Annotated in this window: 82 protein-coding genes and 1 riboswitch; of the genes, 49 read left to right on the top strand and 33 right to left on the bottom strand. The window is 73.0% G+C overall.

Annotation, left to right across the window (positions count from 1 at the left end; translation table 11 throughout):
- Nucleotides 1–60: 60 nt before the first annotated feature.
- From ACN6LM_RS11695 to ACN6LM_RS11685, 3 genes are all read right to left on the bottom strand, one after another.
- A complete protein-coding gene (locus ACN6LM_RS11695; RefSeq protein ID WP_445065255.1) occupies nt 61–1074 on the bottom strand; it encodes a COX15/CtaA family protein in 1014 nt (337 codons plus the stop codon).
- Nucleotides 1075–1149: 75 nt separating this feature from the next.
- Entirely contained in the window at nt 1150–1917 is a 768-nt protein-coding gene (locus tag ACN6LM_RS11690; RefSeq protein ID WP_445065254.1) for an ABC transporter permease, read from the bottom strand.
- Nucleotides 1914–2846 carry an ABC transporter ATP-binding protein gene (locus ACN6LM_RS11685; protein WP_445065253.1) on the bottom strand — a complete coding sequence of 311 codons (933 nt, stop codon included), beginning with the start codon at nt 2844–2846 and terminating at the stop codon, nt 1914–1916. Before ACN6LM_RS11685 ends, ACN6LM_RS11690 begins: the two co-directional genes overlap by 4 nt.
- 136 nt (nt 2847–2982) lie before the next feature.
- Here ACN6LM_RS11685 and ACN6LM_RS11680 point away from each other — a divergent pair, with 136 nt between their 5' ends.
- The 9 genes from ACN6LM_RS11680 to ACN6LM_RS11640 all read left to right on the top strand — a co-directional run bounded on the left by ACN6LM_RS11680 (nt 2983) and on the right by ACN6LM_RS11640 (nt 10006).
- On the top strand, nt 2983–3723 hold the full coding sequence (locus ACN6LM_RS11680) for a helix-turn-helix transcriptional regulator (RefSeq protein WP_445065252.1): 741 nt from the start codon (nt 2983–2985) through the stop codon (nt 3721–3723).
- The gene (sufB, locus tag ACN6LM_RS11675) at nt 3720–5141 is read left to right on the top strand and encodes a Fe-S cluster assembly protein SufB (protein ID WP_018104622.1); all 1422 of its coding nucleotides are present in this window, start codon (nt 3720–3722) and stop codon (nt 5139–5141) included. Before ACN6LM_RS11680 ends, sufB begins: the two co-directional genes overlap by 4 nt.
- Before the next feature lie 59 nt (nt 5142–5200).
- Nucleotides 5201–6382, top strand: coding sequence for a Fe-S cluster assembly protein SufD (gene sufD / locus ACN6LM_RS11670; RefSeq protein WP_445065251.1), 1182 nt, complete (start codon nt 5201–5203; stop codon nt 6380–6382).
- Nucleotides 6382–6699 (top strand): bifunctional 3-phenylpropionate/cinnamic acid dioxygenase ferredoxin subunit, encoded by a 318-nt coding sequence (locus tag ACN6LM_RS11665; protein ID WP_018555702.1) that lies wholly within the window; start codon nt 6382–6384, stop codon nt 6697–6699. The genes sufD and ACN6LM_RS11665 overlap by 1 nt, the downstream gene beginning before the upstream one ends.
- A 7-nt stretch (nt 6700–6706) precedes the next feature.
- A complete protein-coding gene (gene sufC, locus ACN6LM_RS11660) occupies nt 6707–7471 on the top strand; it encodes a Fe-S cluster assembly ATPase SufC (protein ID WP_445065250.1) in 765 nt (254 codons plus the stop codon).
- Nucleotides 7468–8724 carry a cysteine desulfurase gene (locus ACN6LM_RS11655; protein ID WP_445065249.1) on the top strand — a complete coding sequence of 419 codons (1257 nt, stop codon included), beginning with the start codon at nt 7468–7470 and terminating at the stop codon, nt 8722–8724. Before sufC ends, ACN6LM_RS11655 begins: the two co-directional genes overlap by 4 nt.
- Before the next feature lie 20 nt (nt 8725–8744).
- Nucleotides 8745–9200 carry a Fe-S cluster assembly sulfur transfer protein SufU gene (gene sufU / locus ACN6LM_RS11650; RefSeq protein ID WP_445065248.1) on the top strand — a complete coding sequence of 152 codons (456 nt, stop codon included), beginning with the start codon at nt 8745–8747 and terminating at the stop codon, nt 9198–9200.
- Nucleotides 9197–9535: a metal-sulfur cluster assembly factor gene (locus ACN6LM_RS11645; protein WP_018104628.1), complete on the top strand. Its 339-nt coding sequence runs from the start codon at nt 9197–9199 to the stop codon at nt 9533–9535. The genes sufU and ACN6LM_RS11645 overlap by 4 nt, the downstream gene beginning before the upstream one ends.
- A 105-nt stretch (nt 9536–9640) precedes the next feature.
- Entirely contained in the window at nt 9641–10006 is a 366-nt protein-coding gene (locus ACN6LM_RS11640; RefSeq protein WP_383298251.1) for a VOC family protein, read from the top strand.
- A gap of 19 nt (nt 10007–10025) precedes the next feature.
- Here the strand turns inward: ACN6LM_RS11640 and ACN6LM_RS11635 are convergent, their stop codons facing one another.
- On the bottom strand, nt 10026–11045 hold the full coding sequence (locus tag ACN6LM_RS11635) for a hypothetical protein (RefSeq protein ID WP_445065258.1): 1020 nt from the start codon (nt 11043–11045) through the stop codon (nt 10026–10028).
- Between the two features lie 122 nt (nt 11046–11167).
- On the opposite strand from ACN6LM_RS11635, the gene ACN6LM_RS11630 reads away from it, so the two are divergent.
- Together ACN6LM_RS11630 and ACN6LM_RS11625 are read left to right on the top strand one after the other, a co-directional pair.
- Nucleotides 11168–11488 carry a DMT family transporter gene (locus ACN6LM_RS11630; protein WP_445065247.1) on the top strand — a complete coding sequence of 107 codons (321 nt, stop codon included), beginning with the start codon at nt 11168–11170 and terminating at the stop codon, nt 11486–11488.
- On the top strand, nt 11488–12024 hold the full coding sequence (locus ACN6LM_RS11625) for a TetR/AcrR family transcriptional regulator (RefSeq protein ID WP_445065246.1): 537 nt from the start codon (nt 11488–11490) through the stop codon (nt 12022–12024). Before ACN6LM_RS11630 ends, ACN6LM_RS11625 begins: the two co-directional genes overlap by 1 nt.
- 15 nt (nt 12025–12039) lie before the next feature.
- Here ACN6LM_RS11625 and ACN6LM_RS11620 read toward each other — a convergent pair whose 3' ends face one another.
- Nucleotides 12040–12921, bottom strand: coding sequence for a winged helix-turn-helix transcriptional regulator (locus ACN6LM_RS11620; protein ID WP_445065245.1), 882 nt, complete (start codon nt 12919–12921; stop codon nt 12040–12042).
- A 130-nt stretch (nt 12922–13051) separates the two neighbouring features.
- On the opposite strand from ACN6LM_RS11620, the gene ACN6LM_RS11615 reads away from it, so the two are divergent.
- Entirely contained in the window at nt 13052–14299 is a 1248-nt protein-coding gene (locus ACN6LM_RS11615; protein ID WP_445065244.1) for an MFS transporter, read from the top strand.
- A gap of 10 nt (nt 14300–14309) precedes the next feature.
- The gene (dapD, locus tag ACN6LM_RS11610) at nt 14310–15299 is read left to right on the top strand and encodes a 2,3,4,5-tetrahydropyridine-2,6-dicarboxylate N-succinyltransferase (protein ID WP_445065243.1); all 990 of its coding nucleotides are present in this window, start codon (nt 14310–14312) and stop codon (nt 15297–15299) included.
- Here the strand turns inward: dapD and dapA are convergent.
- Nucleotides 15296–16189: a 4-hydroxy-tetrahydrodipicolinate synthase gene (gene dapA / locus ACN6LM_RS11605; RefSeq protein WP_445065242.1), complete on the bottom strand. Its 894-nt coding sequence runs from the start codon at nt 16187–16189 to the stop codon at nt 15296–15298. The genes dapD and dapA overlap by 4 nt on opposite strands.
- 113 nt (nt 16190–16302) lie before the next feature.
- Entirely contained in the window at nt 16303–16746 is a 444-nt protein-coding gene (locus tag ACN6LM_RS11600) for a GNAT family N-acetyltransferase (protein ID WP_445065241.1), read from the bottom strand.
- Nucleotides 16747–16945: 199 nt separating this feature from the next.
- Here ACN6LM_RS11600 and ACN6LM_RS11595 point away from each other — a divergent pair, with 199 nt between their 5' ends.
- The 3 genes from ACN6LM_RS11595 to ACN6LM_RS11585 all read left to right on the top strand — a co-directional run bounded on the left by ACN6LM_RS11595 (nt 16946) and on the right by ACN6LM_RS11585 (nt 20363).
- Entirely contained in the window at nt 16946–18469 is a 1524-nt protein-coding gene (locus ACN6LM_RS11595) for a hypothetical protein (RefSeq protein ID WP_445065240.1), read from the top strand.
- Between the two features lie 144 nt (nt 18470–18613).
- Nucleotides 18614–20086, top strand: a complete 1473-nt coding sequence (locus tag ACN6LM_RS11590; RefSeq protein WP_445065239.1) for an alkaline phosphatase PhoX — start codon at nt 18614–18616, stop codon at nt 20084–20086.
- 46 nt (nt 20087–20132) lie between these two features.
- Nucleotides 20133–20363 carry a CarD family transcriptional regulator gene (locus ACN6LM_RS11585; protein ID WP_018104640.1) on the top strand — a complete coding sequence of 77 codons (231 nt, stop codon included), beginning with the start codon at nt 20133–20135 and terminating at the stop codon, nt 20361–20363.
- 68 nt (nt 20364–20431) lie between these two features.
- On the opposite strand, the gene ACN6LM_RS11580 is transcribed toward ACN6LM_RS11585, so the two are convergent.
- Together ACN6LM_RS11580 and ACN6LM_RS11575 are read right to left on the bottom strand one after the other, a co-directional pair.
- Nucleotides 20432–21622 (bottom strand): TerD family protein, encoded by a 1191-nt coding sequence (locus ACN6LM_RS11580; protein WP_445065238.1) that lies wholly within the window; start codon nt 21620–21622, stop codon nt 20432–20434.
- A gap of 88 nt (nt 21623–21710) precedes the next feature.
- Nucleotides 21711–22526 (bottom strand): NAD-dependent epimerase/dehydratase family protein, encoded by an 816-nt coding sequence (locus ACN6LM_RS11575; protein ID WP_445065237.1) that lies wholly within the window; start codon nt 22524–22526, stop codon nt 21711–21713.
- Between the two features lie 198 nt (nt 22527–22724).
- Here ACN6LM_RS11575 and ACN6LM_RS11570 point away from each other — a divergent pair, with 198 nt between their 5' ends.
- Both ACN6LM_RS11570 and ACN6LM_RS11565 read left to right on the top strand, forming a co-directional pair.
- Nucleotides 22725–23684, top strand: a complete 960-nt coding sequence (locus ACN6LM_RS11570) for a 5-dehydro-4-deoxyglucarate dehydratase (protein WP_445065236.1) — start codon at nt 22725–22727, stop codon at nt 23682–23684.
- A complete protein-coding gene (locus ACN6LM_RS11565) occupies nt 23681–24859 on the top strand; it encodes a hypothetical protein (RefSeq protein WP_445065235.1) in 1179 nt (392 codons plus the stop codon). The genes ACN6LM_RS11570 and ACN6LM_RS11565 overlap by 4 nt, the downstream gene beginning before the upstream one ends.
- Here the strand turns inward: ACN6LM_RS11565 and ACN6LM_RS11560 are convergent.
- Entirely contained in the window at nt 24845–26056 is a 1212-nt protein-coding gene (locus tag ACN6LM_RS11560) for an MFS transporter (RefSeq protein ID WP_445065257.1), read from the bottom strand. The genes ACN6LM_RS11565 and ACN6LM_RS11560 overlap by 15 nt on opposite strands.
- Nucleotides 26057–26321: 265 nt before the next feature.
- On the opposite strand from ACN6LM_RS11560, the gene ACN6LM_RS11555 reads away from it, so the two are divergent.
- The 12 genes from ACN6LM_RS11555 to ACN6LM_RS11500 all read left to right on the top strand — a co-directional run bounded on the left by ACN6LM_RS11555 (nt 26322) and on the right by ACN6LM_RS11500 (nt 40079).
- Entirely contained in the window at nt 26322–26978 is a 657-nt protein-coding gene (locus ACN6LM_RS11555) for a GntR family transcriptional regulator (protein ID WP_445065234.1), read from the top strand.
- A 29-nt stretch (nt 26979–27007) separates the two neighbouring features.
- Nucleotides 27008–27910 (top strand): dihydrodipicolinate synthase family protein, encoded by a 903-nt coding sequence (locus ACN6LM_RS11550; protein ID WP_445065233.1) that lies wholly within the window; start codon nt 27008–27010, stop codon nt 27908–27910.
- A complete protein-coding gene (araD, locus tag ACN6LM_RS11545) occupies nt 27907–29634 on the top strand; it encodes an L-arabinonate dehydratase (protein WP_445065232.1) in 1728 nt (575 codons plus the stop codon). Before ACN6LM_RS11550 ends, araD begins: the two co-directional genes overlap by 4 nt.
- 143 nt (nt 29635–29777) lie before the next feature.
- Nucleotides 29778–30707, top strand: a complete 930-nt coding sequence (locus ACN6LM_RS11540) for a carbohydrate ABC transporter permease (RefSeq protein ID WP_445065231.1) — start codon at nt 29778–29780, stop codon at nt 30705–30707.
- A complete protein-coding gene (locus ACN6LM_RS11535) occupies nt 30704–31621 on the top strand; it encodes a carbohydrate ABC transporter permease (protein WP_361030803.1) in 918 nt (305 codons plus the stop codon). Before ACN6LM_RS11540 ends, ACN6LM_RS11535 begins: the two co-directional genes overlap by 4 nt.
- 5 nt (nt 31622–31626) lie before the next feature.
- On the top strand, nt 31627–32805 hold the full coding sequence (locus ACN6LM_RS11530; RefSeq protein ID WP_445065230.1) for a Gfo/Idh/MocA family protein: 1179 nt from the start codon (nt 31627–31629) through the stop codon (nt 32803–32805).
- Nucleotides 32802–33629, top strand: coding sequence for a PmoA family protein (locus ACN6LM_RS11525; RefSeq protein ID WP_445065229.1), 828 nt, complete (start codon nt 32802–32804; stop codon nt 33627–33629). Before ACN6LM_RS11530 ends, ACN6LM_RS11525 begins: the two co-directional genes overlap by 4 nt.
- The gene (locus tag ACN6LM_RS11520; protein ID WP_445065228.1) at nt 33626–35167 is read left to right on the top strand and encodes a family 43 glycosylhydrolase; all 1542 of its coding nucleotides are present in this window, start codon (nt 33626–33628) and stop codon (nt 35165–35167) included. The genes ACN6LM_RS11525 and ACN6LM_RS11520 overlap by 4 nt, the downstream gene beginning before the upstream one ends.
- An 82-nt stretch (nt 35168–35249) precedes the next feature.
- On the top strand, nt 35250–36584 hold the full coding sequence (locus tag ACN6LM_RS11515) for an ABC transporter substrate-binding protein (protein WP_445065227.1): 1335 nt from the start codon (nt 35250–35252) through the stop codon (nt 36582–36584).
- Between the two features lie 110 nt (nt 36585–36694).
- On the top strand, nt 36695–37516 hold the full coding sequence (locus tag ACN6LM_RS11510) for a rhamnogalacturonan acetylesterase (protein ID WP_445065226.1): 822 nt from the start codon (nt 36695–36697) through the stop codon (nt 37514–37516).
- Between the two features lie 57 nt (nt 37517–37573).
- A complete protein-coding gene (locus ACN6LM_RS11505) occupies nt 37574–38920 on the top strand; it encodes a pectate lyase family protein (RefSeq protein ID WP_445065225.1) in 1347 nt (448 codons plus the stop codon).
- A 67-nt stretch (nt 38921–38987) separates the two neighbouring features.
- Nucleotides 38988–40079: a pectinesterase family protein gene (locus ACN6LM_RS11500; protein ID WP_445065224.1), complete on the top strand. Its 1092-nt coding sequence runs from the start codon at nt 38988–38990 to the stop codon at nt 40077–40079.
- Nucleotides 40080–40088: 9 nt separating this feature from the next.
- Here ACN6LM_RS11500 and ACN6LM_RS11495 read toward each other — a convergent pair whose 3' ends face one another.
- From ACN6LM_RS11495 to ACN6LM_RS11465, 7 genes are all read right to left on the bottom strand, one after another.
- Complete coding sequence (locus ACN6LM_RS11495) at nt 40089–40799, bottom strand: hypothetical protein (RefSeq protein ID WP_445065223.1); 711 nt, start codon at nt 40797–40799, stop codon at nt 40089–40091.
- On the bottom strand, nt 40796–41368 hold the full coding sequence (locus ACN6LM_RS11490; RefSeq protein ID WP_445065222.1) for a SigE family RNA polymerase sigma factor: 573 nt from the start codon (nt 41366–41368) through the stop codon (nt 40796–40798). Before ACN6LM_RS11490 ends, ACN6LM_RS11495 begins: the two co-directional genes overlap by 4 nt.
- A 96-nt stretch (nt 41369–41464) precedes the next feature.
- Nucleotides 41465–42910, bottom strand: a complete 1446-nt coding sequence (locus tag ACN6LM_RS11485; RefSeq protein ID WP_445065221.1) for a peptidoglycan D,D-transpeptidase FtsI family protein — start codon at nt 42908–42910, stop codon at nt 41465–41467.
- Nucleotides 42911–43010: 100 nt separating this feature from the next.
- Nucleotides 43011–43670: a response regulator gene (locus ACN6LM_RS11480; protein ID WP_445065220.1), complete on the bottom strand. Its 660-nt coding sequence runs from the start codon at nt 43668–43670 to the stop codon at nt 43011–43013.
- Nucleotides 43667–44932, bottom strand: a complete 1266-nt coding sequence (locus ACN6LM_RS11475) for a sensor histidine kinase (RefSeq protein WP_445065219.1) — start codon at nt 44930–44932, stop codon at nt 43667–43669. Before ACN6LM_RS11475 ends, ACN6LM_RS11480 begins: the two co-directional genes overlap by 4 nt.
- Nucleotides 44929–45897, bottom strand: coding sequence for a hypothetical protein (locus tag ACN6LM_RS11470; protein ID WP_445065218.1), 969 nt, complete (start codon nt 45895–45897; stop codon nt 44929–44931). Before ACN6LM_RS11470 ends, ACN6LM_RS11475 begins: the two co-directional genes overlap by 4 nt.
- 87 nt (nt 45898–45984) lie before the next feature.
- On the bottom strand, nt 45985–46755 hold the full coding sequence (locus ACN6LM_RS11465; protein WP_018104665.1) for an IclR family transcriptional regulator: 771 nt from the start codon (nt 46753–46755) through the stop codon (nt 45985–45987).
- Nucleotides 46756–46924: 169 nt separating this feature from the next.
- Between ACN6LM_RS11465 and ACN6LM_RS11460 the strand changes: the two genes are divergently transcribed.
- The 5 genes from ACN6LM_RS11460 (at nt 46925) to ACN6LM_RS11440 (ending at nt 51604) form a co-directional block, all read left to right on the top strand.
- Complete coding sequence (locus tag ACN6LM_RS11460) at nt 46925–48445, top strand: aldehyde dehydrogenase (NADP(+)) (protein WP_445065217.1); 1521 nt, start codon at nt 46925–46927, stop codon at nt 48443–48445.
- A complete protein-coding gene (locus ACN6LM_RS11455) occupies nt 48442–49047 on the top strand; it encodes a DUF1349 domain-containing protein (RefSeq protein ID WP_445065216.1) in 606 nt (201 codons plus the stop codon). The genes ACN6LM_RS11460 and ACN6LM_RS11455 overlap by 4 nt, the downstream gene beginning before the upstream one ends.
- On the top strand, nt 48944–49585 hold the full coding sequence (locus ACN6LM_RS11450; RefSeq protein ID WP_445065215.1) for a GNAT family N-acetyltransferase: 642 nt from the start codon (nt 48944–48946) through the stop codon (nt 49583–49585). The genes ACN6LM_RS11455 and ACN6LM_RS11450 overlap by 104 nt, the downstream gene beginning before the upstream one ends.
- A 115-nt stretch (nt 49586–49700) precedes the next feature.
- Complete coding sequence (locus ACN6LM_RS11445) at nt 49701–50420, top strand: DsbA family oxidoreductase (protein WP_445065214.1); 720 nt, start codon at nt 49701–49703, stop codon at nt 50418–50420.
- Nucleotides 50421–50542: 122 nt separating this feature from the next.
- Nucleotides 50543–51604, top strand: a complete 1062-nt coding sequence (locus ACN6LM_RS11440) for an aminotransferase class V-fold PLP-dependent enzyme (protein WP_445065213.1) — start codon at nt 50543–50545, stop codon at nt 51602–51604.
- A gap of 9 nt (nt 51605–51613) precedes the next feature.
- Here ACN6LM_RS11440 and ACN6LM_RS11435 read toward each other — a convergent pair whose 3' ends face one another.
- From ACN6LM_RS11435 to ACN6LM_RS11410, 6 genes are all read right to left on the bottom strand, one after another.
- Nucleotides 51614–52627, bottom strand: a complete 1014-nt coding sequence (locus tag ACN6LM_RS11435) for a VOC family protein (RefSeq protein ID WP_445065212.1) — start codon at nt 52625–52627, stop codon at nt 51614–51616.
- A gap of 100 nt (nt 52628–52727) precedes the next feature.
- Nucleotides 52728–53621: an ectoine hydroxylase gene (gene thpD, locus ACN6LM_RS11430; RefSeq protein WP_445065211.1), complete on the bottom strand. Its 894-nt coding sequence runs from the start codon at nt 53619–53621 to the stop codon at nt 52728–52730.
- A 4-nt stretch (nt 53622–53625) separates the two neighbouring features.
- Nucleotides 53626–54024, bottom strand: coding sequence for an ectoine synthase (locus ACN6LM_RS11425; RefSeq protein WP_164404377.1), 399 nt, complete (start codon nt 54022–54024; stop codon nt 53626–53628).
- A gap of 61 nt (nt 54025–54085) precedes the next feature.
- Entirely contained in the window at nt 54086–55348 is a 1263-nt protein-coding gene (ectB, locus tag ACN6LM_RS11420; RefSeq protein ID WP_445065210.1) for a diaminobutyrate--2-oxoglutarate transaminase, read from the bottom strand.
- A gap of 91 nt (nt 55349–55439) precedes the next feature.
- A complete protein-coding gene (gene ectA, locus ACN6LM_RS11415) occupies nt 55440–55904 on the bottom strand; it encodes a diaminobutyrate acetyltransferase (RefSeq protein ID WP_445065209.1) in 465 nt (154 codons plus the stop codon).
- 384 nt (nt 55905–56288) lie between these two features.
- A complete protein-coding gene (locus tag ACN6LM_RS11410; RefSeq protein WP_445065208.1) occupies nt 56289–57395 on the bottom strand; it encodes a pyridoxal-phosphate-dependent aminotransferase family protein in 1107 nt (368 codons plus the stop codon).
- Between the two features lie 133 nt (nt 57396–57528).
- On the opposite strand from ACN6LM_RS11410, the gene ACN6LM_RS11405 reads away from it, so the two are divergent.
- Nucleotides 57529–58629: an amidohydrolase family protein gene (locus ACN6LM_RS11405; protein WP_445065207.1), complete on the top strand. Its 1101-nt coding sequence runs from the start codon at nt 57529–57531 to the stop codon at nt 58627–58629.
- Nucleotides 58630–58951: 322 nt separating this feature from the next.
- Nucleotides 58952–60067, top strand: coding sequence for an SCO1860 family LAETG-anchored protein (locus tag ACN6LM_RS11400; protein ID WP_445065206.1), 1116 nt, complete (start codon nt 58952–58954; stop codon nt 60065–60067).
- Between the two features lie 459 nt (nt 60068–60526).
- On the opposite strand, the gene cobC is transcribed toward ACN6LM_RS11400, so the two are convergent.
- Entirely contained in the window at nt 60527–61621 is a 1095-nt protein-coding gene (cobC, locus tag ACN6LM_RS11395; protein ID WP_445065205.1) for an Rv2231c family pyridoxal phosphate-dependent protein CobC, read from the bottom strand.
- Nucleotides 61622–61729: 108 nt separating this feature from the next.
- Nucleotides 61730–62158, bottom strand: coding sequence for a cobalamin biosynthesis protein (locus ACN6LM_RS11390; protein WP_445065204.1), 429 nt, complete (start codon nt 62156–62158; stop codon nt 61730–61732).
- Between the two features lie 6 nt (nt 62159–62164).
- Here ACN6LM_RS11390 and ACN6LM_RS11385 point away from each other — a divergent pair, with 6 nt between their 5' ends.
- Nucleotides 62165–62887: a ZIP family metal transporter gene (locus ACN6LM_RS11385; RefSeq protein ID WP_445065203.1), complete on the top strand. Its 723-nt coding sequence runs from the start codon at nt 62165–62167 to the stop codon at nt 62885–62887.
- 14 nt (nt 62888–62901) lie between these two features.
- On the opposite strand, the gene ACN6LM_RS11380 is transcribed toward ACN6LM_RS11385, so the two are convergent.
- From ACN6LM_RS11380 to ACN6LM_RS11350, 7 genes are all read right to left on the bottom strand, one after another.
- Nucleotides 62902–64362, bottom strand: coding sequence for a cobyrinate a,c-diamide synthase (locus ACN6LM_RS11380; RefSeq protein ID WP_445065202.1), 1461 nt, complete (start codon nt 64360–64362; stop codon nt 62902–62904).
- Complete coding sequence (cobO, locus tag ACN6LM_RS11375; RefSeq protein WP_164404387.1) at nt 64356–64955, bottom strand: cob(I)yrinic acid a,c-diamide adenosyltransferase; 600 nt, start codon at nt 64953–64955, stop codon at nt 64356–64358. The genes ACN6LM_RS11380 and cobO overlap by 7 nt, the downstream gene beginning before the upstream one ends.
- On the bottom strand, nt 64955–66991 hold the full coding sequence (locus ACN6LM_RS11370; RefSeq protein WP_445065201.1) for a putative cobaltochelatase: 2037 nt from the start codon (nt 66989–66991) through the stop codon (nt 64955–64957). The genes cobO and ACN6LM_RS11370 overlap by 1 nt, the downstream gene beginning before the upstream one ends.
- The gene (locus tag ACN6LM_RS11365) at nt 66988–68541 is read right to left on the bottom strand and encodes a cobyric acid synthase (RefSeq protein ID WP_445065200.1); all 1554 of its coding nucleotides are present in this window, start codon (nt 68539–68541) and stop codon (nt 66988–66990) included. Before ACN6LM_RS11365 ends, ACN6LM_RS11370 begins: the two co-directional genes overlap by 4 nt.
- A complete protein-coding gene (locus ACN6LM_RS11360; RefSeq protein ID WP_445065199.1) occupies nt 68538–69542 on the bottom strand; it encodes a cobalamin biosynthesis protein in 1005 nt (334 codons plus the stop codon). Before ACN6LM_RS11360 ends, ACN6LM_RS11365 begins: the two co-directional genes overlap by 4 nt.
- A 123-nt stretch (nt 69543–69665) precedes the next feature.
- A riboswitch (cobalamin riboswitch) is annotated at nt 69666–69792 on the bottom strand.
- Nucleotides 69793–69939: 147 nt separating this feature from the next.
- Nucleotides 69940–70173, bottom strand: a complete 234-nt coding sequence (locus ACN6LM_RS11355) for a hypothetical protein (protein ID WP_445065198.1) — start codon at nt 70171–70173, stop codon at nt 69940–69942.
- A gap of 32 nt (nt 70174–70205) precedes the next feature.
- The gene (locus tag ACN6LM_RS11350; RefSeq protein ID WP_445065197.1) at nt 70206–71477 is read right to left on the bottom strand and encodes an inorganic phosphate transporter; all 1272 of its coding nucleotides are present in this window, start codon (nt 71475–71477) and stop codon (nt 70206–70208) included.
- A 143-nt stretch (nt 71478–71620) separates the two neighbouring features.
- Between ACN6LM_RS11350 and ACN6LM_RS11345 the strand changes: the two genes are divergently transcribed.
- From ACN6LM_RS11345 to ACN6LM_RS11320, 6 genes are all read left to right on the top strand, one after another.
- Nucleotides 71621–72298 (top strand): class II aldolase/adducin family protein, encoded by a 678-nt coding sequence (locus tag ACN6LM_RS11345; protein ID WP_445065196.1) that lies wholly within the window; start codon nt 71621–71623, stop codon nt 72296–72298.
- An 83-nt stretch (nt 72299–72381) separates the two neighbouring features.
- Nucleotides 72382–73509: an alpha/beta hydrolase gene (locus tag ACN6LM_RS11340; protein WP_445065195.1), complete on the top strand. Its 1128-nt coding sequence runs from the start codon at nt 72382–72384 to the stop codon at nt 73507–73509.
- Nucleotides 73510–73693: 184 nt separating this feature from the next.
- Nucleotides 73694–74998: a hypothetical protein gene (locus ACN6LM_RS11335; protein WP_445065256.1), complete on the top strand. Its 1305-nt coding sequence runs from the start codon at nt 73694–73696 to the stop codon at nt 74996–74998.
- A 171-nt stretch (nt 74999–75169) separates the two neighbouring features.
- Nucleotides 75170–76768, top strand: coding sequence for an ABC-F family ATP-binding cassette domain-containing protein (locus tag ACN6LM_RS11330; RefSeq protein ID WP_445065194.1), 1599 nt, complete (start codon nt 75170–75172; stop codon nt 76766–76768).
- Nucleotides 76769–77087: 319 nt separating this feature from the next.
- Complete coding sequence (locus ACN6LM_RS11325; protein ID WP_007263382.1) at nt 77088–77309, top strand: helix-turn-helix domain-containing protein; 222 nt, start codon at nt 77088–77090, stop codon at nt 77307–77309.
- 150 nt (nt 77310–77459) lie between these two features.
- Nucleotides 77460–78251 (top strand): enoyl-CoA hydratase/isomerase family protein, encoded by a 792-nt coding sequence (locus ACN6LM_RS11320; RefSeq protein ID WP_445065193.1) that lies wholly within the window; start codon nt 77460–77462, stop codon nt 78249–78251.
- A gap of 61 nt (nt 78252–78312) precedes the next feature.
- On the opposite strand, the gene ACN6LM_RS11315 is transcribed toward ACN6LM_RS11320, so the two are convergent.
- On the bottom strand, nt 78313–79023 hold the full coding sequence (locus ACN6LM_RS11315; protein ID WP_445065192.1) for a hypothetical protein: 711 nt from the start codon (nt 79021–79023) through the stop codon (nt 78313–78315).
- Between the two features lie 93 nt (nt 79024–79116).
- On the opposite strand from ACN6LM_RS11315, the gene ACN6LM_RS11310 reads away from it, so the two are divergent.
- The 5 genes from ACN6LM_RS11310 to amaP are packed head-to-tail and all read left to right on the top strand — an operon-like array spanning nt 79117 to nt 81450.
- On the top strand, nt 79117–79599 hold the full coding sequence (locus ACN6LM_RS11310; RefSeq protein ID WP_073968401.1) for an Asp23/Gls24 family envelope stress response protein: 483 nt from the start codon (nt 79117–79119) through the stop codon (nt 79597–79599).
- Nucleotides 79600–79632: 33 nt separating this feature from the next.
- On the top strand, nt 79633–79824 hold the full coding sequence (locus ACN6LM_RS11305; protein ID WP_143624117.1) for a hypothetical protein: 192 nt from the start codon (nt 79633–79635) through the stop codon (nt 79822–79824).
- Nucleotides 79821–80183, top strand: coding sequence for an Asp23/Gls24 family envelope stress response protein (locus ACN6LM_RS11300; RefSeq protein WP_164401183.1), 363 nt, complete (start codon nt 79821–79823; stop codon nt 80181–80183). Before ACN6LM_RS11305 ends, ACN6LM_RS11300 begins: the two co-directional genes overlap by 4 nt.
- Complete coding sequence (locus tag ACN6LM_RS11295) at nt 80180–80866, top strand: DUF6286 domain-containing protein (RefSeq protein WP_445065190.1); 687 nt, start codon at nt 80180–80182, stop codon at nt 80864–80866. Before ACN6LM_RS11300 ends, ACN6LM_RS11295 begins: the two co-directional genes overlap by 4 nt.
- Nucleotides 80863–81450 carry an alkaline shock response membrane anchor protein AmaP gene (amaP, locus tag ACN6LM_RS11290; protein WP_445065189.1) on the top strand — a complete coding sequence of 196 codons (588 nt, stop codon included), beginning with the start codon at nt 80863–80865 and terminating at the stop codon, nt 81448–81450. The genes ACN6LM_RS11295 and amaP overlap by 4 nt, the downstream gene beginning before the upstream one ends.
- Nucleotides 81451–81483: the final 33 nt, after the last annotated feature.

Raw genomic sequence — 81483 nt, 5'->3', positions numbered from 1 at the left:
ACTCCGACGGCGTACAGCCGTGGAGCGGGAGCCCCGGTCCGTTTCCGTGTGCGCCCCGCCTCAGCCGGCCGCGGCGGGCTCCACCTGCTCGGCCGCCGGCTCCGGCACCGGCGCGACGGCCACCGGCCGCTCCCGCAGCGACAGCAGTACGCGGACGACCCCGATCCACACCAGGCACGAGCCGAACATGTGCAGCCCGACCAGGATCTCCGGGGTGTCGGTGAAGTACTGCACATAGCCGATGACGCCCTGGCCCAGCAGGATCAGGAACAGCTCACGCGTCCGGTGCATCGGCCCGACCGGCGCGTCCACGGCCTTCAGGACGAACCAGAGCGCGACGGTCAGCGCCACCACGACCCAGGCCAGGTCCGCGTGCAGCTGGGCGACCATCTTCCAGTCGACCGGGATGCGGTGCACGTCGCTGGAGTCACCCGCGTGCCGCCCGGCGCCCGTGACCACCGTGCCCACGGCGACCAGGAGCCCCGCCGCGACCGCCAGCAGCCAGGCCAGCTGTGCGACCGCCTTGCCGACCAGCGGGCGCGGCGCCTCGTCGCCCTCCCGGATCCGCTGCCAGGTCATGAGGGCGACCGTGAGCAGCGCGGTGGACAGCAGGAAGTGCGCCGCCACGGTGTACGGGTTGAGGCCGACGAGCACGACGATGCCGCCGAGCACCGCGTTGCCCATCACGATCCAGAACTGGACCCAGCCGAGCCGGGTGACGCCGCGCCGCCAGGGCTTCGCGGAGCGGGCGGCGATGATCGCCCAGCCGACGGCCGCGCACAGCACGTACGTGAGCATGCGGTTGCCGAACTCGATGGCGCCGTGGAAGCCCATCGCGCTCGTCGCCGTCAGGCTCTCGTCGGTGCACTTCGGCCAGGTCGGGCAGCCGAGGCCGGAGCCGGTGAGCCGGACGGCGCCGCCGGTCACGACGATGAGGACGGCCATCACGATGGCGGACATGGCCGCGCGGCGCACCGTCCTGGGCTCGGGCGTCCAGCGCTCGGCGATGTACAGCAGCGGGTTGCGCAGGGCTTGAGCGACTTCGGCTCGGGTCAGCTTGGGCACGCGCACCATGGTAGGACGCCGCTTGTGCAAGCTTTCACGAGGGGGACGAGTTACGCGTAACGGCGACGGAACGCGTCCGCGGGCTCACTCCCAGCGGAAGAACCGGGCCGCCGCTCCGAGCCCCAGCACCGTCCAGACCGCCAGGATGCCCAGGTCGCCCCACGGCATCCCGGCGCCGTGCTGGAGGACGTCCCGCAGCCCGTCCGAGAGGGCCGCGATCGGCAGCAGGCCCAGCACCGACTGCGCCGCGTCCGGGAACTTCTCCAGCGGCACGATCACCCCGCCGCCCACCAGGAGGAGCAGGAAGACCAGGTTGGCCGCGGCGAGCGTCGCCTCCGCCTTCAGCGTCCCGGCCATCAGCAGCCCGAGCCCCGAGAAGGCGGCGGTCCCGAGCACCAGGAGCAGCAGCACCGCGAGCGGGTTGCCGTGCGGCGACCAGCCGAGCGCGAAGGCGATCACCGTCAGCAGGACCACCTGAAGGACTTCGGTGACCAGCACGGACAGGGTCTTCGCGGTCATCAGCCCCCAGCGGGGCAGCGGTGAGGCGCCGAGCCGCTTGAGCACCCCGTAGCGCCGCTCGAAGCCGGTGGCGATGGCCTGGCCGGTGAAGGCGGTCGACATCACGGCCAGTGCCAGCACGCCGGGCGTCAGGAAGTCGACCGGCTCGCCCGCGCCGGTGTCCACGATGTCCACGGAGCTGAAGAGCACCAGCAGCAGCGTCGGGATGACCACGGTCAGCAGCAGCTGCTCGCCGTTGCGCAGCAGCATCCGGGTCTCCAGCGCGGTCTGCGCGGCGATCATGCGCGGCAGCGGGGCGGCGCCCGGCCGGGGGGTGTACGTACCGGCGCTCATGCGCGCAGCTCCTTGCCGGTCAGTTCGAGGAAGACGTCCTCCAGGGTGTGGCGCTCGACGGAGATGCCGGAGGGCATCACGCCGTGCTGCGCGCACCAGGAGGTGACGGTGGCCAGCAGCTGGGGGTCGATGTCGCCGGTGATGCGGTACGCGCCGGAGCTCAGCTCGTCCGCCTGCGTGCCGTCGGGCAGCGCCTTGAGCAGCGAGCCGAGGTCGAGCCCGGGGCGGCCGGTGAAGCGCAGGGTGTTCTCGGCGCCGCCCCGGCACAGGGCCTCGGGGGAGCCGTGGGCGACGATCCGGCCGGCGTCGATGACGGCGACCTCGTCGGCCAGCTCCTCCGCCTCGTCCATGAAGTGGGTGGTGAGCACCAGGCTCACCCCGTCGGCGCGCAGCTCCCGGACCAGGTCCCAGGTGGAGCGGCGGGCCTGCGGGTCGAGCCCCGCGGTCGGCTCGTCCAGGAAGACCAGCTCGGGCCGGCCGACGACCGCCATGGCCAGCGCGAGCCGCTGCTGCTGGCCGCCGGAGAGCCTGCGGTAGGAGGTCCGTCCGCAGGAGCCGAGGCCGAGCCGTTCGATCAGGGCGTCGACGTCGAGCGGATGGGCGTGCAGCTTGGCCATGTGGCGGAGCATCTCGTCGGCGCGGGCCCCGGAGTAGATGCCGCCCGACTGGAGCATCACGCCGATCCGGGGGCGCAGCCGCGCGGCGTCGGCGACGGGGTCGAGGCCGAGGACCCGGACGGTCCCGCCGTCGGGGCGGCGGTAGCCCTCGCAGGTCTCGATGGTGGTGGTCTTGCCGGCGCCGTTGGGGCCGAGCACGGCGGTGACCGCGCCGGCCGGGATCTCCAGATCGAGGCCGTCCACCGCGGTCTTGTCGCCGTACCGCTTCACCAGGCCGCTGATCCGGACGGCCGGGCGGGGCTCGCTGTTCATGGCGAATGAGTCTAGGCAGCTGTCCGCCGGTCCCCGGCCCCGGGGCTCGATTAGGTGACCCTAAGTGATGGAGAGCACCGTTGATCGTTTCGGACCGTGGTTGTCACGGCCGGAGGAATTACGCAACAATGGCGTTGTGAAATACGCGGGCGAGGCTCCTCAGGAGGAACTCGCGACCGGTGAGCGCTCGACGCGCAACCGTGTCGCGCGGTCCATCCTGGACCACGGCCCGTCCACCGTCGCGGAGCTGGCGAAGCGCCTGGGGCTCACCCAGGCCGCCGTCCGCCGCCATCTCGACGCGCTCGCCTGCGACGGCGTGGTCGAGGCCCGCGAGAAGCGGGTGTACGGGGCGCGGACCCGGGGCCGTCCGGCCAAGGTCTTCGCTCTCACCGACTGCGGCCGGGACGCCTTCGACCAGTCCTACGACACGCTCGCCGCGGACGCCCTGCGCTGGATCGCCGAGACCGCGGGCGACGAAGCGGTCATGGCGTTCGCCCGGGCCAGGACCGCCGAGCAGTCGGCGGTCTACCGCGCGGCGATCGAGGCCGCGGACCCCGAGGCCCGTACGGAGGCGCTGGCCAAGGCGCTGTCCGCCGACGGGTACGCTGCTACGGCGCGCAGCGCGCCGGGCCCGCAGCAGGGTGAGCAGCTGTGCCAGCACCACTGCCCGGTCGCGCACGTCGCCGAGCAGTACCCGCAGCTGTGCGAGGCGGAGACGGAGATCTTCTCCAGCCTCCTGGGGACCCATGTGCAGCGTCTGGCCACCATCGCCCACGGCGACGGGGTGTGCACGACGTACATTCCGCGCAGCGGACACCCCACCCCACAGACCACCGATTCAGCATCTGCAAGCACGGCCGGGAGGAACCCCGCATGACGCTCCCCACGGAGACTGCCCACCCTGAGCTCGAGGGCCTGGGCACGTACGAATTCGGCTGGGCCGACTCCGACGCGGCAGGCGCGGCGGCCAAGCGCGGCCTCTCCGAGGCTGTCGTCCGCGACATCTCGGAGAAGAAGAACGAGCCCGAGTGGATGCTGAAGCTGCGGCTCAAGGGCCTCAAGCTGTTCGGCAAGAAGCCGATGCCGAACTGGGGCTCGGACCTGTCGGGCATCGACTTCGACAACATCAAGTACTTCGTCCGCTCGACGGAGAAGCAGGCGGCCTCCTGGGACGACCTGCCCGAGGACATCAAGAACACGTACGACAAGCTCGGCATCCCGGAGGCGGAGAAGCAGCGCCTCGTCGCCGGTGTCGCCGCGCAGTACGAGTCCGAGGTCGTCTACCACCAGATCCGTGAGGACCTGGAGGAGCAGGGTGTCATCTTCGTCGACACCGACACCGCGCTGAAGGAGCACGAGGAGCTCTTCAAGGAGTACTTCGGCACCGTCATCCCGGTCGGCGACAACAAGTTCGCCTCGCTGAACACGGCCGTCTGGTCCGGCGGCTCGTTCATCTACGTGCCCAAGGGTGTCCACGTGGACATCCCGCTCCAGGCGTACTTCCGTATCAACACGGAGAACATGGGCCAGTTCGAGCGGACGCTGATCATCGTCGACGAGGACGCCTACGTCCACTACGTCGAGGGCTGCACGGCCCCGATCTACTCCTCCGACTCGCTGCACTCCGCGGTGGTCGAGATCATCGTGAAGAAGGGCGGCCGCTGCCGCTACACGACGATCCAGAACTGGTCGAACAACGTCTACAACCTGGTCACCAAGCGCGCCGTGGCCTACGAGGGCGCGACCATGGAGTGGGTCGACGGCAACATCGGCTCCAAGGTCACCATGAAGTACCCGGCCGTCTACCTGATGGGCGAGCACGCCAAGGGCGAGACCCTGTCCATCGCCTTCGCGGGCGAGGGCCAGCACCAGGACGCCGGCGCCAAGATGGTCCACATGGCCCCGAACACCTCGTCCAACATCGTCTCCAAGTCGGTGGCGCGAGGCGGCGGCCGCACCTCCTACCGCGGTCTGATCGAGATCGGCGAGGGCGCGCCGGGCGCGAAGTCCAACGTGCTGTGCGACGCGCTGCTCGTGGACACGATCTCCCGGTCCGACACCTACCCGTACGTGGACGTCCGCGAGGACGACGTGTCGATGGGCCACGAGGCGACCGTCTCCAAGGTCTCCGAGGACCAGCTCTTCTACCTGATGAGCCGCGGCATGACGGAGTTCGAGGCCATGGCGATGATCGTGCGCGGCTTCGTCGAGCCGATCGCGAAGGAGCTCCCGATGGAGTACGCCCTGGAGCTCAACCGGCTGATCGAGCTGCAGATGGAGGGTTCGGTCGGCTGATACGCCGCCGAACGCGTCCTGAAGAGTTCTTGACTGAGAAAGCGAGCACTACGACAGCCATGGCTGAGGCTCAGAACATCCCCGCGGGGTCCACCACCGCCGGTTCCATCGCGGTGGCCGCGGAGTCGACCGTCGCCACGCGCATGAGCGCGCCCCCGTCCTTCGACGTCGCGGACTTCCCCGTCCCGCACGGCCGCGAGGAGGAGTGGCGGTTCACCCCGCTGGAGCGGCTGCGCGGTCTGCACGACGGCACCGCCGCCGCCACCGGCAGCGGTGTGAAGGTCGCCATCGAGGCCCCCGCGGGCGTCGTGGTCGAGACCGTCGGCCGCGACGACGCCCGGCTGGGCCGGGCCGGCAAGCCGGTCGACCGGGTGGCCGCCCAGGCGTACACGTCCTTCGAGCAGGCCCACGTCGTCACGGTGCCCAAGGAGGCCGTGCTGACCGAGCCGATCCGGATCGCCGTGCACGGCGAGGGCGGTGTCGCCTACGGCCACCAGGTCGTCGAGCTGGGCGCCTTCGCCGAGGCCGTCGTCGTCATCGACCACACCGGTGACGCGGTGCTCGCCGCCAACGTCGACTACGTCCTGGGCGACGGCGCCAAGCTGACCGTCGTCTCCGTGCAGGACTGGGACGAGCGCGCGGTCCACGTCGGCCAGCACAACGCGCTGGTCGGCCGGGACGCCTCGTTCAAGTCGGTCGTCGTCACCTTCGGCGGCGACGTGGTCCGGCTGCACCCCCGGGTCGCGTACGCGGGCACCGGTGGCGAGGCCGAGCTGTTCGGCCTGTACTTCACCGACAAGGGCCAGCACCAGGAGCACCGCCTCCTGGTCGACCACAACACCCCGCACTGCAAGTCGAACGTGGCCTACAAGGGCGCGCTCCAGGGCGACGAGGCGCACGCGGTGTGGATCGGCGACGTGCTCATCCAGGCCGCAGCCGAGGGCACCGACACCTACGAGATGAACCGCAACCTGGTCCTCACGGACGGCGCGCGGGTCGACTCGGTGCCGAACCTGGAGATCGAGACCGGCGAGATCGTCGGCGCCGGCCACGCCTCCGCGACCGGCCGCTTCGACGACGAGCAGCTGTTCTACCTCCAGTCCCGCGGCATCCCGGCCGAGGAGGCGCGCCGCCTCGTCGTGCGCGGCTTCTTCGCCGAGCTGGTCCAGCAGATCGGCCTTCCGGACGTCGAGGCCCGGCTGCTCGACAAGATCGAGGCCGAGCTGGAGGCGTCGGTCTGATGGCCTTCGTCAAAGCCTGTGCGCTGAGCGAGCTGGAGGACGACACCCCCAAACGGGTGGAGCTCGACGGCACGCCGGTCTCCGTCGTCCGCACCGAGGGCGAGGTGTTCGCGATCAACGACATCTGCTCGCACGCGAACGTCTCGCTGTCCGAGGGCGAGGTCGAGGACTGCTCGATCGAGTGCTGGCTGCACGGATCGAGCTTCGACCTGCGCACCGGCAAGCCGTCCGGCCTTCCCGCGACGCGCCCCGTCCCCGTATACCCCGTCAAGATCGAAGGGGACGATGTGCTCGTCTCCGTCACCCAGGAGTCCTGAGTCACCCATGGCAACGCTTGAAATCCGCGACCTGCACGTCTCCGTCGAGGCCGACAACGCCACGAAGGAGATCCTCAAGGGCGTCGACCTGACCGTGAAGCAGGGCGAGACCCACGCCATCATGGGCCCCAACGGGTCCGGCAAGTCCACCCTCGCGTACTCCCTCGCAGGCCACCCCAAGTACACGATCACCAGCGGCACGGTGACCCTGGACGGCGAGGACGTCCTGGAGATGTCCGTGGACGAGCGGGCCCGCGCCGGCCTGTTCCTCGCCATGCAGTACCCGGTCGAGATCCCCGGTGTCTCGGTCTCCAACTTCCTGCGTACCTCCGCCACCGCCGTCCGCGGCGAGGCCCCCAAGCTGCGTACCTGGGTGAAGGAGGTCAAGGAGACGATGGCCCGGCTCCAGATGGACCCGGCCTTCGCCGAGCGCAACGTCAACGAGGGCTTCTCCGGCGGTGAGAAGAAGCGCCACGAGATCCTCCAGCTGGAGCTCCTCCAGCCGAAGGTCGCCATCCTGGACGAGACCGACTCCGGTCTGGACGTCGACGCCCTGCGCATCGTCTCCGAGGGCGTCAACCGCGTCCGCGAGACCGGCGAGGTCGGCACCCTGCTGATCACGCACTACACCCGGATTCTCCGGTACATCAAGCCCGACTTCGTGCACGTGTTCGCCAACGGCCGGATCGCCGAGTCCGGCGGTGCCGAGCTGGCCGACAAGCTGGAGAACGAGGGCTACGAGGCATACGTGAAGGGTGGCGCTGCCGCGTGACACATCTGCCGGGCCTCCTCGACACCGAGGCGATCCGCAAGGACTTCCCCCTCCTGGACCGCACGGTCCACGACGGCAAGAAGATCGTGTACCTGGACAGCGCGGCGACCTCGCAGAAGCCGCGCCAGGTCCTCGACGCCCTCAACGAGTACTACGAGCGCCACAACGCCAATGTGCACCGGGGCGTGTACACGATCGCGGAGGAGGCCACGGCGCTGTACGAGGGCGCCCGTGACAAGGTCGCCGCCTTCATCAACGCGCCCAGCCGCGACGAGGTCATCTTCACGAAGAACGCCTCGGAGTCGCTGAACCTCGTGGCCAACATGCTCGGCTGGGCCGACGAGCCCTACCGGGTCGACCACGAGACCGAGATCGTCACCACGGAGATGGAGCACCACTCCAACATCGTTCCCTGGCAGCTGCTCTCGCAGCGCACGGGCGCGAAGCTGAAGTGGTTCGGCATCACCGACGACGGCCGGCTCGACCTGTCCAACATCGACGAGATCATCACCGAGAAGACGAAGATCGTCTCCTTCACGCTGGTCTCGAACATCATGGGCACGCACAACCCGGTCGAGCAGATCGTCCGCCGCGCCCAGGAGGTCGGTGCGCTCGTCTGCGTCGACGCCTCCCAGGCGGCCCCGCACATGGTGCTCGACGTGCAGGCGCTCCAGGCCGACTTCGTGGCCTTCACCGGTCACAAGATGGTCGGCCCGACCGGCATCGGCGTGCTCTGGGGACGGCAGGAACTCCTGGAGGACCTGCCGCCGTTCCTGGGCGGCGGCGAGATGATCGAGACCGTGTCGATGCACTCCTCGACCTACGCCCCCGCGCCGCACAAGTTCGAGGCCGGTACGCCCCCGATCGCGCAGGCCGTCGGTCTCGGCGCGGCCGTGGACTACCTCTCGGCGATCGGCATGGAGAACATCCACCGCCACGAGCAGGCCATCACCGCCTACGCGGTGAAGCGGCTCCTGGAGGTGCCGGACCTGCGGATCATCGGTCCGGCCACCGCGGAGGACCGCGGCGCGACGATCTCCTTCACGCTCGGCGACATCCACCCGCACGACGTGGGGCAGGTGCTGGACGAACTGGGCATCGCGGTCCGGGTCGGCCACCACTGCGCCCGCCCGGTCTGCCTGCGGTACGGAATTCCTGCGACGACGCGAGCGTCGTTCTATCTGTACTCCACGCCCGCCGAGGTCGACGCCCTGGTGGACGGCCTGGAACACGTCCGGAATTTTTTCGCCTAGACGCGGCTGGGGATTGACTCGTGAAGCTGGATTCCATGTACCAGGAAGTGATCCTGGACCACTACAAGCACCCTCACGGGCGCGGTCTGCGGGACGGCGACGCCGAGGTGCACCACGTCAATCCGACGTGTGGTGACGAGATCACGCTGCGGGTGCGGTACGTCGGCGAGACCATCGCCGACGTGAGTTACGAGGGCCAGGGCTGCTCCATCAGCCAGGCCAGCGCGTCCGTGCTGAACGAGCTGCTGGTCGGCAAGGAACTGGGCGAGGCGCAGAAGATCCAGGCCGCGTTCCTGGAACTGATGCAGTCGAAGGGGCAGCTGGAGCCCGACGACGCGATGGAAGAGGTGCTGGAGGACGCGGTCGCGTTCGCCGGCGTCTCCAAGTACCCGGCCCGGGTGAAATGCGCGCTGCTGAGCTGGATGGCGTGGAAGGACGCGACGGCGCAGGCGCTGTCCGAAGGGAAGACCGCATGAGCGACAACGAGACCGTGACGACCAAGCCGGCCTCCGAGGAGGAGGTCCGCGAAGCGCTGTACGACGTGGTCGACCCCGAGCTGGGCATCGACGTCGTCAACCTGGGGCTGATCTACGGCATCCATATCGACGACGCCAACATCGCCACCCTCGACATGACCCTGACGTCCGCGGCCTGTCCGCTGACCGATGTCATCGAGGACCAGGCGAAGTCCGCGACGGACGGCATCGTCAACGAGCTCCGGATCAACTGGGTCTGGATGCCGCCGTGGGGTCCGGACAAGATCACGGACGACGGCCGCGAGCAGCTGCGCGCGCTGGGCTTCAACGTCTGAGCCTCCCCGTACGGCGCGCACGACCCGTACGACCGAAACGGCCCCGGCATCCGCCGGGGCCGTTTCGGTGTTGTCCTCGTGGGGTGCGCCGGGCAGACTCCGTCCATGGCTCTTCGCTTCCATCAGCTCGCCGTCGATGCCCACGATCTCCCCGCCCAGGCGCGTTTCTGGTGTGCCGCCCTGGACTGGCGGGTGCTCTACGAGGACGCGGACGAGATCGTCATCGGGGCCGACGAGGCCGCCCTGCCCGGCATCTGCTTCCTGCCCGTGCCCGAGGACAAGGCGGTCAAGAACCGGCTGCACATCGACCTCTCGCCGGACGACCAGGCCGCCGAGGTCGAACGGCTGATCGGGCTCGGCGCCCGGCGCGTCGAGGTCGGCCAGCCGTCGGACGTGACGTGGGTGGTGCTGGCCGACCCGGAGGGCAACGAGTTCTGCGTACTGCGCCCGAAGAAGACGCTCACCGACTGAGGCCGGGGCGCCGGGGCCGCTACGCCGGGTACGGCGGCGGGACGGCGGCGGCCTCGGCGAGGACCGGCGCCAGGTTCTCGGTGCGGATGCGCCGGTCCACGTACAGCAGCCCGGTCACCAGCGGCGGGAACACCGCGACGATCAGCTGGCTCACCAGCTGGCCGAGTACTCCGACGACCAGGTAGCCGCCGAGTGCGGTGATGATCGCGGCCGGGTGGGTGTTCTCGTCGAAGGCGGCCCCGCCCAGCGCGCCCGTGAACATGCCGAGGAAGCTGAACGGCAGCTGGATGATGTAACCCGCCACGGAGGCGATCATGCCCGCGAGCAGCGTCATCCCGCAGATCCGCCACCAGTCGCCGCGCACCAGCAGGGCCGAGCGGCGCATCGACGCCACGGGCCCCTGGTTCTCGAACACGGCGGCCGAAGGGGCGAGCGACAGCCGCACCCAGAGCCAGATGGCCAGCGGGATGAAGGCGAGGAAGCAGATCGCGCCCACGACGATCAGTGCCACCGCGCCCCCGCCGCCGTCCGTGGCGACCGCGGTGATGATGCCCCCGGTGAGCGCGGCGATCGCGAGCACCATCGGCACCATGGTGATCAGCCCGGTCAGCAGCAGCGTGCCGATCACCGCGGGCGTCCGCGCCCAGGCCCGCCGCCAGATGGCGGAGAACGTCGTCGGCCGGCCCAGCACCGCCTCCTGGAGGACCGCCGGCACCGCCGCGTAGACCACGGCCGAGGCGATCACCATCGCGAGGAACCCGAGGAGCACGACCACGCCGAACGCGACGACCACCGGCACCACGTCCCCCGAGGCGGCGCTCTCGCGCTCGTCCAGATCGAACAGCCGGTCCAGATGGTCCGAGACCGCCGAGTACGCGACGGCGACCGCCGCGCCCACCACGACCAGCGCCCCGCCGTACAGCGCCGCGCCCACCGCGAAGAGCTGCTTCCCGTAGCGGCCCAGCGTGGAGAACGCGCCGTTGAATATGTCCCCGAGCTTCAACGGCCCCAGGGGTATGACCCCCGGCTTCGGCGGCATCCAGCCACCACCACCCCAGCCGCCCCACCCTGCGTCCTGCGCCACTGCTGCTCCCGCCCGTCTGTTCGATCACGTACTGAACGGACCACGGTAGCGGCAAGGCGATGCGTACACTTGTACACATGGGATACGGACTGCTCGCCGCGGCCATCGCGGCGGAGGTGGCGGGAACGACCGCCATGAAGTACAGCGAGGGATTCACCCGGCTGTGGCCCTCGCTGATCACCGTCGCCGGCTATCTGCTGGCCTTCTCCCTGCTCGCCCAGACCCTCAAGACCCTGTCCGTCGGCACCGCCTACGCGATCTGGGCGGGCGTCGGCACCGCGGCCGTGGCCCTCATCGGGATGTTCTTCCTCGGGGAGTCCGCGAGTCCGCTCAAGGCGCTCGGCGTCGTGCTGGTCATCGCCGGTGTGGTGGTGCTCAACCTGGGCGAGGCGCACTGATGGCGCGGCGGTACGACCCCGAGCGGCGGGACCGGATCATCGACGCGGCGATCCGGGTGGTCGGCGAGCGGGGGATCGCCGGGCTGAGCCACCGCTCCGTCGCCGCCGAGGCGGATGTGCCGCTGGGTTCGACCACGTACCACTTCGCCTCGCTGGACGAACTGCTCGTCGCCGCCCTGCGCCGGACCAACGAGAACTTCGCCGCCGTGCTGCGCGAGAGCCCCGCCCTCGCCGACCCGGGGGCGGACCTCGCCGCCGAACTCGCCCGGCTGCTGGGCGAGTTCTTCGCGGGCGGCCGGGGCCGGGCCGAGCTGGAGTACGAGCTGTATCTCGCCGCCGTACGCAGGCCCGCGCTGCGTCCGGTCGCCGCCGAGTGGACCGACGGCGTGACCGCGCTGCTCCGCCCCCGCACCGACCCGGCGACCGCGCGAGCCCTGGTCGCCCTGATGGACGGCATCTGCATCCAGGTGCTGCTCACGGGCGGCGCGTACGACGAGGCGTACGCACGGGAGATGCTGGGGCGGGTCGCGGGCTGACCGAATCCGGCGAGGTCAGCGGCCGGCCGTGTCCCTCACCGCGGCCAGGGCCGCCCGCACGCTGTCCTCGATGTCGGTGACCGGGTACAGCACTTCGCGGACCGTGCGGTCCCGGTCCACCACCAGGGTCAGCCGCTTGGCGCGGACGATCCCGCCGGCGCGGAACGTCGGCAGGCGCAGGGCGGCCGTCAGTTCCAGGTCGGCGTCGGAGAGGAGCGGGAAGCGGAGGTGCTCCGCCTCGGCGAACGCCGCCTGCTCGTCCGGACGTTGCGTGGAGACACCGTGCACGGCCGCGCCCGCCGCCGTGAAGTCGGCCAGTCGGTCGCGGTAGGTGCACGATTCGAGCGTGCAGCCGCGGGCGCCGGGGATGCCGGACCAGCCCGGGGGATAGGACTCCTGGCGGGCGTAGGCGCCGGGGAAGAAGTACAGGACGGTGTACGGGGTGCCCGCCACCGGGTCCCGGCGGTCGCCGTCGGCGCCCGGCAGGGCCAGGTCCGGCACGCGCGTCCCGCGCAGCGCGTGCACGCGGGCGGCCTCCCGTGAGGACTCGTCCGTGGTCGCCATCGTCTCCCCGTCTCCCATCACCCAGGCGTCGCCCCAGTCCTGGAGCGCGATCAGTACCGGCAGCAGGGCGCGGCCGCGCGGGGTCAGCCGGTACTCGTACCGCACCGGCCGCTCCTGGTACGGCTCGCGGGAGAGCACCCCCGCGTCGACGAGCAGCCGCAGCCGCTCCGTCAGGACCTTGCGCGAGACGCCGAGTTCGCGCTGGAGCGCGTCGAACCGGTGCACCCCGCGTGCGGCGTCCCGCACGATCAGCAGGGTCCACCAGTCGCCGACCACGTCGAGCGCCTGTGCGATGGCGCAGTCGGCGTCGGCCTGGCTGATGCGCTGGGACATGGAGCCTCCCTCGGTGGTCCGGGGCTGCCATTCAACTCCATCGGGCCGCGTTGACCTGCGGAATCCATGCTGCCATAGTCAGTTCCCAAAAGGAACTCACTAGGTGTTCCGTTGGGGAGGGGTAATGCCGATGGGGATGCTGAGCGGCGTGCCGCGCACGGTGCGGCTGCTGGCCTTCGGGGCCTTCTTCAACGCGGTGGTGAGCTTCACCTTCGTCTACCTCTTCGTCTACCTGACGGGCCCGCGCGGGCTCTCCGTCGCCCAGGCCGGGCTGCTCACCGGCATCGGCGGCACCGGTCTGGTCGCGGGGAACTTCACCGGCGGCTGGTTCGGCGACCGCTACGGGCACCGCCGGATGCTGCTGCTCGGCGCCTGTGTGAGCGGTGCCGTGCTCGTCACCCTTCCGCTGCTGCCGCTCGCCGCGCTGTACGCCGCGCTGCCCCTCGCCCAGTACGCGAGCGGCGTCGTGCGTGCCGCCAACTCCGCGCTGGTGGCCGTCTCCGTCCCGGAAGGCGGCCGGCGCCAGAGCTTCGCCCTGACCCGCTTCGCCTCCAACGGGGGCTTCACCCTCGGACCGCCCGCCGGAGCGCTGATCGCCGCCCGCTTCTCGTACGACTGGCTGTTCCTCGCCGACGGTGCGGGCACCCTGCTCTTCGCCTGTTACGCGGCCCGCATCCTCCCCGCCCGGGGCACCGCGCACTCCCGCCCCGCGCCCCCGCCGCCCGGCGCCCCGGGGCTGTGGCGCGCACTGCGGGCCAGGCCCGCCGTGCCGGTCCTGCTCGCCGCGATCGTCTGCGTGGACGTCGTCTACCGCCAGCAGTACTCCACCCTGCCGGTCTTCCTCGCGGACCACGGGCACGGCACCGCGTTCTACGGCTGGCTCATCGCCGTGAACGGCGGGGTCATCCTCTGCCTGGAACTGCCCGCCGCCCACGCCCTGCGCGCCCGCGCCCCGCTGGGCATCATCGGCGCCGGACTGCTGCTGGTCGCGGCCGGGTACGCGCTGCTGATCCCGGGCGCCGGGGCCGGATACGCCGTCCTGATGATGGTCTCCCTCACCCTCGGCGAGATCCTGTACAAGACCCCGGCCACGGCGTACGTCGCCGATCAGGCGCCCGGCCACGCGCAGGGCCGGTTCCAGAGCCTGTACGCGGGCGCCTCGATCAGCGGCCAGGTCCTGGCCCCGCCGCTGGGCGGCGCCCTGTACGCCGCCGCGCCCGCGCTGCTCTGGCCGGCCTGCGCGGTCCTGGCGGGTCTGGCCGGGGGCGCGGTGCTCGCCGCGAGGCGGCTGCCGGTGCCGGGCGCGGCGGCACCGGTCCCGGCGGCGCACCGCCCGGACGCTGGGACGGGTTCGCCCGCGCGGCCCCGGTCCGGTTAGGTTTCTGGTCATGACCGACACGACTTCCACCCGTACCACCGGCGCCGTCGCCGCCGGCCTCGCCACCATCGCCGGCGACGGTACCGTTCTCGACACCTGGTTCCCCGCCCCCGGGCTCACCGCCGAACCCGGCCCCGCCGGCACCGAGCGGCTCAGCCCCGACCAGGCCGTCAACCTGCTGGGCGAGGGCGCCGCCAAGGCCATCGGCGTCGACGCCCGCCGCGGGGTCGAGGTCGTCGCCGTGCGTACGGTCATCGCCTCGCTGGACGACAAGCCGCTCGACGCCCATGACGTCTACCTGCGCCTGCACCTGCTCTCGCACCGCCTGGTCCAGCCGCACGGGCAGAGCCTGGACGGCATGTTCGGCCACCTCGCCAACGTCGCCTGGACCTCGCTCGGCCCGGTCGCCGTGGACGATCTGGAGAAGGTGCGGCTCAACGCCCGCGCCGAGGGCCTGCACCTCCAGGTCACCTCCGTCGACAAGTTCCCGCGCATGACGGACTACGTGGCGCCCAAGGGCGTGCGGATCGCCGACGCCGACCGGGTGCGCCTCGGCGCGCACCTCGCCTCCGGCACGACCGTGATGCACGAGGGCTTCGTCAACTTCAACGCCGGCACGCTCGGCACGTCCATGGTCGAGGGCCGCATCTCCGCCGGTGTCGTCATCGGTGACGGCTCGGACATCGGCGGCGGCGCCTCCACCATGGGCACGCTCTCCGGCGGCGGCAAGGAGCGCATCGTGATCGGCGAGCGCTGCCTGGTCGGCGCGGAGGCCGGAGTCGGCATCGCGCTCGGCGACGAGTGCGTCGTGGAGGCGGGTCTCTACGTCACCGCCGGCACCCGGGTCACCATGCCGGACGGCCAGGTGGTCAAGGCCCGCGAGCTCTCCGGCGCCTCGAACATCCTCTTCCGCCGCAACTCGGTCACCGGAGCCGTCGAGGCCCGCCCGAACAACGCGGTCTGGGGCGGCCTCAACGAGGTCCTGCACAGCAACGACTAAGCGCCCACGAGGAGTTCCTCGTACGCCGCGCGCAGCCCGTCGGACGCCTCGCGCCCGGCGGGCCGCAGCGGTTCGCGGACCGGGCCCACCGCCAGCAGCGCCTTCGCGGTCACCGTGCCGGGCAGCCCGGACGCCATCATCAGCGCGGTCAGCGGGGCGAGCCGCGCGTTCAGCCGGGCGGCCCCTTCCGTGTCCCCGGCGTCGAACGCGTCCAGCACCGCCCGCATCCGGCTGGGCACCACGTTGGCGACCGTGCTGACGTACCCGGCGCCGCCCACCGCGTACAGCGGCAGGTTCAGCTCCTCGCAGCCGGAGTAGTACGCGAGTCCGCCGGCGGCGATCACCCGGGTCGCCGTCAGCAGGTCCTGCGAGCAGTCCTTCACGGCCACGACGCGCGGGTGCTCCGCGAGCCTGAGCATCGTCTCCGGCTCGATGCGGGTGCCCGTGCGGCCGGGGATGTCGTACAGCATCACGGGCAGGCCGGCCGCGTCCGCGATCCGCCGGAAGTGCGCTTCCACGGCCGCCTGCGGGGGCCTGCTGTAGTACGGGGTCACCACCAGGAGCCCGTCCGCGCCCGCCCGTTCCGCCTGACGGGCCAGCTCGATCGTGTGCCGGGTGTCCGCGGTGCCGACGCCGGCCACCAGCGGCACGCCGGGGCCGACCGCCTCGCGTACCGCGCGCAGCAGCTCCGCCTTCTCGGCGTCGGAGGTGGTCGGGGACTCCCCGGTCGTGCCGCTGAGCACCAGCCCGTCGCAGCCGCCCGCGACCAGGGCGGCGGCGTGCGCGGCGGCGGCCTCCCGGTCGAGGGCGCCGTCGGCGGTGAACGGCGTGACCATGGCACAGAGAGCGCGGCCGAAAGGGCGCGGGCGGGCGGAACCGGAAGGCGTCATATCCGCAGTCTCGGTCCGTCGACCGTGAAGGTCCACTTAGATCTGCTGCGGGTGAAGGTGAAGCAACGCTCAAGAGTGCGCGGTGGCCCGCCTGCTCCCCGGGGCCAGGGTGCTCAGAGGGCGAGCTTGAAACCCTCATGGCTCGCGGTGAATCCCAGCGAGGTGTAGAACCGGTGCGCGTCCGTCCGCCTCCGAGCGCTGGTGAGCTGGACCAGGGCGCAGCCGCGCGACCGGGCACGCTCGACCGCGAGCTCCATCAGCCGCCGGCCCAGGCCGCTGCCCCGGCGGTCCGCCCCGACCCGCACGGCTTCGATCAGCGCCCGCTCGGCGCCGCCCCTGCCGAGCCCGGGGATGTACGTGGCCTGAAGGCAGCCCACCACCGCCCCGTCCACCTCAAGCACCAGGATCTCGTTGCGCGGGTCGCCCGTGATGTCGGCGAACGCCTTCTCGTACGCCTCGCTCACAACGATCGACGCGGGGTCCGTCACCGCGTCCTCGTCGGCGAGCAGCGCGAGAACGGCGGGCAGGTCGGAGCGGGTGGCGGTACGCAGATGCACGCCCCGGATTCTGGCACGTCCGCCCCGGCGCGGGCAGGCCCGGGGCCCTTGCCCGCATTCCGGTCGGCACGCGGCGAAATGCGTCTACGCTTAGGGCGTGTTCCGCCCGCGCCCCGCCGAAGGTCCTGGGCCGCGGCACACGAACTGAGCCGGCCGGCCCGGCGACCGAAACCCCCGTACGTTCCGAGGAGACCCCCTGATGTCCGCAGAGCGCCCGACCCTGCCGCCGGTCCGGCTGCGCACCGAGGCCGAGCTGGCACGGGACGCCCTTGCCGCGCCGCTGCTCGCCCGTGCCGCACGGCTCGCCCGCTGGGCCGGCCCGGACACCAGGGTCGGCGCCGGCGGCGAGCTGTCCGACGCGCAGCTGCCCGCCGCCGCCGAACTCCTCGGCCTCGCGCCGGACGAGGACGGCGCGGCGGAGGCCAGCGAGGCATGGCGGCTCGCCGTGGACACCGGTCTCGTCGAGATCGAGGACCCCGCCGGTGGGACGGGAGACCCGGACGACGGCTTCGGCGGGGACGAGGGCTTCGGCGAGGACGACGAGCCCGGGGACGTGGACGAGGAGCCGGCCGGGACCGTCACGGCCGGTGAGAACCTGGCGCTGCTGACCGGGGGTTCACCGGCGGACGTCCTCGCGATCTGGCTCGACGGCCTGGAGGCCGCGTACGCCGACGCCACCGCGCCCGCCTTCGACGACTTCGCGGACCTCATCGGCGAGGACGGCTCGGTCGACTTCGACGCGCTCGACTGGGACCCGGAGACCGAGACGGAGTTCCTGGACGGCGTTCTCGGCAACCTCTACCTGCTCACCGTCGGCGAGGGGGCGGACGGGGCGCCCGTCCCGCTGCCCGCGCTCGCCGCCTCGGTGATCGTCCCCGACGACATGGGCGAGCCCACCGACGACGTCCTGGAGCAGGTCTCGGACGCGATGATGCGGCTGGACGACCAGTTCCGGGTCCTCGAACCCATCGGCATCGTCGAGTACCAGCCGGTGGACGAGGCGCTGCTGGTCGAGGAGGGCGAGGACGCCCTGTCCCCGGGCGACGAGGAGGACGTCACCCGGTACGGCATGGTCCGGCTGACGCCCCTCGGCCTCTACGGCATCCGCGCCCGCATGCTGGATGCCGGGGTGGACGCCCCGGCGATCGGGGACCTCGCGGACAAGGGCGCCGACGCGCTCCTCGGCGGTGTCGCCCACTACCCGGAGTCCGCCGCGCGCGCCGAGATCCAGCTCTGGCTCACCCGCCGGGGCCCGGACGGCGCCGCCGCCGAACTCCTGGACGCCGCACGGGGCGCGGACGAGCTGGGGCCGTTGCGCCGGCTGCACTGCCAGCAGGCGCTCGCCCTGGTCGGGGCCGAGGCGGAGCCCGCGGTACGCGCGGTGCTCGACGACCCGGAACTCGGCGGCCTGGCCCGTGTCTGGCTCGCCGAACACGGCGCGGAGGGCGTCCCGGCGCCCTCGGAAGAGATGATCTTCTGGCTCGCCATCGACACGATCGCGGCCCAGCTGGAGGCCGCCGGCGACCTCGAGGAGCTCCAGGGCCTGGTCGAGGGCCTGTCCGGCCAGCACAGCGGCTTCTTCGAGGAGGCGTGGCGCGTCGACCACCCGGCCACGGCGGACGTCCTGGAGGCGATGGGGCGGCTGCACAGCGACAAGAAGCAGGCCAAGGACGCCCGCAAGGCCGCGTTCAAGGCGCGCTCGCGCGGCGGTTCGGCCGACTGAGCGGGCGTACCGCGACGGTGTGAGGGGCGGCCGAAGTTCACCGAACGGGTCGCCCCGAAGTCGTCGCAGGTTCAACTGGTGTTGGGGAACGGACGGAACGGTGAGCCCGTCAACAGCACGCCCCCGCAGCACCAGGAGTACGTGATGGCCTTCACGCGCAGGGAATTCACCAGACAGTCCGCCCTCACCGGCGCCGGCATCGCCCTCACCGGAACCGTCGCCGCGCTGGCCACCGCGCCCGGCGCCCTCGCCGCCGGGGGCCCGGCCCACGACCACGGCCACGACGGCCACGGCCACGACGGTCACGGTCACGGCCATGAGCACGGCCCCGGGTACGGCCCGCTGCGCCCCGACCCGAAGGGCATACTTGCGCTGCCCGCCGGCTTCTCGTACCGGATCATCACGCACTGCGGGGTCACCAAGCTGGACAGCGGCGAGTACACGCCGTCCAACCACGACGGCACGGCCGCCTTCGAGGGCCCGCGCGGCGTGACCCTGCTGGTCAACAACCACGAGCTGAGCGGCACCCGGGCCGGCTGGGAGCACCCCGTGCCCCTCACCGACGGTCTGGTCTACGACCCGGTCGCGGCCGGCGGCTGCACCGTCGTGGAGACCCGCCGCGACGGCCGCACCGCCGAGTGGGTGGGCATCGCCGGCACCTCCACCAACTGCGCGGGCGGCGCCACCACGTGGGGCACCTGGCTCACCTGCGAGGAGACCGAGGACAAGGCCGGCAAGAACGGCCTCCTCAAGGACCACGGCTACGTCTTCGAGGTCGACCCGTACGACAAGCGCGCCAACCGCTCGCCGCGCCCCATCAAGGCGTTCGGCCGGTACGCGCACGAGGCGGTCGTCATCGACCCCAAGCAGGGGCACGCCTACCTCACCGAGGACGCCTCGGGCCCCAACGGTCTGCTCTACCGCTGGGTGCCGCCGCACGGCTTCCGGCACGGCCGGGGCAAGCTGCGCACCCTCGCCGACGACGCCGGGGTCCTCCAGGCGTTCAAGTGCTTCGACAAGAACGGCACGTTCGTCGACGACCTCTCCCGGGCCACGAAGACCGGCACCGTGTACGGCGTGGACTGGGTGGACGTGCCGGACCGCGACGCCAAGTCCGTCTCGGTGCGCAAGCAGTTCGCGGACGGCGCGGTCACCCGTGCCCGCAAGCTGGAGGGCATGTGGTGGGCCGACGGCGGCGCGTACATCGTGTCCTCCTTCGCGCGCGCCGAGAGCCCGGTCCAGCACGACGGGCAGGTCTGGTTCTACGACCCGAAGCGCCGCACGCTGACCCTGAAGGTGCTCCTGGGCGTCAACCCGGACCCGTCGAAGGACGGAGCGTTCGACGGCCCGGACAACATCACGGTCTCGCCGTACGGCGGCCTGGTCATCGCCGAGGACGGCGAGGGCGTCCAGCACCTCTTCGGGGCGACCGAGAGCGGCCGTACGTACCCGATCGCGCGCAACGAGCTGAACATCGGCAGCGAGGCGGAGCCGGAGTACAGCGAGTTCACCGGGGTGACGTTCTCGCCGGACGGGCGGACGCTGTTCGCCAACATCCAGACCCCGGGGATCATGGTCGCGATCACCGGTCCGTGGAAGCGGCAGCCCAACCGTTAACTGCCGGGCATGGCGTCGGGCCCTCCGGGGGCGCATACTCGAAGCAATGAAACAGTCAGCCGGCTCCCGGCGCCACCTGCCGTCCAGTCCCTTCAACCGCCCGGCCCAGGCGGCCCCACCGGTCGAATTGTTCGACGTGGGTGACCGGGTCTCGCACGACCAGTTCGGTCTCGGGCGCGTCCTCGCCGTCGAGGGCGACAACGACGCGGTGCTCATCGACTTCGCGGGCCGCCAGGGCCGCATCATGAGCCCGTACTCCAAGCTCACCAAGCTCTGAGGCCGTCACAAAGGGGCCGTCCGCCAGCCGCGCGGACGGCCCCTTAACCATGCCCGGGACCCGGTTCCCTAGAGCGCCTGGGCGGCCGGCTTGACCATGCCCCGGACGGTCCGCGACTTCACGAAGTCGCCCATCGCGGTCATCTCCCACTCGCCGGAGAACTGTTTGATCAGCTTGGCCATCATCACACCGGTCTGCGGCTCGGCCCCGGTCAGGTCGAAGCGGACCAGCTCCTCGTCGGTGGCGGCGTCGACCAGCCGGCAGTACGCCTTGGCCACCTCGGTGAACTTCTGGCCCGTGAACGAGTTGACCGTGAACACCAGGCCCGTCGCCTCCGCCGGGATCCGGCCCAGGTCCACGACGATCACCTCGTCGTCCCCCGCGCCCTCACCGGTGAGGTTGTCCCCGGAGTGCTTGATCGCGCCGTTCAGGACGGACAGCTTGCCGAAGTAGCAGCTGTCCAGGTGGTTGCGCTGGGGGCCGTACACGATGACCGAGGCGTCCAGGTCGATGTCCTTGCCCCGGAAGGCGGGCTCCCAGCCGAGGCCCATCTTGACCTGGGAGAGCAGCGGGCGCCCCGCCTTGACCAGCGAGACCGTCTCGTTCTTCCGGAGGCTGACCCGGCCCTTGTCCAGGTTGATCTTGCCGGGCGCGGGCGGCGTCGCGGGGGCGGCGGGCGCGGGAGGGGCGGCCGGGGGCGCGGGGGTGGTGACCGGTGCCGGGGCGGCGGCGGGGGCGGCCGGAGCGGCGGCGGGGGGCTCCTCGACCGTGACGCCGAAGTCCGTGGCGATGCCGGCCAGGCCGTTCGCATAGCCCTGACCGACCGCGCGGACCTTCCAGGCGTCGCCGCGCCGGTAGACCTCCATGATCACGAGCGCGGTCTCGGCGCCCAGCCGGGGCGGGGTGAAGGAGGCGATCACGGCGCCGTCGTCCGCGTTGCGCACGGTGGCGGTCGGCTCGACGCCCTGGAAGGTCTGGCCGGCGGCGTCCGGGCTGGCCGTGACGACGATCTTCTCGATGCCGGCGGGCACCGACGCGGTGTCCACGACGACGGCGTCCGGTGCGCTGCCGCCGCCGGAGCGGTAGCTCACGCCGGGGCCCGCGGGCTGGTTGTAGAAGATGAAGTCGTCGTCGGAGCGCACCTTGCCGTCGGCGGTGAGCAGCAGGCCCGAGACGTCGAGCCGCACGGGCGCGGCGACGTCCACCGCCACGCGGACGGCGGTGAGCGGAAGGTTCGAGCCGGGTGTCATAGCGGTCATGTCGGATGAACGAACGACCCGGCTTTGCCGTTCCCTTACCTTTCGGCACCTTCGCCCGTACGGCGGAATGGTGTGTTCCGGGCCCTGGTCAGTGCGGCCAGACCGGCGGGTTGGTGCAGAAGTGGCCGCCGAGGTGGGCGTGGTCCGGGTTGGCCGGGTCCAGCTCGCCGTGTTCCGCGACGAGCTTCGCCGCGTACGGCTCCGAGTCGTCGCGCGGTTCGTAGCCCAGCGCACGGGCCGAGGTGAGGTCCCACCACAGCCGGGTGTTGTCCGACGAGCCGTACACCACGGTGTGGCCGACGTCCCCGGCGGTGAGCGCGGCGTCGAAGAGCCGGGCGCCGTCGGCGGGGCTCATCCACACCGAGAGCATCCGTACGGACGTCGGCTCCGGGAAGCAGGAGCCGATGCGGACGGAGACCGTCTCGATGCCGTGCAGGTCCCAGTACAGCTGGGCGAGGTCCTCGCCGAACGACTTGGAGAGGCCGTAGAAGGTGTCGGGGCGGCGCGGGGTCTCCACCGGGATCAGCGGATCGCCCGGGAGCGGGCGCGGGGTGAAGCCCACCGCGTGGTTGGACGAGGCGAACACGACGCGGCGGACGCCGGCCTCGCGCGCGGCCTCGTACAGGTTGTACGTGCCCTCGATGTTCGCCTTGAGGATCTTGTCGAACGAGGCTTCCAGGGAGATGCCCGCGAGGTGGATGATCGCGTCGACCCCCGTCACGGCCGCGCGCAGCGCCTCCCGGTCCCCGAGATCGGCCGTGATCGCGTCCGGCTCGCCCTCGATCGGCACCATGTCGAAGAGGCGCAGCGTGTAGCCGTGGGCGGGCAGCAGCTCGCGCATCAGCGTGCCGAGGCCGCCGGCGGCGCCGGTGAGCAGGACGGTGCGGGGCTTTTCGGCGGGCATGCGGGGTCTCCTCTTGGATCAGGTTCACATGCGTGGACAAGGTATGCGGGGGGTCGGAAGGCGTCAAGGGAACCCTGTCGAGGGTTGGCCCGGACCAGGCCGTCGGCGCCTTGACCCCGGCGCCCCACCGGGCCTAGCTTAGGCGTCGTTCATAAGTATGGACACTAATCAGAGATGCGCACGCCTCAGGAGGCGCCCGTGAGCTCAGACCCGCTTGCCGCCCGGCTCACCGCCGTTGCCGGGCCGCTCTTCTTCCCCGTCACCGCGTACGACGCGACCGGCTCCGTCGACCTGGACGCCTTCCGGGCGCACGTCCGCCAGGGCGTCGACGCGGGCGCGGCGGCCGTCTTCGCCTGCTGCGGCACCGGGGAGTTCCACGCCCTGACACCGGAGGAGTTCCGGCGCGTCGTCGCCGCCGCCGTCGCGGAGACCGCCGGGCAGGTGCCGGTCGTCGCGGGCGCCGGGTACGGCACCGCGCTGGCCGTCCACTTCGCGGAGCTCGCCGAGGAGGCCGGTGCGGACGGGCTCCTCGCCATGCCCCCGTACCTGGTCCACGCGGACCAGGAGGGACTGCTGGCCCACTACCGGGCGCTGGCCGGGGCGACGGGCCTGGAGACCATCGTCTACCAGCGCGACAACGCCGTGTTCACCCCCGAGACCGTGGTCGCCCTGGCGCAGACCCCGGGGATCATCGGTCTGAAGGACGGCTACGGCGACCTGGACCTCATGCAGCGCATCGTGAGCGCGGTGCGCACCGGGCTGCCCGGGCGGGACTTCCTCTACTTCAACGGGCTGCCCACCGCCGAACTCACCGGCCTCGCCTACCGGGGCATCGGCGTCACGCTGTACTCCTCGGCGGTCTTCGCCTTCGCCCCGGACATCGCGCTCGCCTTCTACCGCGCCCTGGAGTCCGGCGACGACACCCTGGTCAACGCGCTGCTCGACTCCTTCTACCGGCCGCTCGTCGAGCTCCGGGCCCAGGGGCGCGGCTACGCCGTGTCCCTGGTCAAGGCGGGCGTCCGGCTCAACGGCCTGGACGTCGGGCCGGTGCGGAGCCCGCTCACCGAGCCGCCGGCCGCCCACATCGAGGAGCTGACGGAGATCATCGCGAGCGGCCGCGCCCTGCTGGAGCGGCACGAGGCGGAGGGGCGCGGATGAGGACGTCCGCCTTCCTCTACCCCTGGGACGTCGTCGGCGACCCCGAAGCGCCCGCCCGCATCGCGGACCTCGGTGTCCAGCAGGTGACGCTCGCCTCCGCCTACCACTCCACCCGGGCGCTGACCCCCCGCCACCCAGGCCACCGCGTCGTCACGGCCGAGTACGCGGCGGTCCTGTACCCGCCGGACGAGGGCCGCTGGGCGGGCCGGGCGCTCCGCCCGTACCGGCAGGCGTGGACGGCCTCCGACGACCCCTTCGCCGAGGCCGCCGAGGCGCTGTCCGGCGCGGGTCTCGACGTGCACAGCTGGGTGGTCCTCGCGCACAGCTCACGGCTGGGCGCGGACCATCCGGACACCTCCGTGGTCAACGCCTACGGGGACCGCTACCCGTGGGCGCCCTGTGTCGCGCGCCCGGAGGTCCGCGCCTATCTGGTGGACCTCGCGGCGGAGGCGGCGGTGCGCGACGGGGCGCGGGGCACCGAGCTGGAGTCCTGCGGCTGGTACGGCTTCGCCCATCTGCACGCCCACGACAAGGTGGCGGGCGTCGGGCTCGGGGACGCGGCGCAGTACCTGATGTCGCTCTGCTTCTGCGCCGTCTGCCGGGCCGGTTACGCCGGACAGGGCCTCGACCCCGAGGAGCTGGGCGCGGCCGTGCGCCGCGCGCTGGCGCCGGTCTGGTCCGGGTCCGGAGCACCGGACGCGGGCTGGGAGGCCGTCGGGAAGCTGCTCGGCGCCGACCTCGCGGAGGCGACGCTGCGGTGGCGCACGGAGGTGGCCCGGAGCCTCCAGGAAGCGGTGACCGGCGCGGTGCGGGCGGCGGCCGCGCCCGGGTTCCAGGTGCTGCTGCACGCCGACCCCGCCCCGTACCGCTGCGGGGCCAATGTGGGCGTCGACCCCGGGCACATCCTGTCCGTGGCGGACGGGGTGGTGCTGCCGTGCACCGGGTCGGACGCGGCGCGCGAGGCGGTGCTCGGGCCGTTCGCCGGTGCCTCCGACGCCGTCGTCGCCGCCAACCTCACCGTGGTGCGCGGCATGGGCGGCAGCCCGGACACGCTGGAACGGGACGCCGCGCACGCCGCCACGCTCGGCGCGAACCAGCTCCGGCTGTACCACGCGGGCCTGGCCTCGGACCCGGACCTGGCGACCGTCAGGGGGGCGCTCTCACGCCTCGGCTGAGACGGGCGGGCCGGCGGGTGCCAGGGGGCCCCGCCGGCCCGTCATCAGCAGTGCCGCCGTCAGGACCGCCCCCGCCCCCACCAGCGGCAGCAGCACCGTGACGTCCACCCGTGCCACGAGCCCCGCGCCGATCCCCAGCGCCACCGCGTTCGGCGACATCATCAGCGTGTCGGCGGTCGCCGCCGTCCTGCCCAGCACCGCGTCCGGGGTCTCCCGCTGCACCGCCGTCAGCGCGGCGATCAGCACGCACGGCAGACCCACCCCGATCAGGGCGCACGCGGTGAGCGCCACCGCGTCGGACGGCACGGCCCGCAGCCCCACCGCGACCCCGAACACCGCGATCCCGGCCGCCGCGAACACCCGGCCCGGCAGCCGGCGCATCAGCGCGCCCGCGAACAGCCCGACCGTGACGGAACCCAGCCCCTGGGCGACCGACAGCACCCCGGCGTACGCGGGGGAGTGGCCGAGGGTGCCGTCCACGACGGCGTACAGCGACGCCCCGTTGAGCCCCGCGCACAGCATCGTGGCCGAGGCGGCGAGCACCAGCGGGCGCAGCACCGGCGACCCCCACAGCTGCCGCAGCCCGGCCGTCCAGCCGCCCGGCCCCACGGGCGAGGGGCGGGCCGTCCGGCGTACCCGCAGCAGTGCGTAGAGACATGCCGCCAGGGCGAAGGAGACGGCGTCCAGGAGTGCCACGGCGCCGCCGCCGTAGCGGGCGCAGAGCCCGGCGCCGGTCAGCGGGGCGACCAGCTTCATGCCCTCGTTCGCCATCATCCGCAGGCCGTTGAAGTCGCCCAGCAGGCCGGGCGCGACCGCCCCCGCCACCACGGCCGACTCCGCCGAGCCCATCAGCACCGAGGCACACCCGTACAGCACGAGCACCGCGATCAGCAGCCAGACGCGCCCCTCCGCGCCCACCGCCGCGAGCACGGCCATCAGGAGCGCCAGGGTGACGTTCGCGCCCACCAGCAGCGGCTTGCGCGGCAGGCGGTCCGCCACCGCACCGAGCAGCGGCCCGAACAGGACCGGCATCCAGACCGCGAACAGCGCGAGCGCCGCCAACGCGTCGGAACCGGTCAGCGACTTGACCCAGATCCCGGCGGCCAGAGTCATCGCCGAGGTGCCGAATCCGGAGACCACGACCGCCGTGAGGAACAGCCCCGCCGTCCGGTCCCGTAGCACCCGCCCCACCGCCATCACACCCACCGCACCTTCCTGACCTGCGTGTTCGTCATGCGGCCAGGCTGGCGGCTGAGGCCCCGGCGCGGCATCGGGCAGCTGCCCTATGCCGGGGAACTCCCGGTGGGCGCACCGGAATCCGTGTACGGCACATGTCCCGGTCCCGCGAATTTCTTTCGTCAGAAGCGTTGACGAAACATTCGCGGCGGCCCTAGCTTCATCGCGTCGTACTCCGTACGTCATATATGAGACGCGATACGCGAGATGTGAGAGCCCTGCACCCATGACCTTTGCGCCCACCCCGATTCCGTCCCGCACCCAGTACGTGCTGGAGGCGGTCAAGCACGCGATCCTCACGGCACAGCTGAGGCCGGGGCAGGCGCTCGTGGAGACCGAGCTCGCCGCGCAGTTCGGGGTCTCCAAGACTCCGGTCCGCGAGGCGCTGAAGACCCTCGCCGGCACCGGACTCGTCGTCATGAGCCAGTACAAGGGCGCCACCGTCCGGCTGGTCGACGCGGCCATGGCCCGCGAGGTGTACGACGTCCGGCTGCTGCTCGAACCCGAGGCGCTGCGCCGCTCGATCACCCGCAAGGCGTCGCTCGACGAGGCGCAGGAGGCCCTGGAACGGGCGGACACGGCGGGCGACAAGGCCGACAGGTCGCTCGCCAACCGGGACTTCCACCGGGCGCTCTACCTGCCCTGCGGCAACCCGCTGCTGGCCCGGATGCTGGACGAGGTCCGCGACCAGGCGGCGCTCGTCTCCACGGTCGCCTGGTCCACCATCCCCTCCTGGGAGCGGGAGGCGGCCGAGCACCGGGAGATCCTGCGGCTCGCGCTCGCCGACGACGCGGACGCGGCGGCCGGGGCCCTGCACGACCACATCGCGTCGTTCGTCCGCCGCGCCTTCCCCGACGACGAGGACGGGGGCGGCGCGGCGTGAACCGGCACACCGACGAAAGGCCAGTCCGCATGGACCTCACACCGCTGAAGGCGGCCCTCGCAGATGTCGTGGCGATCCCGGTCACCCCGTTCGCCGGGGACGGGACCATCGACACGACGGCGCACCGCGCCCTGCTGCGGAGACTGCTCGACGGCGGCGTGCGCATCGTCACCCCGAACGGCAACACCGGGGAGTTCTACGCGCTCACCCCCGAGGAGCGGCGCACCGTCACCGAACTGACCGTCGACGAGGCCGGCGGCCGTGCCACGGTCCTGGTCGGCGTCGGACACGACGTGCCGACCGCCGTCGCCGCCGCCGAGCACGCCAGGGACGCCGGGGCCGAGATGGTGATGGTCCACCAGCCCGTCCACCCCTACGTCTCGCAGGACGGCTGGATCGACTACCACCGGGCCATCGCGGAGGCCGTCCCCGGGCTCGGGGTCGTCCCGTACATCCGCAACCCGCACCTCGACGGCGCCTGCCTGGCCGTGCTGGCCGACAGCTGCCCCAACGTCATCGGCGTCAAGTACGCGGTGCCGGACGCCGCCCGCTTCGCCGCCTTCGCCCGCGACGCCGGCCTGGACCGCTTCGTCTGGGTCGCCGGCCTCGCCGAGCTGTACGCACCGGCCTACTTCTCGGCCGGTGCCACCGGCTTCACCTCCGGGCTGGTCAACGTGGCGCCCGGCGTCTCGCTGGCCATGCTGGAGGCGCTGCGGGCCGGCGACCACCCGGCGGCCATGAAGGTCTGGGAGCAGATCCGCCGCTTCGAGGAACTGCGCGCCGACCGGCAGTCCGCCAACAACGTCACCGTCGTCAAGGAGGCCCTGGCCGCGCTCGGGCTGTGCGACCGCTCGGTGCGCCCGCCCAGCCGGGTGCTGCCCGAGGCGCAGCGCGCCGAGGTCGCCGACCAGATCGCCGGGTGGTCCATATGACCGCCCGCATCGCCCCCGAGGAACTGCGCAGCCACCAGTGGTACGGCACCGACGGGCTCCGCTCGTTCAGCCACCGCGCCCGCACCCGCCAGCTCGGGTACCTCCCCGAGGAGCACCTGGGCAAGCCGGTCGTCGCGATCCTCAACACCTGGTCGGACATCAACCCCTGCCACGTCCACCTGCGCGACCGGGCGCAGGCCGTGAAGCGCGGGGTCTGGCAGGCGGGCGGCTTCCCGCTGGAGTTCCCGGTCTCCACGCTCTCGGAGACCTTCCAGAAGCCGACCCCGATGCTCTACCGCAACATGCTGGCGATGGAGACCGAGGAGCTGCTGCGCTCCTACCCGGTCGACGGGGCGGTGCTGCTCGGCGGCTGCGACAAGTCGACCCCGGCCCTGCTGATGGGCGCCGCGTCCGTGGACCTGCCGGCCGTCTTCGTACCGGCCGGGCCGATGCTGCCGGGGCACTGGCGCAACGAGGTCCTGGGGTCCGGCACCGACATGTGGAAGTACTGGGACGACAAGCGCGCCGGGCTCATCGGTGACTGCGAGATGGGCGAGCTGGAGAACGGCCTCGCCCGCTCGCCCGGCCACTGCATGACCATGGGCACCGCGTCCACCCTGACCGCCGCCGCCGAGGCGCTCGGCGTCACCGTCCCCGGCGCCTCCTCGATCCCCGCCGTCGACTCCGGCCACGACCGGATGGCCGCCGCGTCCGGGCTGCGCATCGTCGAACTGGTGTGGCAGCAGCGGAAGCTGTCGCAGATCCTCACGGCGGAGGCGTACGAGGACGCCGTCGCGACCGTCCTCGCGCTCGGCGGGTCCACCAACGCGGTCATCCACCTCATCGCGATGGCCGGCCGCTCCGGCATCAAGCTCACCCTGGACGACTTCGACCGCATCGCCCGCACGGTCCCGGTCCTGGCCAACCTGCGCCCCGGCGGCACGTACCTGATGGAGGACTTCCACTTCGCCGGCGGGCTCCCCGGCTTCCTGGCCCGGATCGCCGACGTCCTCCACCTGGACCGGCCCACCGTCGCCCACGACACCCTGCGCGAACAGCTCGACGGGGCGCTCGTGCACAACGACGACGTCATACGGGAGCGCTCCAACCCGCTCGCCGACGAGGGCGGAGTGGCGGTGCTGCGCGGCAACCTCTGCCCGGACGGCGCCGTCATCAAGCACATCGCCGCCGAACCGCACTTGCTGCGCCACACCGGGCCCGCGGTCGTCTTCGACGACTACAGGGAGATGCAGCGCACCATCAACGACCCGGCGCTCGCGCTGACCCCCGACCACGTCCTGGTCCTGCGCAACGCGGGCCCCAAGGGCGGTCCCGGGATGCCCGAGTACGGCATGCTGCCGATCCCCGACTACCTGCTCAAGCAGGGTGTCCGGGACATGGTCAGGCTCTCCGACGCCCGGATGAGCGGCACCAGTTACGGGGCGTGCGTGCTGCACATCGCGCCCGAGTCCTACGTCGGCGGGCCCCTCGCCCTCGTCCGCACCGGTGACCTGGTCACCCTGGACGTCGAGGCCCGGCTGCTGAACCTCGACGTGTCCGACGAGGAACTGGCCCGCCGCCGCGCCGAGTGGACCCCGCCGCCCGCCCGGTACGAGCGCGGCTACCAGGCGCTCTACCAGGACCAGATCACCCAGGCCGACACCGGCTGCGACTTCGCCTTCCTGGCCCGGCCGGGAGAAGTGCCCGACCCGTACGCCGGCTGAACGGCCCCTCAGGGATTCCGGCGCCCCCTTGTTCGAGATACCGAACGCCATGCGGGAAGCGCTTGCGCACTACACGCACCACCGGCTCCGCCGCGTAACACCGCACCACCCGCACCCCCGTACAGAGAGAACGGAGACGTGTCATGGCCCAAGCCTCCGCCGCGGCCACACCGCCCAAGGTGCCCAGGCGCCGCTCCGCGAGCCCCCGCAGGCTGCCGTATCTGCTGATCGCCCCCGCGGGGCTGCTGATGCTCGGCTTCATCGCCTACCCGGTGGTCAGCGTCTTCTACTACAGCCTGCAGAACTACAACGTCACCAAGCCGTGGCGGAACGGCTTCGCGGGCTTCGACAACTTCACCCGGATCTTCACCGAGGACGACCAGTTCTGGACGACGCTCGGCTTCAGCGCCCAGTGGGTCGTCGTCCAGGTCGCGCTCCAGCTCACGCTGGGGCTCGCGCTGGCCCTGATCGTCAACCAGACCTTCATCGGCCGGGGCATCTCCCGCGCCATGGTCTTCTCGCCGTGGGCCGTCTCCGGGGTGCTGACCAGCACCATCTGGATCCTGCTCTACAACTCCTCGACCGGCTTCAGCCGCTACCTCGCGGACGCCGGCATCGGTGAGTACGGCACCTCGGTGCTCTCCGACACCGGCACCGTCTTCTGGGCCGCGACCGTCGCCGAACTCTGGCGCGGCGTCCCCTTCTTCGCCATCCTCATCCTCGCCGACCTCCAGTCCGTCTCCAAGGAGCTGTACGAGGCGGCCTCCGTGGACGGCGCCGGACGGATGCGGCAGTTCTTCCACATCACCCTGCCCCATCTGCGGGACGCGATCATCCTGTCCACGCTGCTGCGCGGGGTCTGGGAGTTCAACAACGTCGACCTGCTCTACACGCTCACCGGCGGCGGACCGGCCGGCGAGACCACCACCCTGCCGCTCTACGTCGCCAACACCGGCATCGAGGGCCACGACTTCGGCTACGCCTCCGCGCTCACCACCGTCGCCTTCGTGATCCTCCTCTTCTGCTCGATCGTCTATCTGCGCCTGAGCAAGTTCGGAGGCGACCACAAGTGACTGCCGCCCTCGCCGAGAAGAACGGCACCCACGCCGCACGGCCGGCCACCCCCGAGGGCCCGCCGCCCGCCACACCCCGCCGCAGGCCCGGCCGCGAACGCGCCTTCGACGACGTACCGCGCTGGCAGATCTACGTGCCCCTGGGCATCTACCTGGTCTTCACGCTGGTCCCGTTCTACTGGATGTTCCTCTTCGCCGTACGGCCCGCGGGCTCCACCTCGCTGGTGCCGTGGCCGATGACCGGGGAGCACTTCTCCAAGGTCTGGAACGAACGCAGCTTCGCCGTCTTCTTCCAGAACAGCATGATCGTCGGCGTCTGCACGCTGGTCGCCACGACCCTCGTCGCGCTGGCCGGCGGCTACGCCCTCGCCCGGTTCGACTTCAAGATCAAGAACGGCTTCATGCTGGCGCTGCTCTGCTCGCAGTTCATCCCCGGCGCGCTGATGCTCGTCCCGCTCTTCGAGATCTTCAAGAACCTCCAGATGATCAACTCCCTGGGGAGCGTGGTCATCGCCGAGACGGTCTTCCAGCTGCCGCTCTCCATCATCCTGATCAGCGGATTCATCAAGAACGTGCCGCCTTCCCTGGAGGAGGCCGCCTGGGTGGACGGCTGCTCGCGCTTCCGGGCCTTCTGCGCGGTCGTGCTGCCGCTGCTGCGCCCCGGGCTCATCGCCGTCGGCTCGTTCGCCTTCGTGCACAGCTGGAACCACTTCCTGTTCGCCCTGATGTTCCTCAGCGAGCAGGACAAGCAGACGATCCCGGTCGGCCTGAACACCCTCATCGGCGCGGACAGCGTCGACCTGGGCGCACTCGCCGCGGGCGGGGTGATCGCCGCGGTGCCCGTGGTGATCGTCTTCGCCTTCATCCAGAAGTGGCTGATCACCGGCTTCAGCGCCGGCGCCGTGAAGGGGTGACGGACATGACCTCGCTGCCCCCCACCGCCACCCCCGTGCCGATCGTCCTCGCGGGCGCCCGGGGCCACGGCCGCTGGCACCTCGCCAACCTCCGCCGCCTCCAGCACCAGGGCCTCGTCCGCCTCGCCGGCATCTGCGAGCTCACCCCGCTCGACGCCACCGAGCTCGACGCCTTCGCGGACGAACCCCCCGAGCAGTCCGCCGACTTCGGCGCCCTCCTGGACTCCACCGGGGCCCGCGCCGCCGTCATCTGCACCCCCATCCAGACCCACACCGCCCTCGCCCTGACCGCCGCCGGGCGCGGCGTGCACCTCCTCCTGGAGAAACCGCCCGCCGCCACCCGCGCCGACTTCGACCGCATCCTCGCCGGGGTGCGCGACGCGGGCATCGCCTGCCAGGTCGGCTTCCAGTCCTTCGGCTCGCACGCCGTCCCCGCCATCCGGGAACTCGTCGCCACCGGCGCCATCGGCACCGTCCGGGGCTACGCGGCGGCAGGCGCCTGGGTCCGCGACGACGCCTACTACCGGCGTGCGCCCTGGGCCGGGCGGCGCCGCATCGGCGACACCGACGTGGTCGACGGCGTCCTCACCAACCCGCTCGCCCACGCCGTCGCCACCGCCCTCGAACTCGCCGGCACCACCGCCGAGGACGTCACCTCCATCGACACCGAACTCTTCCGCACCCACGACATCGAGGCCGACGACACCTCCTGCGTACGCGTCACCACCGCGTCCGGACCACCCGTCACCGCCGCCGTCACCCTCTGCGCCGAACAGGCGGGGGAGCCGTACGTCATCGTCCACGGCGACCGCGGCCGCATCACCTTCTGGTACAAGCAGGACCGAGTCCTCGTCCAGCGCGCCGGACACGGCCCGCTGGAAACCGTGCACGGGCGCACCGACCTCCTGGAGAACCTGGTCGCCCACCTGACGGAGGGCACCCCGCTCCTCGTACCGCCGGAGCGCACCGGCGCGTTCATGGAGGTCGTGGAGGCGGTACGGACCGCGCCCGAACCCCGCCCCCTGCCGTCCGGTGCCTGGCACACCGCCCCCGTCCCAGGCACCGGCGCCACCCGCCGGGTGGTGCGCGGCATCGACGCCCTGGTCGCGTCCGGTGCCGAGACCCTCGCGCTCTTCTCGGAACTCGGCGCCCCCTGGGCGCTCAGCGAGGTGACCTCCTCATGACGACCACCGCACTGCTCAGCTGCGCCGGCCGCCCCGTCGGCCGCTACACCTACCTCCCCGCCGACGCGGGACGCCCCTACCTCCACCCGGTCACCACCCTCGCCGGCACCCCCGTCACCGAGGAGCGCCCGGCCGACCACATCCACCACCTCGGCGCCTCCGTCGCCGTCCCGGACGTCTCCGGGCACAACTTCTGGGGCGGGCGCACCTTCGTCCGGGGCCAGGGGCCCACCGCGCTCGACAACCACGGCATCCAGCGCCACCTCGGCTGGAAGCTGTGCGACCCGGACGGCTTCGTGGAGGAGCTCGGCTGGGAGGCCGACGGCGGCGAACTGCTGCGCGAGCACCGCACGGTGGCCGCCGTCGCCCTCTCGGACACCGCCTGGGCGCTGGACTTCTCCTTCTCGCTCACCAACCCCGGCCCCGGCGACCTGTCGATCGGCAGCCCCGCCACCAACGGCCGCCCCGGCGCCGGCTACGGCGGGTTCTTCTGGCGCGCCCCCAAGGAGGCGGCCGCGCCCGCCGTGTTCGGCCCGACGGCGGACGGCGAGGAGGCGGTGCACGGCAGGGCCGCCGACTGGGTCGCGCTCTGCGGCGACGGCTGGTCCCTGGTCTTCGCCGGGGCCACCGAGGAGACCCGCCGCGACCCGTGGTTCGTGCGCACCGCCGAGTACCCGGGCGTCGGCTCCTCCCTCGCCGCCGCCGTACGGCTGCCCGTCCCCGCCGGCGCCACCGTCGTGCGCCGGATCGTCACCGTCGTCGCGGACGGCCGCCTCGACCGGGCGGGCGCCGCCGACCTCGTCCGCCGGGCGGTGACCGCGTGAACGGCATCCGTCCCTGGACCGCCGACCTCGTCGACGGCACCTACCGCAACCCGGTCCTGAACGCCGACTGGTCGGACCCCGACGTCATCCGCGTCGGCGACGACTTCTACCTCACCGCCTCCAGCTTCGGCCGCGCCCCCGGGCTGCCGCTGCTGCACTCCCGCGACCTCGTCAACTGGACGCTGACCGGGCACGCCCTGGACCGCCTGGAGCCCGCCGCCGAATTCGCGGTGCCCCGCCACGACTGCGGGGTGTGGGCGCCCTCGCTGCGGCACCACGCCGGACGGTTCTGGATCTTCTGGGGCGACCCCGACCACGGCATCCAGCAGATCAGCGCCGAGGACATCCGGGGCCCGTGGACCGCGCCGCACCTGGTGAAGGCGGGCCGGGGGCTGATCGACCCGTGCCCGCTGTGGGACGAGGAGACCGGCGAGGCGTACCTCGTGCACGCCTGGGCCAAGTCCCGCTCCGGGATCAAGAACCGGCTCACCGGACACCGGATGAGCCCCGACGGGCGGGAACTGCTGGACGGCGGCAAGACCCTGATCGACGCCGACACGCTGCCCGGCTGGTTCACCCTGGAGGGCCCCAAGCTCTACCGGCGCGGCGGCGAGTTCTGGATCCTCGCCCCGGCGGGCGGCGTCGCGACGGGCTGGCAGGGCGCCTTCCGCTCCCGCGACTTCTTCGGTCCCTACGAGGAGCGCGTCGTCCTCGCCCAGGGCCGGACCGGCGTCAACGGCCCGCACCAGGGCGGCTGGGTGACCACCCCGTCCGGTGAGGACTGGTTCCTGCACTTCCAGGAGTGCGGGGCGTACGGCCGCGTGGTGCACCTCCAGCCGATGCGCTGGGACGGTGACGGCTGGCCGGTCATCGGTGACGCCGGCGAACCCGTCGCCACGCACCGCAAGCCCGCGCTGCCCGCCCAGCCCGTCGAGGCCCCGGCCTGCGACGACGGCTTCCCGGGCGGCCGGTACGGCAGGCAGTGGCAGTGGACGGCGAACCCGCGCCCCGGCTGGACCGTCGAGCACGCCGGGGACGGGCTGCGGCTGAGCTGCGTACCGGCCCAGGACACGCACGACCTGCGGCTCCTGCCCCACGTACTGGTCCAGCGGCTGCCCGCCGAGACGTTCACCGCCGAGGTCGGACTGGCCCTGGACAGCGAGGCGCCAGGAGCGAGGGCGGGGTTCGCCGTGCTCGGGGACGCCTACTCCTGGATCGGCCTCGAACGGCAGGCGGAGGGCGGGGTGCGGCTGGTGCACCGGTTCGCCGAGACGACCGCCACCGCCGAGCGCGACGCGGGGCACGCCAGGCCCGCGCCCTCCGGCACGGCGCGGCTGCGGATCGAGGTGGCGCCCGGCGCCCGGTGCCGCTTCCTCGCCGACACCGGGGACGGGGCCGGGTTCCAGCCCTCCGGGCAGGTCTTCGCCGCCACCCCGTGGCGCTGGGTCGGCGCGCTGCTCGGACTGTTCGCCACCGCGCCGCCCGGGACGGGCCCGACCGGGACCGCCCGCTTCACCGGCTTCCACGTAACCGCGTAACCGGACCACCGTCCGGCGCACAACCCCCCATGCACGCGTACGACCCGAGAGACCCGAGAGAACCGAGAGAGAAGAGCCGATCATGAACATCTCGAAGACGCAGCGGGGGCGCGCCGCGGCCGCCGTCTCCCTCGCGGCGGTGCTCGCCCTGACGGCGACCGCGTGCGGCGACGACGGCAGCGACAGCGGCAACGAGGGCAGCGGCAAGGGCGAGATCACCTTCTGGGACAACAACGGCGGTCCGCGCACCGCCGTCTGGAAGGAGATCATCCAGGACTTCGAGAAGAAGAACCCGGACATCAAGGTCAAGTACGTGCCGATCCCGATCGCCGACGTGCAGTCCAAGTACGACACGGCCATCGCGGGCGGCGGAGTGCCGGACGTCGGCGGCGTCGGCACCGCCTACCTGGCCAACATCGTCTCGCAGGAGGCCCTGGAACCGCTGGGCGACCGCATCAAGGACTCCTCCCTCAACGGCAAGCTCGTCGAGGGCATGGTCGAGAGCGTCAAGGACGCGGCCGGCCGGGGCGACGAGATGTACACCGTGCCGACCTCCGCGAACAACGGCGCGCTGTGGTACCGCACCGACCTCTTCAAGGCGGCGGGGCTCGACGCGCCCACCACCTGGGCGAAGTTCTACGAGGCGGCCGAGAAGCTGACCGACGCCAAGCACAACAAGTTCGGCTACACCATCCGCGGCGGCGCCGGCTCGATCGCCCAGGCCGTCGACGCGGCGTACGGGCAGTCCGGCATCACGGAGTTCTGGAACGGCGACAAGACCACCCTCAACGACCCGAAGAACGTGGCGGCGCTGCAGAAGTACGTCGCCCTCTACAAGAAGACGACGCCGTCCGCCGACGTCAACAACGACTTCACCAAGATGGTCGCCCAGTTCGACACCGGCACCATCGGCATGCTGAGCCACAACCTCGGCTCCTACCAGGACCACCTGAAGGCACTCGGCAAGGACAAGTTCGCCGGCATACCCAACCCGGTCGGCGACGGCGGCACCCGCGTCCAGGTCTCCAACCCGGTCGACGGCCTCGGCCTGTTCAAGGCGAGCAAGAACAAGACGGCCGCCTGGAAGTTCATCGAGTTCGCCGCGTCCCACGAGTCGAACAGCAAGTGGAACGAGTCCGCGGGCGCCATCCCGGCCAACACCGAGGCCGCCAAGGACCCGTGGATCAGCGAGGCCGCGCCGACCGAGCTGGCCGCGAAGGCCCTCACCGACGGCTCCACCAAGATCGTCCAGCTGCCGTACTACCTGCCCGACTGGAACAACATCAGCAAGGCCGACAACGAGCCGGAGTTCCAGAAGCTGCTGCTCGGCAAGGTCACGGCCAAGGCGTTCCTGGACAAGATGGCCGACGAGCTGAACGCGGCCCAGAAGGAGTGGAAGGAGCGGAGCAAGGGCTGACCCCGCTCCCGCCGGCGCGGGGCCGGTGGCGGGACCTCCGTCAGGCGGCCCGCCCCGCCCCGCAGCCCCTGCCCTTCTGCGTACCCACCCACGAGAGAGGCAGTTCCACCGTGTCACTGACCCGCAGGCAGACCGCGGCCGCCCTCGCCGCGCTGCCCCTGGCGCTCGCCGCCACCCCGGCGACGGCGCACGGCGCCGCCCGCCGCACCCGCACCGTGCACATCGCGGGCGACTCGACCGCCGCGCAGAAGTACGCCGACGCCGCCCCCGAGACCGGCTGGGGCATGGCCCTGCCGTTCTTCCTCGGGCAAGGGCTCACCGTGGCCAACCACGCCATGAACGGACGCAGTTCCAAGAGCTTCATCGACGAGGGACTGCTCGCCGCCCTGCTGCCGGGGGTCCGCCCGGGCGACCTCCTGCTGATCCAGTTCGGGCACAACGACGAGAAGACCGAGGATCCGGCGCGCGGCACCGATCCGTACACCACCTATCAGGACTGCCTGCGCGTCTACATCGCCGAGGCCCGTGCCCGGCGCGCCCGGCCCGTGCTGATCACCCCGGTCGAGCGTCGCAGGTTCGCCGCCGACGGCACCGCCAAGCCCACCCACGGCGACTACCCGGCCGCCATGCGCGCCCTGGCCGCCGAGGAGCGGGTCCCCCTGCTCGACCTGCAGGCCCGCACCCTCGCCCGCTGGCAGGAACTCGGGCCCGACGGCACCGAGGCGTACTTCAACTGGCTGGAGCCCGGCGAGTCCCCCAACTACCCCGACGGGCGGCAGGACAACACCCACTTCCGGCCCGCCGGCGCCGTCGAGGTCGCCCGGATGACGGCTCGCGCCCTGCTCGACGCGCGCGTGCTCGTCCCGCGAGAACTGCGCCGGCTCGGCGCAGACGTGCCCGAGACGTGGATCAGCTGGCCGCCGGCCTCCTGACGCCCGCGCCACCCCTTCCCTCCCTCACAGGTCCCGCACGAGAACCGAGGATTTGTCATGTCCGCATACACTTCTGCTCGCAGGAACCGCGCCCGCGCCATCGCCGTCGCGATGGGCTGCGCCTCGCTGGCCCTCGCCCTGAGCGTCCCCGCGCAGGCGGCCCCGCACCCGCACGGCAAGGGGGGCGCCGAGCGCGCCGTCCTCGCGAAGGGCGACGGCTGGGCCTCCGCCGAGGGCTCCACCACCGGCGGTGCCGCCGCGACGCCCGACCACGTCTACACCGTCCACAACCGCGCCGAACTCATCGCCGCCTTCGAGGACGCGGGCGACGCGCCGAAGATCGTCCGGATCGCCGGGACCGTCCACGGCAACGCCGACGCCGAGGGCAACCCGATCGGCTGCGAGGCGTACCAGACGGACGGCTACACCCTGGACAAGTACCTCGCCGCCTACGACCCCGGGACCTGGGGCCGCGAGGAGGTCCCCGCCGGGCCGATGGAGGACGCCCGGCTCGCCTCCGCCAAGCTGCAGAAGGCCGCCGTCAACGTCTACGTGCCCTCCAACACCACGCTGATCGGCGTCGGCAGGGACGCCACGGTCATCGGCGCCTCGATCCAGATCCAGAACGTCTCCAACGTCATCGTCCGCAACATCAGCTTCGAGGACACCTACGACTGCTTCCCCCAGTGGGACCCGACCGACGGCGACACGGGCCACTGGAACTCCGAGTACGACAACCTCGTCGTCTACGGTTCCGACCACGTCTGGGTCGACCACAACACCTTCAGCGACGGGGACCGCCCCGACGCCGACCAGCCCCGGTACTTCAACGAGCTGTACCAGCAGCACGACGGGCTCTTCGACATCGTCAAGGGCGCCGACCTGGTCACCGCCTCGTGGAACGTCCTCAAGGACCACGACAAGACGATGCTCCTCGGCAACAGCGACAAGGCCGGGGCCACCGACCGGGGCAAGCTCCGCGTCACCCTGCACCACAACCTGTTCAAGGACGTCAACGAGCGCGCGCCCCGCGTCCGCTTCGGCCAGGTCGACTCCTACAACAACCACTTCGTCGCCACGAAGGGCAGCGTCTACGGCTACTCGTACGGGATCGGCGCCGAGTCCCACCTCGTCGCGGAGCACAACGCGTTCACGCTCAGCGGCGAGTTCGACAAGGCGAAGATCCTCAAGAAGTGGTCCGAGTCCTCGCTCACGGCCGCCGACAACTGGGTCAACGGCCGCCGCACCGACCTGATCGCCGTCCACAACGCGGGCGTCCCCGAGGAGCAGCTGACCACGGGCGCCGGCTGGACCCCGACCCTGCGCAACCGGATCGACCACCCGCTGCTGGTGCCGCTCGTCGTGGGCCTCGGCGCGGGCGCGGGCCGTCTGCCCGGCGCCTGACAGCCGCCCCCTTCCTCCGCCGGCGCCCGCGCGGCGCCGGCGGAGGCCGCCCCCGCAAAGGAGACCCATGCCCACCCGCCGTACCGCCCTGGCCCTCCTCGCCGGCTCCACCACCGCACTCGCCCTCTCCACCGCCACGCCCGCCCTCGCGCACGGGCGCCCCTTCGGCCGCTACGGCTCACCCGCCCACCGCCTCGACCGCGCGACCCTGTACGTCGACGCGCGGGGCCGGGGCGACCACACCACCGTCCAGGCCGCCGTGGACGCCGCCACCGGCACCGGACGCACCCTGGTCATCGCCCCCGGCACCTACCGGGAGACCGTCGACATCCCGGCCGACCGGACCGGCCTCACCCTCGTCGGCGCGAGCGGCGACCCGCGCGACACGGTGATCGTGTACGACAACGCCAACGGCACCCCGCGCCCCGACGGCTCGGGCACCTACGGCACCAGCGGGTCCGCCACCGTCACCGCCCGGCCCGCCGGGCTCACCGCCCGCCATCTGACCTTCGCCAACGACTGGCTGCGCGCCGACCACCCGGACTACACCGGCACCCAGGCCGTCGCCATCAAGGTGACCGGCGACCGCTCGTCGTTCACCGGCTGCCGCTTCCTGGGCCACCAGGACACGCTGTACGCGGACTCCCCGTCGCTCACCGTCTTCGCCCGGCAGTACTACCGCGACTGCTACGTGGAGGGGGACGTCGACTTCGTCTTCGGACGGGCCTCCGCCGTCCTGGACCGCTGCCACTTCCGCACCCTGGCCCGCACCGACCTGGCCGGGCCGCCCCACGGCTTCGTCTTCGCGCCCAGTACCGCCGGGGCCGACCCGTACGGCTTCCTGGTCCTGCGCTCCCGCGTCACCAGCACGGCCCCCGACGGGTACTTCAAGCTCGCCCGCCCCTGGGTGCCGTCGTCGGACCCGACCGCGCACCCCATGCTGACCGTGCGCGACAGCCACCTCGGCGCGGGCATCGACACGGACGAGCCGTACGGCACCATGTCGGCCGGCTTCCCGTGGCAGGACCAGCGGTTCGCGGAGTACCGCAACACGGGCCCCGGCGCGCGCGTCACCGTCCCGGCCAACCGGCCGCAGCTCTCCCGGGCCGAGGCGCGGGAGCACACCCCGGCCGCGTGGTTCGGCGACTGGCGGCCGTAGCGCGGCCGGTCAGCGCGGACGCCGGAAGTGGTCGCCCACCGACGCCTTCCCGCCCGAGGCGCGGACCGCGTGCGCGGTCACGTAGTCGCCGGTGGCGTCCCGGTCGCCCTCCGCGTGGTTGTACTGCCCGGCGAACGTGTGCGTGCCGGCCGGGACGGTCCGCCCGGCGCGCAGCGTCCACCGGTAGACCAGATAGCCGCCGCTCTCGTTCACCGACACGGTGAAGTCCGGCTCGGGCAGGGAGCGCCAGGAGCCGGTGCTGTTCACCCCGCCCGTCAGGGCGACCCGCAGCTCCACGGTGAGCGCGGACAGCGGCTCGGTCGTCCGCAGCGTGACGTTGCTCTGCGCCCAGTACGCGTTGGAGTGCGGGTCGACCACACCGCCGGTCCACAGCGGTCCGTCCTCGGGCCGCAGCTCGTCCCGGGCGGCCGGGGTGCTCGCGGCGGGCGAGGGCGCCGATGCCACCTGCCCGCCGCGCGCCCGGTCGTCGTCGCCCGCCGAGGTGACCGCGAACGCGCCGGCCGCCAGCACCCCGCAGACCGCCGCCGTCGCCCCGGCCACCCGCAGCCACGGACGCACCGCGCGCGGCGGGCGCACGGACCGGGGCGCCTGGGCGCCGCCCGCCATCCCGCGCTCGATCCGGGCCAGCATCCGGGCCCGGTCGGGGCGGTGGGCCCCGGCGGCTTCCCGCAACCGCCCGGACAGCTCCTCGTCCTTCACCGGTCTCCTCCGCTGCGCTGCGCCGCGACGGCCACCCGGACCCGTGCGGCGGGCGTCTCCGGCCCCAGCAGCCGCTGCAGTTCCGCGACGGCGCGCGAGGTCTGGCTCTTCACCGTACCCACCGAGATCCCCAGCACCAGCGAGGTGTCCCGCTCCGAGAGGTCGAAGGCGTGCCGCAGCACCACACAGGCCCGCTTGCGGAACGGCAGCCGCCGCAGCGCCTCCTGCACGTCCACCACCGCCGGTACGTCGGGCCCCTCGGCCGCCCCGTCGTCCCCGCCGCCGCGCGGCGCCCAGAACAGGGCGATCCGGCGGCGCTCGCGGACCGCGCTGCGGATGCGTGTCCTGGCCAGGTTGGCGACCACGCCCCGCGCGTACGCCACCGGGTGCCCGGCCTCGCGGACCCGGTCCCAGCGGTGCCAGAGCGCCAGCAGGGCGTCGGCCGCGAGGTCGTCGGCGGCATCGGCCTCGCCGGTCAGCAGATGGGCGAGGCGGGCCAGTTCCGCGTAATGCGCCTCGAAGAACTCATGGAACTCGGCGGCGGCGGCATCGTCGACTGCTGTGCCCACGGCTACCTCGTCCCCTGCGCCTCGCACGCCCGGCCCGTCCGGATACGCCCCCGCCGGGGCGAGAGCGTATCGCAAGCGCTTCGACAGGGGGCGGGTCTACCGCCGCAGCGCAGCCTCCATCATCTTCCTGGCGACCGGCGCCGCGAGCCCGTTGCCGCTGACCTCCGACGCGGTCGAACCGGAGTCCTCCACGATCACCGCGACCGCGACCTCCTGGCCGCCGGACTTCGCGTACGAGGTGAACCAGGCGTACGGGGTGTTGCTGTTGTCCACGCCGTTCTCCGCGGTGCCCGTCTTGCCGCCGACCTCGGCCCCGGCGATCCGGGCGTTGGTGCCGGTGCCCTTCTCCACCACGGTCACCATGGCGCTCCGCAGCTGCTTCGCGGTGTCCTCGGAGACGATCCGCTTCGTGTCGCCGTCCGCGAAGTCCTCCAGCGTGCCGCCGTCCCCGTCGGTCACCTTCGACACCATGTGCGGGGCGGCCAGCTCACCGCCGTTGGCGAGCGCGGCGGAGACCATCGCCATCTGGAGCGGGGTCGCGGTCACCTCGAACTGACCGATGCCCGACAGCGCCGTCTGCGCCTTGTCCATGTCCGTCGGGTACACGCTCTCGGACGCCCGCACCGGCACGTCCAGCTTCTCCTCGTTGAAGCCGAACTTCTCCGCCATGGCCCGCACCTTCTCCTGGCCCAGGTCGGCGGCGACCTTGCCGAAGACGTTGTTGCACGAGTACTGGAGGGCGACGCGCAGCGAGGCGTTCTCGCAGGGGGCGGAGGCGCTCTCGTTCCGCAGCGGGGTGCTGGTGCCCGGCAGGGTGTACGGGACGGGGCTCTTCGTCGGCTCGTCCACGGAGTCGTACAGCCCGTTCTCCAGCGCCGCCGACGCCACGACCAGCTTGAACGTCGAGCCGGGTGCGAGCGGCTGCCGCATGGCGCGGTTGACGAGCGGCTTGTCCGGGTCGCTCAGCAGCTTCTTCCAGGTGTCGCCGTCGTTCGTGCCGCTGATGTCCGACGGGTCGTACGACGGGGAGGAGACCATGCCCAGGATCTGGCCGCTCCTCGGGTCGATCGCCACGGCCGCGCCCTTGTCGTCGCCGAGCGCGTCGCTCGCCGCCCTCTGGACGTCGGGGTCGATCGTCGTCACCACGTCACCGGGCGCGGACCGCTTCCCGGTGATCGCGCCCAGCGGACTCTTCAGCCGGTCGTCCGTGCCGTCCAGCACATGGCTGTAGATCCCTTCGAGCTGCGTCGAACCGTACGCCTGCGAGCTGTAGCCGGTCACGGACGAATAGAGGTCGCCCTGCTTGTAGGTGCGCTTGTACGCGAGATCGCTGCCCTCCGTCCGCTTCGAGCCCGTGACCGGCGAACCGCCCACGATGATGTCGCCCAGCGGCTGCGCGTACTGCGCGATGATCTTCCGCCGGTTGTGGTCGTCGTCTGCGAGCGCCTTGGCCTGGTACGCCTGCACCCAGGTCGCCCGCCCGAGGAGGGCGAGGACCAGCAGCAGGCAGAAGACCGAGGCGCGCCTTATCGTCTTGTTCATCCCGCATGAGGGACGAGCGGCGTCCGGCGGGGCGTTCCCGGTTGTGCCGTTTCTCACCGCTTCCTCATACGGTGACGACGGCGTGCGCGGCCGTACGGGCTCAGCCCGGCGTGATGAACCCCGACTCGTACGCCGTGATGACCGCCTGGGTACGATCCCGGGCCCCGGTCTTCGCGAGGACCGCCGCCACATGCGTCTTGGCCGTCGCCGCGCCCACCGCCAGCCGGTCCGCGATCTCCGCGTTCGTCAACCCCGCCGCGATCAGCCGCAGCACCTGCGCCTCCCGTTCGGTGAGCCGCGCGGCCCAGGGCGGGGCGGGGGCCGGTGCGGGCGTCCCGTACGCGGCGGCGAGGTGCCGCACGGCGGCCGGGAAGAGCAGCGAGTCGCCGCACGCCACCAGGCGGACCGCCTGCACCAGCTCCTCGGCCGCCGCCCGCTTCAGCAGGAAACCCGCCGCCCCGGCGCGCAGCGCCTCGTACACGTAGGCGTCGTGCTCGAAGGTGGTGACGACCACGACGCGGGGGGCCGGGTCCGGACCGGCGAGGATCTGCTCGGTGGCCCGGATGCCGTCCGTCTCGGGCATCCGCACATCCATCAGCACCACGTCGGGCCGCAGCGCCCGCACCACGGAGACCGCCTCGGCCCCCGTGGCCGCCTCCCCGACGACCTCCAGGCCGTCCTCGGCGTCCAGGATGGCCCGCAGCGCGGTGCGCACCATGCGTTCGTCGTCGGCGAGGACGATCCGGACCGGCGTGCTCATCGTGGCTCCTTCGCGCGGGTGTGCAGGGGGAGGCGGGCGGCCAGCCGCCACACGCCGTCGTCGCGGGGCCCCGCCTCGGTGGCGCCGCCGAGCAGCAGGGCGCGTTCCGCGACACCGGTCAGGCCGCGTCCGCCGCCGGGCCGGGCTGCCGGGGGGCCGGGCGGGAGCGCGCTGTCCAGGACGAGCGTCAGCTCGCGGCGGCCGACGCCGACCCGCAGCCGGACCGGCGTACCGGGGACGCCGTGCCGCAGCGCGTTGCTCAGACCCTCCTGGACGATCCGGTACGCCTCGGCCGAGACGGGTCCGGACACCGCGCCCGGGTCGCCGTCGGCCTCGTAGCGCACGGGCACCCCGCACCGGGCGAGCAGCCCGCCGAGCGCGTCGAGGCCGGGGCCCGCGAGCGTGCCGGACCCGTCACCGTCCTGCCGCAACAGGCCGAGCACCGCGTCGAGTTCGCCGACCGTGCGCCGCGTGGTCTCCTCGATCGCGGTGAGCGCCTGCCGGGCGAACTCGGGATCGCTGTCCAGGACCCGGCGGGCGGCCCCCGCCTGGAGGGTGACGGCGCTCAGCGCGTGGCCGACCGAGTCGTGCAGTTCGCGGGCGAGCCGGTTGCGCACGGCCAGCTCGGCAGCCCGGCGCTCGGCGGCGGCGAGCCGGTCGTCCGGGGTCGGGCCGAGCAGCACCGGCGCCCGGTTCGCGAGCAGCGCCCCGGCCGCCGCCGCGCACCCCGCCAGCGCGACGAGCATGGCCGCCCCGGCCGGGGGCGCGACGGCCAGGACCCAGGTGTGGTCCAGGGCCGGAGGAGCGTCCAGGGCGGCGGACTCGCGAAGGGCCGGGACGAACGGCAGCGCCATCACGCAGACCGCGAACGGGACGAGCGCCAGGGTCATCCCGCTGATGATCCCGCCGAGCCCCACGTGCAGCGTGAACCAGGCGGCCGAGCGCACCCGCGCCTGCCGGGAGGCGGCGGGCCCGTCCGCGAGCGGCCGGTCCGGGGCCGGACCGCACAGGGCGCGGGCGGTGGCCGCCGAGAGGGGCCGGGCGGTGGGCAGCAGCGCGGTGACGGCGGCCATCGGCAGCGCGTAACCGAAGGCGGAGAACTGGGCGGAGAGCGAGGTGAAGGCGTTGGTGCCGGGTGCGTACAGCCCGACGACCACCGTGCCGACCAGGAAGTACGGCATCAGCAGGGCACCGCCGATGATCAGATGCAGCCAGCGCAGCCGGGCGCGCCGGCCCACCAGCCGGACTGTCAGCGGGGTCATGCCGGGGCGCCCCGGGTCCCGGCCGCGCGCTCCGCGAAGAAGTACGCGCCGAGGGTCACCACCAGCGTCCCGACCAGCATCTGCACAGCGTAGGTGAGCACCATGCCGGGCGTGGCCCTTTCCGCGCCCTCCCCGGCCGGGCCCAGCGCGGCCAGGCAGAGCCAGCCGCCCCAGCAGGCCGTCGCCCCCGACCCACCCCAGGCCAGTGCGAGCGGCACCCGCAGCGGCAGCGCGGACCGGCGGAAGGCGAGCAGCAGCACCCCGGCCACGGTGGCCGCGATCCACAGCACGTACACCGCCTCCAGCACGTGGAAACCGCTGTCCCGCCCGGCCGCCCGGTCCGGGGTGAGACCGGCCGTCGAGCCCGCCGCCCAGAGCAGATGCGCGGTGCCGGGCGCCAGGGCGAGGAGCGACGCGGCGACGGCGGCCGCCCGCAGCGCGGGCGCGGTCGGGCTCGCGGGCAGCTCGCCCAGCGTGCCCCGCCAGAGGTGGCCCCAGCGGTCGCGGGCGTACAGCACGAACAGGGCGCCGAGGGACAGCCCCTGGAGGATGAAGCCGCCGTAGACGACGCCGAACACCCACTCGCGCAGGAACGGCCGGCCGGCCGCGGCCTCCGCACCGCCGGTGCCCCCGCCCAGCGCCCGGACCAGCAACTGCGCCGGATAGCCGGTCATGATCGGAAGCAGCAGCCCGGTCGCCGTCCACATCGGCAGCGCGAGCAGCCAGGCCGGCACCCGCAGCCCCCACGGCCGGGTGAGCAGGAGGGCCAGGGCGACCACCGCGCCGTCCATCAGCACGGAACCGCCGTTGGCGACGGCCATCAGGGCGCGGTGGTCCAGCAGCACGCTGCCGTCCGGGATTCCGGTCCGGCTGCCCGCCAGCCACGCGATCTTGAGTGTGATGTACGGGAGGCAGGAGACCACGGCGACGGTGCGAAGCCCGGCGCGGGCGGAGGCGGATGTCATGGCCCCCACGCTGCCGGGCGGCGCGCCCGCGCACGTCCTGCCCGGCGACGATCCGCCTCCGCCGCACGGGGGAGGCGGACCGGGGTGTCAGAGCCTGCGGGTGGCGAGCGTCAGCCGGTCCCGCGCATCGAACAGCGCGTCCTTGACCATCTGCTCGTGCGCGGGCGTGAGCCGGGCGACCGGCACCGAGCAGCTGATGGCGTCCCGGGCCGGGGTGCGGTACGGGACGGCGACACCGAAGCAGCGCAGCCCCAGCGTGTTCTCCTCGCGGTCCACCGCGTACCCCTGCTCGCGGATCTGGTGCAGCTCCTCGATGAGCTTCTCGCGGTCGGTCAGGGTGTGCTCGGTGAGCGCGGGCAGCGTCTCGGGCAGCATCTTGCGGACCTGCTCGTCGCTGTAGGTGGCCAGCAGCGCCTTGCCGAGCGAGGTGGAGTGGGCGGGCAGCCGGCGGCCGACGCGGGTGAAGGGGCGCAGATAGTGCTGGGACTGGCGGGTGGCGAGGTAGACCACGTTGGTGCCGTCGAGCCGGGCCAGGTGGATGGTCTCCGTGGTGTCGTCGGAGAGCCGGTCGAGCGTGGGACGGGCCGCGGCGACGACCTCGTCGCCGTCGATGTACGAGGTGCCGACCAGCAGGGCCCGTACGCCGATCCCGTAGCGCGTGCCCGTCGCGTCGGTCTCCACCCAGCCCAGCTCGACCAGGGTGCGCAGCAGCATGTAGAGGCTGGACTTCGGGTAGCCGACGGCCTCCTGGACCGCGGCGAGCGAGTGCATGCCGGGCCGCCCCGCGAAGTACTCCAGCAGTTCGACCGTCCGTACCGCGGACTTGACCTGTGCCCCACCCGACTCGGGAACCGACATCGCCCTGTGCCCCTTTCACCCCGCCGACGAAACCCTGCGACTTCTTGCCAACACCGAACGCCCGGAAATAGAGTCGCTTCACATTCACGTTCAGGAACGCTGTTCAGAATACCGAACAGCTTATACCGGACGACTTCTGATGTGCGGCAGTGGAGCGGAAGGAAACACGGTGGCAGCAACACCAGTCTGGAGCGTCGACCCCCGCACCGGGAACCCGCGCGAGCAGGTTGCGGTGGAGGCCACAGCGGAGGAGGTCGACCGCGCGGTCCGCGCCGCTCACGCGGTACGCGACTCCCTCGCCGACCGCACCACGCGCGCCGCGTTCCTGCGCACGGCCGCCGAACTGCTCACCGAGGCCGGGGAGCACGTCATCGAGGCCGCCGACGCCGAGACGGCCCTCGGCCCGGCCCGGCTGACCGGCGAACTCGCGCGCACCGCAGCCCAGTTGCGGGCCTTCGCGGAGGTCGTCGACGAGGGCGCCTACCTCGACATCCACATCGACCACGCGGACGCCACCCGCACCCCGCCCTGGCCCGACCTGCGCCGCTACAAGATCCCGCTCGGCGTCGTCGCGGTCTACGCCGCCAGCAACTTCCCGCTGGCCTTCTCCGTCCCCGGCGGCGACACCGCCAGCGCCCTCGCGGCCGGCTGCCCCGTCGTCGTCAAGGCCCACCCGGACCACCCGGCGACCTCCGAGCTGTGCGCCTCGATCCTGCGCCGGGCCGCCGCGCGCACCGGTTTGCCCGAAGACGTCGTCACCCTCGTCCACGGCTTCGACGCCGGCGTCGCCCTCGTCCGCCACCCGCTCGTCGCCGCCGCCGGCTTCACCGGCTCGGTGCGCGGCGGGCGCGCCCTGTTCGACGCGGCCGCCGCCCGCCCCGCCCCCATCCCCTTCCACGGCGAGCTGGGCTCCCTCAACCCCGTCGTCGTCACCGAGGCCGCCGCCGCCGAGCGCGGCGAGGAGATCGGTTCGGGCCTGGCCGGTTCGATGACCATGGGCGCGGGCCAGTTCTGCACCAAGCCCGGATTCGTCCTGGTCCCCGAGGGCCAGGGCGGCGACCGCCTGCTCAAGGCGCTCACCGAGGCCGTCAGCGACACCGAGGCCGGCGTCCTGCTCGACCACCGCATGCGCGACGCCTTCCTCGCCGGGGTCACCGAGCGCACCGCGCTCCCCGGGGTCGAAGCCCCCGTCACCCCCGGCGCCGGCGGCGAGCACACCGTCGCGGCCGGCTTCCTGACCGTCCCGGCCCGCACACTCACCGCCGAGGGCCCGCACGACGCGCTCCTGGAGGAGTGCTTCGGCCCGGTCACCGTCGTCGCCCGGTACGCCTCCGAGGACGAGATCACCGCCGTCCTCACCCGGCTCCCCGGCAACCTCACCGCCACCCTCCACATCGCCACCGAGGAGGCCGGGGGCGCCGCCGCGGACCTCCTCGCCGCCCTCACCCCGCTCGCCGGGCGGGTCCTCGTCAACGGCTGGCCGACCGGCGTCGCCGTCGCCCCCGCCCAGCACCACGGCGGCCCCTACCCGGCCACCACCTCCACCTCCACCTCGGTCGGCGCCACCGCCATCGAGCGCTGGCTGCGCCCGGTCAGCTACCAGACCACCCCCGAAGCGCTCCTCCCGCCGGAGCTGCGCGACGCCAACCCGCTGGGCCTGCCCCGCCGCGTGAACGGAACCCCCGCGTGAACCTCCCCGAACTCCCCTTCGCGCTCCTGCCGTACGGCCCCGAGGGCGGCTGGACGTACGAGAACGGCGTGCTCACCGGCCGCGCCGGCGCCCGCCAAGACCGCTTCGTCCCGCCGGGCGGCGAGAGCCTGGAGCCGGCGAGTGACGCGCCCCGGCTCCTCGGCGCCGCCCCGGCGGGCGACTTCCAGCTCATCGCCCGGGTGAAGGTGGGCTTCGCCGCCGCCTTCGACGCGGGGGTGCTCTACCTCCACACCGGCGACCGGGAATGGGCCAAGCTCTGCCTGGAGCTGTCCCCGGAGCGCCCGACCGTCTGCACGGTGGTCACCCGGGGCCACTCGGACGACGTCAACTCCTCCGTGGTGGACGGCGACACCCACTGGCTGCGCCTGAGCCGTACGGGCCACGCCTTCGCGTTCCACGCCTCGGCCGACGGCGAGAAGTGGACTTTCGTCCGCGTCTTCACCCTCGGCACCCCGGAGCAGGCGGCCACCGCCTCCGTTGGCTTCCTCGCCCAGTCGCCCACGGGCGAGGGCTGCGAGGTGGCCTTCGACCGGATCGCCTTCCGGCCGGAGGGCCTGGCCGACCTCCGCGACGGCAGCTGACGGGCCGGGGCGGCGGAACCGGCGCCCCGGCCCGCACGTCCTTCCGACCATGATCCGTACAGCGAAGCGGGACGACCTCGACGCGATCGTCACCCTGCACACCGAGGCCAGGGCCACCTACTACAGCGGCCACCTCGCCGAGGAGGAGTACGCGGGCCCGGCCGAGGTGGGCCGGGCCCGGGACGGCTGGGCCCGCGCCGTGGACCGGGAGGACGCCACGGTGCTCGTCGCCGAGGAGGACGGCGCCCTCGTCGGCGTCGCCGCCCACTCCGTGCGCGACGGATGGACGTACCTCACCCAGCTCCACGTGTCCCCGGCCCACTGGCGCGAGGGGGTCGGCAGCGCCCTGCACCTCGCGTGCGTCGCCGACTGGCAGCGGCGCGGGGTGACGCGGGCCCGCCTGGAGGTCTTCGAGCCCAACAGGCGCGCCCAGGCGTTCTACTCCGCGTGCGGCTGGGTCCCCGACCCGGAAACCCCCCGGCACGGCGGCCATCTGGTGCTGCGCCTCGCGGTGACGCAAGCGCCCGGGAGAGGCTGAGCACATCGGCCGAGGGTCCGGGAATGGCACGGGCCCGCCACACGTTGGGGCGGGGAGCGGAGGGTGCCTCCGCGCCGCACAGCGGTCGTCGACGAGTCCGGAGAGAAGAAGAGTCATGCGCGTCGAGATCTGGAGCGACATCGCCTGCCCGTGGTGCTACATCGGCAAGGCACGCTTCGAGAAGGGCCTGGCGGGCTTCGCCCACCGCGACGACGTCGAGGTGGTGCACCGCTCCTTCGAGCTCGACCCCGGCCGGGCCAAGGGCGACACCGAGCAGGTCATCGACATGCTGGCGCAGAAGTACGGGCGCACGCCCGAAGAGGCCCGCTCGATGGAGGCCAACGTCGCGGCCAACGCCCAGGCCGAAGGACTCGGCTACCGCACCGAGGGCCGCGACCACGGCAGCACCTTCGACATCCACCGCCTGCTGCACCTGGCCAAGGCCCGCGGACGCCAGGACGAGCTGCTGACCCTCGCCTACCGGGCCAACTTCGCCGAGGACCGGTCCGTCTTCGACGACGCCGTCCTGCTGGACCTGGCCGCCGAGGCGGGACTCGACGCCGACGAGGCGCGCGCGGTGCTCGCCGACCCGGAGGCGTACGCCGACGAGGTGCGCGCCGACGAGAGGGTGGCGTCCGAGCTGGGCGCGAACGCGGTGCCGTTCTTCGTGTTCGACCGGCGCTACGGCATCTCCGGCGGCCAGCCCGCCGAGGTCTTCGCCCAGGCGCTGGAACAGGCGTGGAAGGACCGCCCGGTGACCGCCGCCGCCGACGCGGCTGCCTGCGACGCCGACGGGGCCTGCGAGGTCCCCGGAGCGGCAGCCCGGAACGCCTGACCCCGCCGCGCGGGCCGTCGCCGGCGGCCCGCGCCCCGGCGCCTGACGCATAAGCATCGCTTGGGGGTTGCCGTGAAATTTTGTCAATTGACCCCAGGTTGGCGAGGGCTCACGCTGAAGGCATGACGATCTCTCCGCTCAGCCGTGCCGTAGCCGCCGAGTTCGCGCCCGAGACCACCTACCTCAACACCTCCACCTGCGGGCTGCTGCCCCGCCGCACCGTCGACGCGGTGAAGGCCCTGGCCGAGGAGGGCGCCACCGGCCGCCGCGCGGGCTCGGGCGACTTCGAGGCGGTGGACCGGGCCCGGGAGGGCTTCGCCCGGCTCGCCGGTCTCGCGCCGGGCCGGGTCGCCGTCGGCAGCTCGGTCGTCGCCCACGTCGGGCTGATCGCGGCCTCCCTGCCGCCCGGGTCCGAAGTGCTGGCCCCGGAGGGTGAGTTCAGCTCGGTCGTCAGCCCCTTCGCGGTCCGCGGGGACCTCGACATGCGGTACGTGCCGCTGAACGGGCTGGCCGGAGCCGTACGCCCCTCCACCGCGCTCGTCGCCTTCTCCTCGGTGCAGTCGGCGGACGGCCGGCGCGCCGACCTGGACGCGGTCCGGGCCGCCGCGGCCGCCCACGGCGCCCGCACCCTGATGGACGCCACGCAGTCCGCCGGCTGGCTGCCGCTGGACGCCGGGGCCTACGACTACACGGTCACCGGCGGCTTCAAGTACCTGCTCTGCCCGCGCGGTACGTCCTTCCTCACCGTCACCGAGGAGGCGCAGGAGGACCTGAGGCCGGTCGACGCGGGCATGGCCGCGTCCGAGGACCCATGGGGCAGCGTGTACGGACCGGTCACCAAGCTGGCCTCCGACGCCCGCCGCTACGACGAGCCGCCCGTCTACCTCGCGTACCACGGCGCCGAGCACTCCCTCGCCCTGCTCCACGAGATCGGCGTCGACGCGCTCCACGAGCATGCCGTCGCGCTGGCCGGCCGCTTCCGCTCCGGCCTCGCGGCCCTCGGGCACACCGCCGTGGCGGCCGACACCGCCGTCGTCGCGGTGCCCGGGCTCGGCGACCGGGCAGCGGAGCTCCAGCGGGCCGGGGTGCTGGTCGCCGGCCGGGCCGGCAATCTGCGCGCGTCCTTCCACCTCTACAACACCGAGGCGGACGTGGACCGCGCGCTCGACGTACTCGCCTCCTAGGGCGTGTTCTCAGGCGTCCAGCGGGGCGCTGTGCCACCTCCACGACGTCGCGCGCTCCCGGCCGGGCAGTTCGGCGCGGCCGGTGGACCAGAGCAGCACGGTCCACCGGTCCTTGTCGTCAGGCGCCCCGGGGAAGAGCCGGGCCAGCGCGCGGTCGCACAGCTCGGCGGGCGGCTCCCAGGAGACGCCCAGGGCCGAGGCGATGTCGTGGGCGTGCACCAGGGTCTCCACGATCCCCATCGCCGCGAAGCCCTCCGGGTCGGAGACCCCGTAGCTGTGGAACGAGCGGGTGGCCGGGGAAGCCGTACGGACCATCGCGGCCAGCAGCGCGCCGCTCGCCTCCACGGTCTGGAGCAGTCCCGCCACACCCGCGTCCGGGTCCGCGAACACCGAGTTCCACGGGCCGCCCTCGCGCCGGGGGACGCCGTGGTAGGGCAGGTAGGTCTCCACCGACGGCGTACGCGGGCCGAGCTGGACGGCGTACGCGAACAGGTCGTCGCTCAGGTGCTCCGCGGTCTCCCAGCAGTCCCACGTCAGCGTCCCGGCCGGGACGCGCCAGTCGCCCTCCGCCGCGCCGGCGAGCGTGTCGACCGCCAGCCGGACCGCCCGCGTCACGTCGTCCGCGGTGACCGGCAGCCGCGTACCGGTGAGCGCCGCCCGTTCACCGGCGCCGCACTCCACGCAGAACTCGTTGCCCTCCGGGTCCGCCAGCGTCGCCCAGCCCCGTCCGTTCGGCCTGCGGTGGTCGGCGACCAGGGTGGCGCCGAGGGCCAGCAGGCGCTCGACCTCCTCGTCCCGGGTGCGGTCCTCGGGCCGGATGTCCAGGTGGACGCGGTTCTTGGTCTGCTTGCGGTCCGGCACGGTGACGAACAGGAGGGCGGCGCCCGGCGCTTCGAGCAGGGCCTCGGGGTCGCCGGGGCGGTCCTCGTCGGAGAGCGGGGCGCCGAGCACGGCCGCCCAGAAGGTGCCCAGGGTGTAGGCGTCGGCGCAGTCGATGGTGATGTGCTGTACGTGGGATGTCATGCCCACACTGTCGCCGCACGGTCCCGCTCCGGTCCACCGAGATACGCCGGGGAGGGTGGCACGGTCTTCCGTACCACCCTCCCCAAGGCCCTGCCGGGACCTACTTCACCGGGGTGAAGTCGCGCGCCCCGATGAACTCCGGGCGGCGGACCGGCGCCGCGAACGGTTCCTGCGCGGTGTTCTCCACGCTGTTGAACACGATGAACACGTTGCTGCGCGGGTACGGCGTGATGTTGTCGCCCGAGCCGTGCATGGCGTTGCAGTCGAACCAGGTCGCCGAACCGGGCTTGCCGGTGAAGAGCCGGATGCCGTGCCGGTCGGCCATCTTCGTCAGCGCCTCGTCGGACGGGGTGCCCGCGTCCTGCATCTGGAGCGACTTCTTGTAGTTGTCCTTCGGCGTCTCACCCGCGCAGCCGAGGAACGACTTGTGCGAGCCGGGCATGATCATCAGCCCGCCGTTGGTGTCGTGGTTCTCGGTCAGCGCGATGGACACGGACACCGTCCGCATGTTCGGCAGACCGTCCTCCGCGTGCCACGTCTCGAAGTCCGAGTGCCAGTAGAACCCCGAAGCCCCGAATCCGGGCTTGACGTTGATCCGCGACTGGTGGACGTAGACGTCCGAACCGAGGATCTGGCGGGCCCGGCCCACCACCCGCTCGTCGGCGACCAGCCGGCCGAAGACCTCGCTGATCCGGTGGACCTCGAAGACCGACCGCACGGACTGCGACGTGGGTTCGATGATGGAGCGCTCGTCGGCGCGGACGGCCGGGTCGGCGATCAGCCGTTCCAGCTCGGTGTGGTAGCCGGCCACCTCGTCCGGGGTGATCAGCTGGTCGACCGTCAGGAAGCCGTCGTGTTCGTAGCCCTGGAGCTCCCTGGCGGTGATGGGACCCGGGGTGCCCGGCGCGGACCAGATGACCGGGTCCTGGCGGGGAGTGGTCATCTCGGCGGCGCCGCGCGAGGGGTACAGGTCGGTGCGTACGTCGGTGGTCATGGGTTCAGCCCTCCTCGGTCAGCAGTGGGTAGACACCGTTCTCGTCGTGCTCCTCCCGTCCGGTGACCGGCGGGTTGAAGACGCAGACGCAGCGGAAGTCGGACTTGGGCCGCATCGTGTGGCGCTCGTGGCCGTCGAGCAGGTACATGGTGCCCGGCGTGATCCAGTGCTTCTCACCGGTCTCGTCGTTGGTGAGCTCGGCCTCGCCCTCGACGCAGAGGACCGCCTCGATGTGGTTCGCGTACCACATCGACGTCTCGGTACCCGCGTACATGGTGGTCTCGTGGAGCGAGAAGCCGACCTTCTCCTGGGCGAGCACGATGCGCTTGCTCTCCCAGGTCCCGGAGGCGGCCTTGATGTGCCGGTCGGTGTTCTCGACGTCGGCGAACGATCGGACGATCACGGTGGTTCGATGCCTTTCTCTCTACGGATCTCTCTGCGAGGTGAGGTGTGCGGTCCGGACCTCAGGCGGTCTCCCGGACGGCACGGGCCAGCGTGCGCAGGCCCTCGTCCAGCTCCTCGGGCGTGATGGTGAGCGGCGGCAGCAGCTTCACGACCTCGCTCTGCGGGCCGGAGGTCTCCAGGAGCAGCCCCAGCTGGAACGCGCGGGCGCAGACCGCGGAGGCGCGCGCCGGGTCCTCGAACTCCAGGCCCCAGACCAGACCGCGGCCCCGGAACCGGGCGCTCTCGTGCTCGCCGCAGATGGCCAGCATCGTCTGCTCGACCTGCTCGCCGCGGGCCAGCGTCTGCTTCTCCATCTGGCCGTCGGCCCAGTAGGCGTCCAGCGCGGCGGCGGCGGTGACGAAGGCCGGGTTGTTGCCGCGGAAGGTGCCGTTGTGCTCGCCCGGCTCCCAGACGTCCAGCTCCGGCTTGAACAGGCAGAGCGACATGGGCAGTCCGTAGCCGCTGATGGACTTCGACAGCGTCACGATGTCCGGCGTGATGCCGGCCTCTTCGAAGGAGAAGAAGCCGCCGGTACGGCCGCAGCCCATCTGGATGTCGTCGACGATCAGCAGCATGTCCCGGCGGTGGCACAGGTCCTGGAGCGCGCGCAGCCACTCGGCGCGGGCCACGTTGATGCCGCCCTCGCCCTGGACGGTCTCCACGATCACGGCGGCCGGGTGGTTGAGCCCGGAGCCCTGGTCCTCCAGGAGCCGCTCGAACCAGAGGAAGTCGGGGACCTGGCCGTCGAAGTAGTTGTCGAATGGCATCGGCGTGCCGTGCACCAGCGGGATGCCGGCACCGGCCCGCTTGAACGCGTTGCCGGTCACGGCCAGCGAGCCGAGCGACATGCCGTGGAAGGCGTTGGTGAAGGAGACGACGGACTCGCGGCCCTTGACCTTACGGGCCAGCTTCAGGGCCGACTCGACGGCGTTGGTGCCCGTCGGGCCGGGGAACATCACCTTGTACGGCAGGTCGCGGGGGCGCAGCACGACGTTCTGGAAGGTCTCCAGGAAGGCGCGTTTGGCGGTGGTCGCCATGTCGAGGCCGTGCGTGATGCCGTCGCGTTCGATGTAGTCGATCAGCGCGCGCTTGAGCACCGGGTTGTTGTGGCCGTAGTTGAGCGAGCCCGCGCCGGCGAAGAAGTCCAGGTAGGAGTGGCCGTCCTCGTCGGTCAGCCGGGCGCCCTGGGCGCGGTCGAACACGGCGGGCCAGCCGCGGCAGTAGCTCCGGACCTCGGACTCAAGGGTTTCGAAGACACTGAGGGCGGGCGGGGTGATGGTCACAGCGGGTCTCCTGCGTGAGGTGGTGTGACGGGCGGCGTTGAAGGAAGCTGCGGCGGGCCGGCGGGCCGGCGGCCCGGCGGGGGAAGTGCGCTCAGGCGTGGAACGGCCCGATGCGGTACAGCACTTCCGGCAGATGGGTGCCTTCGGGGAACAGTCCGCCGTCGAAGAGCACCTCGCGCTCCAGAGCCACGTCGTGGCGCCGCGCGTAGGAGGTGAAGAGGCGGTCCGACGCGGTGTTGTCGGGGGTGACGGTCGTCTCGACCGAGGCCAGGCCCTGTTCGGCGGCGACCCGCGCGGTCAGGGCGTCCAGCAGCTTCGCCGCCAGACCCGTACCGCGGTGGCCATGGTCGACGGCCACCTGCCAGACGACGAGCGTCTCGGGACGGTCCGGCCTGATGTACCCCGTCACGAAGGCGACCGGGGAGCCGGTCTCGTCACGGGCGACCACGGAGGTCGCCGCGAAGTCACGACACCACAGCAGGTAGCTGTACGAGGAGTTGAGGTCCAGGACCTCGGAGTCGCGGGCGATGCGCCAGATCGCGGCTCCGTCCTCCACTCGCGGCGTATCGATCGTAAGGAATTCGCTTCGGGCACTTGCAAAATCTGCTGGTGCGGCGGTCATGGCATTTGAATTTACCCAGCAAATTTCTAAATTGCATCGACGCAGGGGGTTGGGTGAGGCACCCGTCTGTGTTATCAGGCGGGTGCGCGCACCGGCGCGAGCCGCCTTCGTTTTCTGATGTTCTGTCCGGTATTTATCGGGCAAATTGCCGTCTGTGTGGAGTCGGTCACAAGGCCATAACTCTCTCCACACACAAGCGGAATGGACTTTGGGAACAGCTCGATAACTGGGGCGTTTAGCCTGGAGATAAGCGGGCATAAGAATGCGGGGAGCTGCTCGGATCCGAGCAGCTCCCCGCATTGTTTGTAAGACGTGTTTTTATGCGCTGGGCCAGGTTTCCGAAACGGCCTTCCGGGCAGCCTCCAGATCGACCTGCCGGCCGGTCCCGGCCAGCGCCGACCCCAGAGCCGCGAGCGAGGAGAGCACCGCGCCCCGCGTCGCATCCACCCCGTAGTGATTGACCCGGATCATCTCCTTGGCCAGCGCGCCCCCGCCCGCGATCAGTGGCAGCGAGGGCTCGCCCGCGAGCGCCCGCGCGACCAGCTCGGAGGCGTCCACGCCCTCGGGCGCGCGCAGCGTGGTCGCCACCGGCGCCGCGTCCCGCGCGTCGTGCACATACGGGGCCAGGCCGCCGCCCAGCGCCACCGCCCCGGCCCGGGTGGCCGCGGCGGCCGCCGCGTGACGGGCCATCAGCGCGTCCAGGCCCTCAGCCTCGATCCGCTCCACGCACGCTTCCAGGGCCAGCATCTCCAGCTGGGCCGGGGCGTGCAGCAGCGCCTTGCGGCCCCCGTCGATCCAGCGCTCCTTCCAGTCGAGGAGCGACAGGTAGGACCGGCGCGGCGCCCGCGGGTTGGCGGCGATCCGCTCCCAGGCCCGCGCGCTCACCGACACCGCCGAGACCCCGGCGGGCCCGCCCATCGCCTTCTGCGCCCCGACCACGCACAGGTCCACGCCCCAGGCGTCCGGCAGCAGCGGCTCGGCGCCCACCGAGGCGACCGCGTCCAGCATGAACAGCGCGCCGTGCGCCCGCACCACCTCGCCGATCTCCGCGACCGGGTTGGTGTTACCGGTCGCCGCCTCGGCGTGGACCAGGGAGACGAAGTCGATCTCCGGGTGCGCGGCCAGCGCCTCGGCGACCTGGTCCGCGGTGACCGCCGTGTGGAACGGCACCTCCAGGTCCACGACCTCGGCCCCGCAGTCGCGCAGCCAGTTCCCGAAGGTCTGCCCGTAGGGGCCGGTCACCACGTTCAGCGCCTTCGAACCGGGCCGGGCGCCGCCCCGGATACAGCCCTCCAGGGGCAGCAGTGCCTCGCCCTGCATGATGACGACGTCCTGCTCGGTGGCCAGCAGACCGGCCACCCGCCGCTCGATCGCCGCGAAGTGCGCGGCGGTCAGCGGAGCGAGGTCGAGGAAGGGGTGCGTCACGGCGGTGCTCTCTTCGGTTTCGGTCGGCGGGCTCCGGCCTGCTGACCGGGCGCCTCCGAGAGTACCCAGCACCGCTCGGGCGGGCCGGGACAGGGCATGCCGCACGCGGTGGGCCCCTCGTACAGTGCTGTGCATGAGTGATCACGAGGCATCGCAGGTGCTGCATGTGAAGGGGCGGGTGCTCGTCGGACCCGAGGAGGTCAGGGACGAGCTCTGGGCGGTCGGCGGCCGGATCACCTACGAGCGGCCGCCCGGCGCGGACGGTGCCGTCACCGTCACCGGCTGCGCCCTGCCCGGCCTGGTCGACGCCCACTGCCACGTCGGGCTCGACCACCACGGCGCCGTCGACGCCGCGACCAGCGAGAAGCAGGCCCTGGACGACCGGGAGGCCGGGGCGCTGCTGCTGCGCGACGCGGGTTCGCCCGCCGACACCCGGTGGATCGACGACCGTGAGGACCTGCCGAAGATCATCCGGGCCGGCCGGCACATCGCCCGGCCCCGCCGCTACACCCGCAACTACGCCTGGGAGGTCGAGCCCGACGAGCTCGTCGCCTACGTGGCCCAGGAGGCGCGCCGGGGCGACGGCTGGGTCAAGCTCGTGGGCGACTGGATCGACCGGGAGGTGGGCGACCTGACGGCGCTCTGGCCGCGCGAGGCGGTCGAGGCGGCCATCGCGGAGGCGCACCGGCTGGGCGCCCGGGTCACCGCGCACTGCTTCGCGGAGGACTCGCTGCGCGACCTGGTGGAGGCCGGGATCGACTGCGTCGAGCACGCCACGGGCCTCACCGAGGACACCATCCCGCTCTTCGCGGAGCGCGGTGTGGCGATCGTCCCCACGCTGGTCAACATCGCCACCTTCCCCTCGCTCGCGCAGAGCGGCGAGGCGAAGTTCCCGCGCTGGTCCGCCCATATGCGCCGGCTCCACGAACGCCGTTACGACACCGTGCGCGCCGCCTACGACGCCGGGGTGCCGGTCTTCGTCGGCACCGACGCGGGCGGGGTCCTGGCGCATGGCCTGGTGGCCGACGAGGTCGCGGAGCTGGTCAAGGCGGGCATCCCGGCCCTGGAGGCGTTGTCCGCGACGACCTGGGGGGCGAGGGCCTGGCTCGGCAGGCCGGGGCTGGAGGAGGGGGCACCGGCCGACCTCGTGGTGTACGACGAGGACCCGCGGGAGGACGTGCGGGTGCTGGCCGGACCGCGCCGGGTCGTCCTGAACGGGCGCGTGATCGGCTGACGCGCCGCGTTGACCAGCAGTGACCGAAGGGCGGCCCGCTCGTTGAACCCTCTCCGCGCCTGCGAGGAGGTGGCGTTACGGGCCGCCCTCGCGCGGTCCGAAACGGCCCGGTGCTCAGTGAAACGGGTGAACCCGAGGAACGCACGTGCCGGAATATTCGAATACAGACCCGGAAACCCCCCTTTGGAGTGAACTGGCCTCAGGTGTCCGCCAGTTCACCCTCTGTGCGTAAAGATTCACGGAGTCGAGGCCACCGGTGCCCGCGATGTCCCCCATTGGACGGCGCCGGTGGCTCCATGTCTCCTGTGGGGGTTCCACCATCTTGAACAGCAACACCTTCCGCCTCGCTGCCCTGGCGGTCGCCGCCGCTCCCGTCGCCCTTCTGGTCACGGTCCCGGCCCATGCCGCCCCCGCGACGCCCACCACGGCCGGCGGCGACGGAAAGGCGAGCGCGGTCGTGCTCCGCACCGCACTCGACGTCTCCCTCCTCAACAAGACGGTCGACGTGCCGTTGAAGGTCACGCTCAACGAGGTGCGGGCACCGCGCACCGCCGAGGAGACCGCGCTCAGCGTGCGGCTCGACGGGGTGGACCGCGGAAAGCCGTTCAGCGTCCTCAAGGCGGACGTGGCCACCGCGAAGGCCACCGCCGGCAAGCACCGGGCAGCCGGCTACAGCAACCTCGCCCAGGCGAAGGTCAGCCTCCCGGGCCTGTCGGTGTTCCCGCTGATCGAGGTGGAGAAGGTCACCTCGAAGGCGGTCTGCGAGGCGGGCAGCCGGCCGGTCGCCGAGTCCAACGTGCTCGGGCACGTGTCGGTGCTCGGCAAGCGCGTCACGCTCACGGCCGGGGGCACCACGCGGGTGACGGTGCCGCAGGTCGGCGAGGTGACGCTGGACCTGTCCAAGACGGAGACCACCTCGCGCACGGCCGCGGCGGTGGCCCTCCGGCTGAAGGTGTCGGTGAACCCGGGCAAGCTGAACGTCGCGGAGGTCAACGGCGAGGTCACGCTCGCGGAGGCGACCTGCGAAACCCCGAAGGGCCACGGCGGCCACACGGGCGGCGGTGACAACGGCGGCGGCCACAACGGGGGCAACGACAACGGCGGCAACGACAACGGCGGCGGCCACAACGGGGGCAACGACAACGGCGGCGCGACCGGGGGCGGTTCGACGGACGGCGGATCCGGGAACGGCGGCGCGACCGACGGCGGATCCGGGAACGGCGGCTCCACGGGCGGCGGCGACAAGGCCGGCTCGACCGGGGGTGGCGGCGACGTGAAGACCCAGACGGGCACGGACCAGGCGCCGACCGCCACCGACGCGGACTTGGCCGAGACGGGCAGCAGCTCCAGCACCCCGTACATCGCGGGCGGCGCGGCGCTGCTGCTGGCGGCCGGCGCGGGCGCCATGGTCCTGACCCGGCGCCGCGCCCGAGGCTGACGGCCCGAGGGGAGGAACCCCGGGGGAGGGGATGGTGAGCGGTGCTCCGAAGGGGAGCACCGCTCACCCTTTGGGGCACCGCTCACCGGCTGGAGCGCCGCTCACTCGTTGGAACCCGCCACGCTCATGAAACGGAGCGCCGCTCGTAGGTCAGAGCAGTGCTCGCCGTCACGGGCAGTGCTCACCGCCACGAGCAACGCTCACCGCCACGAGCAACGTTCAATATCAGGAGCGCCGCTCGCTCCTAGAAGCGGTGCTCCCCGCCAGCAGCGTCGCTCGCCCCCGGGGGGAAACGCCCACCCTCAGGAGTTCCGCTCACAGGCCAGAGCACCGCTCACAGCCCGGAACACCGCTCACCCCGCGAGCGCAGAGCACCGCTCACGGCCCGGAACGCCGCTCACCCCCGCGAGCGCCGCTCACCCCCGCGAGCACCCCCTACGGGCCTACCGCCCCACCGCCCTACGGCCCCGCCACCGTCAACGCCTGGAGCGCCAGGTCCAGTGCCTGGAGGAAGCGGTTGGTCGTCGTCCGGTCGCGTACCGCCAGCCGCAGCCAGCCGTCCCCGAGCCCCGGAAACGTATCTCCTCGCCGCGCCGCGAACCCCAGCATCCGCAGCCGCTCCCTTATCTCGGCGGCCCCGTCGAGGCGGATGAGCACGAACGGCCCCTCGGCCGGCTCCACCACCCGCACCTCCGAGAACTCCCGCAGCCCGGCCACCAGATGGGCCCGGTCCACCACGATCCGGTCCGCCGCACCGGCGGCCTCCGCCAGCGCCCGGGGTTCCACGCACGCCTCCGCCGCCGCCAGCGCGGGCGACGACACCGGCCACAGCGGCTGCGCGGCCTCCAGGGTGCGGATCGTATCCGGTGCGGCCGCCAGGTAACCGATGCGGAGCCCGGCGAGCCCCCAGGTCTTGGTGAGGCTGCGCAGGACGACGAGGCCGGGGACGTCCGTACGCCCGCACAGCGCCTCGCGTTCGCCCGGCACCGAGTCCATGAACGCCTCGTCCACCACCAGGGTCCGCCCGGGGCGCGCCAGGCGTTCGAGGACGGCGGCGGGATGGAGCACGGACGTCGGGTTGGTCGGGTTGCCGACGACCACCAGGTCGGCGTCGGCGGGCACGTCCGCCGGGTCGAGCCGGAAGTCGTCCTCGGCCCGCAGCAGCACCCGCCCCACCTCGTGCCCGGCCGCGCGCAGCGCCGCCTCCGGCTCGGTGAACTGAGGGTGCACCACGTAGGGCCGCCGGGCGGGCAGCGCACGGGCGATCAGGACGAACGCCTCCGCCGCGCCCGCCGTCAACAGCACGCGCTCGGGCGGCAGTTCGTGCCGCGCGGCAACGGCCTCGCGGGCCTCGCGGCCGTCCGGGTACGTGGCGAGCGTGCCCAGGGAGCCGGCTATGCGCTCCTTCAGCCAGGCCGGAGGGGTGCCGGCCCGTACGTTGACGGCGAGATCGGTCAGATCCCGGCCCCGTCCGCGTACTTCGGCGTCGCCGTGGTGACGCAGATCGTTGGTGCCCGTGCCTGTCGCGTCGGGACTCTCAGTGGGAGTGTGCATGACCGCCGTGGTGGGGGTGTGGTGTGGGGGTGTGCGCCGTGACCTGGGTGGACTCCGGCAGGATGACTATGCGCCCCGCACCCTGTTTCACGCAACGGTCCCGACGCTTCACGCAATGTTCCCGACGGGCCGGCGTGCGACCGCGCAGGTGGCCATCGACGGGCGCCCGTCGCGCGGCCGTGACGTCCTTTTGGGGACGAGGAGTTGGCCGCCCTCGGCGAGAGCGGCGGCCTCGGCCACCGAGGGGGTGCCGAGGGCGGCGAGCGCCGCGCCGGAGGGGTGCGGGACGGGGACCCGGGCGAGCACGTCCGCCGGGTACGCGCGCAGCGGGACGCCGAGCCGGACGGCGGCGGCCAGCAGCCCCGGCTCACCGGCCTTCGCCGTTACGGTGACCAACTCGGCGATCTCCGTGAGCCGCGCCTCCCGCAGCACCTCCAGAACGAGCCCGGCCACCTCGTCGGCGGAGACGCCCCGGGAGGCGCCGACCCCGACGACGAGCGCGCCGAGATGCGCGGAGCGGGGTCCATCGGCTAGCAAGAGGCCATGGCGGTGTTCGTCGCGCTCGGCGCGTTCCTGATGACCCTGGCGGGCGGCTGGGTCGCCCAGCGCGTCAGCGGCCGCTGCCGCCTGGTCCTCGGTCTGGCCGGCGGGCTGATGCTCGGCGTGGTCGGCCTGGACCTGCTGCCCGAGGCGGTGGAGGCGGCGGGCGGCCTGGTCTTCGGCGTCCCGGCGGCGCTGCTGCTGTTCGTCGGCGGGTTCCTCGTCGCCCACCTGGTCGAGCGGCTGCTCGCGGTGCGCCAGGCGGCACACGGGGCGGCCGAGGAGCGCGTCCCGCAGGTCGGACTGACGGCGGCGGCCGCGATGGTCGGCCACAGCCTGATGGACGGGGTGGCGCTCGGCGCGGCCTTCCAGGTCGGCGGCGGGATGGGGACGGCCGTCGCGCTCGCCGTGATCACGCACGACTTCGCGGACGGCTTCAACACGTACACGATCACCAGCCTGTACGGGAACGCCCGCCGCAGGGCCCTCACGATGCTCTTCGCGGACGCGGCGGCGCCCGTCGTCGGGGCGGCGACGACGCTGCTGTTCACCCTGCCGGAGGAACTGCTCGGCTGCTATCTCGGCTTCTTCGGCGGCGCGCTCCTCTACCTCGCCGCCGCCGAGATCCTGCCCGAGGCCCACCACGACCACCCGGCGCGCTCCACGCTGCTGTGCACGGTGGCCGGAGTGTGCTTCATCTGGCTGGTGGTGGGCCTCGCGCAGTGACCCCGCCCCGGCGTTCACCCCCGGCACCGCTCGACGAACCGTGCGGCGGTCCCGGGCGACGCGGCCCAGTGGGTGTGCAGATAACTCGCGTGTACGTTGCCCCGGACGAACCCCTCCACGCGCCGCTCGGGCCGGTGCATGCCCCAGGCGGGCTCGTCGCCCGCACCGGGCTCGATGACGGTCCGGTGGAACTCGTGCCCCCGCATCCGCGCCCCGGCGGGCGCCAGCACGTTGTCGGTGAGTGCCACGGCGTCCCGGTACCCGAGCGTCAGCCGCTTGGTCATCCGCGCGTCGGCGTCGAGCACCCCGCACATCGGCAGCCCGTCCAATGACCGCGCCAGATACAACAACCCGGCACACTCGGCGGCCACCGGCGCCCCCGACAGCGCCAACTCCGCCACGGCCTTCCGCAACGCTTCGTTGGCCGACAACTCGGGCGCGTACACCTCGGGGAACCCACCCCCGATGACGACTCCGCGAGTTCCCTCGGGCAACGCCTCGTCCCGCAGAGGATCAAAGGTCACGACGTCGGCCCCCGCGGCGGCGAGAAGCTCGGTGTTCTCCGCGTACGAAAACGTAAAGGCAGCCCCACCAGCCACAGCAACAACCGGTGCGCTTTTCAGCCCCTCCGCCCCGCTCAGCCCCTCCGCCCCGCTCAGCCCCTCCGGCGTTCGAGGCGCGGGGTCCGGGGCGGAGCCCCGGTCACGGGAAGGGGCGGGGAGGGGAACGCCCCCGCCGCCGGCACCCCCCGCCTCCCACACCGCCCCACCCGGCACCGCAGGTGCCGACCGCGCCAACGCCAGCAACCCGTCCAGATCGCACCCGGCGGCCACCTGCCCCGCCATCGCCGCGACAGCGGCCACCGCATCGGACCGCCGCTCGGCCACCGGCACCAGCCCCAGATGGCGCGACGGCACGGCAACCCCCTCCACCCGCCGCAGCACCCCCAGCACCGGCACCCCGGACTCCTCCAGCGCCTCCCGCAACAGCGCCTCGTGCCGGTCGGACCCCACCTTGTTCAGGATCACCCCGCCGATCCGCACCTCCGCGTCCCAGGACGCGAACCCGTGCACCAGCGCCGCCACCGACCGCGACTGCGAGGACGCGTCCACGACGAGCACCACCGGCGCCCGCAGCAGCTTCGCCACATGCGCCGTGGACGCCAGTTCGCCGAGCCCCGAGGCCCCGTCGTACAGCCCCATGACGCCCTCGACGACAGCCAGCCCGCACCCCCGCGCGCCGTGCGCGAACAGCGGGGCGATCAACTCGGGCCCGCACATGTACGCGTCGAGGTTGCGTCCGGGGCGCCCCGTCGCGAGCGTGTGGAAGCCGGGGTCGATGTAGTCGGGGCCCACCTTGTGCCCGGACACGGCGAGCCCGCGCGCGGCGAACGCGGCCATCAGCCCCGTGGCGACGGTGGTCTTGCCGCTCCCGGACGAGGGCGCGGCGACGACCAGGCGGGGGACGCTCACCACTCGATGCCCCTCTGGCCCTTCTGCCCGGCGTCCATCGGGTGCTTGACCTTCGACATGTCCGTGACCAGATCCGCCGCCTCCAGGAGCGCGGCGGGCGCGTTGCGGCCGGTGATCACCACGTGCTGCGTACCGGGGCGGTCGCGCAGTACCGAGACGACCTCGTCGGTGTCGATCCACCCCCAGTGCAGCGGATAGGCGAACTCGTCCAGCACGTACAGCCGGTACGTCTCGGCGGCCAGGTCGCGCTTGACCTGCTCCCAGCCCTCGCGGGCCTTCGCCTCGTTGTCCGTCTGGTCGTCGCGCTGGACCCAGGACCAGCCCTCGCCCATCTTGTGCCAGGCGACGGAACCGCCCTCGCCGCTCGCGCCGAGGACCTTCAGCGCGTTCTCCTCGCCGACCTTCCACTTCGCCGACTTGACGAACTGGAAGACCCCGATGGGCCACCCCTGGTTCCAGGCGCGCAGCGCGAGCCCGAAGGCCGCGGTCGACTTCCCCTTGCCGATGCCCGTGTGCACCATCAGCAGCGGCCGGTTGCGCCGCTGGCGGGTGGTGAGTCCGTCGTCCGGCACGCTCTCCGGCTGTCCCTGCGGCATTACGCGACCCTCCTGTCGGTGTGCCCGGGGCCCGCGCCCCGGACGTCCTTGACCAGCCCGGCGATCGACTCGGCGCGCAGCTCGTCCAGCGTGACGGCGGTGCCGCCCAGGTCGGCGGCGAGGGCCGCCGCGAGTCCCAGCCGCACCGGTCCCGTCTCGCAGTCCACGACGACCGACGCCGTGCCCTCGGCCGCGTGCAGCCGGGCGGCCCGCGCGGCCAGCGCCACCGGGTCCGGCCCGCCGGTCGCCCGCCCGTCCGTGATCACGACCAGCAGCGCCCGGCGGGACGGGTCGCGCAGCCGCTCCACCCGCAGCACGTCGTGCGCCTTCAGCAGCCCGGCGGCCACCGGGGTGCGCCCGCCCGTCGGCAGCGACTCCAACCGGGCCGCCGCCGCGTCCACCGACGAGGTCGGCGGCAGCGCCACCTCCGCGCCCCGGCCCCGGAAGGTGACGAGACCGACCTTGTCGCGCCGCTGGTAGGCGTCCATCAGCAGGGACAGCACCGCGCCCTTCACGGCGCCCATGCGCTGCCGGGCGGCCATCGACCCGGAGGCGTCCACGACGAACAGCACGAGGTTGCCCTCGCGCCCCTCCCGCGTCGCCTGCCGCAGATCGTCCCGCCGCACCACGAGCCCCCGCCCGGACCGGCCCCGCGCCCGCTGGTGCGGGGCGGCGGCCAGGACCGTCGCGGCCAGGTGCAGCTTGGTCAGCGCGCCCTCGGGCCGCCGCGCACCCGTCGTCCGGCCGTGCTCGGTGCGCGCCCGGGACCGCCGCCCCGCCGCGCCCTCGCCGAGACCGGGCACGCTGAGCATCTTCGTACGGAACGGCTCACCGGCCCGTACGGGCTGCTGCTCACCGCCCTGCCCGGGCACGGGCGCCCCCGGCTCCGGCTGCCCGGGCGTGTCGTCCGCCCCGTCGGCGGGCGCGGGCGGAGTGCCGGGCCCGTCCCCCTGCGGCGGAAGGCCGCCGCCACCGCCACCGTCACCGCCGCCACCAGGCCCGTCCGGCTCCGGCTCGTCGTCCCCGCCGCCGTTCCGCTCCAGCGTGTCGTCCAGCTTGTCCTCGTCGAGCCCCGGCGCGTCGAAGGGGTTCCGCCGGCGCCGGTGGGGGAGCGCGAGCAGCGCCGCCTGCCGGACGTCCTCGGCGAGCACGTCGGTGCGCCCCGCCCACGCGGCCAGCGCGGTCGCGGTCCTGGCCATGACGATGTCCGCGCGCATCCCGTCTACCTCGAAGGCCGCGCAGGTCGCCGCGATCTGCCGCAACGCCTTGTCGCCGAGAACCACTTCGGGCAGCAGCGCCCGCGCCGCCGTGATCCGGTCCCGCAACTCCGCTTCCTCACCGGCCCAGCGCGCCGCGAAGCCCGCCGGATCGTCGTCGTGGGCGAGCCGCCGCCGCACCACCTCCACCCGCTGGTCCGTCTCCCGGGACGCCGCGACCTCGACGGTCAGCCCGAACCGGTCGAGGAGCTGGGGGCGCAATTCGCCTTCCTCGGGGTTCATGGTCCCGACGAGCAGGAAGCGCGCCGCATGCCGTACGGAGACGCCCTCCCGCTCCACGTACGAGGCACCCATGGCCGCCGCGTCCAGCAGCAGGTCCACCAGATGGTCGTGGAGCAGGTTGACCTCGTCCACGTACAGGATTCCGCGGTGCGCGTCCGCGAGCAGCCCCGGTTCGAAGGCCTTTACGCCCTCCGCGAGGGCCCGTTCGATGTCGAGCGCCCCGACGAGCCGGTCCTCGGAGGCGCCGACCGGCAGCTCCACGGTCCGCGCCGCCCGCGACACGCCGGAGGCGTCCTCGTGCGGGCCGTCCGGACACGCCGGGTCGGGCGCGGCGGGGTCGCAGGAGAAACGGCACCCCGGCACGACGGGGACCTCCGGCATCAGCGCGGCAAGGGCGCGTACGGCGGTCGACTTGGCGGTGCCCTTCTCGCCACGGACCAGGACCCCGCCCACGGCCGGGCTGACCGCGTTGAGCAGCAGCCCGAGCCGCAGGTCGTCCTGGCCGACGATGGCGGTGAAGGGGTAGGGCGTACTCACAGGGCCTCCTTGACGGGGATGGCGGGCGCTCCCGGCGGGATGAAAGGCAGTCCGGACGGCGCGCCCGACTCGATGAGCCGCCACAGCGCGTCGGTGTCCGCGTGTTCCTCGATCAGGTCGCCGAGACGGTCGAGCTGTTCCTCGCGCAGTGCGGCGAAGCAGGTGCCGGGAGCGGGCACGAAGCGGCGGCCGGTGAGCCGGGCGACCTCGGCCAGGAACCGCCGGCGGAAGCCGTCGCTCTCCAGCGAGCCGTGCCAGTGGGTGCCCCAGACGGCCCCGGACCGGCAGCCGTCCAGCGGGGTGCCCCGGCCGTCCGTCAGGAACGGTTCGCCGCCGCGCACATCGGCGACGCCGTGATGGATCTCGTACCCCTCGACGGGCTCACCGAGCGCCTCGCCGGACGGCCGGGCGAGCGTCTTCTCGCGGTCGAAGCGGACGCGCACGGGCAGCAGGCCGAGCGCGTCGACCCGCCCGGCGCGCGACTCGACCTCGTCCTCGATGTGCTCGCCGAGGATCTGGTAGCCGCCGCAGATCCCGAGCACCGGCCGGCCCTCGGCGGCGCGCCGCCGCAGCGCGTCGGCGAGCCCGCGTTCGCGCAGCCAGGCGAGCGCCTTCACGGTGCCCCGGGTGCCCGGCACGATGACCAGGTCGGCGTCGGCCAGCTCCTCGGCCCGGTCCACGAAACGGACGACGACACCGGGTTCGGCGGCGAGCGCGTCCACATCGGTGAAGTTCGACATCAGCGGGATCGCGCACACGGCGACGCGCAGGACGTCCTCGCCGTGCGGCGGGGCGACCGCCGACTCGCGTACGGTGCCGCGCAGCGACACCCGCAGGCCGTCCTCCTCGTCGATGCCGAGCCCGTGCGCGAAGGGCAGCACCCCGTACGTGGGCCGGCCCGTCAGGTCGCGCAGCATGTCCAGGCCCGGCTCCAGCAGCGAGACGTCGCCCCGGAACTTGTTGACCAGGTACCCCGCGATCAGCTCCTGGTCCTCGGGTGCGAGCAGCGCGGTCGTGCCGAAGAACGAGGCGAAGACCCCGCCCCGGTCGATGTCCCCGACCACGACGACCGGGAAGCGCGCGGCCCGGGCGATGCCCATGTTCACGATGTCCGTGCGGCGCAGGTTGATCTCGGCGGGCGACCCCGCGCCCTCGCAGATCACCGCGTCGTACGTGCTCCGCAGCTGCTCCAGGCAGTCCGTGACGGTGGACAGCAGCCGTTCCTGCCGCCCGCCGTGGTAGCCGCGCGCGCTCATCTCGCCGACCGCCCGCCCCATCAGGACGACCTGGCTGGAACGGTCGCCGCCCGGCTTCAGCAGCACCGGGTTCATCAGGGCGGTCGGCTCGACGCGGGCGGCCTGGGCCTGCATCGCCTGGGCCCGGCCGATCTCGGCGCCCTCCCGGGTGACGAAGGAGTTCAGCGACATGTTCTGCGCCTTGAACGGGGCGACCTTCACGCCCCGGCGTACCAGCCAGCGGCAGATGCCCGCCGTGACGACGCTCTTGCCCGCGTCCGACGTGGTCCCGGCGACCAGCAGTCCGCCGCTCATATCGCTCTCCGTCCAGAGTTACGAGGTCCTTGAGGTCTCCCGGCCCGTCCCGCGATCCGGCGCGCCACCGCTCCCGCGCCCAGCCGGGCGGCCACGCCGACTCCGAGGGCGAGCACGCCCACCCGGCGCGAGAGCCGCACGGCGCGCTCGATGTCCCCGGTCTCCACGGCACGGCCCGCCTCCCCGTTGAGTACGGGCCGGTGCTCGACGCGCCCCCCGTACGCGAGGGTCCCGCCCAGCCGTACGCCGAGCGCCCCGGCGAACGCGGCCTCCACGGGCCCCGCGTTGGGGCTCGGGTGCTTCGCGGCGTCGGCCCGCCAGGCCCGCACCGCCTCCCGGGGGCGGCCGCCGGAGGCCACGGCGAGCAGGGCGGTGAGCCGGGCGCCGGGCCAGCCCGCGAGGTCGTCCAGCCGGGCGGATGCCCAGCCGTACCGCAGGTAGCGGGGCGACTTGTGGCCGACCATCGCGTCGAGCGTGTTGGCGGCGCGGAAGCCGACGAGCCCGGGGACACCGGCGAGGGCGCCCCAGACGAGGGCGCCGACCACGGCGTCCGAGGTGTTCTCGGCGACGGACTCCACGACGGCGCGCGCGATCCCGGGGCCGTCCAGCGCCTGCGGGTCGCGCCCGCACAGGTGCGGCAGCCGCTCCCGGGCCGCGTCGATGTCGCCCGCGGCGAGCGCCCCGCCGATGGTCCGGGCCTCCCGCCCCAGCGACGTACCGCCGACGACGGACCAGGTGGCGGCGGCGGTCAGGGCCACGGAGGCGACGGGGCGGCGGCGCAGGGCGCGGGCGGCGAGCGCGGCGCTCCCGGCGGCGCCCCCGGCGCAGACCAGGGTGTGCAGGGCGCCCCGGCCGCGATGGTCGCGCCAGAGCCGGTCCTCGACGGCCGCGGCGGCCCGCCCGAAGGCGGCGACCGGGTGCCCCCTGCGGGGGTCACCGAGCAGCAGGTCGGCGATCAGGCCGGCGGTGGCGCCGTACGCGTAGATGCGATCGGCACGCACGGTTCAGCCGACCGCACCCGAGGCTGCCGACAGGGGGCGTGGGGAGAAGGTCGCACGGCAGCCGGGCATGGCGATATGTCCTCACTCAGGGTCCGCGCCCTGGTTCGACGTGACGGCGACGAGAGTCTCCTGGCTTCCGGATCGGCGGGTTCCCCGGTCTTCCAGCCCGCTCGCGCGGGCCGTGACGTGCGGTGGGGGACCGCTCCCCGGTGACAGTGGCGGGACCGCGCCGGATTCGCACCGGCTTCCTCTGCTGTCGCCGTAATGGCTCCGGCAGTCCACCACGCCCCGCGAACGCCCGTCAACTCACTGTTGACCTGCGGCGGCACGGTGTGGGCGGACGCACACCGGGCCGGACGCGCACGAGGTGCGTCCGGCCCGGGGGAGGGGCGGTGCGTCAGGCGACGATCAGATAGATGCCGTACGCGACCGCCGCCGCGCACAGCCCGAAGCAGACGTACGCACCGGCGCGCGCCAGCAGGAGCGACGAGCCCGCCGGACCGCCCCCGGCGGCCGGCTCCGGCTGCTTGGAGAGGCCGACGATGCCGAGCGTGAAGAGGCCCACCAGGGCGACGGTGGCGACGAGGGAGACGCCGAAGACGGTGCCCAGAGCTGCCCAGTCGATGTTCATACGGGGTGTCCTTAGCGGAGTACCGGGGTCTGTCAGACCGTGGCGGGTCGGGCCGGATCGGCGGCGACGGGACCGGCGGGCGCCGGAATGGTGGCGGCGAGGTCGTGCGCCTGGGCCGCGGTGGGCGGCGGGCTCACGGCCGCGATGGCCTGGGTGACGACACCCGCGGGCTCGGCCGGGGCCGCGTCCGCGGTGCCGGGCGCGACATCGCCGTGGCCGACGGGCTTGCGGCGCGAGAGCACCCAGATCGCCCCGGATCCGGCGATCAGGAGGACCGCGACCACCACGACGCCCCAGGTGCCCTGCTTCGTCAGGAACTCGGCACCCGCGCCGACCAGACCCGCGGCCGGCAGGGTCAGGCCCCAGGCGACGAACATCCGGGTGGCGGTGGACCAGCGGACCACACCCCCGGCACGGCCGAGGCCCGCGCCCATCACGGCCCCGGAGCAGGACTGCGTGGTGGAGAGGGAGAAGCCGAGGTGCGAGGAGGCCAGGATGACGGTGGCCGCGCTGGTCTGGGCGGCGAAGCCCTGCGGGGGCTTCAGCTCGGTCAGGCCGCTGCCCATGGTGCGGATGATGCGCCAGCCGCCGAGGTACGTGCCGAGCGCGATGGCCAGGCCGGCGCTGACGATGACCCAGACCGGCGGGTTGGAGCCGGGGGAGAGGACGCCGCCGGTGACCAGGGCGAGGGTGATGATGCCCATCGTCTTCTGCGCGTCGTTGGTGCCGTGCGCGAGCGAGACGAGCCCGGCCGAGGCGATCTGCCCCGCCCGGTAGCCCTTGGCGGTGGCCTTCTCCTGGGCGTCGTTCCGGATCTTCCCGCCGATCCGGTACGTGAGCCTGGTGGCCAGGAACGCGGCCGCGCCGGCCACGATCGGGGCGGCGACGGCGGGCAGCAGCACCTTGGTGACGACGGTGCCGCCGTTGACCGACGACCAGCCGGCGGACATCACCGCGGCGCCGATGAGGCCGCCGAACAGTGCGTGGGAGGAGCTGGACGGGAGCCCGACCAGCCAGGTCAGAAGATTCCACAGGATGGCGCCGACGAGCGCCGCGAAGATGACCTCGGTTCTGAGGCCGTCCTCGTTGACGATCCCGCCGGAGATCGTCTTGGCGACCTCCACGGACAGGAACGCGCCGACCAGATTGAGAGCGGCGGACATCGCGACCGCCGTCTTGGGTTTGAGTGCGCCGGTCGAGATGGTGGTGGCCATCGCGTTGGCGGTGTCGTGGAAACCGTTCGTGAAATCGAACACTAGAGCTGTCACGATCACTATCGCGAGCAGCAGCGTGATGTGTTCCATTTACCCAGGCAATCGTTCGACGTCATTGGCACGTGGAACGTAGGCAACTTGAGTGAACAGAAGATGAACTGAGCAGGGCGCTGCGGTGACCCCCGGAGCGGTGGCCGGGCGGCACTTGGGGCGGGGCCGGAAAGGATCTTCGTATGAGTGACCGAGAGCACGCGGCGATCGCCCGGGGATGGGAGGCCGTCGTCGCCGCGGCGCGCCGCACGGCGGCCGAGGGACTGGTCGTCGGAACCTCCGGAAACGTCTCGCTGCGGGTCGGCGACACGGTGCTGGTCACCCCCAGCGGAGTGCCTTACGACCGGCTGGGCCCCGAGGACCTGACCGGCGTCGATCCGGAAGGCAACCAGACCTTCGGCACACTCGCCCCCACCAGCGAACTCCCCCTCCACCTCGCCGTCTACCGGAACACCGACGCAAGGGCCGTCGTGCATACCCACGCGGTCCACGCCACGGCCGTCTCCACCCTCGTCACGGAGGTCCCCCCGGTCCATTACGCCGCAGCGATGCTCGGCGGCACGGTCCGCGTCGCCCCCTACGCCCGCTACGGCACCCCCGAACTGGCCGCGCACATGCTCACCGCCCTCCGCGACCGCACCGGCTGCCTGCTCGCCAACCACGGAACCGTCACCTACGGCGCCACGCTCGACGAGGCGTACGACCGCACCGCCCAGCTCGAATGGCTCTGCCACGTCTGGCTCACCGCGAGCGCCGTGCCCGGCCGCACCCCGGCCCTGCTCTCGGAGGACCGGCTGGGCGAGGTCGTGGAGGCGCTGAAGGGCTACGGGCAGCGCCGGGGCGGCACCGGAATGCGCTGAAGGGGTACGGGCCACAGCACCGGGACCGCATCGGACGGCCCTGCCCACTGGCATCGAGCCGCCCCGGCACCGACACTGTGGGGGTGCGCCCGGTTACCGCGACGGCAGCGGCCGTCACCACACTCATCGGCGCCGGCGCGGCAGCGGTCGCGGCCGGCCGGTTCGCGGGCGACGTCGCCCTCAAGACGCCGCCCGGACGACCGCTCCCCGCCGACCGCGAACTCACCGTCCACGCGACGGCCGCCGGGCAGGTCACCCTGACCCGGTCCCTCACCTCGCTGCGCCCCGGCACGTACGGGCTGACCGGCAAGGACGTCCACGCCGTCGTCGGCCCCGTGCTCGACCGGGCCCACCAGGCCGCCGACACCGTCGTGCGCCGGCTGGAGCGCGTCGACCGCGGTGTCCTCGCCCCCGGAGACAAGGTCCGCCTGACGCCCCAGGTCCACAGCGGCGACCCGGGCAGCGCGCTCGGCCTGGCCTTCCGGGAGGTGCGGATCCCCGGCGAGCTGGGCGAACTGCCCGCCTGGTACGTCCCGGCTCCCCGCCGCATCTGGGTCATCACCGTGCACGGCATCGGCGCCACCCGCGAGCACCCCCTCAACCTCCTGGAGTTCCTGCACGGCCGGCAGCTGCCCGTGCTCGACCTCGCGTACCGCGGCGACCCGGGCGCCCCCCGCTCCCCGGACGGGCTCGGCCACCTCGGCGAGTCCGAGTGGCGCGACCTGGACGCGGCGATCCGCTTCGCCGTCCGCAACGGCGCCGAGCAGGTCATCCTGTACGGCTGGTCCACCGGCGCCTCCATGGCGCTGCACGCCTGCGCGGGCTCCGCGCTCCGCGACCGGGTCTCCGGCCTCGTCCTCGACTCGCCCGTCCTGGACTGGACCGACACCCTGCGCGGCCTCGCCGCCGCCCGCGGGGTCCCCGCGGCCCTGCTGCCGCTTGCCGTGCGCGCCGCCCAGGGGCAGACCGGACTGCACGGCACCGGACTCCTGGACACCTCGGTCCCGGTGACCCTGCACGTCCCCACGCTCGTCTTCCACGGCCCCGACGACACCCTGGCTCCCTGGATCCACTCCCGCCGGCTCGCCGCCGCCCGCCCCGACCTCGTCTCCCTGCACACCGTGGACCGCGCTCCGCATGCGGCGATGTGGAACGCCGACCCGGCCCACTACGAGGAGACCCTGCGCCGCTTCCTCACGCCCCTGATGTGAGGTGATGTGCAGGTTCGGCCGATTGGTCCCGGCCGGTGCGGGAGCCCGTCAACGCCGGTGACCCGGGTTCCGTTTGGGCTTTCGGGCCGTCAGGGGCAAGACTGCTCCCGTGACGTCCCGTACCCCGCGCGACTCCAGGCTGCGTCTTGTCCGCCCGCGACCCCTCGCCACTGCCCGAAGGGCCGTGACCACCCGGCGCACCAGGCCCGCGCCGCGCCCGCCCGAGGGCACCCCACCCCGGGCGGAGCTGGCCCGCCAGGCCAGGACGGTCCTCGCCGACGCCGTACGGATCGCCCGCTGGGCGGCCGACGGGGCGGCCCCCGGCACCACGCCCCCGGCCGCCCTCGAACACGCCGCCGCCGCGCTGGACATCTCCCCGGCTCAGGTGCGCTCCGGCTGGGACCGGGCCCGGCTCGCCGGACTGGTCGAACTCCACGGCGACACCGCACGGCCCGGCTGGCGGCTGCGCGCCTGGGACCGGGACGACTCTGCGGTGCTGCGCGGCTGGGTGGCCCTCTTCGACGCCTGGTCGCTCGTCCACCCCGCGCCCCGGGGCGTCGAGTCCACCGCCGTCGCCGAGGCCGTCGAGGCCGTGCCCCAGGTCCTCTCCCTGCTCCAGCTCTCGGCCGGTCCCGTCACGGTGCCCGCCCTCCTCGACCTCCTCGGCCAGCGCGTCGCGGAGCTCCACGAGGAGCGCTGCGAGGTGCCGTACGGCCCCGAGCCGCTGCCCGCCCCCGCCGAACCGGCGCCCACCGCCCACCCGCCGGCCCTCGTCGCCCGCCTGCTCGACTGGGCCCTGGAGGGCCTGGCCGACGTCGGGGCGCTCACCCTCGGCGCGGGCCAGGCCACGCTGACGCCGCTCGGCAACTGGGCGGTCTGGGTCAAGCTGGAACAGATCTGCGTCGCCGCCCAGAGCCCCGCCGGCAACATCGAGCAGGCGGCCGCCGACATGCTCCTCGGCTGCGCCCGCCTCACCCCCGGCCCCGCCCGCGCCGAATACCGCGCCTGGCTGGCCGCCCGCCCCGTCGGCAGCGCTGTCGCCGAACTCCTCGACGTCGCCCGCGGCGAGGACGCCCTCCTGCGCGGCCTGGCCTTCGAGGCCCTGCGCGTCGTCGGCGCCCCCGCGGAGCCCGAGGTCCGGGCCGTCCGGACCGACCCGTCCCTGCGCCCGTACGCGCTGCTCTGGCTCGCCGAGTACGACGGCACGGACCCCGAGGACGCCCAGGAGGTCCTCAGCCGCGAGGAGGCCACCTGGCTCTGGGTCGACACGGCGGCGGCGGTCGCGGACCACGGCGAGGCGGGCCTTCTGGTCCGCCACCTCGACTCGGCGGTCCAGGGCACGGTCCCGGCCCTCCTGGACGAGGTCCGCGCCGTCGGCCACCCCCGCACGGTCCAGGTCCTGGTCGCCCTGGCCGCGGCCCACCCGGACCCGGCGCTGGCGAAGGCGGTCCGCAAGGCGGCGTTCCAGGTCCACACGGGCGGCTCGTGACCCGGGGGCGCTGACCGGGGCCCCCGGGGCGGAGCCCCGCAAAAGTCGTTGGACACCGCCAGTAGACTGGTTTCCATGGCAGTTCTCCTTGTGCGTGTGCGTGAGTAGCGGCGTCGATCCGTCACCACCCGTCGTTCCTCCGCCCTTCCTTCCGCCCAGGAGTACCTCCCCGTGATCACCGCCTCCGGCATCGAGCTGCGCGCCGGCGCCCGTCTGCTCATCGAATCCGCCAGCTTCCGCATCGCCAAGGGCGACCGCATCGGCCTCGTCGGCCGCAACGGAGCGGGCAAGACCACCCTCACCAAGTGCCTCGCGGGCGAGGGAACCCCCGCTGCCGGCACCATCACCCGCTCCGGTGAGGTGGGCTACCTCCCGCAGGACCCGCGCACCGGAGACCTCGACGTCCTGGCCAGGGACCGGGTGCTGTCCGCCCGCGGCCTGGACGAGATCCTGCGCAGGATGCGGGAGAACGAGGACCGGATGGCGAACGGCAAGGGCGCCACCCGCGAGAAGGCGATGAAGAAGTACGAGCGCCTGGAGACGGAGTTCCTCACCAAGGGCGGTTACGCCGCCGAGGCCGAGGCCGCCACCATCGCCGCCGCGCTCAGCCTGCCCGACCGCGTGCTCGGCCAGCCGCTGCACACCCTCTCCGGCGGTCAGCGCCGCCGCGTCGAACTGGCCCGCATCCTCTTCTCGGACGCCGACACGCTGCTCCTGGACGAGCCGACCAACCACCTCGACGCGGACTCGATCGTCTGGCTGCGCGACTACCTCAAGACCTACCGCGGCGGCTTCGTCGTGATCTCCCACGACGTCGAGCTGGTCGAGACGGTCGTCAACAAGGTCTTCTACCTCGACGCCAACCGCTCGCAGATCGACGTCTACAACATGGGCTGGAAGCTCTACCAGCAGCAGCGCGAGGCCGACGAGAAGCGCCGCAAGCGCGAACGCCAGAACGCCGAGAAGAAGGCCGCCGCCCTCAACGCGCAGGCGGACAAGATGCGCGCCAAGGCGACCAAGACGGTCGCCGCGCAGAACATGGCCAAGCGCGCCGACCGGCTGCTGTCCGGCCTCGACGAGGTCCGGGTCGCCGACAAGGTCGCCAAGCTGCGCTTCCCCGACCCGTCGCCGTGCGGCAAGACGCCTCTCATGGCGGAAGGGCTCTCCAAGTCCTACGGCTCGCTGGAGATCTTCACCGACGTCGACCTGGCCATCGACAAGGGCTCCCGCGTCGTCATCCTCGGCCTCAACGGCGCCGGCAAGACCACGCTGCTGCGGCTGCTCGGCGGCGCCGAGCAGCCCGACACCGGCCGCGTGGTGGAGGGCCACGGCCTCAAGCTGGGCTACTACGCCCAGGAGCACGAGACCCTGGACCCCGACCGCACGGTCCTCGAGAACATGCGCTCCGCCGCGCCCGACCTGGACCTCGTCGCCGTCCGCAAGACGCTCGGCTCGTTCCTCTTCTCCGGTGACGACGTGGACAAGCCGGCCGGGGTGCTCTCCGGCGGCGAGAAGACCCGCCTGGCCCTGGCGACGCTGGTCGTCTCCTCCGCCAACGTGCTCCTGCTCGACGAGCCCACCAACAACCTGGACCCGGCCAGCCGCGAGGAGATCCTCGGCGCGCTGCGCACGTACAAGGGCGCGGTCGTCCTGGTCACGCACGACGAGGGCGCGGTCGAGGCCCTTCAGCCCGAGCGGATCATCCTGCTCCCGGACGGGATCGAGGACCTGTGGGGCGCGGACTACCGGGACCTGGTCGCGCTGGCCTGATCCCCGGGACCGGACCATTCGGCCTACTCGTGATCCGTCATCTGTGTGAGTAGGTCTCGTACCTCGGCGCGGGGGCCGGCAGATAGCTGCCGGGCGCACCCATTTCCGCCCCCCTGCCCGTGCGTGCCCTGACCTGGACGTTCCTTCCCGGGCGGCCGCACGACACCCCGTACGACCTGTTGGAATGAGGCATTCCGGTCGCACCGGCGCACTCCCGGGGCGCGAATCCGGTCGCAGAGACCTTGCCGAATGGGTGGCCAGGAAGCGCCCGAGGGGTGATCATGAGAGTCCAGAGCGCACTTCCCATGAGGAGGCACGGGTGGCCGAGACTCTGAAGAAGGGCAGCCGGGTGACCGGCGCCGCGCGCGACAAGCTCGCGGCAGACCTGAAGAAGAAGTACGACTCCGGTGCGAGCATCCGGGCGCTGGCCGAGGAAACGGGCCGCTCCTACGGATTCGTCCACCGGATGCTCAGCGAATCCGGAGTGACGCTCCGCGGACGCGGCGGCGCCACACGAGGCAAGAAGGCCGCGGCGGCCTGACGGCCGGCAGCGGATCGGGGCACGTCGTGGACGGCTCCGGGAGGTCCCTGGTCCGGGTGCACCCACCCGGTCGGCCGCAGGGTCGATCTGGTGGTTACTGTTCAGTCACTTAGCTCCATGTGCTGACTGCACCCGAACCGGAGGCCCCGTATGACCTCGCTCGACTCCGTGCTCGACCAGGACGGCGTACGACTCACCGTCGACGACGCGGTTGCCACGGTGACCCTCACCAATCCGGCGAAGCGCAACGCCCAGTCTCCCGCTCTGTGGCGGGCGTTGGCCGAAGCCGGACGGGCTCTGCCCGGCAGCGTGCGGGTCGTCGTGCTGCGCGCCGATGGCGTGTCGTTCTCCGCCGGACTCGACCGCCAGGCGTTCACCCCCGAGGGATTCGACGGCGAGCCGTCGTTCCTCGACATGGGGCGCGGCCCGGAGGCCGAGCTCGACGCGCTGATCGCCGAGTACCAGGAGGCGTTCACCTGGTGGCGCCGCAACGACATCGTGTCGATCGCGGCCGTCCAGGGCCACGCCATCGGTGCGGGTTTCCAGCTCGCCCTCGCCTGTGACCTGCGCATCGTCGCCGACGACGTCCAGTTCGCCATGCGCGAGACCAGCCTCGGCCTGGTGCCCGACCTCACCGGCACGCACCCTCTGGTGCACCTCGTCGGATACGCCCGCGCGCTGGAGATCTGCGCCACCGGCCGCTACGTCCACGCCGAGGAGGCGGAGCGCACCGGCCTGGCCAACCTCGTCGTGCCCGCCGCCGAGCTCGAAGGCGCCGCGCGCGACCTGGCGGGCGCCCTGCTGGCCGCCCCGCGCGACGCCGTCATCGAGACCAAGGCGCTGCTGCGCGGCGCCGTCTCGCGTACGTACGAGGAGCAGCGCGCCGCCGAACGGGCCGCGCAGGGCCGCCGCCTCCGCGACCTCGCGGGCGCCCTCGGCTGACGTACGTGCGGGCCGGCCGGAGCCGTGACCGTCCCCCGCCGGCCCGCACCCGTACCGGCGCTCAGCCCGCCGTTCCGCCCTCCGAGACCGCCGTGACCAGCACCGCGACCGGCGGCCGCCCCTCGGCCGCCTGCGTCACCGCCTCCCGCACGGCTCGGGCCACGTCCAGCGCGCGGTGACCGCCCTCCGTCGCCAGCTCGACGCGCACATGGTCCTCGCCCGTCCGCACCGCCGGGCCCAGCACCCCGGTCAGCGCCGCCACCCCGGCCACCGAGGCGGCGGCCCGCCCCGCGGCGTTCTCCGCGTCCACCGGGCGCACCTCCGCCGGCTCCGGCTCCACCCGTTCGGGCGAGCCGTCGAGCAGTCCCGTCACCCGCAGGTCCACCTCGGACACCACTAGGCCGAGCCGGCGCGCGGCGGCCGACAGGAGGGCCGCGCGCAACGCGTCGGCGGCTGCGGGCAGGGGCCGGTCGGCCGTCGCGGTCATCGTGGCCTCGATTCGTAGGGGACCCGGCGGCAGGGCGCTCGGGGGCGGGGGTACCTGCGCGGCGGGGGCCGACTCCGGGTCGGCCACGGCGATCCGCAGCTCACCGAGGACCGGACCGGGGTCCGGACCCGCCACCGCCCGGCGCAGCACCGCGACCGCCGCCCGCTCCGCGATCCAGGCGCCGTCCGCCGGGCCGCCCAAAGGGAGCAGTCGGCCCAGCGAGAGCCGTTGCCGTACCGCAGCCGTCCACGCATGGGCCCTGTGCGGGCCGTCAGCCGTCGTCATGGCCACCAGAGTGCCGTATTCACGGCGCGAGTCGGGGCAAGCGCCCTTAATGTGAGCAAAGTAGTCAAATCTGCCCCGAAGGGAAGAGTGGCGATGACCGAGACCCCACAGCGGAACCGGCCCGAGAACTCCGACAGCAACGCCTCGGGCGGCAGCAGCCTGACCAAGCGCGGCGGTGGCGACCCCGGCACCCGCGGCCGCACGACGATCGCCGACGGAGTGGTCGAGAAGATCGCCGGAATGGCGGCACGCGACGTCGTCGGGGTGCACGCCATGGGCAGCGGCCTGTCCCGCACATTCGGCGCGGTCCGCGACCGGGTCCCCGGCGGTTCCAAGTCCGTCACCCGCGGCGTCAAGGCCGAGGTCGGCGAGACCCAGACCGCGCTGGACCTGGAGATCGTCGTGGACTACGGCGTGTCGATCTCCGACGTCGCCCGCGATGTACGGGAGAACGTCGTCGCGGCCGTCGAGCGCATGACGGGCCTGGAAGTGGTCGAGGTCAACATCGCCGTCAGCGACGTGAAGCTGCCCGACGAGGACGACGATGACGACGAGTCCGAGTCCCGCGTCCAGTAGTCCCGGCGTCCCCGAGCGGTTGAGGAGCACACGATGAGCATGGCTGTGGCCGGTCTGCTGGCCGGCATGGCGCTCGGCTTCGCCGGGTACTTCGGCGGGTTCGGAGCCTTTGTGCTGGTGGCCGCCCTCGGAGCGGTCGGCTTCGTCGCCGGCCGCTTCTTCGACGGCGACCTGGAACCCGGCGACTTCTTCCGCAGTCGCGAGCGCGGCGACCGACGGAGGTGACGGCGGTGTCGGGGGCGAGCGGCCCGGTCTCGGCCGGGGAACGGGGAGAGACGCGGATCGCCGACCGGGTGGTCGCGAAGATCGCCGCGCAGGCGGCCAAGGAGGCGGTCGACGCGACCCCGAAGGAGGCGGCGTCGCCGCGTGCCACGGTCACCGTGCACCGCGACACCGCCCGCGTACGGGTGAGTCTGGAGCTGGGATATCCCGCTGACATCGGCCACCAGTGCGGTGCCGTGCGTCGGCGGGTCGCCGAGCGGGTAAAGGCGTTGGCGGGGATGGAGGTGCCCGAAGTGGCCGTCCAGGTCGAACGCCTGCATCCCACCGGAGCGAGCCTGGCGGCACAGGGGAGGATTCGATGACCGAGCCCCACGATCCGGACGACGGCACGCGGCGACCGCCCGAGGCCGGGGCGGCCGAGCACGGCGGTGTCCTCGCCCTCGACCAGTCGGCCTCCTCCGCGGCCTACGAACCCGCGCCCGACAAGGAACGGCCCGAAGGCGGCGCGGGGCGCTTCTGGGCCGCCCGCCGCATCCCCGCCGGCATCGTCGCCGCCGTGGTCCTCGGCGCGAGCGGCCTGCTCCTCTACGACGTGGCGGCGGTCCGCGCCGGACACTCCGCGATGCAGTGGCGCCGCTCCCTCGCGGACGAGCTCGCGACGCGGAAGCTCGACGACGTCTGGGTGCTGACCGGCGCGTCCGTCGCGGCGGCACTCGGACTCTGGCTGCTGCTCCTCGCGCTCACGCCCGGACTGCGCGACCTGCTGCCGATGCGCCGCGAACACACCGACGTGCGCGCCGCGCTGGACCGGACGGCGGCGGCGATGGTGCTGCGCGACCGGGCCGTCGAAGTGGCCGGCGTCCAGTCGGTCCGGGTCCGCATGGGCCGCAGCAAGGTGGGGGTGCGTGCCGTGTCGCACTTCCGGGAACTCGACGACGTACGGGCCGACCTGGACACCGTGCTCTCCACAGGCATCCGGGAACTGGGACTCGCCAGGCAGCCGCGTCTGTCGGTCCACGTCCGCCGGCCGGCGAAGAAGGGGTGAGCGGCGTGCTCAGGACCGTCAACCGCGTACTGCTGGCCCTGGCCGGACTGGTGCTGCTCTGCGTGGGCGGCGGGGTGCTCGCCGCGGCGGCGGGCCTCTCCGTGCCGTCCTGGTGGCCCTGGTACGGCAAGAACGACGTGCTGCTCAGCGAGGCGGACCGGGACCGCTGGCGCTCCGAGGGCTGGTGGTGGCCGACGGTCATCGCGGTCCTCGCCGTCCTCGTGGTCCTCGCCCTGTGGTGGCTGCTGGCCCAGTTCCGCCGCTCCCGCCTGAACGAGGTGCTGGTCGACAGCGGCGACGGCGAGGGCGCCCTGCTGCGCGGCCGGGCCCTGGAGGGCGTGCTCGCCGACGAGTCGGGCGCCCTGGACGGCGTCGCCCGCGCCCAGGTCACCCTGACCGGCAAGCGCTCCACCCCGGCCGCCCGGATCCGGCTGCTGATGGAGCCGCACGCCGCGCCCGACGAGGCGCTGGGGAGGCTGAGCGACGAGGCGCTGGCCCATGCCAGGGACTCCGCGGGGCTGGCCCGGCTGCCCGCCGAGGTCCGGCTCAAGGCCGTCAAGCACCGGGCGGCGCGGGTGAGCTGAAGACGGGGTGGTGGGGGGGACCCCCGCGCCACC

The organism is Streptomyces sp. SAS_281 (assembly GCF_052542855.1).
Note: the sequence above shows the minus strand (reverse complement) of the source record. Positions and strands in the feature narration are given on the sequence as shown.

Excerpts from the sequence above, each read along its gene's own strand:
- ACN6LM_RS11695 (WP_445065255.1), bottom strand. The coding sequence starts at position 1,074 with ATGGTGCGCGTGCCCAAGCTGACCCGAGCCGAAGTCGCTCAAGCCCTG.
- ACN6LM_RS11690 (WP_445065254.1), bottom strand. The coding sequence starts at position 1,917 with ATGAGCGCCGGTACGTACACCCCCCGGCCGGGCGCCGCCCCGCTGCCG.
- ACN6LM_RS11685 (WP_445065253.1), bottom strand. The coding sequence starts at position 2,846 with ATGAACAGCGAGCCCCGCCCGGCCGTCCGGATCAGCGGCCTGGTGAAG.
- sufB (WP_018104622.1), top strand. The coding sequence starts at position 3,720 with ATGACGCTCCCCACGGAGACTGCCCACCCTGAGCTCGAGGGCCTGGGC.
- sufD (WP_445065251.1), top strand. The coding sequence starts at position 5,201 with ATGGCTGAGGCTCAGAACATCCCCGCGGGGTCCACCACCGCCGGTTCC.
- ACN6LM_RS11665 (WP_018555702.1), top strand. The coding sequence starts at position 6,382 with ATGGCCTTCGTCAAAGCCTGTGCGCTGAGCGAGCTGGAGGACGACACC.
- sufC (WP_445065250.1), top strand. The coding sequence starts at position 6,707 with ATGGCAACGCTTGAAATCCGCGACCTGCACGTCTCCGTCGAGGCCGAC.
- ACN6LM_RS11645 (WP_018104628.1), top strand. The coding sequence starts at position 9,197 with ATGAGCGACAACGAGACCGTGACGACCAAGCCGGCCTCCGAGGAGGAG.
- ACN6LM_RS11640 (WP_383298251.1), top strand. The coding sequence starts at position 9,641 with ATGGCTCTTCGCTTCCATCAGCTCGCCGTCGATGCCCACGATCTCCCC.
- ACN6LM_RS11635 (WP_445065258.1), bottom strand. The coding sequence starts at position 11,045 with ATGCCGCCGAAGCCGGGGGTCATACCCCTGGGGCCGTTGAAGCTCGGG.
- ACN6LM_RS11630 (WP_445065247.1), top strand. The coding sequence starts at position 11,168 with ATGGGATACGGACTGCTCGCCGCGGCCATCGCGGCGGAGGTGGCGGGA.
- ACN6LM_RS11625 (WP_445065246.1), top strand. The coding sequence starts at position 11,488 with ATGGCGCGGCGGTACGACCCCGAGCGGCGGGACCGGATCATCGACGCG.
- ACN6LM_RS11620 (WP_445065245.1), bottom strand. The coding sequence starts at position 12,921 with ATGTCCCAGCGCATCAGCCAGGCCGACGCCGACTGCGCCATCGCACAG.
- ACN6LM_RS11615 (WP_445065244.1), top strand. The coding sequence starts at position 13,052 with ATGGGGATGCTGAGCGGCGTGCCGCGCACGGTGCGGCTGCTGGCCTTC.
- dapD (WP_445065243.1), top strand. The coding sequence starts at position 14,310 with ATGACCGACACGACTTCCACCCGTACCACCGGCGCCGTCGCCGCCGGC.
- dapA (WP_445065242.1), bottom strand. The coding sequence starts at position 16,189 with ATGACGCCTTCCGGTTCCGCCCGCCCGCGCCCTTTCGGCCGCGCTCTC.
- ACN6LM_RS11595 (WP_445065240.1), top strand. The coding sequence starts at position 16,946 with ATGTCCGCAGAGCGCCCGACCCTGCCGCCGGTCCGGCTGCGCACCGAG.
- ACN6LM_RS11590 (WP_445065239.1), top strand. The coding sequence starts at position 18,614 with ATGGCCTTCACGCGCAGGGAATTCACCAGACAGTCCGCCCTCACCGGC.
- ACN6LM_RS11585 (WP_018104640.1), top strand. The coding sequence starts at position 20,133 with ATGAAACAGTCAGCCGGCTCCCGGCGCCACCTGCCGTCCAGTCCCTTC.
- ACN6LM_RS11580 (WP_445065238.1), bottom strand. The coding sequence starts at position 21,622 with ATGACCGCTATGACACCCGGCTCGAACCTTCCGCTCACCGCCGTCCGC.
- ACN6LM_RS11575 (WP_445065237.1), bottom strand. The coding sequence starts at position 22,526 with ATGCCCGCCGAAAAGCCCCGCACCGTCCTGCTCACCGGCGCCGCCGGC.
- ACN6LM_RS11565 (WP_445065235.1), top strand. The coding sequence starts at position 23,681 with ATGAGGACGTCCGCCTTCCTCTACCCCTGGGACGTCGTCGGCGACCCC.
- ACN6LM_RS11560 (WP_445065257.1), bottom strand. The coding sequence starts at position 26,056 with ATGGCGGTGGGGCGGGTGCTACGGGACCGGACGGCGGGGCTGTTCCTC.
- ACN6LM_RS11555 (WP_445065234.1), top strand. The coding sequence starts at position 26,322 with ATGACCTTTGCGCCCACCCCGATTCCGTCCCGCACCCAGTACGTGCTG.
- ACN6LM_RS11550 (WP_445065233.1), top strand. The coding sequence starts at position 27,008 with ATGGACCTCACACCGCTGAAGGCGGCCCTCGCAGATGTCGTGGCGATC.
- araD (WP_445065232.1), top strand. The coding sequence starts at position 27,907 with ATGACCGCCCGCATCGCCCCCGAGGAACTGCGCAGCCACCAGTGGTAC.
- ACN6LM_RS11540 (WP_445065231.1), top strand. The coding sequence starts at position 29,778 with ATGGCCCAAGCCTCCGCCGCGGCCACACCGCCCAAGGTGCCCAGGCGC.
- ACN6LM_RS11530 (WP_445065230.1), top strand. The coding sequence starts at position 31,627 with ATGACCTCGCTGCCCCCCACCGCCACCCCCGTGCCGATCGTCCTCGCG.
- ACN6LM_RS11525 (WP_445065229.1), top strand. The coding sequence starts at position 32,802 with ATGACGACCACCGCACTGCTCAGCTGCGCCGGCCGCCCCGTCGGCCGC.
- ACN6LM_RS11515 (WP_445065227.1), top strand. The coding sequence starts at position 35,250 with ATGAACATCTCGAAGACGCAGCGGGGGCGCGCCGCGGCCGCCGTCTCC.
- ACN6LM_RS11505 (WP_445065225.1), top strand. The coding sequence starts at position 37,574 with ATGTCCGCATACACTTCTGCTCGCAGGAACCGCGCCCGCGCCATCGCC.
- ACN6LM_RS11500 (WP_445065224.1), top strand. The coding sequence starts at position 38,988 with ATGCCCACCCGCCGTACCGCCCTGGCCCTCCTCGCCGGCTCCACCACC.
- ACN6LM_RS11485 (WP_445065221.1), bottom strand. The coding sequence starts at position 42,910 with ATGAACAAGACGATAAGGCGCGCCTCGGTCTTCTGCCTGCTGCTGGTC.
- ACN6LM_RS11480 (WP_445065220.1), bottom strand. The coding sequence starts at position 43,670 with ATGAGCACGCCGGTCCGGATCGTCCTCGCCGACGACGAACGCATGGTG.
- ACN6LM_RS11475 (WP_445065219.1), bottom strand. The coding sequence starts at position 44,932 with ATGACCCCGCTGACAGTCCGGCTGGTGGGCCGGCGCGCCCGGCTGCGC.
- ACN6LM_RS11470 (WP_445065218.1), bottom strand. The coding sequence starts at position 45,897 with ATGACATCCGCCTCCGCCCGCGCCGGGCTTCGCACCGTCGCCGTGGTC.
- ACN6LM_RS11465 (WP_018104665.1), bottom strand. The coding sequence starts at position 46,755 with ATGTCGGTTCCCGAGTCGGGTGGGGCACAGGTCAAGTCCGCGGTACGG.
- ACN6LM_RS11445 (WP_445065214.1), top strand. The coding sequence starts at position 49,701 with ATGCGCGTCGAGATCTGGAGCGACATCGCCTGCCCGTGGTGCTACATC.
- ACN6LM_RS11440 (WP_445065213.1), top strand. The coding sequence starts at position 50,543 with ATGACGATCTCTCCGCTCAGCCGTGCCGTAGCCGCCGAGTTCGCGCCC.
- ACN6LM_RS11435 (WP_445065212.1), bottom strand. The coding sequence starts at position 52,627 with ATGACATCCCACGTACAGCACATCACCATCGACTGCGCCGACGCCTAC.
- thpD (WP_445065211.1), bottom strand. The coding sequence starts at position 53,621 with ATGACCACCGACGTACGCACCGACCTGTACCCCTCGCGCGGCGCCGCC.
- ACN6LM_RS11405 (WP_445065207.1), top strand. The coding sequence starts at position 57,529 with ATGAGTGATCACGAGGCATCGCAGGTGCTGCATGTGAAGGGGCGGGTG.
- cobC (WP_445065205.1), bottom strand. The coding sequence starts at position 61,621 with ATGCACACTCCCACTGAGAGTCCCGACGCGACAGGCACGGGCACCAAC.
- ACN6LM_RS11385 (WP_445065203.1), top strand. The coding sequence starts at position 62,165 with ATGGCGGTGTTCGTCGCGCTCGGCGCGTTCCTGATGACCCTGGCGGGC.
- cobO (WP_164404387.1), bottom strand. The coding sequence starts at position 64,955 with ATGCCGCAGGGACAGCCGGAGAGCGTGCCGGACGACGGACTCACCACC.
- ACN6LM_RS11365 (WP_445065200.1), bottom strand. The coding sequence starts at position 68,541 with ATGAGCGGCGGACTGCTGGTCGCCGGGACCACGTCGGACGCGGGCAAG.
- ACN6LM_RS11355 (WP_445065198.1), bottom strand. The coding sequence starts at position 70,173 with ATGAACATCGACTGGGCAGCTCTGGGCACCGTCTTCGGCGTCTCCCTC.
- ACN6LM_RS11350 (WP_445065197.1), bottom strand. The coding sequence starts at position 71,477 with ATGGAACACATCACGCTGCTGCTCGCGATAGTGATCGTGACAGCTCTA.
- ACN6LM_RS11345 (WP_445065196.1), top strand. The coding sequence starts at position 71,621 with ATGAGTGACCGAGAGCACGCGGCGATCGCCCGGGGATGGGAGGCCGTC.
- ACN6LM_RS11320 (WP_445065193.1), top strand. The coding sequence starts at position 77,460 with ATGACCTCGCTCGACTCCGTGCTCGACCAGGACGGCGTACGACTCACC.
- ACN6LM_RS11315 (WP_445065192.1), bottom strand. The coding sequence starts at position 79,023 with ATGACGACGGCTGACGGCCCGCACAGGGCCCATGCGTGGACGGCTGCG.
- ACN6LM_RS11310 (WP_073968401.1), top strand. The coding sequence starts at position 79,117 with ATGACCGAGACCCCACAGCGGAACCGGCCCGAGAACTCCGACAGCAAC.
- ACN6LM_RS11305 (WP_143624117.1), top strand. The coding sequence starts at position 79,633 with ATGAGCATGGCTGTGGCCGGTCTGCTGGCCGGCATGGCGCTCGGCTTC.
- ACN6LM_RS11295 (WP_445065190.1), top strand. The coding sequence starts at position 80,180 with ATGACCGAGCCCCACGATCCGGACGACGGCACGCGGCGACCGCCCGAG.